Origin of the sequence: Streptomyces rubiginosohelvolus (genome assembly GCF_014649875.1) — a bacterium.
Taxonomy (GTDB): Bacteria; Actinomycetota; Actinomycetes; order Streptomycetales; family Streptomycetaceae; genus Streptomyces; species Streptomyces rubiginosohelvolus.
In genome coordinates this window covers 76,489-191,580 of sequence record NZ_BMTW01000007.1, presented here as the reverse complement: position 1 = coordinate 191,580, position 115,092 = coordinate 76,489, and the positions used below count along the sequence as shown (strand labels likewise).

The 115,092-nt window shown below is 72.0% G+C and carries 103 protein-coding genes and 7 tRNA genes (1 of these 110 only partly in view); 85 read left to right on the top strand and 25 right to left on the bottom strand.

The genetic code is table 11. The annotated features are described in order from the left end of the window. The first annotated feature begins 247 nt into the window (after positions 1-247). Both IE134_RS18245 and IE134_RS18240 read left to right on the top strand, forming a co-directional pair. Entirely contained in the window at positions 248-799 is a 552-nt protein-coding gene (locus IE134_RS18245) for a TetR/AcrR family transcriptional regulator (protein ID WP_030712430.1), read from the top strand. Next, positions 796-2,340: an MFS transporter gene (locus tag IE134_RS18240; protein ID WP_030712433.1), complete on the top strand. Its 1,545-nt coding sequence runs from the start codon at positions 796-798 to the stop codon at positions 2,338-2,340. The genes IE134_RS18245 and IE134_RS18240 overlap by 4 nt, the downstream gene beginning before the upstream one ends. A gap of 72 nt (positions 2,341-2,412) precedes the next feature. Here IE134_RS18240 and IE134_RS18235 read toward each other — a convergent pair whose 3' ends face one another. Further along, on the bottom strand, positions 2,413-3,084 hold the full coding sequence (locus IE134_RS18235; RefSeq protein WP_030712436.1) for a lysophospholipid acyltransferase family protein: 672 nt from the start codon (positions 3,082-3,084) through the stop codon (positions 2,413-2,415). Positions 3,085-3,347: 263 nt separating this feature from the next. On the opposite strand from IE134_RS18235, the gene IE134_RS18230 reads away from it, so the two are divergent. The 3 genes from IE134_RS18230 (at position 3,348) to IE134_RS18220 (ending at position 5,727) form a co-directional block, all read left to right on the top strand. Beyond that, complete coding sequence (locus IE134_RS18230) at positions 3,348-4,508, top strand: glycerophosphodiester phosphodiesterase (RefSeq protein ID WP_189431076.1); 1,161 nt, start codon at positions 3,348-3,350, stop codon at positions 4,506-4,508. 123 nt (positions 4,509-4,631) lie between these two features. Further along, the gene (locus IE134_RS18225) at positions 4,632-5,177 is read left to right on the top strand and encodes a sigma-70 family RNA polymerase sigma factor (protein WP_030712441.1); all 546 of its coding nucleotides are present in this window, start codon (positions 4,632-4,634) and stop codon (positions 5,175-5,177) included. Between the two features lie 46 nt (positions 5,178-5,223). Continuing rightward, positions 5,224-5,727 carry a GNAT family N-acetyltransferase gene (locus IE134_RS18220; protein ID WP_098020541.1) on the top strand — a complete coding sequence of 168 codons (504 nt, stop codon included), beginning with the start codon at positions 5,224-5,226 and terminating at the stop codon, positions 5,725-5,727. 49 nt (positions 5,728-5,776) lie between these two features. Here the strand turns inward: IE134_RS18220 and IE134_RS18215 are convergent, their stop codons facing one another. Next, the gene (locus IE134_RS18215) at positions 5,777-6,217 is read right to left on the bottom strand and encodes a hypothetical protein (RefSeq protein WP_189431074.1); all 441 of its coding nucleotides are present in this window, start codon (positions 6,215-6,217) and stop codon (positions 5,777-5,779) included. A gap of 1 nt (position 6,218) precedes the next feature. Then, complete coding sequence (locus IE134_RS18210; RefSeq protein WP_003970287.1) at positions 6,219-6,578, bottom strand: hypothetical protein; 360 nt, start codon at positions 6,576-6,578, stop codon at positions 6,219-6,221. A gap of 604 nt (positions 6,579-7,182) precedes the next feature. Between IE134_RS18210 and IE134_RS18205 the strand changes: the two genes are divergently transcribed. From IE134_RS18205 to IE134_RS18170, 8 genes are all read left to right on the top strand, one after another. Beyond that, complete coding sequence (locus tag IE134_RS18205) at positions 7,183-8,262, top strand: methionine ABC transporter ATP-binding protein (RefSeq protein ID WP_030712451.1); 1,080 nt, start codon at positions 7,183-7,185, stop codon at positions 8,260-8,262. After that, on the top strand, positions 8,259-8,930 hold the full coding sequence (locus IE134_RS18200; RefSeq protein ID WP_189431072.1) for a methionine ABC transporter permease: 672 nt from the start codon (positions 8,259-8,261) through the stop codon (positions 8,928-8,930). Before IE134_RS18205 ends, IE134_RS18200 begins: the two co-directional genes overlap by 4 nt. Positions 8,931-9,009: 79 nt before the next feature. Further along, on the top strand, positions 9,010-9,876 hold the full coding sequence (locus tag IE134_RS18195; RefSeq protein WP_030712456.1) for a MetQ/NlpA family ABC transporter substrate-binding protein: 867 nt from the start codon (positions 9,010-9,012) through the stop codon (positions 9,874-9,876). Between the two features lie 102 nt (positions 9,877-9,978). After that, the gene (locus tag IE134_RS18190; RefSeq protein ID WP_030712457.1) at positions 9,979-10,665 is read left to right on the top strand and encodes a GNAT family N-acetyltransferase; all 687 of its coding nucleotides are present in this window, start codon (positions 9,979-9,981) and stop codon (positions 10,663-10,665) included. A gap of 120 nt (positions 10,666-10,785) precedes the next feature. Then, complete coding sequence (gene cbiE, locus IE134_RS18185; protein WP_098896139.1) at positions 10,786-12,024, top strand: precorrin-6y C5,15-methyltransferase (decarboxylating) subunit CbiE; 1,239 nt, start codon at positions 10,786-10,788, stop codon at positions 12,022-12,024. 332 nt (positions 12,025-12,356) lie between these two features. Beyond that, positions 12,357-15,935, top strand: a complete 3,579-nt coding sequence (cobT, locus tag IE134_RS18180; RefSeq protein WP_189431070.1) for a nicotinate-nucleotide--dimethylbenzimidazole phosphoribosyltransferase — start codon at positions 12,357-12,359, stop codon at positions 15,933-15,935. A gap of 249 nt (positions 15,936-16,184) precedes the next feature. Next, positions 16,185-17,477, top strand: a complete 1,293-nt coding sequence (gene cobA / locus IE134_RS18175) for a uroporphyrinogen-III C-methyltransferase (RefSeq protein ID WP_189431068.1) — start codon at positions 16,185-16,187, stop codon at positions 17,475-17,477. A gap of 89 nt (positions 17,478-17,566) precedes the next feature. Next, positions 17,567-18,385: a TrmH family RNA methyltransferase gene (locus tag IE134_RS18170; RefSeq protein WP_030712466.1), complete on the top strand. Its 819-nt coding sequence runs from the start codon at positions 17,567-17,569 to the stop codon at positions 18,383-18,385. A gap of 34 nt (positions 18,386-18,419) precedes the next feature. Here the strand turns inward: IE134_RS18170 and IE134_RS18165 are convergent, their stop codons facing one another. Then, a complete protein-coding gene (locus IE134_RS18165; RefSeq protein WP_189431066.1) occupies positions 18,420-19,817 on the bottom strand; it encodes a serine/threonine-protein kinase in 1,398 nt (465 codons plus the stop codon). A gap of 613 nt (positions 19,818-20,430) precedes the next feature. Here IE134_RS18165 and IE134_RS18160 point away from each other — a divergent pair. The 3 genes from IE134_RS18160 to IE134_RS18150 all read left to right on the top strand — a co-directional run bounded on the left by IE134_RS18160 (position 20,431) and on the right by IE134_RS18150 (position 22,482). Beyond that, positions 20,431-20,637: a hypothetical protein gene (locus IE134_RS18160; protein WP_189431062.1), complete on the top strand. Its 207-nt coding sequence runs from the start codon at positions 20,431-20,433 to the stop codon at positions 20,635-20,637. Positions 20,638-21,076: 439 nt separating this feature from the next. Next, entirely contained in the window at positions 21,077-22,111 is a 1,035-nt protein-coding gene (locus IE134_RS18155) for a phosphotransferase (RefSeq protein ID WP_189431059.1), read from the top strand. A gap of 65 nt (positions 22,112-22,176) precedes the next feature. Beyond that, positions 22,177-22,482, top strand: a complete 306-nt coding sequence (locus tag IE134_RS18150) for a TFIIB-type zinc ribbon-containing protein (RefSeq protein ID WP_030712473.1) — start codon at positions 22,177-22,179, stop codon at positions 22,480-22,482. Between the two features lie 108 nt (positions 22,483-22,590). Here the strand turns inward: IE134_RS18150 and IE134_RS18145 are convergent. The 5 genes from IE134_RS18145 to IE134_RS18125 all read right to left on the bottom strand — a co-directional run bounded on the left by IE134_RS18145 (position 22,591) and on the right by IE134_RS18125 (position 23,064). Further along, positions 22,591-22,665, bottom strand: a tRNA-Val gene (locus IE134_RS18145). A gap of 33 nt (positions 22,666-22,698) precedes the next feature. Continuing rightward, positions 22,699-22,770 (bottom strand) — tRNA-Val (locus tag IE134_RS18140). A 36-nt stretch (positions 22,771-22,806) separates the two neighbouring features. Continuing rightward, positions 22,807-22,878, bottom strand: a tRNA-Val gene (locus IE134_RS18135). Between the two features lies 1 nt (position 22,879). After that, positions 22,880-22,953 (bottom strand) — tRNA-Cys (locus tag IE134_RS18130). A gap of 38 nt (positions 22,954-22,991) precedes the next feature. Further along, positions 22,992-23,064: transfer RNA gene (locus tag IE134_RS18125), tRNA-Gly, on the bottom strand. 157 nt (positions 23,065-23,221) lie between these two features. Between IE134_RS18125 and IE134_RS18120 the strand changes: the two genes are divergently transcribed. The 3 genes from IE134_RS18120 to IE134_RS18110 are packed head-to-tail and all read left to right on the top strand — an operon-like array spanning position 23,222 to position 25,975. Next, positions 23,222-24,277, top strand: coding sequence for a chorismate-binding protein (locus IE134_RS18120; protein WP_189431056.1), 1,056 nt, complete (start codon positions 23,222-23,224; stop codon positions 24,275-24,277). Next, positions 24,277-25,098 (top strand): aminotransferase class IV, encoded by an 822-nt coding sequence (locus tag IE134_RS18115; RefSeq protein ID WP_030712485.1) that lies wholly within the window; start codon positions 24,277-24,279, stop codon positions 25,096-25,098. The genes IE134_RS18120 and IE134_RS18115 overlap by 1 nt, the downstream gene beginning before the upstream one ends. Positions 25,099-25,138: 40 nt before the next feature. After that, positions 25,139-25,975, top strand: a complete 837-nt coding sequence (locus IE134_RS18110; RefSeq protein ID WP_189431054.1) for a GNAT family N-acetyltransferase — start codon at positions 25,139-25,141, stop codon at positions 25,973-25,975. A gap of 44 nt (positions 25,976-26,019) precedes the next feature. Here IE134_RS18110 and IE134_RS18105 read toward each other — a convergent pair whose 3' ends face one another. Continuing rightward, a complete protein-coding gene (locus IE134_RS18105) occupies positions 26,020-26,538 on the bottom strand; it encodes a DsbA family protein (protein WP_189431052.1) in 519 nt (172 codons plus the stop codon). A 168-nt stretch (positions 26,539-26,706) separates the two neighbouring features. Between IE134_RS18105 and IE134_RS18100 the strand changes: the two genes are divergently transcribed. Continuing rightward, positions 26,707-27,168 (top strand): hypothetical protein, encoded by a 462-nt coding sequence (locus IE134_RS18100; protein WP_189431050.1) that lies wholly within the window; start codon positions 26,707-26,709, stop codon positions 27,166-27,168. A gap of 178 nt (positions 27,169-27,346) precedes the next feature. Beyond that, a complete protein-coding gene (locus IE134_RS18095; RefSeq protein WP_010057260.1) occupies positions 27,347-27,502 on the top strand; it encodes a hypothetical protein in 156 nt (51 codons plus the stop codon). 39 nt (positions 27,503-27,541) lie between these two features. Here IE134_RS18095 and IE134_RS18090 read toward each other — a convergent pair whose 3' ends face one another. Beyond that, positions 27,542-28,126, bottom strand: a complete 585-nt coding sequence (locus IE134_RS18090) for a CGNR zinc finger domain-containing protein (RefSeq protein ID WP_010057261.1) — start codon at positions 28,124-28,126, stop codon at positions 27,542-27,544. A 294-nt stretch (positions 28,127-28,420) separates the two neighbouring features. Then, positions 28,421-28,834, bottom strand: coding sequence for an SsgA family sporulation/cell division regulator (locus IE134_RS18085; protein WP_003959770.1), 414 nt, complete (start codon positions 28,832-28,834; stop codon positions 28,421-28,423). A 200-nt stretch (positions 28,835-29,034) separates the two neighbouring features. Between IE134_RS18085 and IE134_RS18080 the strand changes: the two genes are divergently transcribed. Then, positions 29,035-29,490 (top strand): TIGR02611 family protein, encoded by a 456-nt coding sequence (locus IE134_RS18080; protein ID WP_030712502.1) that lies wholly within the window; start codon positions 29,035-29,037, stop codon positions 29,488-29,490. A 54-nt stretch (positions 29,491-29,544) separates the two neighbouring features. Further along, positions 29,545-29,616, top strand: a tRNA-Val gene (locus IE134_RS18075). A 109-nt stretch (positions 29,617-29,725) separates the two neighbouring features. On the opposite strand, the gene IE134_RS18070 is transcribed toward IE134_RS18075, so the two are convergent. Continuing rightward, the gene (locus IE134_RS18070) at positions 29,726-32,536 is read right to left on the bottom strand and encodes an SCO7613 C-terminal domain-containing membrane protein (protein ID WP_189431048.1); all 2,811 of its coding nucleotides are present in this window, start codon (positions 32,534-32,536) and stop codon (positions 29,726-29,728) included. Between the two features lie 139 nt (positions 32,537-32,675). Between IE134_RS18070 and IE134_RS18065 the strand changes: the two genes are divergently transcribed. Further along, a tRNA-Val gene (locus tag IE134_RS18065) sits at positions 32,676-32,747 on the top strand. Positions 32,748-32,825: 78 nt separating this feature from the next. Here the strand turns inward: IE134_RS18065 and IE134_RS18060 are convergent. Next, positions 32,826-33,551 carry a 3'-5' exonuclease gene (locus IE134_RS18060; protein ID WP_010057267.1) on the bottom strand — a complete coding sequence of 242 codons (726 nt, stop codon included), beginning with the start codon at positions 33,549-33,551 and terminating at the stop codon, positions 32,826-32,828. Positions 33,552-33,777: 226 nt separating this feature from the next. Here IE134_RS18060 and IE134_RS18055 point away from each other — a divergent pair, with 226 nt between their 5' ends. The 3 genes from IE134_RS18055 (at position 33,778) to thrS (ending at position 37,703) form a co-directional block, all read left to right on the top strand. Then, positions 33,778-34,374, top strand: a complete 597-nt coding sequence (locus IE134_RS18055) for a DUF4365 domain-containing protein (RefSeq protein WP_010057269.1) — start codon at positions 33,778-33,780, stop codon at positions 34,372-34,374. Next, positions 34,374-35,627 carry a hypothetical protein gene (locus tag IE134_RS18050; RefSeq protein ID WP_030712508.1) on the top strand — a complete coding sequence of 418 codons (1,254 nt, stop codon included), beginning with the start codon at positions 34,374-34,376 and terminating at the stop codon, positions 35,625-35,627. The genes IE134_RS18055 and IE134_RS18050 overlap by 1 nt, the downstream gene beginning before the upstream one ends. A gap of 99 nt (positions 35,628-35,726) precedes the next feature. After that, entirely contained in the window at positions 35,727-37,703 is a 1,977-nt protein-coding gene (thrS, locus tag IE134_RS18045; protein ID WP_010057275.1) for a threonine--tRNA ligase, read from the top strand. Between the two features lie 49 nt (positions 37,704-37,752). Here thrS and IE134_RS18040 read toward each other — a convergent pair whose 3' ends face one another. Continuing rightward, positions 37,753-38,430: a potassium channel family protein gene (locus IE134_RS18040; protein WP_030712514.1), complete on the bottom strand. Its 678-nt coding sequence runs from the start codon at positions 38,428-38,430 to the stop codon at positions 37,753-37,755. Between the two features lie 66 nt (positions 38,431-38,496). Between IE134_RS18040 and IE134_RS18035 the strand changes: the two genes are divergently transcribed. Further along, a complete protein-coding gene (locus IE134_RS18035) occupies positions 38,497-39,060 on the top strand; it encodes an HIT family protein (protein ID WP_030712517.1) in 564 nt (187 codons plus the stop codon). Between the two features lie 56 nt (positions 39,061-39,116). Here the strand turns inward: IE134_RS18035 and IE134_RS18030 are convergent, their stop codons facing one another. Together IE134_RS18030 and IE134_RS18025 are read right to left on the bottom strand one after the other, a co-directional pair. Beyond that, positions 39,117-40,787, bottom strand: a complete 1,671-nt coding sequence (locus IE134_RS18030; protein WP_098017025.1) for an AbeC-like domain-containing protein — start codon at positions 40,785-40,787, stop codon at positions 39,117-39,119. 153 nt (positions 40,788-40,940) lie between these two features. Next, positions 40,941-43,166: an elongation factor G-like protein EF-G2 gene (locus IE134_RS18025; protein WP_030712522.1), complete on the bottom strand. Its 2,226-nt coding sequence runs from the start codon at positions 43,164-43,166 to the stop codon at positions 40,941-40,943. Positions 43,167-43,485: 319 nt separating this feature from the next. Here IE134_RS18025 and pgsA point away from each other — a divergent pair, with 319 nt between their 5' ends. The 15 genes from pgsA (at position 43,486) to IE134_RS17950 (ending at position 58,982) form a co-directional block, all read left to right on the top strand. Then, positions 43,486-44,193 (top strand): phosphatidylinositol phosphate synthase, encoded by a 708-nt coding sequence (gene pgsA / locus IE134_RS18020; RefSeq protein ID WP_010057280.1) that lies wholly within the window; start codon positions 43,486-43,488, stop codon positions 44,191-44,193. Beyond that, positions 44,190-45,101: a phosphatidylinositol mannoside acyltransferase gene (locus IE134_RS18015; protein ID WP_098017023.1), complete on the top strand. Its 912-nt coding sequence runs from the start codon at positions 44,190-44,192 to the stop codon at positions 45,099-45,101. Before pgsA ends, IE134_RS18015 begins: the two co-directional genes overlap by 4 nt. Next, positions 45,098-46,258, top strand: a complete 1,161-nt coding sequence (locus IE134_RS18010) for a glycosyltransferase family 4 protein (protein WP_030712530.1) — start codon at positions 45,098-45,100, stop codon at positions 46,256-46,258. The genes IE134_RS18015 and IE134_RS18010 overlap by 4 nt, the downstream gene beginning before the upstream one ends. A 105-nt stretch (positions 46,259-46,363) precedes the next feature. After that, on the top strand, positions 46,364-46,912 hold the full coding sequence (locus IE134_RS18005) for a hypothetical protein (protein WP_030712533.1): 549 nt from the start codon (positions 46,364-46,366) through the stop codon (positions 46,910-46,912). Positions 46,913-47,045: 133 nt separating this feature from the next. After that, positions 47,046-47,966 carry a pyridoxal 5'-phosphate synthase lyase subunit PdxS gene (gene pdxS, locus IE134_RS18000; RefSeq protein ID WP_003970325.1) on the top strand — a complete coding sequence of 307 codons (921 nt, stop codon included), beginning with the start codon at positions 47,046-47,048 and terminating at the stop codon, positions 47,964-47,966. 6 nt (positions 47,967-47,972) lie between these two features. Then, positions 47,973-48,566 carry a pyridoxal 5'-phosphate synthase glutaminase subunit PdxT gene (gene pdxT / locus IE134_RS17995; protein WP_098017022.1) on the top strand — a complete coding sequence of 198 codons (594 nt, stop codon included), beginning with the start codon at positions 47,973-47,975 and terminating at the stop codon, positions 48,564-48,566. Between the two features lie 61 nt (positions 48,567-48,627). Beyond that, positions 48,628-49,380 (top strand): YebC/PmpR family DNA-binding transcriptional regulator, encoded by a 753-nt coding sequence (locus IE134_RS17990; RefSeq protein ID WP_030712539.1) that lies wholly within the window; start codon positions 48,628-48,630, stop codon positions 49,378-49,380. A gap of 152 nt (positions 49,381-49,532) precedes the next feature. Next, on the top strand, positions 49,533-50,156 hold the full coding sequence (gene ruvC / locus IE134_RS17985) for a crossover junction endodeoxyribonuclease RuvC (RefSeq protein ID WP_030712542.1): 624 nt from the start codon (positions 49,533-49,535) through the stop codon (positions 50,154-50,156). Further along, entirely contained in the window at positions 50,153-50,779 is a 627-nt protein-coding gene (gene ruvA / locus IE134_RS17980; RefSeq protein ID WP_126932276.1) for a Holliday junction branch migration protein RuvA, read from the top strand. Before ruvC ends, ruvA begins: the two co-directional genes overlap by 4 nt. 29 nt (positions 50,780-50,808) lie before the next feature. After that, complete coding sequence (gene ruvB, locus IE134_RS17975) at positions 50,809-51,894, top strand: Holliday junction branch migration DNA helicase RuvB (protein ID WP_189431046.1); 1,086 nt, start codon at positions 50,809-50,811, stop codon at positions 51,892-51,894. Between the two features lie 167 nt (positions 51,895-52,061). Further along, positions 52,062-52,565: a preprotein translocase subunit YajC gene (gene yajC, locus IE134_RS17970; protein ID WP_030712551.1), complete on the top strand. Its 504-nt coding sequence runs from the start codon at positions 52,062-52,064 to the stop codon at positions 52,563-52,565. Between the two features lie 150 nt (positions 52,566-52,715). Beyond that, on the top strand, positions 52,716-54,506 hold the full coding sequence (gene secD / locus IE134_RS17965; protein ID WP_030712554.1) for a protein translocase subunit SecD: 1,791 nt from the start codon (positions 52,716-52,718) through the stop codon (positions 54,504-54,506). Between the two features lies 1 nt (position 54,507). Next, complete coding sequence (secF, locus tag IE134_RS17960; protein ID WP_098895614.1) at positions 54,508-55,590, top strand: protein translocase subunit SecF; 1,083 nt, start codon at positions 54,508-54,510, stop codon at positions 55,588-55,590. Positions 55,591-55,593: 3 nt separating this feature from the next. After that, positions 55,594-56,145: an adenine phosphoribosyltransferase gene (locus tag IE134_RS17955; protein ID WP_030712560.1), complete on the top strand. Its 552-nt coding sequence runs from the start codon at positions 55,594-55,596 to the stop codon at positions 56,143-56,145. Between the two features lie 170 nt (positions 56,146-56,315). Continuing rightward, a complete protein-coding gene (locus tag IE134_RS17950) occupies positions 56,316-58,982 on the top strand; it encodes a RelA/SpoT family protein (RefSeq protein WP_189431043.1) in 2,667 nt (888 codons plus the stop codon). A gap of 59 nt (positions 58,983-59,041) precedes the next feature. Here the strand turns inward: IE134_RS17950 and IE134_RS17945 are convergent, their stop codons facing one another. Together IE134_RS17945 and IE134_RS17940 are read right to left on the bottom strand one after the other, a co-directional pair. Then, complete coding sequence (locus tag IE134_RS17945) at positions 59,042-60,271, bottom strand: DUF349 domain-containing protein (protein ID WP_032787954.1); 1,230 nt, start codon at positions 60,269-60,271, stop codon at positions 59,042-59,044. 219 nt (positions 60,272-60,490) lie between these two features. Then, the gene (locus IE134_RS17940) at positions 60,491-61,282 is read right to left on the bottom strand and encodes a peptidylprolyl isomerase (protein WP_030712569.1); all 792 of its coding nucleotides are present in this window, start codon (positions 61,280-61,282) and stop codon (positions 60,491-60,493) included. Positions 61,283-61,439: 157 nt separating this feature from the next. Here IE134_RS17940 and IE134_RS17935 point away from each other — a divergent pair, with 157 nt between their 5' ends. The 4 genes from IE134_RS17935 (at position 61,440) to IE134_RS17920 (ending at position 65,773) form a co-directional block, all read left to right on the top strand. After that, a complete protein-coding gene (locus IE134_RS17935; RefSeq protein ID WP_030712572.1) occupies positions 61,440-62,129 on the top strand; it encodes an MBL fold metallo-hydrolase in 690 nt (229 codons plus the stop codon). Positions 62,130-62,146: 17 nt separating this feature from the next. Beyond that, positions 62,147-63,409 (top strand): histidine--tRNA ligase, encoded by a 1,263-nt coding sequence (gene hisS / locus IE134_RS17930; protein WP_030712575.1) that lies wholly within the window; start codon positions 62,147-62,149, stop codon positions 63,407-63,409. A 301-nt stretch (positions 63,410-63,710) separates the two neighbouring features. Further along, positions 63,711-64,349 (top strand): vitamin K epoxide reductase family protein, encoded by a 639-nt coding sequence (locus tag IE134_RS17925; protein ID WP_030712578.1) that lies wholly within the window; start codon positions 63,711-63,713, stop codon positions 64,347-64,349. A 56-nt stretch (positions 64,350-64,405) separates the two neighbouring features. Next, a complete protein-coding gene (locus IE134_RS17920) occupies positions 64,406-65,773 on the top strand; it encodes a replication-associated recombination protein A (RefSeq protein WP_030712580.1) in 1,368 nt (455 codons plus the stop codon). Positions 65,774-65,792: 19 nt separating this feature from the next. On the opposite strand, the gene IE134_RS17915 is transcribed toward IE134_RS17920, so the two are convergent. After that, positions 65,793-66,494: a DUF2470 domain-containing protein gene (locus IE134_RS17915; protein ID WP_189431040.1), complete on the bottom strand. Its 702-nt coding sequence runs from the start codon at positions 66,492-66,494 to the stop codon at positions 65,793-65,795. A gap of 191 nt (positions 66,495-66,685) precedes the next feature. On the opposite strand from IE134_RS17915, the gene rpsD reads away from it, so the two are divergent. After that, on the top strand, positions 66,686-67,300 hold the full coding sequence (rpsD, locus tag IE134_RS17910) for a 30S ribosomal protein S4 (RefSeq protein WP_006123201.1): 615 nt from the start codon (positions 66,686-66,688) through the stop codon (positions 67,298-67,300). A gap of 17 nt (positions 67,301-67,317) precedes the next feature. Here the strand turns inward: rpsD and IE134_RS17905 are convergent, their stop codons facing one another. Further along, positions 67,318-69,531: an ATP-binding protein gene (locus tag IE134_RS17905; protein ID WP_030712584.1), complete on the bottom strand. Its 2,214-nt coding sequence runs from the start codon at positions 69,529-69,531 to the stop codon at positions 67,318-67,320. 220 nt (positions 69,532-69,751) lie between these two features. On the opposite strand from IE134_RS17905, the gene IE134_RS17900 reads away from it, so the two are divergent. From IE134_RS17900 to nusB, 13 genes are all read left to right on the top strand, one after another. After that, positions 69,752-70,213, top strand: a complete 462-nt coding sequence (locus IE134_RS17900) for a DUF948 domain-containing protein (protein ID WP_189431131.1) — start codon at positions 69,752-69,754, stop codon at positions 70,211-70,213. Between the two features lie 7 nt (positions 70,214-70,220). Continuing rightward, entirely contained in the window at positions 70,221-70,568 is a 348-nt protein-coding gene (locus IE134_RS17895; RefSeq protein ID WP_030712590.1) for a DUF6167 family protein, read from the top strand. Beyond that, entirely contained in the window at positions 70,568-73,237 is a 2,670-nt protein-coding gene (gene alaS / locus IE134_RS17890; RefSeq protein ID WP_030712592.1) for an alanine--tRNA ligase, read from the top strand. The genes IE134_RS17895 and alaS overlap by 1 nt, the downstream gene beginning before the upstream one ends. An 8-nt stretch (positions 73,238-73,245) precedes the next feature. Further along, on the top strand, positions 73,246-73,719 hold the full coding sequence (ruvX, locus tag IE134_RS17885) for a Holliday junction resolvase RuvX (RefSeq protein WP_030712595.1): 474 nt from the start codon (positions 73,246-73,248) through the stop codon (positions 73,717-73,719). A 98-nt stretch (positions 73,720-73,817) separates the two neighbouring features. Beyond that, positions 73,818-75,626, top strand: a complete 1,809-nt coding sequence (mltG, locus tag IE134_RS17880) for an endolytic transglycosylase MltG (protein WP_030712597.1) — start codon at positions 73,818-73,820, stop codon at positions 75,624-75,626. Next, positions 75,623-76,450: a shikimate dehydrogenase gene (locus IE134_RS17875; RefSeq protein WP_097986261.1), complete on the top strand. Its 828-nt coding sequence runs from the start codon at positions 75,623-75,625 to the stop codon at positions 76,448-76,450. Before mltG ends, IE134_RS17875 begins: the two co-directional genes overlap by 4 nt. 144 nt (positions 76,451-76,594) lie before the next feature. Continuing rightward, complete coding sequence (aroC, locus tag IE134_RS17870; RefSeq protein WP_030712602.1) at positions 76,595-77,779, top strand: chorismate synthase; 1,185 nt, start codon at positions 76,595-76,597, stop codon at positions 77,777-77,779. After that, the gene (aroB, locus tag IE134_RS17865; RefSeq protein WP_097948007.1) at positions 77,776-79,413 is read left to right on the top strand and encodes a 3-dehydroquinate synthase; all 1,638 of its coding nucleotides are present in this window, start codon (positions 77,776-77,778) and stop codon (positions 79,411-79,413) included. The genes aroC and aroB overlap by 4 nt, the downstream gene beginning before the upstream one ends. Then, entirely contained in the window at positions 79,410-79,850 is a 441-nt protein-coding gene (gene aroQ, locus IE134_RS17860) for a type II 3-dehydroquinate dehydratase (RefSeq protein WP_030712607.1), read from the top strand. Before aroB ends, aroQ begins: the two co-directional genes overlap by 4 nt. Positions 79,851-79,991: 141 nt before the next feature. Further along, the gene (locus tag IE134_RS17855; RefSeq protein WP_189431037.1) at positions 79,992-80,933 is read left to right on the top strand and encodes an AAA family ATPase; all 942 of its coding nucleotides are present in this window, start codon (positions 79,992-79,994) and stop codon (positions 80,931-80,933) included. A gap of 64 nt (positions 80,934-80,997) precedes the next feature. Then, positions 80,998-82,104: a M24 family metallopeptidase gene (locus tag IE134_RS17850; protein ID WP_030712612.1), complete on the top strand. Its 1,107-nt coding sequence runs from the start codon at positions 80,998-81,000 to the stop codon at positions 82,102-82,104. A 50-nt stretch (positions 82,105-82,154) separates the two neighbouring features. Next, positions 82,155-82,721 carry an elongation factor P gene (efp, locus tag IE134_RS17845; protein WP_010057334.1) on the top strand — a complete coding sequence of 189 codons (567 nt, stop codon included), beginning with the start codon at positions 82,155-82,157 and terminating at the stop codon, positions 82,719-82,721. 2 nt (positions 82,722-82,723) lie between these two features. Further along, a complete protein-coding gene (gene nusB, locus IE134_RS17840; RefSeq protein WP_010057335.1) occupies positions 82,724-83,155 on the top strand; it encodes a transcription antitermination factor NusB in 432 nt (143 codons plus the stop codon). A 172-nt stretch (positions 83,156-83,327) separates the two neighbouring features. On the opposite strand, the gene bldD is transcribed toward nusB, so the two are convergent. Further along, positions 83,328-83,828, bottom strand: coding sequence for a transcriptional regulator BldD (gene bldD / locus IE134_RS17835; protein WP_006123181.1), 501 nt, complete (start codon positions 83,826-83,828; stop codon positions 83,328-83,330). A gap of 222 nt (positions 83,829-84,050) precedes the next feature. On the opposite strand from bldD, the gene pyrR reads away from it, so the two are divergent. From pyrR to IE134_RS17765, 14 genes are all read left to right on the top strand, one after another. Further along, entirely contained in the window at positions 84,051-84,635 is a 585-nt protein-coding gene (gene pyrR, locus IE134_RS17830) for a bifunctional pyr operon transcriptional regulator/uracil phosphoribosyltransferase PyrR (protein WP_010057338.1), read from the top strand. A 94-nt stretch (positions 84,636-84,729) separates the two neighbouring features. Next, on the top strand, positions 84,730-85,716 hold the full coding sequence (locus tag IE134_RS17825; RefSeq protein ID WP_030712615.1) for an aspartate carbamoyltransferase catalytic subunit: 987 nt from the start codon (positions 84,730-84,732) through the stop codon (positions 85,714-85,716). A gap of 2 nt (positions 85,717-85,718) precedes the next feature. After that, entirely contained in the window at positions 85,719-87,005 is a 1,287-nt protein-coding gene (locus IE134_RS17820; protein ID WP_030712619.1) for a dihydroorotase, read from the top strand. After that, a complete protein-coding gene (locus tag IE134_RS17815) occupies positions 87,002-87,610 on the top strand; it encodes a PH-like domain-containing protein (protein WP_030712622.1) in 609 nt (202 codons plus the stop codon). Before IE134_RS17820 ends, IE134_RS17815 begins: the two co-directional genes overlap by 4 nt. Next, the gene (gene carA / locus IE134_RS17810) at positions 87,607-88,746 is read left to right on the top strand and encodes a glutamine-hydrolyzing carbamoyl-phosphate synthase small subunit (RefSeq protein WP_030712624.1); all 1,140 of its coding nucleotides are present in this window, start codon (positions 87,607-87,609) and stop codon (positions 88,744-88,746) included. The genes IE134_RS17815 and carA overlap by 4 nt, the downstream gene beginning before the upstream one ends. Continuing rightward, positions 88,739-92,047: a carbamoyl-phosphate synthase large subunit gene (gene carB / locus IE134_RS17805; protein ID WP_030712626.1), complete on the top strand. Its 3,309-nt coding sequence runs from the start codon at positions 88,739-88,741 to the stop codon at positions 92,045-92,047. The genes carA and carB overlap by 8 nt, the downstream gene beginning before the upstream one ends. 83 nt (positions 92,048-92,130) lie before the next feature. Continuing rightward, complete coding sequence (locus IE134_RS17800) at positions 92,131-93,243, top strand: quinone-dependent dihydroorotate dehydrogenase (RefSeq protein WP_189431034.1); 1,113 nt, start codon at positions 92,131-92,133, stop codon at positions 93,241-93,243. Further along, positions 93,240-94,079 carry an orotidine-5'-phosphate decarboxylase gene (gene pyrF, locus IE134_RS17795; protein WP_189431031.1) on the top strand — a complete coding sequence of 280 codons (840 nt, stop codon included), beginning with the start codon at positions 93,240-93,242 and terminating at the stop codon, positions 94,077-94,079. Before IE134_RS17800 ends, pyrF begins: the two co-directional genes overlap by 4 nt. A 246-nt stretch (positions 94,080-94,325) precedes the next feature. Continuing rightward, entirely contained in the window at positions 94,326-94,649 is a 324-nt protein-coding gene (locus tag IE134_RS17790) for an integration host factor (RefSeq protein WP_003970367.1), read from the top strand. 38 nt (positions 94,650-94,687) lie between these two features. Next, a complete protein-coding gene (gene gmk / locus IE134_RS17785; RefSeq protein WP_023608339.1) occupies positions 94,688-95,281 on the top strand; it encodes a guanylate kinase in 594 nt (197 codons plus the stop codon). A 61-nt stretch (positions 95,282-95,342) separates the two neighbouring features. Continuing rightward, positions 95,343-95,615: a DNA-directed RNA polymerase subunit omega gene (gene rpoZ, locus IE134_RS17780; RefSeq protein WP_003970369.1), complete on the top strand. Its 273-nt coding sequence runs from the start codon at positions 95,343-95,345 to the stop codon at positions 95,613-95,615. Positions 95,616-95,764: 149 nt separating this feature from the next. Continuing rightward, positions 95,765-97,009, top strand: a complete 1,245-nt coding sequence (gene coaBC, locus IE134_RS17775; RefSeq protein ID WP_098017014.1) for a bifunctional phosphopantothenoylcysteine decarboxylase/phosphopantothenate--cysteine ligase CoaBC — start codon at positions 95,765-95,767, stop codon at positions 97,007-97,009. 199 nt (positions 97,010-97,208) lie between these two features. Continuing rightward, the gene (gene metK, locus IE134_RS17770; protein WP_006123164.1) at positions 97,209-98,417 is read left to right on the top strand and encodes a methionine adenosyltransferase; all 1,209 of its coding nucleotides are present in this window, start codon (positions 97,209-97,211) and stop codon (positions 98,415-98,417) included. 135 nt (positions 98,418-98,552) lie between these two features. Beyond that, positions 98,553-100,697 (top strand): primosomal protein N', encoded by a 2,145-nt coding sequence (locus tag IE134_RS17765; RefSeq protein WP_189431028.1) that lies wholly within the window; start codon positions 98,553-98,555, stop codon positions 100,695-100,697. Positions 100,698-100,828: 131 nt separating this feature from the next. Here the strand turns inward: IE134_RS17765 and IE134_RS17760 are convergent, their stop codons facing one another. Next, complete coding sequence (locus IE134_RS17760) at positions 100,829-101,395, bottom strand: hypothetical protein (RefSeq protein WP_030712638.1); 567 nt, start codon at positions 101,393-101,395, stop codon at positions 100,829-100,831. Positions 101,396-101,686: 291 nt separating this feature from the next. Between IE134_RS17760 and fmt the strand changes: the two genes are divergently transcribed. From fmt to IE134_RS17740, 4 genes are all read left to right on the top strand, one after another. After that, positions 101,687-102,619: a methionyl-tRNA formyltransferase gene (fmt, locus tag IE134_RS17755; RefSeq protein ID WP_097878791.1), complete on the top strand. Its 933-nt coding sequence runs from the start codon at positions 101,687-101,689 to the stop codon at positions 102,617-102,619. 144 nt (positions 102,620-102,763) lie between these two features. Continuing rightward, complete coding sequence (locus tag IE134_RS17750) at positions 102,764-104,197, top strand: RsmB/NOP family class I SAM-dependent RNA methyltransferase (protein ID WP_098017012.1); 1,434 nt, start codon at positions 102,764-102,766, stop codon at positions 104,195-104,197. Positions 104,198-104,345: 148 nt separating this feature from the next. Further along, positions 104,346-105,029, top strand: a complete 684-nt coding sequence (rpe, locus tag IE134_RS17745) for a ribulose-phosphate 3-epimerase (protein WP_030712647.1) — start codon at positions 104,346-104,348, stop codon at positions 105,027-105,029. A 133-nt stretch (positions 105,030-105,162) separates the two neighbouring features. Beyond that, positions 105,163-106,158 carry a sugar-binding transcriptional regulator gene (locus IE134_RS17740; protein WP_030712649.1) on the top strand — a complete coding sequence of 332 codons (996 nt, stop codon included), beginning with the start codon at positions 105,163-105,165 and terminating at the stop codon, positions 106,156-106,158. A gap of 59 nt (positions 106,159-106,217) precedes the next feature. Here the strand turns inward: IE134_RS17740 and IE134_RS17735 are convergent, their stop codons facing one another. Beyond that, entirely contained in the window at positions 106,218-107,294 is a 1,077-nt protein-coding gene (locus IE134_RS17735; protein ID WP_030712652.1) for a terpene synthase family protein, read from the bottom strand. Positions 107,295-107,591: 297 nt separating this feature from the next. On the opposite strand from IE134_RS17735, the gene IE134_RS17730 reads away from it, so the two are divergent. The 5 genes from IE134_RS17730 (at position 107,592) to IE134_RS17710 (ending at position 113,980) form a co-directional block, all read left to right on the top strand. Further along, positions 107,592-109,058, top strand: a complete 1,467-nt coding sequence (locus IE134_RS17730) for a GuaB1 family IMP dehydrogenase-related protein (RefSeq protein ID WP_030712655.1) — start codon at positions 107,592-107,594, stop codon at positions 109,056-109,058. Positions 109,059-109,223: 165 nt separating this feature from the next. After that, positions 109,224-110,681, top strand: a complete 1,458-nt coding sequence (locus tag IE134_RS17725; protein ID WP_030712661.1) for an aldehyde dehydrogenase family protein — start codon at positions 109,224-109,226, stop codon at positions 110,679-110,681. Between the two features lie 115 nt (positions 110,682-110,796). Beyond that, entirely contained in the window at positions 110,797-111,255 is a 459-nt protein-coding gene (locus tag IE134_RS17720) for an Lrp/AsnC family transcriptional regulator (protein ID WP_003970382.1), read from the top strand. 184 nt (positions 111,256-111,439) lie between these two features. Then, positions 111,440-112,237 (top strand): carbon-nitrogen hydrolase family protein, encoded by a 798-nt coding sequence (locus IE134_RS17715; protein ID WP_098017010.1) that lies wholly within the window; start codon positions 111,440-111,442, stop codon positions 112,235-112,237. 48 nt (positions 112,238-112,285) lie between these two features. Further along, entirely contained in the window at positions 112,286-113,980 is a 1,695-nt protein-coding gene (locus tag IE134_RS17710; protein ID WP_098017009.1) for a flavin monoamine oxidase family protein, read from the top strand. 25 nt (positions 113,981-114,005) lie between these two features. On the opposite strand, the gene IE134_RS17705 is transcribed toward IE134_RS17710, so the two are convergent. Then, positions 114,006-114,716, bottom strand: a complete 711-nt coding sequence (locus IE134_RS17705; protein WP_189431026.1) for a DUF5995 family protein — start codon at positions 114,714-114,716, stop codon at positions 114,006-114,008. Between the two features lie 97 nt (positions 114,717-114,813). Between IE134_RS17705 and IE134_RS17700 the strand changes: the two genes are divergently transcribed. Then, on the top strand, positions 114,814-115,092 hold the beginning of the coding sequence (locus tag IE134_RS17700; protein ID WP_189431023.1) for a glycoside hydrolase family 6 protein. The gene runs 924 nt beyond the window's last position; only the first 279 of its 1,203 coding nucleotides appear in the window; its start codon is at positions 114,814-114,816; its stop codon lies off the right edge, out of view.

Below are 115,092 nucleotides of genomic sequence, written 5' to 3'. Positions count from 1 at the left end.
CAGTTCCGATCTGCGGTGCTTACGGGGCGGTGCCCCGTCCCGGCTACGGCGGACGATTCTGCGGCATTTGGGGGGCCTTGCGGCAAGACCCCCCATGCGCTATAAGTTGAGAGTGGCCAGGAGAGGTTCTTCCTCCGGCCACTTTTTTTGTTTCCCGGTCCCATCCCGCCGCGCCCGGTTCGCCCCCGGGTGAGCCCGCACGCTCTTCGATGAGACGAAGATGTCTCACATGGGTTATGTTCGTCTCATGACACTCGACCGTGAGCAGGTGCTGCGCAGCGCCGCCGCCCTGCTGACCCGTAAATCGACCGCCACCATGGACGAGGTCGCCAAGGCGGCGGGTATCGGCCGGGCCACCCTCCACCGCCACTTCGCCGGGCGCGACGCCCTGGTGAAGGCGCTGGAGAACCTCGGTCTCCAGGAGTTCGAGGCGGCCCTGGACGCCGCCCGGCTCGACGAGGACACCTCGGAGGAGGGGCTGCGGCGACTCATCGCGGCCGTCGAGCCCAGCGCCGGGCTGATGTCCTTCCTCGTCAACGAGAACCAGCTCTTCGAGGGCGACGAGGTCAACGAGGGCTGGAACCGGGCCGACGCCCGCGTCTCCGCCTTCTTCCGCCGCGGCCAGGAACGCGGCGAGTTCCGTATCGACCTCACCCCCGCCTGGCTGACCGAGGCCCTCTACGGCCTCGTCGGCACCGGAGCCTGGTCCATCCAGGCGGGCCGGGTCGCCGCACAGGATTTCCAGTACATGATCGTCGAGCTGCTGCTCGGCGGAGCACGCCGGAGCGTGGAGCAATGATCAGCACCGAGAAGAACCCGGACACCATGGACGCGGTACGCCGTCCAGGGCGGTGGATCGCGCTCGCCGTCCTCGTCCTCGCCGTGCTGCTGGTGGCCGTGGACGCCACCGTCCTCGGTCTCGCCACCCCGTTCCTCAGCGAGGACCTGGAGCCCACCGGGACCCAGCTGCTCTGGATCGGTGACGTCTACTCCTTCGTCATCGCCGGCCTGCTCGTCTCCATGGGCAGCCTCGGCGACCGCATCGGCCGCAAGAAGCTGCTGCTGGTCGGCGCCGTGGCGTTCGGCGCGGTCTCCGTGCTCAACGCGTACGCGACCACGCCCGAGATGATGATCGTGGCCCGGGCGCTCCTCGGTGTCGCGGGCGCCACCCTGATGCCGTCCACGCTCGCCCTGATCCGCAACCTCTTCCACGACCCGCGCGAGCGCAGCCTCGCCATCGGGATCTGGGGCGCCATGGCCTCGGCGGGCGCGGCCGTCGGCCCGGTCGTCGGCGGATTCCTGCTGGAACACTTCTGGTGGGGCTCGGTCTTCCTCATCAACCTGCCCGTGATGGCCGTCCTCGTGGTCGTCGGCATCAAGCTGATCCCCGAGTCCAAGAACCCGGCCCCCGGCCCGTGGGACATGCTCAGCGTCGGGCTCTCCCTGGTCGGCATGATCGGTGTCGTGTACGCCATCAAGGAGACGGCCTCGCACGGAGTGAGCTGGGACTCGGCCGTGGCCGCCGTCGTCGGCGTCGGCGCGCTGACCTGGTTCGTCCGCAGGCAACTGCGGCTGCCCGCACCCCTGCTGGACATGCGGCTCTTCCACCACCGGGGCTTCTCCGGCGCGGTCCTCGCCGACCTGCTGACGATCCTCGGACTGTCGGGCCTGGTCTTCTTCCTCTCCCAGTTCCTGCAACTGGTCCAGGGCCGCGGCCCGCTGGAGGCCGGACTCGCCGAACTGCCCGCCGCGATCGGCGCGGTGACCGCCGGTCTGCTGGCCGGATTCGCGGCCCGCCGCTTCTCGGTCCGCTCCGTCGTCTCGGGCGGCCTGGCCGCGGTCGGTCTCGCCCTGGGCAGTGTGACCCTGCTCGACCAGCACACCGGCTATCCGCTGCTCGGCGCGATGCTGCTGGTCGTCGGCGTCGGCGCGGGCTTCGCCTTCACCGTCACCGCCGACGTGATCCTCTCCAGCGTCCCGAAGGAGCAGGCGGGCTCCGCGTCCGCCGTCTCCGAGACCGCGTACGAACTGGGCGCCGCCCTCGGCATCGCTCTGCTCGGCTCCATCGTCACCGGTGTCTACCGGGGCTTCCCGACCCCGTCCGGCATCCCCGCCGATGTCGAGTCGGCCGCCCACGAGTCGCTGGGCGGTGCGGTCGAATCGGCCGCGGCGCTGCCCGCCGCGCAGGCGGGGCCGCTGGTCTCGGCGGCCCAGGAGGCGTTCGTCGACGGACTGCGGTCGGCCGCGGGCGTCGGCGCGGCGGTCCTGCTGGCGGCGGCCGTCGCCGCCTGGTTCCTGCTGCGGGGCCAGAAGCTGGAGGACGGCATCGAGCACCCGTAAGGGGTGTACGACGAAGGGCCCGCACCCCGAAGTGGGGTGCGGGCCCTTCCCGCGTCGGCGCGGCCTACGAAATCAGGCCGCCTTCGCCTTCGTCGCGTACATGTCCACGTACTCCTGGCCGGACAGCCGCATCACCTCGGCCATCACCGAGTCCGTCACCGCCCGCAGCACATAGCGGTCGCGGTCCATGCCCTCGTAGCGCGAGAACTCCATCGGCTCCCCGAAGCGCACCGTGACCTTGCCCGGCCGGGGCAGACCCGCGCCGCCCGGCTGCAGCTTGTCGGTGCCGATCATCGCGAACGGGATCACCGGCGCACCCGTCATCAGCGTCAGCCGCGCGATGCCCGTACGGCCCCGGTAGAGCCGGCCGTCGGGGGAGCGGGTGCCCTCGGGGTAGATCGCGAAGGCCTGCCCCTCCTCCAGCACCCGGCGGCCCGTCATCAGCGCCGCGACACCGCCCCGGCCACCGTCCCGGTCCACCGGGATCATGCCGCAGCCGGTGAAGAACCAGGCCATCAGCCGGCCCTTGAACCCCTTGCCCGTGACGTACTCGTCCTTGCCGATGTAGAACACCGGCCGATCGACACAGATCGGCATGACCATCGAGTCGATGAACGTCAGGTGGTTGCCCGCGAGGATCACAGGGCCGGTCCCGGGAATGTTCTCGGCGCCCTCCACCTGGGGGCGGAACATCAGGCGCAGAATCGGTCCGAGCACTGCCTTGATGACCGTGAGACGGGACAACGGTTCCTCCGGTGTCGTGGCCGGGCCGGCCGCGCGGGAACGGGTCCCACGGGCGGTGGCCGGTGCCGACGGATGATGGTCGGTGCAGGTGAGGACGATACTCGCGGGTATGCGCTGATCGCACATCGGGTTCACGGAGCGGATACGCGGTGTTGACATGTGTTTCCGCCACGTTGGCCGAAGGTCCGTCCTCTCTTACGTCTCCCAGCCTACGATCGGGCCTCGCTCGACCGGTCCCGGACATCACCAAGCGAGGAGCATTCATGACGGAGCGTGCGCGGAAGACCCCCGGCCGGCGGACCCTTCTGGGCGCCGCGGTCCTCGGCACCGCGGCCCTCGGCCTGCCCGCCGCCGCCCAGGCCGCCGAGCGGGGCCGCGGCCACGGCACGGGCGGCCACGGATCGCTGCGCGATCTGCCCGTACCCACGGTGATCGGCCACCGCGGGGCCAGCGGCTACCGCCCCGAGCACACCCTCGGCTCCTACCAGCTGGCCCTCGACATGGGCGCGCACATCGTCGAGCAGGACCTCGTGCCGACCAAGGACGGCCATCTCGTCTGCCGTCACGAGAACGACATCACCGGCACCACCGACGTCGCCGACCACGCCGAGTTCGCCGGCCGCAAGGCCACCAAGAGCATCGACGGCGTCTCCTACACCGGCTGGTTCACCGAGGACTTCACCCTCGCCGAGCTCAAGACCCTGCGGGCCAAGGAGCGCATCCCGGGCAACCGTCCCGACAACACCCTCTACAACGGCCGGTGGACGGTCCCCACCTTCGAGGAGGTCCTGCGCTGGGCCGAGAAGGAGGGCCGCAAGCGCGGAAAGCCCGTCTGGCTGTACGTCGAGACCAAGCACCCCACCTACTTCCGCAAGCTCGGCCTCGGCCTGGAGGAGCCGCTCGCCCGGCTGCTGCGCCGGTACGGCCGGGACCGGAGGAACTCCGCCCTCATCCTCCAGTCCTTCGAGCCCGGCTCGGTCCAGCGCCTGGCCCGGCTCGTCGACACCCCGCGCATCGTCCTGCTGTCCGGACCCAAGGAGCGCCCCTGGGACTTCGTCGAGTCGGGCGACCCGCGCACGGTCGCCGATCTGGTGAAGCCCGCCGGCCTGAAGTGGATGGCCTCCTTCGCCCAGGGCATCGGCCCCACCCTCGACCTGGTCATCCCCAAGGACGCCTCGGGGCGGCTCACCACCCCGACCACGCTCGTACGGGACGCGCACGCCAAGGGCCTGCTGCTCCACCCGTACACCCTGCGCAACGAGAACAGCTTCCTGCCCGCCGACTTCCGGCGCGGCACCGACCCCAACGCCTACGGGGACGTGTTCGGCGCCTGCGCGGCCTACTTCGCCACCGGCATCGACGGCATCTTCGCCGACCACCCGGACACGGCGCTGCTCGCCGCGGCGGACCACGCGGAACGCTGACGCCGCGGCGCGCCTGCCGTTTACGCGGGGCGCGCCGTCAGCCGTACGCCCCCGCATGCCCCGGTCGGGTGGTGCGGCGCGGCCGGAGCAACCGGCCGCCCCCACCGGCACGTCCGCCGGGGCATGACGCTTCTCGATCATGACCTCGACCCCGCCTCCTCCACCGCCCGCGTCGTCCACGCCCTGCAACCCCTGGTGCGCGCGGAGGCGAGGGCCGAGGCCCCGGCCGCCGGAGTCGAACCCGCCGACCTCGAACAGAGCGTCTGGGTGCGGCTGCTGGAGCGCCCGGCCGCCGCAGGCCCGCCCGCCGACGCCGCCCGCTGGGTCCGCGACACCGTACGGGCCGAGGCCCGCCGCGGCCGGCGCACGGTCCGGCGGGAACGCCCGTACGCCGGAACGGAACCCGTCGCCGGGCCGGCCGGCTGCCCGGAACGCGCCGCGCTCGGGGCCGCCGAACGCCGGGCGCTGCGCTCCGCGATGGCCCGGCTGCCCGGACGCTGCCCCCGGCTGCTGGAGGCGTTACTCGACCCCGGCGACCCGACCTACCGGGAAATCGCAGGGGAGTTGGGTATGTCACAGGGGAGTTTGGGCCCGATCCGTTCCCGTTGCCTTGGATGTCTGCGCAGAATGCTGGCTGCGGAGGTTGTCGCCCCATCCGTGCGGGGATAGGGAGCGGTAGGCAACCGGCGGACAGGTGAGCGGGAGGCGTGCACACATGGGCATGAGCGTGACCATCTCGGCGGCGACGGCACAGGACGTCGAGCAGATCTTCAGACTTCAGTACCTCTGCTTCCAGCGCGAGGCGGAGCTGTACGACAACTACCGGATCGACCCGCTCGTCCAGACCCTCGACTCACTGCGCGCCGAAGTCGCCGACGACCTGGTCTTCGTGGCCCGGCTCGGGGACGAAGTCGTCGGCTCGGTCCGAGGGTTCACCGACCCCGACGGCACGGGCCTGATCGGGAAGCTCTGCGTCCACCCCCGGCTCCAGGGCCACGGCCTCGGCGCCCGGCTGCTGCTGGCCGCCGAATCGGCGCTGACCGCCGAGCGGGCGGCGACCCGCTACCGGCTGCACAGCGGCCACCGCAGCGAGAGCAATCTCCGGCTCTACCGCAAGGCCGGATACGCGCAGGTGGGCGCCGTCACCGGTGCCGACGGCGTACGCCTGATCCTGCTGGAGAAGGACGCCGCCGACCGGGACTTCGTGGCCAGCGCCTGACCGGACGCCGCGCGAGGCCGGGCGGAACGGACCGGGCGGAGCCCCGGGCTCAGACCGCCACCGTCTTCGCGCGGCGCAGCCAGATCATCCCGGTGACCGGCAGGATCACCGGGATGAAGAGGTAGCCCATCCCGAAGTCCGACCACACCGTCGCGTCCGGGAACGTGGCCGGCTCGGCCAGCGTCCACGCGCCGACGACCAGCACGCCCAGCAGCTCCGCCGCGCAGCACACCAGCGCCGCCCTGCGGGCCTTCTCCCCGCCGCGCACCAGCGAGTACGTGATGAAGCCGTACACCACGGCCGCGACCGCCGAGAGCGAGTAGGCGAGCGGAGCGCGGTCGAAGCCCCGGGCCATCTCGACGATCGTCCGCGAGGCCGCCGCGACCGTGAACACCCCGTAGAACCAGACCAGGACCCGGCCGGGCCCCGTGCCCAGTTCGAAGGGCGGCTTCGGGGCCGTGGCCACCTCGGGGCGGTCGGTGTCGCTCACGTCAGTTTCCCCAGATGTCATAGAGCCGGACCTCCAGAACCGCCAGCACGACCGCGCCCGCCGCCACCGTCACCGAGCCCCATCGGGTCCGCTCGGTCAGCGACAGGAAGCCCGCCGCGGGCACCGCGGCGAACGAACCGATCAGATAGGCGATGAACACCGCCATGCCCTGCTCCGGCCGCTCCCCGCGCGCGAGCTGTACGACGCCCACCACCAACTGGGCCAGCGCCAGCACGGAGACGACCGCCATCCCGATGAAATGCCAGTCCTTCGTCGGCTGGTCCCGGTAAGCGGCGTGTCCGCACCAGGCGGCGAGGGCGAGCGCGGTCACGGCGACCGCGACCGTCAGGGCGTCAAGCATGAGTCGAGGGTATTACGGACGGAACGCCCGCCCGCGTGCGGCCCCGGCCACCGCGCGGGCGGCTGTCCCCCCCGGCCGCGCGAGGGTGGCCTTGAACACAACCGGCGGTCAAGGTTCCGCTCCTTGAGGGTCCGGGTGTCATCGGACACACTCCCGCATCATGCCCGTCGTCGCAGGTCACAGCCGTATTCACAAAGCCGGGCGGCCTAACCGGAAGGCAGGCGTCCGGCCATCCACCACTGTCCGCTATGCGGACAGCCGGGATCACGGCGACCTCACGTCTGTTTTACTGGGGCCCATGACCACGACGAGCAGCCGCACCCTTGCGACCGAGGCGATCAGCCCGCCCGGTGCTCGTTGTATGTGTCGAATGCGCGCCTTCTGAGGGCCCCCGCTGAGCCTCGCGCCCCGAAGCGAGACCCGAGCCTGTGCCGTTCGCAGTCCCTGGAACGAGCCCGCCCGCGCATGCGCTGACCCCCGGCCGATCGCCGCCCGAAGCCATGCCGAGACGTAAACCGGCCCACCAGCCCGAACAGTCTCCTCGACGAATGCCCCGTGCCCGGCGGACACCGCGCCGCGCACTCGACAGTGACGGAAACCCCCTGTGATCACCACGACGGGCCTCACGAAGGTCTACCAGTCGCGCGACCGTGAGGTCACCGCACTCGACGGCGTCGACCTGCACGTCCGCGAAGGCGAGGTGTACGGCGTCATCGGACAGAGCGGCGCCGGCAAGTCCTCCCTCATCCGCTGCGTCAACCTCCTGGAACGCCCCACCTCCGGCACCGTGACGGTGGCCGGCCAGGACCTCACCGCCCTCGCCGGCCGCGGCCGGCGGGCGAGCGCCGAGCTGCGCCGGGCGCGCACCCGCATCGGCATGGTCTTCCAGCACTTCAACCTGCTGGACTCCCGCACCGTCCTGGACAACATCGAACTGCCGCTGGAGATCCTCGGCGTCTCCGGCCAGGCTCGCACCCGCAAGGCCAAGGAGCTGCTGGACCTGGTCGGGCTCGCCGACAAGGCGAAGTCCTACCCCGGACAGCTCTCCGGCGGCCAGAAGCAGCGCGTGGGCATCGCCCGCGCCCTCGCGGGCGACCCCCAGGTGCTGCTCTCCGACGAGGCGACCTCCGCGCTCGACCCCGAGACCACCCGCTCCATCCTCCAGCTGCTGCGCGACCTCAACCAGCAGCTCGGCCTCACCGTCCTGCTCATCACCCACGAGATGGACGTCGTCAAGACCATCTGCGACTCCGCGGCGCTCATGCAGCGCGGCAGGATCGTCGAGTCCGGGACCGTCGGTGAACTCCTCGCCACCCCCGGCTCCGAACTGGCCCAGGAGCTGTTCCCGGTCGGCGGCACCGCCTCCGGCCCGGACCGCACGGTCGTCGACGTCACCTTCCAGGGAGAGTCGGCCTCCCAGCCGGTCATCTCCCAGCTCTCGCGGACGTACAACATCGACATCTCGATCCTCGGCGCCGCGATGGACACCGTCGGCGGCAAGCAGATCGGCCGGATGCGCATCGAACTGCCCGGCCGGTTCGAGGAGAACGTCGTCCCCATCGGCTTCCTGCGCGAGCAGGGCCTCCAGGCCGAGGTCGTCGACGGCGAGAGCGCCGCGACCGCCGCCGCCCCCGCCGTACCGGAGCAGACGCCCGCCGCGATCACCAAGGAGGTCGTCAAGTGACCTGGTCCGAAATGCAGCCCCTGCTGACCCAGGGCACCTACGACACCCTCTACATGGTGCTGTGGTCCGCCCTGGTCACCGTCGTCGGCGGACTGCCGCTCGGTGTTCTGCTGGTCCTCACCGACAAGGGCGGACTGCTCCAGAACACCGTGGTGAACAAGGTCATCGGCGTGATCGTGAACATCGGCCGCTCGCTGCCCTTCATCATCCTGCTGATCGCCCTGATCCCCTTCACCACCTGGGTCGTCGGCACCTTCATCGGCCCCACCGCGATGATCGTGCCGCTCGCCGTCGGCGCCATCCCGTTCTTCGCCCGGCTCGTCGAGACGGCGATCCGCGAGGTCGACCACGGGCTCGTCGAAGCGGTCCAGTCGATGGGCGGCTCCATCCCCACGATCGTCCGCAAGGTGCTCCTCCCGCAGGCCCTGCCCTCGCTCGTCTCCGGCGTCACCACCACCCTCATCGTGCTCATCGGCTACTCCGCGATGGCCGGTGCGGTCGGCGGCGAAGGACTCGGCTCCAAGGCCGTCACCTACGGATTCCAGCGCTTCGACAACCAGTTCATGCTGATCACCGTCGCGCTGCTGATCGTCATCGTCACCGTGATCCAGCTGATCGGCGACCTCACCGTCCGGCTGCTGGCCCGCCGAGGCCGCGCCGCCTCCTGAGGACCCCCCAGAACTTTCCGTCCCCACCGAGCCCGAACTCCTTGTCCGGGCGCACCACCACAAGAAAGAGGCACTTTTCGTGCGCAAGAACATCAAGATCACCGCAGCTGCCGCCGCCACCGCCGCCCTCGCCTTCGGCCTCAGCGCCTGCGGTACGTCCTCCGACCCGGCGTCCAAGAGCGAGACCGGCGCGAACGCAGACACCTCCAAGGCCCTCGTCGTCGCCGCGTCCCCGACGCCGCACGCCGACATCCTGAACTTCGTCAAGAAGAACCTGGCGGACAAGGAGGGCCTCAAGCTGGAGGTCAAGGAGTTCACGGACTACGTCCTGCCGAACACCGCGACCCAGAACGGCCAGGTCGACGCCAACTTCTTCCAGCACAAGCCCTACCTGGACGACTTCAACGCCAAGCAGAAGACCACCATCGTGCCGGTGGTCAACGTCCACCTGGAGCCGCTCGGCCTCTACTCCAACAAGGTCAAGGACCTCAAGGACATCAAGGCCGGCCAGACCATAGCCGTCCCCAACGACACCACCAACGGCGGCCGCGCCCTCCAGCTGCTCGCCGAGAACGGCCTCATCACCCTCAAGGACGGCGTCGGCACCAGCGCCAAGCTGAGCGACATCACCGACAAGAAGGGTCTGGAGTTCAAGGAGCTGGAGGCCGCCACCGTGCCCCGCGCCCTGAACGACGTGGACGCCGCCGTCATCAACGGCAACTACGCCATCGAGGCCAAGCTCAAGCCCGGCAAGGACTCCATCGCCCTGGAGAAGGCCGAGGGCAACCCGTACGCCAACTTCCTGGCCGTCAAGGAGGGCAACGAGAAGGACCCGCGCGTCGAGAAGCTCGCGAAGCTCCTCAACTCCGACGAGGTCAAGAAGTTCATCGAGGACACCTACCAGGGCTCGATCGTCCCGGCCTTCGGCGCCCCCGCCAAGTCCTGACCCCAGCCCGGCACTTGCCGACGGAGCCCCGCACCTCCCTGCCCGGAGGTGCGGGGCTCCGTCGTGCCGACCCGCCCATGCACAAGGCGGACCCGATGCTGCATGCTGTGCTTTTACCCGGTCCTCGGCATGGAGCTGCGCATGACTACCACCTTTCCGTCCATCTCCATCAGCACGGACAGGTTGGTGATGCGCCCCTTCGAGATGGCCGACATCCCCGCGTACATCGAGATGATGAACGACGAGGCGGTCGTCGCGTGGATGGACGGACCGAACCCCTATGCCCAGGTCGACGCCGAGCGCTGGGTCCGCAGGATCGCTCCTGCCGAACGGACCGGCGGCCAGGGCATCGCCCTCGCCGTCACCGAGTTCCTCACCCAGCGGCTCGTCGGCAGCGTCCGCCTCCTGAACACCGACTGGCGCACCCGCTCCACCGAGGTCCGCTACGTCACCGCCCCCTGGGCCCGCGGCGAGGGGTACGCCACCGAATCCGTGCTCGCCATAGCCGAATGGCTCTTCCGCGACCAGGGCTTCGAACGCATCGAGCTGCGCACCCCCGCCGACAACACCGCCTCCCAGCAGGTCGCCCAGAAGCTCGGCTGCATCAGCGAGGGCGTCCTGCGCAACGCCCGCATCGCCCGCACCCGGACCGAGAACGGCACCGACGGCGGCTGGACCGACATCCGCACCGACCTGATCGTCTGGGGACTCCTCCCCGAGGACCTCGAAGGGGTCGCCGAACAGCTCGCGGACGCCGGCGGCTACGGCACGTACAACGACTGGAAGTAGAGCCCGAAGACCTGTCGTGGGCCCCCTGCTGGCCCTTGGCCCGGACCAGGTACTCTCACCCCTGCCCGGCACACACGGGTGGACGCCCCACCCCTCCGACACCCCAGGAGACAGACGACGATGGCCGACCGGGTCACGGTGATCGGCTGGGACGGCTCGCCACTGCCCGGAGCGGCCACGGCCGCGCTCTCGGCCGCCACGCTCGTCGCCGGCGCCGCACACCATCTCGCCCTGCCGGAAGTGCCCCCGAACGCCGAACGCATCCGCCTCGGCAGCGTCGACCTCGCCGCCCGCAGGATCGCCGGACACCGCGGCAGCGCCGTGGTCCTCGCCGACGGCGACCCCGGTTTCTTCGGCGTCGTCCGCACCCTGCGCGCCCGCGAACACGGCCTGGAGGTCGAGGTCGTCCCCGCCGTCTCCTCCGTGGCCACCGCCTTCGCCCGGGCCGGCATGCCCTGGGACGACGCCCAGGTCGTCGTCGCCCACCCCCGCACCCTGCGCCGCGCGGTCAACGTCTGCCGGGCCCACCACAAGGTCGCCGTCCTCACCTCACCGGGTGCGGGCCCCGCCGAACTGGCCCTCCTCCTCGACGGCGTCCACCGCACCTTCGTCATCTGCGAGGAGCTGGGCAGCGACCGCGAACGCGTCACCGTCCTCACCTCCGACAAGGCCGCCGACCACACCTGGCGCGACCCCAACGTCGTGATCGTCATCGGCAGCGGACCCGAGACCACCGCGTCCGGCGCCTGGATCGCCGGCCGCCGGCCCGCCTACCCCCAGGGGATACGCGGCTGGGCCCTGCCCGCCCAGGCCTACCGGGCCGCCGGGGCCGAACGCATGCAGGAGTCCGGCGAGGGCGAGTTCCCCGGACTGCGCGCCGCCCAGCTCGCCCGCCTCGGCCCCCGCACCGGCGACCTGCTCTGGGACATCGGCTCCGGCAGCGGCGCCCTCGCCGTCGAGGCGGCCCGCTTCGGCGCGGCGGTCCTCGCCGTGGACGCCGACCCGGCCGCCTGCGCCCGCACCGAGGCCGCCGCCCGCGCCTTCGGCGTCCCCGTCCAGGTCGTCCGCGGCAGCGCCCCGCACATCCTGGAAAGGCTGCCCGAACCCGACGTCGTACGGATCGGCGGCGGGGGAGTCCCGGTGGCCCGGGCCGTCATCGACCGGCGGCCGGAACGCATCGTCACGCACGCGTCCAACCGGGACGAGGCCGAGGCGCTCGGCGCGGCCCTCACCGGCAACGGCTACACCGTCGAATGCTCCCTGCTCCAGTCCGTCGACCTGGACACCGAGGTGTGGACCGAGCGGGAGAGGTCCGTCGTGTTCCTTCTCTCCGCAGGGCGTTCGGACCTCGCCCCCTGATCCGTTACGCCCGGTACGCGAGGTAGGCTGGCCGATTGTTGTACCGCGCCCGGACGTTCGTCGCTTCGTTCGTCAATGTCCGGAAAAGTGGACTGTTTTGGTCCGCTCTGTGGTACGGCACAACCCGGGGGACGCGCAACGTGGCGCAGTCCACAGTGAGCCGTGGCAGAACTGCCTGTCGCGGCGGCGATCGGCCGCGAGAATAGGAAGCCCGCGGGCGTTTCGTGCCGCGCGGCGAGCCCGCTCGTTCTTGATGACGAGCACCGGCGTGCCGTGGTTCGGCGTCCCGGGCGAAGGGCCGAAGGAGCACTGACGATGGGCGAGGGGTACGCATGACTGACACCGGCCAGATCCCGGGCGAGGGACTGCCGGAGAACGCAGGCATGGTGGAGCAGCCGGGCATCCCCGCCCCGGACGCGCACACCTTCCTCGACCCCTCCGAGCACACCCCCGAGGACGACGACCTCCTGCTGATGCCGACCTCCCAGGGCGCCTGGAGCGACCCGCAGGCCGCCCCCGCCCCCGCACAGGGCCAGCCCCTCGCGCAGACCGCGACGGCGCAGCCGCCCGTGGCCGAGCACGGCCCGGCGCAGCCCCAGCCGCAGGTTCCCGCGCAGCAGGTCCAGGCGGCCCCCGCCGTGGAGACGCACAGCACGCACGAGTCCGGTGGCCGCGACTCCGGCTCCGTGGACCTCAACGGCGTACGCATCCCCGCGCCCGCGCCCGCACCCGTGGGCGCGCACGCCGCTCCCGCCGCCGCCCGCCGCCCCCTGCACCGGGGCCCGGCCGCCGCCGACCCTCCGTCGTACGGCGGCGGTACGCAGGGCGGCGTCGTACGCTCCCTGGCCGACCGGGGCCCCGCCGGTGCCACCCGGCCCGCTGCCCCCGCACGCCACGCGGGCCCGCCGACGACCGGCCCCGAGTACTTCGACATCCCGGCCGAGGACCCCTCGACCCTGCCGGGCCCGCAGCTGGGCGAGATCCCGCCGCAGGCCGGCGCCCCGTGGGGGGCACAGCCTGAGCAGCCCGTCGCGGAGCCGGTGGCCGAGCCGGTGGTTGCGGAGCAGACGGCTGTCGAGCCGGTTCAGCAGTCGGAGCAGGTCGCGGTGGAGCCGGAGCAGGCTGTCACGGCCGAGCAGCCGGTGACGGAGCCCGCGGTGGCCGAGCAGGCCGAAGTGGTGGCTGAGGAGCCGGTTCAGGCCGAGCAGCCGGTTCAGCCGGCTCCGCAGGTTCAGCCGGCGGAGCAGGCGCCCGTGCCCGCCCCCGAGGAAGTCCTGGTGGCCCCGATCGCCCCGGCGGTCCCGGCGGCCCCGGTCGAGCAGCTGGACCAGCCGGTGCAGCCCGAGCCGGCCCCGCAGGCCGTCCCGGCAGAAACGGTCGTTCCCGAGCCGGTCGCGGTGGCGATGCCCCCCGCCGGACCGGTCCTCGTCCCGGAGCCCGAGGCGGCCCGGCCGGAGACCCCGGCCGAACCGGCGGAAGCACCCGCACAGGCCGCGCAGGAGACGCCGGAGCCGGTGGAGGCCCAGCAGGTCGTCGCCGTGGCCCCGGAGCCCGAGGCAGAGGCAGTCCCGGTGGAAGGCGGCGCCCCGGAGCCTCAGGCTCCGGTGCAGGACCAGCCCGTCGTCGAGCCGGTGGCACAGCCCGAGCCCGTGGTGCAGCCTGAGCAGGTGGCCCAGCCCGAGCAGGAGCAGCCCGTCGAACCGGCCCCCGAACCGGCCCCGGCCGCAGCAGTGGCCGACAGCCCGGAGGCGGCCGTGGCTCCGGAGCCCGCCGTGGCACAGCCCGACCCGGCGGCCCCGCCGCTCGCCCCCGAGCCCGTACAGCCTGAGCTCGTGCAGCCGGAGCCCGTCGCAGGAGAGCCCGCCGAGCAGCCCGCCGAGGCCGCCGAGCCGGTGACCGAGGGAACGGCCGGAGGGGAGACGCCTGAGCAGGAAGCGGCCCCGGCTCCCGCCCCCGAGCCCACGGTCGAGCCCGCAGTGGCAGCGGCGGAGCCCGAGGCTGCCCACGGGGTCGCGCCCGACGCCGAGGACGGCACCGGCCCCGAGGTCATCGAGACGCCGGAGCTCCTTCCGGAGCCGCAGGCACAGGCCGAAGAGCCGCAGCAGGCAGAGGCCCCGCAGCCCGAGGAACTGCTGGAGCCGGTGCAGGCTGTCGAGACCGCCGAGCAACCGGCCAACACCCCGCCCGCCCCCGGTTACGACGACGCCGAGCGCGAAGCGGTGCTGCGGGTCATGCGTGAACGCCGGGACATCCGCAACGGCTTCCGCAGCGACCCGATTCCCCACGAGGTCCTGCTCCGGGTGCTGGAGGCGGCGCACACCGCGCCGAGCGTCGGCCACTCGCAGCCGTGGGACTTCGTCGTCATCCGCTCGGCGGAGACCCGCCGCTCCATGCACGAACTGGCCCAGAGCCAGCGCGACGCCTACGCCAAGTCGCTGCCCAAGGGCCGGGCGAAGCAGTTCAAGGAACTGAAGATCGAGGCGATCCTCGACACCCCGGTCAACATCGTCGTGACCGCGGACCCGACCCGCGGCGGCCGTCACACCCTGGGCCGGCACACCCAGCCCCAGATGGCCCCCTACTCCTCCGCGTTGGCCGTGGAGAACCTGTGGCTGGCGGCCCGCGCCGAGGGTCTCGGCGTCGGCTGGGTCAGCTTCTTCGACGAGCGGGAGATGGTTCGCGCGCTGGGCCTGCCCGAGCACCTGGAGGTCGTGGCCTACCTCTGCGTCGGTTACGTCGACGAGTTCCCCGAGGAGCCCGAGCTGATGCAGGCGGGCTGGTCCAAGCGCCGCCCGCTGTCCTGGGTCGTCCACGAGGAGACGTACGGCCGTCGCGCGCTGCCCGGCGCCGAGCCGCACGATCTGCTCCAGGAGACGATCTCCGCGATCCGCCCGCTGGACGCGAAGGCGCTCGGCGAGGCGTGGGAACGCCAGAAGCGGATGACGAAGCCCGCAGGGGCGCTCGGCATGCTGGAGATCATCTCCGCGCAGCTGTCCGGGCTCTCCCGGATGTGCCCGCCGCCGATCCCGGAACCCGCGGCCGTCGCGATCTTCGCCGGTGACCACGGGGTGCACGCCCAGGGGGTCACCGCCTGGCCGCAGGAGGTCACCGCCCAGATGGTGGCGAACTTCCTCGGCGGCGGAGCCGTCTGCAACGCCTTCGCGGCCCAGGTCGGCGCGGAGGTCTGCGTCGTGGACGTCGGCGTGGCGACGGACCTGCCCGCGACCCCCGGTCTGCTGCCCCGCAAGGTGCGCCCGGGTACGGCGGACTTCACGACGGGCCCCGCGCTCACCCGCGAAGAGGTCCTCGCCGCGATCGAGGTCGGCATCGAGACGGCCAGGGACCTGGTGGCGGCGGGCAACAAGGCGCTGCTCACCGGCGAGATGGGCATCGCGAACACCACGGCGTCGGCTGCGCTGATCTGCGTCTACACGGGGATCGACGCGGCCGAGGTGACCGGCCGGGGGACCGGGATCAACGACGAGATGCACGCCCGCAAGGTCGACGTCGTACGCCGCGCCCTCGACCTGCACCAGCCGGACCCGGCCGACCCGATCGGCGTGCTCGCGGCGGTGGGCGGCCTGGAACACGCGGCGATGGCGGGCTTCCTCCTCGGCGGAGCCTCCCTGCGTACGCCGGTGATCCTGGACGGCGTGAGCGCGGGCGCCGCCGCCCTGGTCGCCCGCGCCATCGCCCCCGAGGCACTGGCCGCCTGCATCGCGGGCCACCGCAGCGCGGAGCCCGGCCACGTCGCCGCGCTCAACAAACTGGGCCTGCGCCCCCTGGTCGACCTCGACCTCCGCCTGGGCGAGGGCACCGGCGCGCTGCTGGCACTCCCGATCGTGCAGAGCGCGGCGCGGGCGATGCACGAGGTGGCGACGTTCGACTCGGCAGGCGTAACGGAGAAGTAGACCGCCCCACTCCGCCCCGGCCCCACTCCAGCCCCTCCGGCGTTTGAGGAGCGGGGCCCGGGGCGGAGCCCCGGTTTCGGGAAGGGGCGGGGCAGGGGAGTAGGCCCGCCGCAGGCGCCCCCACCTCGCCCCGCCCCCTGCCCCCACCCCGTATCGTGTTCCCACCCGCACCCCACTTCCCGCACGTCACAGCCGCTCCACCGCCGCAGCGGCACGCAACGCAGCACCCGCACGAGGAGCCGTACCGCCATGGCCGAGCACGCAGACCACGCCGACCGCTCAGGTCACGCCGACCACCCCGCGTACCCCGTAGGCCTGCGCCTGCACGGTCGCCGCGTCGTCGTCATCGGCGGCGGACAGGTCGCCCAGCGGAGGCTGCCGCAGCTCATCGCCACCGGTGCCGTCATCACCCTGATCTCCCCCTCCGCCACGCCCTCCGTCGAGGCGATGGCGGACGCCGGGGAGATCCGCTGGGAGCGCCGCCGCTACCAGGACGGCGACCTCGCCGACACCTGGTACGCCCTCGTCGCCTCCTCCGACACCACGGCCAACGACGCCGCCTCCGCCGAGGCCGAGCGCACCCGTACCTGGTGCGTCCGGTCCGACGACGCCGAGGCCGCCACCGCCTGGACCCCGGCCACCGGCCGCATCGAGAACATCACCGTCGCCGTCCTCAACACCACCCCCCGGGGCCGCGACCCCCGGCACTCCGCCGCCCTCCGTGACGTCATCGTCGAAGGCCTGCGCGACGGCAGCATCGCCGCCCCGCACCACCGCACCCGCGCCCCCGGCGTCGCGCTCGTCGGCGGAGGCCCCGGCGACCCGGACCTGATCACCGTCCGGGGCCGCCGCCTCCTCGCCGAGGCCGACGTGGTCATCGCCGACCGCCTCGGCCCCCGCGACCTGCTCGACGAACTGCCGCCGCACGTCGAGGTCATCGACGCCGCGAAGATCCCGTACGGCCGCTTCATGGCCCAGGAGGCGATCAACCAGGCGCTCATCGAGCACGCCAAGGCGGGCAAGTCCGTGGTCCGGCTCAAGGGCGGCGACCCGTTCGTCTTCGGCCGCGGTATGGAGGAGGCCCAGGCGCTGGCCGCCGAGGGCATCCCCTGCACGGTCGTCCCCGGCATCTCCAGCACCATCTCCGTCCCCGGTGCGGCCGGCATCCCGGTCACCCACCGGGGTGTCGCCCATGAGTTCACCGTGGTCAGCGGCCATGTCGCCCCCGAGGACCCGCGCTCCTTGGTCGACTGGGCGGCCATCGCCCGGCTGCGCGGCACCCTGGTCCTCCTCATGGCCGTCGACAAGATCGGCGCCATCGCCGCCGCCCTGATCGCCCACGGCAAGGACCCGGCCACCCCCGTCGCCCTCGTCCAGGAGGGCACCACCGCCGCTCAGCGCCGGGTCGACGCGACCCTCGCGGACGTCGGGGAGCGAGCGGTCGCCGAGGACGTCCGCCCGCCCGCCGTGATCGTCATCGGCGACGTCGTCGCGGTCGGCCCGGACTCCGCGCCCGCCCCCGCCGAGGGCGCGGCCGAGTAGGCGAGAGCCGGCCCCCGCCCCGTAACCCGCGGTTACGCAACTCCCTCCCGGGCGTTGGCACCGCACACCGGACAAGGCAGTATCACCCTGTGGCAGAACTCATCACCGTCGACGACCCCGACGACCCGCGGCTGAGCGACTACATCGGCCTGACCGACGTCGAGCTGCGACGACGGCGCGAACCCGCCGAAGGGCTCTTCATCGCCGAGGGCGAGAAGGTGATCCGCCGCGCCCGGCAGACCGGGTACGAGATGCGGTCCATGCTGCTCTCGGCCAAGTGGGTGGACGTGATGCGGGACGTCATCGACGAGGTCCCGGCCCCGGTGTACGCGGTCGCCCCCGAGCTGGCCGAACGCGTCACCGGCTACCACGTCCACCGCGGCGCGCTCGCCTCCATGCAGCGCAAGCCGCTGCCCGCCGCCGACGAACTGCTCGGCACCGCGCGCCGGGTCGTGGTCATGGAGTCGGTGAACGACCACACCAACATCGGGGCCATCTTCCGCAGCGCGGCGGCCCTGGGCATGGACGCGGTCCTGCTCTCCCCGGACTGCGCCGACCCGCTCTACCGGCGCTCCGTCAAGGTCTCCATGGGCGCGGTCTTCTCCGTCCCCTACGCCCGGCTCGAAGCCTGGCCCAAGTCGCTGGAAACGGTACGGGAGGCCGGCTTCCGGCTCCTCGCCCTCACCCCGGACGCCAAGGCCACCAGCATCGACGAGGCCGCTCCGCACCGGCTGGAACGGGTGGCGCTGATGCTCGGAGCCGAGGGCGACGGACTGTCCACGAGGGCCCTGATGGCCGCGGACGAATGGGTGCGCATCCCGATGGCGCACGGCGTCGACTCACTGAACGTGGGCGCGGCCGCCGCGGTCGCCTTCTACGCGGTGGCCACGGGACGCCCGGAGAACTGAACGAGGACGGCCCCGGGCGGTCCGGGCGTCGGCGTCAGGACGCCGGGACTGCCGGGACTGCCGGGACCGCGGACCCGGCACCGGAGGCGGAACCGAGACCGGCCCCGGAACCGCCCGGCGCCCCATCGGCCTGTGCCTGTACCTGCGACACCCCGCCGCCCGGCCGCTCGCTCCCGCCCAGCCCGCGCGCCGGCCCCTGGCAGCCCTGCGCCGCCGCGATGCCCAGCGCCACCAGCAACGTCACCACGACGAACACCACCAGCCGCTGACGCAGCAGCCGCGGATTGGCCGGACGCCGCCCCGCCGAGGTCGTACGGCCCCCGGAACGCGTGCCCGGGCGTCCGTTCGTCCCGGCCGGAGCCCCCTGCCGCTTCCCGGTCTTCCCACCCGAACGCGTCGTGTTGCGCGACGCCTGCTGCGGGCGCGAGCCACCGGTGCGCGGCGGCCCCGAGCGTACCGGCGCCCCACGCCTGCCCGGCTGGGGGCGGGAGCCGGACGGGCCCTCCGAACGACGGGTGTGCTCATCGGCGTACGGATCGGCCATCCGCCCCGTCGGCCGTTCGGTGTCCGGGGCGGAACGCTGGACGGGCGGCCGGCTCTCGTGCAGCCCCTGCGCCTCGCGCGCCGCGATCTCCTTGAGCCGCATGGACAGTTGCAGCGTGCTCGGCCGCTCCTCAGGATCCTTCGCCAGACAGGCGCTGATCAGGGGGGCCAACGCGTCGTGCACCCCGCGAAGCTGCGCCTCCTCGTGCACCACGCGGTACAGCATCACCTCGGAACTGCCATGCCCGAACGGGGAGTCGGCCATCGCCGCGTACGCCAGGGTCGCGCCGAGCGAGAACACGTCCGTCGCGGGCGTCACCGCCGCGCCCCGGACCTGCTCGGGCGCGAGGAACCCCGGCGACCCCACCGCCGTACCGACATGGGTGAGCGTGCTCGCCCCGGTCGACCAGGCGATACCGAAGTCGATGATGCGGGGGCCCTTGGGGGAGAGGAGGATGTTCGACGGCTTCAGGTCCCGGTGGACCACCCCCGCCTCGTGCACCGCCACCAGGCCCTCGGAGAGCGCCGCCCCGATCGAGGCGACCTCCGCGGCGGCCAGCGGCCCTTCCTCGGCGACCTTGTCGTGCAGCGAGGGGCCGGGCACGTACTGCGTGGCGAACCACGGGCGGTCCGCCTCCAGATCCGCGGCGACCAGCCGGGCCGTACAGCCGCCGCGGATGCGCCGGGCCGCCGACACCTCGCGCGCGAACCGCGAACGGAACTCCTGATCCTCCGCCAGGTCGGGCCGGATCACCTTGAGGGCGACCCGCTGGCCGCGCCGGTCGGAGCCGAGGTAGACGACGCCCATGCCGCCCGCGCCGAGCCGCCGGTGCAGCCGGAACGAGCCGACGAGACGCGGGTCCTCGCGCCGGAGCCGCATCATCGCCATCGTCTGCCCATCCCCGCTGCCTGGTCCGCCTGACGAGGCACAGCTTACGTACCCCGCGCCCGGCGCGCTCAGAGGCCGCGCCCTCGCCGGGGTTTCGATTGTCCGTGCCGGGCGGGAGAGGTGAAGAGGGGTCAGTGCGCAGGGGATCCGGGCCCTTCGGCCGGCCGGTCGCCCCAAACGGCCACCGGGGCAGGGGGATTGGATCACCGAGGGAACGCCGGGGCGCGTCCGCCACCCAGGACGTGACCACCGCCCCCGTGTACGGGGTGGCGGTGTCCCCGGTGGTCCCCGAGGCGGTCGGGCCGCCCACCGGGGAGCGGCGGACGTGAGTGAAGTCACCCGCCGGCGCCCTTCCGCGCCCCCGGGCCGCACCGGCCGTGCACGCGGCGGGCCCCGGAGCCCCTCCGGGATGACCCCAACCTCCGGGGGTCCGTCTCCACCCAGGGGAGTACGCCGATCGACGACCCCTCATCCTCCGGGAGGCCCGCCATTCGGTACGCGGGCATGACGCCCTGTGCCCGCCGCTTACCTAATGTTGAGATCAAGCGGCGGGCGAAGCACTCGTCCCCCGAGGTCACGCCCGCCGCTTCCCGATCAGGTCAGGAGAGGAACCATGGCGGACACGGCAACGCGGACGGTGGTCCGTATGCGGGGACGCAAGGCGTACGCCTCGTTCGGCGCCCGTCAGTCCGGCACCCGTCACCCGTTGGTGGCGACGGCGATGGTCCTTCCCCTGGCGGCCCTGCTGGTGGTCGTCTTCGGCGGCTGGGAAGCGGTGGTCACACAAGCGTCGTCCGTGGCGGTGATGCTGGGGCGCTGAGCGGCGCCCGGGGTCCGGAAGAGCGGTCCGGACCCACACATCCGGCCAACAGCCCCGTGGGGACGGGGGTGCGGCGGACGGCAGCGTTTGTCCGGTCAGCTGGGGAGCTGACCGGGCATCGCGCTGTCCGGGCCGGGGTGCTTTCCGGCCGACCGGGCCGGGGTGCCTTCTTGCTGTCCGGGCCGGGGCGCTTTCCGGCCGTCCGGGCCAAAGTGCCTTCCGGCTGACCGGGGCCGGACGCTCCCTGGCCGTCCAGGCCTGGACGCTTCCCGGCTGACCGGGCCCAGGCGCTTCCCGGCTGACCGGGCCCAGGCGCTTCCCGACAGGCGGACGGGGCGACGGGCCGACCCCGCGCACCGCCGTGGCTCGGCCCGTCTCGCGCGTTACGCTCACGGCGGGCCCGGTGCCACGGCCGGGCCGACCGCCGCCGGGGGAGCCGTTGACCACCACCCAGACCTCAGTAGTCCATGACCTGGGCACGCTCGCGCACCGCCTCTCCCACCCCGCCCGGACGCCCTGCGTGTGCGAGCCGCCGCAGGTTCTCGCGGACCGGCCCGACGGCACGGTGGTGCGCAGCGGCGCGATCGTCGCGAAGGCCCACGCCGCGGACACCGACCGCGAGGCGCTGGCCGCCCGGATCGCCCTGGCCGCCGCCCCGCAGCTGGCCGGCATCCTGCTCCCGCCGCTCCCCGCCCCGGCGCCCGCCGCGCCCACCGCCCGCCCGGTCACCCTCTGGCCGCTCGGCGCGCCCGTGGACCCCACCGACCCCGGCGCGGCCCCCTGGGCCGAGGCCGCCGACCTGCTCGCCCGCCTCCACCGGACGAAGCCCCCGTTCCCGCTGCCGCCGATGCGCGGCCCGGCCAAGGCGGCCCGGGCCGTCGCCCGGATGCGCGCGGCCCTCCGCGCCGACGCGACCGCCGTCTCCTGCGGGACCCGCGACGCGGCCACCCTGCCCGGCGACGCGACCGCCCCGCCCCGTGACCCGGCCGGCCTTTCCGTGCTGGCCGGCTGGCGTGCTCTGCCCGCCTGGGCGCGGGGCGAGGTCCCGGCCCCCGTGCGGAGGGGCAGCTCCCTGTGCCATGGGGACCTGCACCTCGGTCAGCTCGTCCGCCACCCCGCCCCCGACGGGCCCTGGCTGCTCATCGACATGGACGACGCGGGGGTGGGCGAGCCCGCCTGGGACCTAGGCCGGCCCGCCGCCTGGTACGCGGCCGGACTCCTGGCCCCCGAGGACTGGTCCACCTTCCTGGACGCCTACCGCTCCGCCGGGGGACCGGCCGTTCCCGCCGACGGCGACCCCTGGCCCGCACTGGACGTCCCCGCCCGCGCGCTCACGGTGCAGACGGCGGCCGTCGCCCTCGCCAAGTGCGCCGCGGAGCAACGGGATCCGGACGAGCACGAACAGCTGATGATCGAATCCTGTGCCCGAATCGCTACGTTGCCGCCCGAGTTGGCCACCGGTCCCGCGTCGTAGGGTGAACGGACCGTGGCCGGGCAGACATTCCGGCGACGGCACAACGAGGGCGAGGAGCCGAGTCGATGATGCAGTGTCCGAAGTGTCACGCGCAGATGAACACGTACAACCGCAACGGTGTTCAGATCGAGCAGTGCAACGGTTGCCGGGGGATATTCCTCGACTACGGCGAGCTGGAGTCCCTGACCCGCCTGGAGTCCCAGTGGGCCCAGCAGGCTCCGCCCGCGCCCCCCGCCCCGCAGCAGGCCTACCCGGCCGCACCTCCCGCCGCCCACGCCCCGGCCTGGGGTGCGCCGCAGCACGGCGGGCACGGTGGTCACTACGGCCACCACCGCCAGAAGGGCTTCGGCCGGATGCTCTTCTCGTCCTGAGCCGTTCCGAGCCGCTTCCCGCGTGGCCCGGGCCACGCGGGGCGGTACGGACGGATGGACCGTACGACGAAAGAACCCCCGGTCGTGGAGACGACCGGGGGTTCTTGCTGGTGCGCGATACTGGGATTGAACCAGTGACCTCTTCCGTGTCAGGGAAGCGCTCTCCCGCTGAGCTAATCGCGCAGGTGAACCTGCGTTTACTGCCCGTGTACTGCGTGCGCGATACTGGGATTGAACCAGTGACCTCTTCCGTGTCAGGGAAGCGCTCTCCCGCTGAGCTAATCGCGCGGGGATCCTTACGGACCGGTGATCCTTGCGGATCAGTGGACGATACTGGGATTGAACCAGTGACCTCTTCCGTGTCAGGGAAGCGCTCTCCCGCTGAGCTAATCGTCCTTGGAGGTGGAGACGGGATTTGAACCCGTGTAGACGGCTTTGCAGGCCGTTGCCTCGCCTCTCGGCCACTCCACCAGGGATGGGAGCTCGGGAAGAATCCCCCACCTTCTGCGAGCGGACGACCAGGTTCGAACTGGCGACCTCAACCTTGGCAAGGTTGCGCTCTACCAACTGAGCTACGTCCGCTTGTCTTTCCCGTTCCGCTTGCGCGTCCCGGCGACGTGTTGAACTCTAGCGGATTCCTGGGCCAGTACAAAAACGCGTTTGTGCAGCGTGCTGCGGCGACCCCGGGCCGCTCCTGGCCCCGACGCAGGTCACCGTGCACCGTCCTAGACTCATTCGCGTGTCCGACCTCGCCCCCTTGGCCCGTTTCGACGGCCTCATAGCCTCCGGTCTGCAGGATGTGACCCACGATCCCGCGGCACTCGACTCGTCCGGTTTCTGGGCGGTATCCGCCGATTTCGAGGGGCGTATCGTGTGCGCCCGCTTCTCCGACGTACGCAGGGAAGCGGTGCCCCCTCCCGCGCCCGGAGCCTGGCGCGGGCCCGCTGCCGGGGACTGGACCTCCTCGCTGGACCGTGACGCCTACACGGCGGGCGTACGGCGAATCCGTGAACACATCGCGGCGGGCGACGTCTACCAGGCCAACCTCTGCCGGGTGCTGTCCGCACCGCTCCCCGGCGGCGGGGCCGGCGCCGACGTCGACGCCCTGACCTCTCTGCTCGCCCGCGGCAACCCCGCCCCGTACGCGGGAACGATCCGGCTGCCCGGCCACGGTGTGGAGATCGCCACCGCCTCTCCGGAGCTCTTCCTCCGGCGCGACGGGCGGACGGTGGAGTCCGGGCCGATCAAGGGCACCGGCCGGACCGAGGACGATCTGCTGGAGAAGGACCACGCCGAGAACGTGATGATCGTGGACCTGGTCCGCAACGACCTGGGCCGGGTCTGCGCCACCGGCAGCGTGAGCGTTCCCGATCTCTGCGTGGTGGAGAAGCACCCGGGCCTCGTCCACCTCGTCTCCTCGGTCCGGGGCCGGCTGGCCGACGGAGCGGGCTGGCCGGAGCTGTTCGCGGCGGCCTTCCCGCCCGGCTCGGTCACCGGCGCGCCGAAGTCCAGCGCGCTGCGGATCATCGCCGAGCTGGAACGGGGCCCGCGCGGGCCGTACTGCGGGGCGATCGGCTGGGTCGACGCCGACCGGGGCACCGCGTCGCTCGCCGTGGGCATACGGACGTTCTGGATCGACCGGACCGGTCCCGCGCCGCTGCTGCGGTTCGGGACCGGCGCGGGGATCACCTGGGGTTCGGACCCGGAGCGCGAATGGGACGAGACCGAACTCAAGGCCTCCCGGCTGCTCGCTGTAGCGTCGGGGATGTTCGAGGAGACAGGAAGGGACGCATGATGAGGATCTGGGTCAACGGCGGACTGCGGGACGCCGACGACGCCCGGCTTTCGGTGCTCGACCACGGACTGACCGTGGGCGACGGCATCTTCGAGACGGTGCGTACGAGCGAGGGGCGCCCCTTCGCGCTGACCCGGCACCTCGACCGCCTCACCCGCTCCGCCCGGGGCCTCGGCCTGCCCGACCCGGACCACGACGAGGTCCGCCGCGCCGTCGCCGCGGTCATCGACGCCAACCCCGTCGCCCTGGGGCGTCTGCGGATCACCTACACCGGCGGGCTGTCCCCGCTCGGCTCGGACCGGGGCGACCACGGGACGAGCCTCGTCGTCGCCCTCGACGGGGTGAGCCGCCGCCCGGACAGCACCGCGGTGATCACCGTCCCCTGGACGCGCAACGAACGCGGCGCGCTCGCGGGCCTGAAGACCACCTCGTACGCGGAGAACGTCGTCGCCCTGGCCCGGGCGCGGGAGAGGGGCGCTTCCGAGGCGCTGTTCCCCAACACCGCCGACCGGCTCTGCGAAGGCACCGGCTCCAATGTGTTCGTCGTCCTGGGCGGCCGCGTCCACACCCCGCCGGTCGCCTCCGGCTGCCTCGCCGGGATCACCCGCGCGCTGACCGTGGAGTGGACCGGGGCCGAGGAGACCGATCTGCCGATGGATGTCCTCGCCGAGGCCGACGAGGTGTTCCTGACCTCGACCCTCCGCGACGTCCAGGCGGTGCACCGGGTCGACGGCCGGGAGCTGACGCCCGCGATCGGACCGGTGACGGCGAAGGCCATGCGGATCTTCGCCGAGCGGGCCGGCGACGACCTCGACCCGTAAAGCGCGTGACGGCGTCTCGTCCAGGGGATACAAACCTTTGATGACGACGACACTCCGGCCGTCCGGGCCGCTTCAGCAGGGCGCCGACGGCGCGCGGGCCCGCCACTACGACGTGTGCGACAACGGGCGGCCCGTCGGCTCCGTCGCGATCAGCACCGACGACGCGTTCGGCCCGACCGCCGGAGTGCTGCGCTCCCTCAGCGTGGAGGAGTCCCGGCGCAGGCGCGGCCGGGGCGTCATCGCGGCGCTCGCCGCCGAGGAGGTGCTGCGGGGGTGGGGCTGCACCCGGGTCCGGGTGGAGGTCCCCGCCGACAACGACCCGGCCCGGCGCCTCGCGGCCGCCCTCGGCTACACCGAGCGCAGCCGCAACATGGTCAAGGACCTCGGCCCGGACGCCGTCCCGCTGCCCGCGGGCCTCACCTCGCGCGACATGAGCCAGGAGGAGTTCGCCGCCTGGCGGCAGGACGCGGTGCGGGCGTACGCACAGAACTGGATCGACCGGGGTGTCGAGCCCGAGCAGGCCCGGCTCAAGTCCGAGACCGACCACGCGGCCCACCTGCCGGACGGACTGGCGACCGAGGGGATGCGCTTCCGGGTGCTGCTCCAGGCCGGCGAGGTCGTCGGCCATGTGTGGGCGGCCCTGCGGGAGCTGGAGCCGGGCGATACGGGCGGCTTCGTCTTCGACGTCGAGGTGCGCGAGGAACACCGGGGCCGGGGCCACGGCCGGGCCCTGATGCTGCTCGCCGAGGACATCACCCGCGCCTGGCGCGCGGACCGACTCGGCCTGCACGTCTTCGCGTCCAACACCCCGGCCCTGCGGCTGTACGAGTCCCTGGGCTACACGACGACGCGGTACAACCTGGCCAAGGCGCTGTAGGCGGTCCTCCGGAGCCGTCGCCCGGTGGCCGCCCCGGCCGTCGGCTACCGGTCCCGCGCGGCCAGGGTCCGGTCGACGATCTCCTCGATCCGCTCGCGCAGCCCCTCCTGGCTCTTGCCGCCGTCCAGCCGCTCGTCGCCGATCACATAGGTGGGCGTACCGGTGACGCCGATCGCCTTGCCCTCGGCGTGGTCGGCGTCGACGATCAGCAGATGCCGGCCGTCGATCAGCGCCGTGTCGAACTCCTCAGTGTCCAGGCCCAGTTCGCGGGCCACGTCGAGGAGCACCGGCTCGCCCGTACGGCCGAGGTCGTCGGTCCGGGACAGCAGGGCCTCGATGTACGGCCAGCCCTGGCCCTGCTCGACGGCCTCCTCGGCGGCCTGGGCCGCGGCGAACGCGTGCTTGTGCTTCTCCAGCGGGAAGTGCCGCAGGCGGATCTCCAGGCGGTCCGCGTACCGCGCGCGCAGGGCGCGTACGTCGTCGAGGGCGCGGTGGCAGTCGGGGCATTCGAGATCGCACCAGAGGTCGAGGACGACCGGTGCCGCGGGGGAGGAATCGCTCATGCGCCCAGTCTTCCAGGCCGGGCGGGCGCGACCCAATCCGCACCGGACCCCACCCCCTGGGGAGGAGCCCGGCCCTGAAATGTCCCTGAGGTGGACCGCCGCCGTGGCCCCGACGGCGCTCGTCGGTGCAGGATGGAAGGGACGTACCCCCTGCGCCTGGAGGCCGTGATGCTTGCCGAGACCATCTGTTCCGCGGTGTCGGCGGCCGGCCTGGGCATCGCCGCGGTGACCGCGTACCGCAAGCGGTTCCTCACGGCGACGAGGATCGCCGCCTACTCCCTCGTCCCGATCGGGCTCGTGCTGACCGGGGTCGTCGAGTGGATCGCCGGGATCGCCTTCAAGCCGAGCGTCTGGCTCGGCTTCGGGGTGCTCGGCCTCTCCTGGCTGCTGTTCATGACCACCCGCGCCGTCGAGCGCCGCAGCGGTACCACCCGCGCGGAGCGCAAGGCCGCGCGGGCGGCCGGGCGCAACGAGGCGGTCGCCCCGGGCGCCTCCGCCCCCTCGCTCGGAGCGGGCGTCGGGGCCGGGCCGGCTTCGACGGCGGCGAAGCCGAAGAAGAAGCAGGAGGCCGCCGCGCCCGGCGACGACTTCAGCGACATCGAGGCGATCCTCAAGAAGCACGGCATCTGAGGCACCGGGTGCCCGGCGGGCCCGGGCGTTCGGCACGTCCCGGCCGAAGGGCTTCCGAATGCCTGACGGCGACCCGTACGCCGGAGCGATTTCCGATGGCCACGGGACGGTGAACTCCCGGGGGAATGACCCCGGTTGAGCGCGAACCCGCCCATGCGTGCGTCATGATCACACCGAGATGGTGGACACTTCCCGGGGCGAAGCCCCCGCACGCCCCGCCGAAGAGCCCCGCGGCTGCCTCTTCGCGCTCTCCCAGCCGCCTTTGATGATCTTCCTGACGGTCATCGGGGTGCTGCTGCTGATGGCCGCCCTGCACGACCTCTTCATGCTGTGACGCGCCGCGCCGCCGCGCGGGGTGGCGCCGGCGACGGCGTCAGCCCGCGGCTTCCTTGCGCCGGGCCCGGTACGCCGCGACGTGGAGCCGGTTCCCGCACGTACGGCTGGAGCAGTAGCGGCGGGAGCGGTTGCGCGACAGGTCGACGAACGCGTGCCCGCAGTCCGGGGCCTCGCAGCGCCGCAGCCGCTCCTGCTCGCCCGCCACGATGATGAAGGCCAGCGCCATGCCGCAGTCGGCCGCGAGATGGTCGGCGATCGAGGCGTCCGGCGCGAAGTAGTGCACGTGCCAGTCGTAGCCGTCGTGGTCGGTGAGCTGCGGGGTGGTCCCGGCCGCCGCCACGAGCCGGTTGACCAGGTCGGCCGCGGTACGGGGGTCGGGCGCCGCGAAGACCTCGGCGAAACGGTCCCGTACGTCCCGCACGGCGGCCAGGTCCTTCTCGCCGAGCGTGCCGACCCCGCTGATGTGATGCCGCTCCGCGAAGGCGTACAGCGCGGGGATGTCGGCGAGCCCGTCCTCGGGTCCGTCCCCGGTGCCGTCCGGCGGCGGCTCGCTCTCCGGCGCGGTGTTCATCAGATCGACCACCGTGTCGAGGGCGATCCGGGTGTCGTGAGGGATCAGCACGCTTCGCTCCCTGGCCTCCGGCGGGCGGGCGCCTGCCGATGGCGGCTGACTCTACTGGCTCGGCCCGTCGGCCCCCGGGCCGGTGCGGGCCGGGCCGGGAGCGGAACGAACCCCTCCGGCCCCCGGGGGAACGAACCCCTCCGGCGCCCGGAGGAGGGAGCGGGAGGGGCGGGACGCACCGGCGCCGTCGTCGCGGTGGATTCCGCGGCGACGGCGCCGGTGTCTGCCCTATGCGGTTGTCGTCACGACGCCGTCGCCCCGAGTCGGACGGCGTCTAGCGGCTCTCTGCCTGGCTCAGCTCTCGGCCAGGATGTGGGAGAGCTCCGTGTCGAGATCGAAGTGACGATGCTCGGTGCCGGGCGGAACCGCGGCGTCGGTCCTCTTCAGGAACGACTCCAGGGCCCGCGCCGGAGCTTCGAGCAGGGCTTCTCCCTCTGGGGAGCTCAGGGCGATGCATACGACGCCTTGACCGTGACTACGAGATGGCCAGACGCGGACGTCTCCGGTGCCGGTGGGCCGGTGCAGCCCCTCGGCGAGGAGGTCACGGGCGAATACCCATTCGACCGTCTCCTCCGCTCCGGTGTGGAAGGTGGCGTGCACGGCATAGGGATCGGCCGTGTCATACCGCAGGCCCGCGGGTACAGGCAGTGAGGACTCGCTCGACACAACGAGGCGCAGGTGCAGCTCGCAGCTGACCGTGGTGTTCATAAGCGCCAGGGCCTTTCGCTCAGTGTGCGCTCGGGGATTCGCACGTCGGCGAAATCGACATGCCACCTACGGTGGCGTTGTAAACCCCTCTGACCCATTTGTGATGCTTCGGGTCCCTCGCTCAGCGGCGTGTAACTTTGCGTTATGCGTCCATTCCAGTGACAAAAGTGTGACCGCGGCGGGTCGGGTAAGTTGGGTTCATGAACGCGGAGAGTGACGAGCGGAACAGGGTCGCCGAGCAGGCGCCCCCAACATCCGCCACGGGGGAATCGGACCGGGAGGAACGCGAGCTGGGCTCGCGGGCGCCGGGCTTCATCAAAGCGTCGAAAGCGCTGCACCTGAGCTGGCAGGTCGGCGTCTTCGTCGTCGGCCTCGGCGTCGTGGTCGCGGGCGTGCTCATGCTGGTGCTGCCCGGCCCCGGCTGGCTGGTGATCTTCGCCGGCATGGCGATCTGGGCGACCGAGTTCGTCTGGGCCCAGCTGGTGCTGCGCTGGACCAAGCGCAAGGTCACCGAGGCTGCGCAGCGGGCCCTCGATCCCAAGGTCCGGCGACGCAACATCATCCTCACCACGGTGGGGCTCGTGATCATGGCGGTGCTGGTCGGGGTCTACGTCTGGAAGTTCGGCATCACCATGCCGTGGAAGATCAGCGAGTAGCCCGGGGAGGGTCCAGGAGCACCGCTGACATGGGGTAATGTTTGCGGTGCGCCCGGGCGATTAGCTCAGTGGGAGAGCGCTTCGTTCACACCGAAGAGGTCACTGGTTCGAACCCAGTATCGCCCACCCGGACAGAGGGCCCGGGAGACGGAATCCGTCTCCCGGGCCCTCTGCGTTGCCCGCTCCCGCCGGTCCGGGAGTCGCTGCGCGCAGCGCGCCTCCGGACCGGCACGGCTCACCGCATCCGCCCCAGCGCGTCCTTCAGCCGGCGGGCGTCGCGCAGCCGCTGCTCGTACGTCGCGCCCACCACCAGCAACAGCAGTCCGGCCAGGGCCGGCGGCAGCCAGCGGGGGAGCGCCCCGGCCACCTGCACCACGTACGGCGCCAGCTCGTGCAGCCCGTCCAGTGCCAGCACCGCCCCGCCGAGCAGCAGCAGCGCCTGGAGGCGGTGGCGCGCACCCAGCAGCGTGACCACCAGCGCCGCCACGCCCAGCAGCAGCGGGCGCTGCCAGTCCGGATCGGTCCAGGCCACCGCCAGGCTCGGCAGCAGCGTCGCCGCGAGCCCCGGCCCGTACGCCGTCCACGACGACGCCTCCGGGTCCTTCCGCCGCCGCAGGAACCCGACCACCAGCGCGGGCACGCTCACCGGCAGCGTGTACGCCTCCGGGAACGACACCTCCGACGCCGCCAGCCGCACCCAGGTGGCCAGCACGAACAGCGCCGCCGCCAGGTACCCCGCCACCGGGCGCCGTTCCGGCCGCACCGCCGCACCCGCCGCCAGCACCCCGCACAGCGCGAGGACCAGGGCCAGGAACGGCGCGTCCGGCACCGCCAGCCCCACGGCGACCAGCGCACCCAGCGCGCCCGTCAGCTCCACCGGCAACGCCACCGGGTTCCGCCGCAGCCGGGCCCCGAACAGCACCGTCAGCGCCGGCACCAGGAGCACCAGCGGCGCGGCCTCGTGCGGGGCGAGCTCCAGGGACCGGCCCGCGAAGCCCGTGAGCACGGTGCCCCCGACCGTGGCGGCGACCGCGAACACCGCACGCTCCACCCCGGCCCCCGCCCGGACCGACGCCCCGGCGAACAGGGCCGTCAGCGCGCCGAACACGGCATAGGAGGTCCCCTCGGACGCCAGCGACAGCAGCCCGGCGCTCACCGCCCCGGCCAGCGCCACCACCAGCGCGGTCACCGTCACCGCCGCCGACGCGTCCCGGCCGCTCCCCGCGCGGCGTACGGCCAGGGCCAGCAGACCGGCCACCAGGACCGTCTCCCCGGCCACCGCGACCGCGTAGGGCACATCCAGCACGGCCCCGGCCAGCAACAGCGCACCCCAGCCCAGCACGGCGGCCCCCGCACCGGCAGCTCCGCGCAGGGCCGCCCCGGACGGCCGCCTGCGGGCAGCGGGCGCCCCACCGGCGTACCAGGGCGCTCCGGCCCGGCCTCCGGCGTACCAGGGCGCTCCGGAAGCCCCGGGAGCGGCCGCGCCGGGTGCGCCCGGTGCCCCTGCGCCCGACGCGCCCGGGGCCGGTGTGCCGCCTGTCCCTGCGGTCCCGGCGCCCGGCTCCCCGCCGGTCCCCGGAACGGCCGCTCCGCCCGCCTCCGGCGTCCCGGTGCCCGGTGCTCCCGCCGAGCCCGCCGGACCCGCGTCGTACGCGGCCGCACCGGCCGACTCCGGCTTCCCGCCCGGCCCCGGCTCCTCCCGTGCGATCAGCGGCGCGGCGATCCGGGCCAGCGACGGCCACCACCGGTACGCCGACCCCAGCAGCCCTGCCGACACGGCGAGCACCACCGGGGCCGCCGCCAGCTCCGACCACGGCAGCGTCGAGCCCACCGCGGCCCGGAAGCCCTCCGGCCATCCCGCCCACACGTCCGACAGCAGCGTCACCGGGCCCAGCAGCACCGCCGCGAGCCCCGGCAGGGCACCCACCAGGGCACCGGCCACCACCGCGGCCGGTGCCACCAGCACGCCGATCGCCGCGTTCCTCGGCAGCCGGGTCCGTACGACCGCCGTCAGCGCAAGGCCGGCCAGCAGGTACGCGAGCACCCGCCAGCCCTCCGGCACCGCCGCCGCCGGGACGCCGCCCACCGCAGCCACCACCGCGAGACCGGCCACCACACCGCCCGCCCGCGCGAAACCCCTCGGTGCGCGCCACGCCCCGGCCAGGGCCGCCGCCGCGCCCGTCAGCAGGAGCGCACCGGGCGCCAGCGCCCCGAGCGGCCCGGAGGCCGTCACGGACAGCGTCAGGCCCACCATCAGCGCCGAGAACGCCATCACCGATCCGCCGAGGCATGCCGTGACCCGCGTCCCGGTGCCCTTGCCCCACAGCGCGATCGCCCCGTCCAGCACCGCCGTGGCCAGCAGCGCCCACCCGACCACCAGCGCCGGTGCGCCCGCGGCCCACGCCCCGAACAGCAGCGGCCACTGGGCGAGGACCACGGCGGCGGGCAGCGGAAGGTGGAGCTTGCCCAGCGCCAGCCCGTACGCCGTCCACAGCGCCGCGAGCACCCCGGCGGCTACGGCGGTGAAGCCGAGCCCGTCCGTGTCCGGTGCCGCCACCGCATGGACCGCGTAGGCGTCCAGCAGCGTCAGCACCAGGGCCAGGGCCGCCAGTGCCTCGGCGGTCGCGGTCAGGCCCCGCCGCAGCAGCACCGCCGGGGCGGCCAGGGCCCCCACGGTCACCAGGGCCAGCACGGCCGACCGGCCGCCGATCCCCATCGAGCCCCAGCTCACCAGCGTGAACGCGATGGCCGCGATCGTCAGCAGCAGACCGCCCAGCGTCAGCAGGACGTTCTGCGCACTGCGCGGCGCGGACGGCTGCTTCGGCGGAACGTAGCCCCACGGCTGCGCCGGAGCGCCCGGGCGGCCGGCCGCGGGCGCGCCCCAGGCCGACGGGTTCCAGCCGGGGGCGGCCGTCGGCGCGGGCGGCCGCAGCGCGGCGAGCAGCCAGGCGCGCCGGGTCAGCAGCTGGGCCCGGCGGGCGTCCAGCTCGGCCAGTTCACGGTCGAGGCGGGCCAGTTCCTCGGCGGGCGGGGGCACATGTTCCATGTACGGGAGTGTGACCCCGGCCGCCCGGCCCGTACATGCGCTCGGATACTCACTTCCCGGCCGGGACGCCCTGAGTAGAACGCGGCCGGAAGCGGTTTGAACGAAGCCCGCGAAGCCCTGTATGGTTCAACCCGTTCCCGGGCGATTAGCTCAGTGGGAGAGCGCTTCGTTCACACCGAAGAGGTCACTGGTTCGAACCCAGTATCGCCCACCCGGGAAAGCCGGTCCGCACGCATCACGCGGACCGGCTTTCGCATGTCCGGGGCACCTGTCCGGGCCACCCGCGCCGTCACGCCGCGGCGGGCAGCTCCGGGCGCAGCGGCCACGACGGGTCCACCGCCTCCGGCGTCCCGCTCTTCGCGAACCAGGCCTCCAGGCCACGCGCCTGGGCCGCGTGCCAGGTCGCCTGCAGGGTGTGCAGCTCCGACGGCGACAGCCGCTCCAGCCGGGTCGAGAAACGCCGGCACACCGCCCGCACCAGCTCCAGCGAAGCCGTCGCGTCGGCCGCCGCGTCATGGGCCCCGTCGAGCACCACCTCGTACCGCGCGCAGAGATCCGTGAGCGTGCGGCGGCCCTTGCGGTAGCGGTCCAGGTGCTTGTCCAGCACCCGCGGGTCCACCACCCGCATCGGCACCCCGTCGAGATACCGCGTCAGGGACGATGCCCGGTGCCGCCGCAACTCCCGGTCCAGCAAGGTCAGATCGAAGGGGGCGTTCATCACGACCAACGGCCGGCCCGTCGCACAGCTCTCCGCCAGCGCCCGGGCTATCTCGTCCATCACCGGGGCGGGCCAACGCCCGTTGCGCTGAAGGTGATCGTCGGTCAGCCCGTGGATCTCGGTCGCCCCGGGCGGGACCGGAACCCCGGGATTGACCAGCCAACGGGTGACGCGGACGCGACCGCCCGCGGTGTCCTGCGCGACGAGAGCGGCCGAAACGATCCGGTCCTGCTCGACGTCCACGCCTGTCGTCTCCGTGTCAAAAGCGGCCAGTGGCCCTTCGAACCAGTGCATCATCCCCGAACTCCTCGCACCCGCACGGCAGATGGAGTGATTCCTCTGCCCGATATCGGTGATACCCGGGCTGTTTGCCTGATACGCCGTTTGCGGGCGGTCTGATGCGGTGACAACACAGGTGAGACGTCGGGCAGTTGCCGCCGACGTCCGTCGATCCGTCCCGCCCACGAAACCCGCCGGCAGACCACCTGCCATCGATCGGCACGCCCGGAAGGCACACGGAGCCATGGCGCTCGCGCAGCCCGACCCCGGGGGAACCGCCCGCGCCGAGCCCTTCGGGCCCCGGCCGCCGCAGCAGCCGGACGCGCCGCTGCGCGGCTCCCTCGCCACCACCGCCTGCATGGAGACCCTGCAGGTGGGCTATCTGCACGCCGTCGCGGCGGCGGCGGGATGCTCCCTGTCCCAGCCCTTCCCCGACAACGGCATCGACTGGCACGTCAGCCACGGCGCCCCCACCCACACCGTCGACGACGAGGTGACCATCAAGGTGCAGCTCAAATGCACCTACCAGATACCGCCGCACCCGGCGGGCGGGGCGTTCTCCTTCACCCTCGACAACGCCCACCTCGTCAAACTCGCCCGCAGCCCGGTGACGGTGCACAAGATCCTGGTCGTGATGATCGTGCCCCGCAGCCAGGACGACTGGCTGCGGGCCGGGCCCGGCGGCCTCGACCTGCGCCACTGCTGCTACTGGACCAACCTGGCCGGCCACGCGGTGACGGGCCGGTACCGGACCACTGTGCGCATCCCGACCTCGCGGATCTTCGACGACCGCGCACTCTGCGACATCATGGCCCGGGTCGGGGCCGGAGGGAGACCCTGATGCACCGGTCGATGGACGAGCCCACGGGCGCGGCGGGACTGCCCGCCGCCCGCTCGCACCCCACCGTCCGCCCCTGGCCCCCGCCGCTCGCCGAGGCGGGCACCGAACTGCCCGACCCCGCCGTCCTCGGGGCCCTCCTGCGGCGGCACGGCTGGCAGCGGCGCGGGGGAGCGCCCGGACGCTACGGCCGCTGGACCCCGCCCGGATCCGCCGCCGGGGCCACCAGCCTGCTGGTGCCCGAGAGCGCGGCCTTCCCCGACAGCGGGGAGCTGATCGAGGAGGCCCTCCTCGCCCTCGGCCGCAGCGCGGACCCCTCCGCCCGTGACGTCCTCGTCTCCCTCGCCGTGCCCAGCGACGAGATCCACTGGTGGCGCGAGGTCCCCGAATCGGCGGCCGGAGCGGCCGGGGCCGCGGGCTGGACCGAGGCCGAGGAGCTGCGGTCGGCCGCCCGGCAGGTCCTCATGGCCGGGGCACTCGCGGCCCGCGGCCGGGCCGGCTACCACGGCGCCCGGCACCGCCGGAAGGCCCGGGCCGCCCTCGACGACGCCCTGATCGGGCCCGGCGCCGACGGCCGCAGCCTCACCGCGTACGTCCCCGTCGCCTCCGGGCGCACCGTCGCCGTCCAGCTCTGCCACGCCCTGCACGCCACCCGGGATGCCGTGGACTACCAGCGGGCCACCGGCGGCATGGAGGCCTTCGACAGTGCGATCGCCGCGGGCGTCGGCCGGGAGCTGACCGAGGCGCTGATCGCCCTGGTGCGCGGCTCGGAAGGGGCCCGGATCGATCTGCGGTGGGCGCCCGCCGCGGGCACCCCGGACGGCTGCCCGGCCCGCCCCGCGCCCGTCGAGTTCTCCCCGGGCGACCTGCCCGCCCTGCGCGCCGCAGGGGCCCGCTACCTCCGCGACGAACCCGCCGTGCAGGTCCGGCTGACCGGCGCGGTGGTCCGGCTGCGCCGCTCCGGGCCGCGCGGCGCCGGGATCGTACGGCTGCGGGTGCTGGCCGGGGCCGAGGTCGCGCACGTCCGCGTGGAGCTGGACGAGGAGGCGTACCGCATCGCGGGCCACGCCCACCTCGTGGGGCTGCCGCTGCGGGTGGAGGGGCGGCTGGAGAACCGGGGCGGCTTCCGGCGGCTCACCGGGGCCTCGCAGGTCGCGCCCGTCCAGGTCGACGAGGCGGAGCGGGACCGGCTGATGAAGGTGCTCCAGGAGAACGTCGACTTCTTCGAGGAGGCGTGCGCGGGGGAGGAGCCGTAGGGCCGCCCCGAAGGCGTTCGCGTCGGGGGCGTACGGCTCGGTACGATTCGCATTGCTTAGCCATGTGAAGGCAGGTGCCCCCTCAGACAGGAGAGACCGGTGTCAGACGTCCGTGTGATCATCCAACGCGATTCCGAGCGGGAAGAGCACGTGGTGACGACGGGCACGACCGCCGGTGAGCTCTTCCCCGGTCAGCGCACCGTCGTCGCCGCGCGCATCGGCGGCGAGCTGAAGGACCTCTCGTACGTCCTCCAGGACGGCGAGAGCGTCGAGCCCGTGGAGATCTCCTCCGAGGACGGCCTCAACATCCTGCGCCACTCCACCGCGCACGTCATGGCCCAGGCCGTGCAGGAGCTCTTCCCCGAGGCCAAGCTCGGCATCGGCCCGCCGGTCAAGGACGGCTTCTACTACGACTTCGACGTCGAGAAGCCGTTCACCCCCGAGGACCTCAAGGCCATCGAGAAGAAGATGCAGGAGATCCAGAAGCGGGGCCAGAAGTTCTCCCGCCGTGTGGTCTCCGACGAGGACGCCCGCGAGGAGCTCGCGAACGAGCCGTACAAGCTGGAGCTCATCGGCATCAAGGGCTCCGCCTCCTCGGACGACGGCGCGGACGTCGAGGTGGGCGGCGGCGAGCTGACCATCTACGACAACCTCGACGCCAAGACCGGCGAGCTGTGCTGGAAGGACCTCTGTCGCGGTCCGCACCTGCCCACCACCCGGTTCATCCCGGCGTTCAAGCTGATGCGCAACGCGGCGGCGTACTGGCGCGGCAGCGAGAAGAACCCGATGCTCCAGCGCATCTACGGCACCGCCTGGCCCACCAAGGACGAGCTGAAGGCGCACCTGGAGTTCCTGGAGGAGGCCGCCAAGCGCGACCACCGCAAGCTCGGCAACGAGCTGGACCTCTTCTCCTTCCCCGACCAGATCGGCCCCGGCCTCGCGGTCTTCCACCCCAAGGGCGGCGTCATCCGCCGGGCCATGGAGGACTACTCGCGCCGCCGGCACGAGGAGGAGGGCTACGAGTTCGTCTACAGCCCGCACGCCACCAAGGGCAAGCTCTTCGAGCAGTCCGGCCACCTGGACTGGTACGCCGACGGCATGTACCCGCCCATGCAGCTCGACGACGGGGTGGACTACTACCTCAAGCCGATGAACTGCCCGATGCACAACCTGATCTTCGACGCGCGCGGCCGCTCCTACCGCGAACTGCCGCTGCGCCTCTTCGAGTTCGGCACGGTGTACCGGTACGAGAAGTCGGGCGTCGTGCACGGCCTGACCCGCTCGCGCGGCTTCACGCAGGACGACGCGCACATCTACTGCACCAAGGAGCAGATGGCGGAGGAGCTGGACCGCACGCTCACCTTCGTGCTGAACCTGCTCCGCGACTACGGGCTGACCGACTTCTACCTGGAGCTGTCCACCAAGGACCCGGAGAAGTACGTCGGCTCCGACGAGACCTGGGAAGAGGCCACCGAGACCCTGCGCCAGGTCGCCGAGAAGCAGGGCCTGCCCCTGGTCCCGGACCCGGGCGGCGCCGCGTTCTACGGCCCGAAGATCTCCGTGCAGTGCAAGGACGCCATCGGCCGTACCTGGCAGATGTCGACCGTGCAGCTCGACTTCAACCTGCCGGAGCGGTTCGACCTGGAGTACACCGGTCCCGACGGCTCCAAGCAGCGCCCGGTCATGATCCACCGTGCTCTGTTCGGTTCCATCGAGCGCTTCTTCGCCGTGCTCCTGGAGCACTACGCGGGCGCGTTCCCGGTCTGGCTCGCCCCGGTGCAGGCCGTCGGCATCCCGATCGGCGACGCCCACATCCCGTACCTGCAGGAGTTCGCCGCCAAGGCGCGCAAGCAGGGGCTGCGGGTGGACGTGGACGCGTCCTCGGACCGGATGCAGAAGAAGATCCGCAACCAGCAGAAGAACAAGGTCCCGTTCATGATCATCGCCGGTGACGAGGACATGGCCAATGGCGCCGTCTCCTTCCGCTACCGCGACGGTTCGCAGGAGAACGGCATCCCGGTCGACGAGGCCATCGCCAAGATCGCGAAGGCCGTCGAGGACCGCGTACAGGTCTGATCCGTACGCCGGAGGCTCGATCCTTGACGCAGAAGCGGCCCCCGGAGCGCTAACCCCGCTCCGGGGGCCGCTTCTCGTCCTCCCGGGTGAACACCTGGATCAGCCACGACGAGAACGACCCCGTCACCGCGCCCAGCAGCGCCAGACCGCAGGCCATCAGCCCCGTCGCGACCACCCGCCCCCAGAACGTGACCGGGGTGGCGTCCCCGTAACCGACCGTCGTGAGCGTCGCGCACGCCCACCACACCGCGTCGCCGAACGTGCGGATCGAGGCGTCCGGGGCGCGGTGCTCCAGGTGGTAGACCGCGAGCGAGGCGGCGAAGCCGAGCAGGACGGCCGTCACCCCCGCGTACGCCATCACGCGCGCGTACAGGTCCAGCCGGGGCCGGTCGTGGCGGCGCTGGACCGCCGTGTACACCTTGACCATCCGCAGCGGGCGCAGCAGCGGCAGCAGCAGGACCACGGTGTCGAGCCAGTGCGTATGGAGGAAGCGCGCGCCCAAGCCGCTGAGGTGCAGCCGGGTCGCGTAGTCGACGAGGAAGAGCAGCCAGGTCGACCAGACGAGGATCAGTGCGATGTCGTTCCAGGGTTCCGCCTCGTGCGGGGTCAGCACCCGGACCGCGTACCCCGTCAGGAAGATCAGCCCCGCGAGGAAGAGCGGCACCTCCGTGCGCTGCTCCCAGCGGGTCAGCCGGGCGGGTGGATCAGGGGTGGTTCGGTCGCTCATCGCCTCAGCATCGTGGGCGGCCGAGCGGTGCGCCCCCGGCGACACGCTCCGCCGGGGTGACGCAATATGCTGATCGGCATGACGAGTGAGCCGGAGCAGCAGATCGGCGTGGGGACGCCCGACGCATTCCAGCGCCTGTGGACGCCCCATCGGATGGCGTACATCCAGGGTGAGAACAAGCCGAGCGGCCCGGGTGCCGAGGACGGCTGTCCGTTCTGTTCGATCCCGGCGAAATCCGACGAGGACGGGCTCGTCGTGGCTCGCGGCGAGCACGTCTACGCGGTGCTGAACCTGTATCCGTACAACGGCGGCCACCTCATGGTCGTGCCCTTCCGGCATGTCGCCGACTACACCGAGCTGGACGGGCCGGAGACCGCGGAGCTGGCGGACTTCACCAAGCGGGCGATGGTCGCGCTGCGCGCCGCCTCGGGGGCGCACGGCTTCAACATCGGCATGAACCAGGGCTCCGTCGCCGGCGCCGGGATCGCCGCCCACCTGCACCAGCACCTGGTGCCGCGCTGGGGCGGGGACACCAACTTCATGCCGGTCATCGGCCACACCAAGGTGCTGCCCCAGCTGCTGGGCGACACCCGGGCGATGCTGGCCGACGCCTGGCCCGCCGCCGTCTAGGACGTCGAACGCAGAGGCCCCCGCCGCGGCGGGGGCCTCTGCCGTACGCGTCGTACCTACGCGTCGTAGACGTCGGCCTTGCGCGGGGCCGGGTCCTGGACGAGGCCGCTCAGTATGCTCGAGCGGTTGTCGAAGCGCTCCGTGTCGACCCCGTTCTCCGCGAGGACGCGCATCGCCGCCGAGTGGACCGCCCGCAGCACCGGGGTGGCGGCACGCATCGCGTCGTCCGCCATGAAGCGGTGGTTCCACGGCTTGGCCGCCCACGCGTGCCGCAGCCCGAACGGCTCGGGCAGCACGATCTTCCCGCCCAGGTAGTCCAGCAGTGGCGGATACCAGGTGAGGGGGGCGCGCAGGGCGAGCCGGACGACCTCCTTGGCGTCCACCAGCGCCAGCTGGACGTCCCGGGTCTCCCAGAAGCGGACGGTCTTGTTGACCGTCTTCGTCTTCGCCGCCGGCTTGGTGAGGAACAGACCGTGCACCGGGCCGAGCGCATGGCCGGTGACCTCGATGCGCAGCGTCTCGTGGAGCACGGTGACGGTGATCATCATGGTGATCACCAGCTGGCCGTCCCAGAGGGTGAACTGGACGCCCAGGTAGTGCCGGTCGCCGCTGCCGAACTGCTGGTGGTTGCAGATCCGCTGTATCTCGTGGGGCTTCACCTGGAAGGTGGCGACGTCCTCGCCCTCGGGGCGGGTGACGGCGTCGGCCTTCTCCCCGATGGGCGAGACGATCCAGTGCTTCACGGACGGCTTCGGGAAGCCGCCGGTGTTCAGCGGCCCGCGCTCCAGCATCTTCAGCTGGTCGTGGATGATCCGGATCAGGTCCCAGCTGCGGAACTGGTGGATCTCCTTCGTCGGGTCCTTGGGGATCAGCTCCTCGGCCAGCTGCCAGCTGCCCCAGCGGGTGCCCATGCCGAGGACGCCCTTGGGGCCGGCGTAGAAGACGGCGTTCGACTGCTGCTCGGCCGACAGCTTCTCCAGGCCCTGGCGCAGGGCCTCGCGCGCGGTCTCGTTGGGGTTCTTCGGCACCGCCTCGGGGATCTTCGCGATCACCCCGGTGCCGGAGAGAAGGCCCTCCCAGCGGGCCCGCATGTCCTTGGCCGAGGTCTCCGCGATCCGTTTGGCGAGCACCCAGCCGATCACCGGCGCGATGACCGCGCCCCGGAAGTAGAGGGCCCAGAAGCCGTCCAGCGGCAGCTTCACCACCAGGATCAGCGCACCGACCCCGAAGGCGGCCAGCAGCACCGTGCCGACGGCCTTGAACGCCGTGTCCTTGGACTTGTTGAGCACGTCCCGGATCCGGAAGGCGATCACCCAGGCCAGCATGCCGGGCAGGAACAGCACACCGAACACCACGGTCACCAGGGTGAGACGGGTGTCGCGGGCCTTGCGCAGGTTGTTCGCCGACAGGCAGTGCTCCACCACGGTCTGCGGGTCCGTCCCGAAGGACTGGATGAGCGCCTTGCGGGCGCCGCCGAGCATGCGCTCCTGGACGGCGCGGGCGAACGCCTCACCGAGATTCGGCTTGAAGTAGTCGGACTTGAAGAGTTTGGAGGAGCCCGGCTTCACTTCCGATTTGTGCCACTCGCTGTTGGCGTCGAGGATCGCCTCCACCGGACTGTCCCGGTACGCCGCCGAGGCCAGGGCGTTGGTCGCCACGGTCTGACTGCCCGAGCCCTGGATCGGGATCTGGGCCCCCGGTGAGAAGTCGAATCCGTCGTTGGCCACCTTGTCGCCCCCACTCGCCGCACGTCTGCTCCTGCGGTGTGCCCAACTACCGTACGCGGCATACCTTCTGAGCTGCGACCACAGCGTATCGTCCGGATCACACCACCACCGGTCACCGGCGTGAACGGGACGGCGTGTGCGACAGTGCGCCGGTCACGCGCCGGGGGACCCGTTCGCCGACTCCGTGCGGACCCGGTCGGCGATCTGCTGCGGCATCGCCTCGTGCCGGGCGTACGCACGGTCGAAGCGGCCGGTGCCGTGCGACAGGGAGCGCAGGTCCACCGCGTACCGGCCGACCTCGATCTCCGGCACCTCCGCCCGTACGAGAGTGCGCCCGCCCGCGCTCTGCTCGGTGCCCACGACCCGGCCCCGCCGCCCCGACAGGTCGCTCATCACCGGGCCCACGTAGTCGTCGGGGACCAGGACGCTCACCTCGCACACCGGCTCCAGGAGCTGGATGCGGGATTCGGCCGCGGCCTCGCGCAGCGCGAGCGCCCCGGCGGTCTGGAACGCGGCGTCCGACGAGTCGACCGAGTGCGCCTTCCCGTCCAGCAGCGTGACCCGGACGTCGACCAGCGGGTGCCCGGCGGACAGCCCCTTGGCGGCCTGGGTCCGGACGCCCTTCTCCACCGAGGGGATGAACTGGCGCGGCACCGCACCGCCGACGACCTTGTCGACGAACTCGATGCCGGAGCCCGGCGGCAGCGGCTCCACCTCGATCTCGCAGATCGCGAACTGGCCGTGTCCGCCGGACTGTTTGACGTGCCGTCCGCGCCCGGCCGCCCGGCCCGCGAACGTCTCGCGCAGCGGCACCCGGTGCGGTTCCGCGTCGACCTGGACGCCGTAACGGCTGCGCAGCCGTTCCAGGGCCACCTCCTGGTGGGCCTCGCCCAGGCACCACAGGACGACCTGGCCGGTGTCCGGGTTCTGTTCGAGGCGCAGCGTGGGGTCCTCGGCGACCAGCCGGGACAGGCTCTGCGACAGCTTGTCCTCGTCCGCCTTGCCGTGCGCCCGTACGGCCAGCGGGAGCAGCGGGTCCGGCGTCGACCAGGGCTCGATCAGGACGGGGTCGCCGGCCGGGGAGAGCGTGTCGCCGGTCTCCGCCTCGCCGAGCCGGGCCACGCACGCCAGATCGCCCGCGACGCACCGGTCCAGCGCGTTCTGCCGGCGGCCGAACGGGGAGGTGAGCGCCCCGACGCGGATCTCCGCCTCGTGGCAGGGGCGCGGGGCGTGCCCCGTGGCGTCCAGGCCGTGGCCGCACAGATGCACGGAGTCGTCGGGGCGCAGGGTGCCGGAGAAGACGCGGACCAGCGAGACGCGGCCCACGTACGGGTCGGAGGACGTCTTGACGACCTCGGCGACCAGCGGGCCGTCCGGGTCGCATACCGGCGCGGGCCGGGGCTTGCCCGACGGGGTGGTGACGACGGGCGGGGTGCGCTCCAGCGGGGTCGGGAAGCCGCGGGTGATCAGCTCCAGCAGTTCGACGGTGCCGATGCCCTGGCGGGCCCCCTCGGCCGCCGGGGCCGCCGTGAGGACGGGGTGGAAGGAGCCCCGGGCGACGGCCCGTTCCAGATCGGCGATCAGGGTCGCGACGTCGATGTCCTCGCCGCCGAGGTAGCGGTCCATCAGGGACTCGTCCTCGCTCTCGGCGATGATCCCCTCGATCAGCCGGTCCCGGGCCGCCCGCAGCGGTTCCTCCTGCTCGGGCGCGGGCGGCAGCTCGGTGCGTTCGCCCGAGGAGTGGTCGAGGATCCGGCGGCTCAGCAGCCCGGTGAGGCCGATCAGCGGGGCGTGCCCGTCGGCTCCCTCGGGACCCAGCACGGGCAGGTACAGCGGCAGTACGGCGTCGGGGTCGTCGCCCCCGAAGTTCTCGGCGCAGATCCGGGTCATGTCGTCGAAGGAGGTACGGGCGGTGTCCAGGTGCGTGACGACGATCGCGCGCGGCATGCCGACGAGCGCGCACTCCTCCCAGGCGGCCCGGGTGGTCGCCGCCACGGACTGGGCCTCCTGGGCGGCCGAGACGACGAAGAGGGCCGCGTCCGCCGCGCGCAGACCGGCCCGCAGTTCCCCGACGAAGTCCGCGTAGCCGGGGGTGTCCAGCAGATTGATCTTGCACCCGTCCCAGGCCACCGGGACCAGCGAGAGCTGTACGGAACGCCGTCGGCGCTGCTCGATCTCGTCGTAGTCGGAGACGGTCGCCCCGTCCTCGACCCGGCCGGCCCGGTTCACCGCCCCCGCCGTCAGAGCCAGGGCCTCGACCAAAGTGGTCTTGCCCGATCCGCTGGGGCCGACCAGCACCACGTTCCGTACGGCGGAGGGGCGGTCGGCCGCCGGTGCTCCTCCGGCGGCTCCGGGGTGTGCGTGTGCCTTCTCGCCCATGGTGCGTGCCTCCCGGTCGATGGCGCGGTGCGGGGGAGGGCGACCGCGCGCGGAGCAGCGGTGGTCACGGGGGTGGAGAGGCCGCCGCGGCGGTCTCGGCGACGCCCGCGGTCCTTCGAGCTTGGCACCGTGACGTGGCCTCGTCCATATCTCGCGCACGGGCGGCCTCGTCCACGGACCGCGCCCCGGACACGGCGGGGCCCGGGCCGGGGGACACCCGGCGGCGGGTGCCCGTCCGGTGGAAGGGTCCGGCCGTGACTACGATGGGCCAGCCGGGGGCCGAAGGGGCCGCCCGGCGAACCGAACCCTCGGGAAGGCCATGCTGAACAAGTACGCGCGTGCATTCTTCACGCGTGTCCTCACACCGTTCGCCGCTCTGCTGCTCCGCCTCGGGGTCAGCCCCGACGCGGTCACTCTCATCGGCACGGCCGGAGTGATGGCAGGTGCGCTGGTCTTTTTCCCGATGGGAGAGTTCTTCTGGGGCACGATCGTCATCACGATCTTCGTCTTCTCCGACCTCGTCGACGGCAACATGGCGAGGCAGGCCGGGATCTCCAGCCGGTGGGGCGCGTTCCTCGACTCGACGCTGGACCGGGTCGCCGACGGGGCGATCTTCGCCGGCTTCGCCCTCTGGTACGCGGGCAGCGGTGACGACAACATCCTCTGCGCCGTCGCGATCTTCTGCCTGGCCAGCGGCCAGGTGGTCTCGTACACGAAGGCGCGCGGCGAGTCGATCGGGCTGCCGGTCGCGGTCAACGGCCTCGTGGAGCGCGCCGAGCGCCTGGTGATCTCGCTGGTCGCCGCCGGTCTCGCCGGACTGCACACGTTCGGGGTCCCCGGCATCGACGTCCTGCTCCCGATCGCGCTGTGGATCGTCGCCGTCGGCAGCCTCGTGACGCTGATCCAGCGGGTGGTGACCGTACGCCGCGAGTCGGCGGAGGCGGACGCAGCCGAGGCGGCCGTCACGGGACCGGCCGCCACGGATTCCGCGGGCTCCGCCGGGCAGGGGAGCGAGGCCGACCGGTGAGTACGCTCAAGGGCCGGCTCACCGACGGGCTGTACGGGCTGGGCTGGAGCGCGGTCAAGACGCTGCCCGAGCCTGCCGCCACCCGCCTCTTCCGCACCATCGCCGACCAGGTCTGGAAGCGGCGCGGCAAGAGCGTGCTGCGCCTGGAGTCCAATCTGGCGCGGGTCGTCCCCGACGCGGGCCCGGCGCGGCTGGCCGAGCTGTCGCGGGCCGGGATGCGCTCCTACATGCGCTACTGGATGGAGTCGTTCCGGCTGCCGACCTGGAGCCCGGAGCGGATCAGGGCGAGCATCGACGTCAAGGACGTCCACCACCTGACCGAGGGCATGGACGCCGGGAACGGCGTGATCATCGCCCTGCCCCACCTGGGCAACTGGGACCTCGCGGGCGCCTGGGTCACCACCGACCTCAAGGTCCCCTTCACCACCGTCGCCGAACGGCTGGAGCCCGCCACCCTCTACGACCGGTTCGTCGCCTACCGCGAGGGCCTCGGCATGGAGGTCCTGCCGCACAGCGGCGGGGCCGCCTTCGGGACCCTGGCCCGGCGGCTGCGCGCGGGCGGCCTGGTCTGCCTGGTCGCGGACCGGGACCTGTCCGCGTCCGGCGTCGAGGTGTCGTTCTTCGGCGCCACCGCCCGGATGCCCGCGGGCCCGGCGCTCCTCGCCCAGCAGACCGGCGCGCTGCTGATGCCGGTGACCCTCTGGTACGACGGCACGCCGGTGATGAAGGCGCGCGTCCACCCGGCGATCGAGATGCCGGAGGAAGGCACCCGCGCCGAGAAGACCTCCGCGATGACGCAGGCGCTGGCCGACGCCTTCGCCGGCGGGATCGCCGAGCACCCGGAGGACTGGCACATGCTCCAGCGGCTCTGGCTGGACGACCTGGACCCCCGGGGGGCACCGAAGTGAAGATCGGCATCGTCTGCCCGTACTCCTGGGACGTACCGGGAGGCGTGCAGTTCCACATCCGGGACCTCGCCGAACACCTGATCCGGCTCGGCCACGAGGTCTCCGTGCTGGCCCCCGCCGACGACGAGACCCCGCTGCCCCCGTACGTCGTCTCGGCGGGCCGGGCCGTCCCGGTCCCGTACAACGGCTCGGTCGCCCGGCTGAACTTCGGCTTCCTGTCGGCGGCCCGGGTGCGGCGCTGGCTGCACGACGGCACGTTCGACGTGATCCACATCCACGAGCCGACCTCCCCGTCGCTGGGTCTGCTGGCCTGCTGGGCGGCGCAGGGGCCGATCGTGGCCACCTTCCACACCTCCAACCCGCGCTCCCGGGCGATGATCGCCGCGTACCCGATCCTCCAGCCCGCGCTGGAGAAGATCAGCGCCCGGATCGCGGTCAGCGAGTACGCCCGGCGCACCCTGGTCGAGCACCTCGGCGGCGACGCCGTCGTCATCCCCAACGGTGTCGACGTCGGCTTCTTCGCCGAGGCCGAACCAAAGGCGGAATGGCAGGGCCAGACGCTCGGCTTCATCGGCCGCATCGACGAACCCCGCAAGGGCCTGCCCGTCCTGATGAAGGCGCTGCCCGCGATCCTCGCCGCCCGCCCCGAGGCCCGGCTGCTGGTCGCCGGGCGCGGGGACGAGGAGGAGGCGGTGGCCACGCTGCCGAAGGAGCTGCGCGAGCGCGTCGAGTTCCTCGGCATGGTCAGCGACGAGGACAAGGCCCGGCTGCTGCGCAGCGTCGACGTGTACGTGGCCCCGAACACCGGCGGCGAGAGCTTCGGCATCATCCTGGTCGAGGCGCTGTCGGCCGGTGCGCCGGTCCTCGCGAGCGACCTGGACGCCTTCGCGCAGGTGCTGGACCAGGGGGCGGCGGGCGACCTGTTCGCCAACGAGGACGCCGAGGCGCTGGCCGAGGCCGCGATCCGGCTGCTGGGCGACCCGGAGCGTCGCAAGGGGCTGCGGGAGCGGGGCGAGGCCCACGTACGGCGCTTCGACTGGGCGACGGTGGGGGCCGACATCCTCGCGGTGTACGAGACGGTGACCGACGGGGCCGCGTCCGTCGCGGCGGACGAACGCTCCGGGCTGCGGGCCCGGTTCGGGCTCGCGCGGGACTGAGCCGGGGGGTTCGCAGCCGACGGTGGCGCGGTCCGGGCCCCGGTACGCGGCCTCGGGGGCCTCCTGTTGAAGCGGGGGCCGCCGGCGACGGTAGCGTGTGGGCCCGTGACCGTAACCCTCATCGTCTGGATCGTCCTCGCGCTCATCGCGATCGGCGTGTACCTCAGCTGGACCGCCGGCCGGCTCGACCGTCTGCACTCCCGGATCGACGCCGCCCGCGCCGCCCTCGACGCCCAACTGCTGCGCCGCGCCTCGGTCACCCAGGAGCTGGCCACCTCCGGCGTCCTGGACCCGGCCGCCTCGATCGTCCTGTACGAGGCCGCGCACGCCGCCCGGCAGGCCGAGGAGGACCACCGCGAGGTCGCCGAGAGCGAACTGAGCACCGCCCTGCGCGCCGTCTTCGGCGAACCGGCCCAGGTCGACGCGGTGAAGGAGATCCCCGGCGGCGAGGACGCGGCCACCGAACTGGCCGCCGCCGTACGCCGCGTGCCCATGGCCCGCCGCTTCCACAACGACGCCGTGCGCGCCGCCCGCGCCCTGCGCCGGCACCGCACGGTCCGGCTCCTGCGGCTGGCCGGGCACGCCCCGTTCCCGCTCGCCTTCGAGATGGACGACGCCCCGCCGGTGGCCCTCGCGGACCGCCCGGGCACCTGAGCCGGGGAACGACCGGGGCGGAGATCCCAGGCCAAAACGATCCACGGCCTGTTCATTGGCCCTTGCTGTGGCCTGCTCCCACAGCGTTTGCTCGGCGATGCAGTATCCAGCGTCTTTCACCGAGTGAGGTCCCGTGTCCACGCTTCCCAGCACCCCGCAGTCCGCCGAGTCCCCCGCCACCGGCACCGCCCGCGTCAAGCGCGGCATGGCCGAGCAGCTCAAGGGCGGCGTGATCATGGACGTCGTCGACGCCGAGCAGGCGAAGATCGCCGAGGACGCGGGCGCCGTGGCCGTCATGGCCCTGGAGCGGGTCCCCGCCGACATCCGCAAGGACGGCGGCGTGGCCCGGATGTCCGACCCCAACATGATCGAGGAGATCATCGGGGCCGTCTCCATCCCGGTCATGGCCAAGTCCCGCATCGGCCACTTCGTCGAGGCTCAGGTCCTCCAGTCCCTCGGTGTCGACTACATCGACGAGTCCGAGGTCCTCACCCCGGCCGACGAGGTCAACCACAGCGACAAGTTCGCCTTCACCACCCCCTTCGTCTGTGGTGCCACCAACCTGGGCGAGGCCCTGCGCCGCATCGCCGAGGGCGCGGCCATGATCCGCTCGAAGGGCGAGGCCGGCACCGGCAACGTCGTCGAGGCCGTCCGCCACCTGCGCCAGATCAAGAACGAGATCGCGCGACTGCGCGGCTTCGACAACAACGAGCTGTACGCCGCCGCCAAGGACCTCCGCGCCCCCTACGAGCTGGTCAAGGAGGTCGCCGAGCTCGGCAAGCTGCCCGTCGTGCTGTTCTCCGCCGGTGGCGTCGCCACCCCGGCCGACGCCGCGCTGATGCGCCAGCTCGGCGCCGAGGGCGTCTTCGTCGGCTCCGGCATCTTCAAGTCCGGCGACCCGGCCAAGCGCGCCGCCGCCATCGTGAAGGCCACCACCTTCTACGACGACCCGAAGGTCATCGCGGACGCCTCCCGCAACCTGGGTGAGGCCATGGTCGGCATCAACTGCGACACCCTGCCCGAGTCCGAGCGCTACGCCAACCGCGGCTGGTAACCACTGATGAGCGACACCCCTGTGATCGGCGTCCTCGCACTTCAGGGCGACGTACGGGAGCACCTGATCGCCCTGGCCTCGGCGGACGCCCTGGCCAGGCCGGTCCGGCGCCCCGAGGAGCTCGCCGAGGTCGACGGCCTGGTCATCCCGGGCGGCGAGTCGACCACCATGTCCAAACTGGCGGTCCTCTTCGGCATGATGGAGCCGCTGCGTGAGCGGGTCCGGGCCGGGATGCCGGTCTACGGCACCTGCGCCGGGATGATCCTGCTCGCCGAGAAGATCCTCGACCCGCGCTCGGGCCAGGAGACCATCGGCGGCATCGACATGATCGTGCGGCGCAACGCCTTCGGCCGGCAGAACGAGTCGTTCGAGGCCGCGGTCGAGGTCGCCGGGATCGACGGCGGCCCCGTGGAGGGCGTGTTCATCCGCGCCCCCTGGGTGGAGTCCGTCGGGGCCGAGGCGGAGGTCATCGCCGAGCACGGCGGCCACATCGTGGCCGTACGCCAGCGAAATGTCCTCGCCACGTCGTTCCATCCCGAACTGACCGGCGATCATCGCGTGCACGCTCTGTTCGTGGACATGGTGCGCGCAGTGAAGTGAGCGGACCCCGGTAGGATCTCTCGGGTTCGACTCGATTTTGGTGACGCGAAGGAGAAGGCAGATGTCCGGCCACTCTAAATGGGCTACGACGAAGCACAAGAAGGCCGTGATTGACGCCAAGCGCGGCAAGCTCTTCGCGAAGCTGATCAAGAACATCGAGGTCGCGGCCCGCTCCGGCGGCGTCGACCCCGATGGCAACCCGACGCTCGTCGATGCCATCCAGAAGGCGAAGAAGAGTTCCGTCCCGAACAAGAACATCGATTCCGCCGTCAAGCGCGGCGGCGGTCTCGAAGCGGGCGGTACCGACTACGAGACGATCATGTACGAGGGTTACGGCCCCAACGGTGTCGCGGTGCTCATCGAGTGCCTGACCGACAACCGCAACCGCGCCGCGTCCGACGTACGTGTCGCGATGACCCGGAACGGCGGCTCGATGGCCGACCCGGGCTCCGTCTCGTACCTGTTCAACCGCAAGGGCGTCGTGATCGTGCCCAAGGGCGAGCTGTCCGAGGACGACGTCCTCGGCGCGGTCCTCGACGCGGGCGCCGAAGAGGTCAACGACCTCGGCGAGACCTTCGAGGTGGTCAGCGAGGCCACCGACATGGTCGCGGTGCGCACCGCCCTCCAGGAGGCGGGCATCGACTACGACTCCGCCGAGGCCAACTTCCTGCCGACCATGCAGGTCGAGCTGGACGAAGAGGGCGCGCGCAAGATCTTCAAGCTCATCGACGCGCTGGAGGACAGCGACGACGTGCAGAACGTCTTCGCCAACTTCGACGTGTCCGACGAGGTCATGGAGAAGGTCGACGCCTGAGGCGCGGCCGGCACAGCACGGTATGACGGGCCGACGGGGACACCCCGTCGGCCCGTCGTCATGTGGTTGCGAGGCTTTGTCAGTGCGAGCCGATAGCCTGCGGGAACAGATGAACGAGTGGGCGTCGCGAGCAGCGAGGACAGGGGGGCTCCATGCGGGTTCTGGGCGTTGACCCGGGGCTGACCCGGTGCGGTGTCGGTGTGGTCGAGGGGGTCGCGGGCCGCCCGCTGACCATGCTCGGCGTCGGCGTCGTGCGCACCCCGGCGGACGCGGAGCTGGGCGACCGGCTCGTCGCCGTGGAGCAGGGCATCGAAGCCTGGCTCGACGAGTACTCCCCGGGTTACGTGGCGGTGGAGCGGGTCTTCGCCCAGCACAACGTCCGTACGGTGATGGGCACCGCCCAGGCCAGCGCGATCGCCATGCTCTGCGCCGCCCGCCGGGGCATCCCGGTCGCCCTGCACACGCCCAGCGAGGTCAAGGCCGCCGTCACCGGATCGGGCCGCGCGGAGAAGGCCCAGGTCGGGGCAATGGTGACCCGGCTGCTCCGGCTGGACGCCCCGCCCAAGCCCGCCGACGCCGCCGACGCCCTGGCCCTCGCCATCTGCCACATCTGGCGGGCTCCCGCACAGAACCGGCTCCAGCAGGCGGTGGCGGCCCACCGCACGTCCGGCGCGCCCGGGACCTCCGGCACCCCCCGAACCCCCGGCGCGTCCGCCGCCCCCCGCACCTCCGGCGCGCCCCGCGCCCCGCGCACGCTGAAAGGCCGCACCGCATGATCGCCTTCGTCTCCGGCCCGGTGGCCGCCCTCGCCCCGACCACGGCCGTCATCGAGGTCGGCGGCATCGGCATGGCCCTCCAGTGCACCCCGCACACCCTCGCCGACCTGCGCGTCGGCAAGGAGGCCCGGCTCGCCACCTCCCTCGTCGTCCGGGAGGACTCCCTCACGCTGTACGGCTTTGCGAACGACGACGAGCGGCAGGTGTTCGAGCTGCTCCAGACCGCCAGCGGCGTCGGACCCCGGCTCGCCCAGGCGATGCTCGCCACCCACAGCCCCGACGCCCTGCGCCTCGCGGTCTCCACCGGCGACGAGAAGGCGCTGACCGCCGTCTCCGGCATCGGGAAGAAGGGCGCCCAGAAGCTGCTGCTGGAGCTCAAGGACCGGCTCGGCGAACCGGTCGGCGCGCACATCGGCCAGCAGGGCATCGGCACCCCCGTCACCTCGGGCTGGCGCGACCAGCTCCAGGCCGCCCTGATCGGCCTCGGCTACGCGAGCCGCGAGGCCGACGAGGCCGTCAGCGCCGTCGCCCCGCAGGCCGAGGCCGCCGTCGCCGAGGGCACCACACCCCCCGTGCCCCAGCTGCTGCGGGCCGCCCTGCAGACTCTCAACCGCGCACGCTGACCGGCACCGAACCACCGAAGAGGCCCTTGATGAACTGGGACGAGACCGGACCCGAGACCGACGAGCCGACCGGCCCGGTCTTCGACGACCGGCTGGTCGACGCCGACGCGGACGGCGAGGACACCGCGGTCGAGGCGGCGCTGCGCCCCAAGGACCTGGAGGAGTTCGTCGGCCAGGAGAAGGTCCGCGAACAGCTCGACCTGGTCCTCAAGGCGGCCCGCGCCCGCGGCGCCACCGCCGACCACGTGCTGCTCTCCGGCGCCCCCGGCCTCGGCAAGACCACCCTCTCGATGATCATCGCCGCCGAGATGAACGCCCCGATCCGCATCACCTCGGGCCCCGCCATCCAGCACGCCGGCGACCTCGCGGCGATCCTCTCCTCCCTCCAGGAGGGCGAGGTCCTCTTCCTCGACGAGATCCACCGGATGTCCCGGCCCGCCGAGGAGATGCTCTACATGGCGATGGAGGACTTCCGGGTCGACGTCATCGTCGGCAAGGGCCCCGGCGCCACCGCGATCCCGCTGGAGCTGCCCCCCTTCACCCTGGTCGGCGCCACCACCCGGGCCGGACTGCTGCCGCCCCCGCTGCGCGACCGCTTCGGCTTCACCGGGCACATGGAGTTCTACGCCCCCGCCGAGCTGGAGCGCGTCATCCACCGCTCCGCCCGCCTCCTGGACGTCGGCATCGACGTGGAGGGCGCCGCCGAGATCGCCGGACGCTCCCGGGGCACGCCCCGTATCGCCAACCGGCTGCTCCGCCGCGTCCGCGACTACGCCCAGGTCAAGGCGGAGGGAGCGATCGACCGGGAGATCGCCGCGGCGGCCCTCAAGGTGTACGAGGTCGACGTCCGCGGACTCGACCGGCTGGACCGCGCCGTCCTCGGCGCCCTGCTGAAGCTGTTCGGCGGCGGCCCCGTGGGCCTGTCCACCCTGGCGGTCGCCGTGGGGGAGGAGCGCGAGACCGTCGAGGAGGTCGCCGAGCCCTTCCTCGTACGGGAAGGACTGCTGGCCAGGACCCCGCGCGGCCGGGTCGCCACCCCCGCGGCCTGGGCACATCTGGGGCTGGTCCCGCCGCAGCACGGCGTAAAGGGACAACAGGGCCTGTTCGGGGCGTGATATGTCACAGGTTCGCGTGGACAGGAACCTGGGTGCCATGCTGGGCGTTGTTCCATCGATGCGGACTCATCTAGACTCCGCCGATGCCGCCCTAACCGGTCGGTGTACCCACCCCCGTATATAGAGGCCGCATTCCAGTCGCGGTCGTGCGAAGGAATTCCCGTCCCGTGGATCTCATCACTCTTCTCCCCTTCATCGTGCTCATCGGGGCCATGTTCCTGATGACCCGCTCCGCCAAGAAGAAGCAGGCGGCGGCCGCGCAGATGCGCAACGACATGCAGCCCGGTACCGGCGTCCGCACGATCGGGGGCATGTACGCGACCGTGAAGGAAGTCCACGACGACACCGTGCTCCTCGAGGTCGCCCCCGGCGTGCACGCCGTCTACGCGAAGAACGCCATCGGCGCCGTCCTGGACGACGCGGAGTACAACCGCATCGTCCACGGCGACGACCCGGAGCTGGACACGGACGGCACCGTCGTTCCCGACGACGCCTCCTCGCTGACCGGTGACGGCGACGCCGAGGTCGCCAAGATCGACCTGGGCAAGGACGGCGCGGCCGACGACGCCGAGAAGACCGAGGACGCCACGGCCAAGGACGTCAAGGCGACCGAGGACGTCAAGGACGCCAAGGGCGAGGGCAAGACCGACGGCGACGCCGACTCCAAGTAGTTCTCACGATCCCGGGGACGTCGCGCGCCCACCGGCGCGGGGCGTCCCCGGGACCGTGCGGTCGTCTGCGGGGGCAGGGTCCCCACTACACTTCGTGGCCGCTCGGGCGCGTACCCGGCGCGGGGCGGTTGGACAGGGAGAAACGAGAAGGTGGCAGCACCCAAGAAGGGCCGAGGGCCGTCCAGCGGTCAGGGCAGGCCGGGGCGTGCCCTGGCGCTGATCCTCATCGTCATGGTCGCGCTCGCCGGCGGGATGTTCCTGTCCGGGCACACCACACCCCGGCTGGGCATCGACCTGGCCGGCGGGACCTCGATCACGCTCGAAGCGCAGAACCAGCCCGGCAAGCCGAACGCGATCAACCAGACCAACATGGACACCGCGGTCGGCATCATCGAGCGGCGGGTCAACGGTCTGGGCGTCTCCGAGGCCGAGGTCCAGACCCAGGGCAACAAGAACATCATCGTCAACATCCCCAAGGGGACGAACTCCAAGCAGGCCCAGGAGCAGGTCGGTACCACCGCCCAGCTCTACTTCCGGCCTGTTCTGACGGTGCAGGCGAGCGGCCCCGAGGCGCCCAAGCCCTCCGACTCCGCCAGCCCCTCGGCCTCCGGCACCCCGAAGCCCGGCGAGTCCGCCCAGGGCGAGGACAAGGCGACGGACGAGGACAAGCCCCAGGGTGAGGAGGCCACCGGTTCGGAGGCCACCCCCTCGGCGAGCGCCACCACCCAGGGCCGCGCGGTCACCGGTGCCCTGACGAAGGACGACCCGACCCCCGGCGCCTCCGACAAGCCGAAGGCGTCGGATTCCCCCGAGGCGTCGCCCTCCGCGGACCCGGCCACGGCCAAGCTCCAGGAGGAGTTCACCAAGCTCGACTGCACCGACCCCAAGCAGCGGACCGACGCGGGTAAGAACGCCAAGCCCACCGACTCGATCGTCGCCTGCGGCTCGAACGTTCCGGGCAGCTACGAGAAGTACATCCTCGGCCCCGCCGAGGTCTCCGGCGCCGACGTCGACGACGCCAAGGGCGCCATCGACCAGCAGTCCGGTGAGTGGATCGTGTCGATGGAGTTCACCTCCGCCGGCGCCAAGAAGTTCCAGACGATCACCGGCCGGCTCGCGCAGCAGCAGCCGCCGATGAACCAGTTCGCGATCGTCCTCGACGGCGAGGTCGTCTCCGCCCCGTCGGTGCGCCAGGCGCTCAGCAAGAACGCCCAGATTTCCGGCAGCTTCGACCAGCAGTCGGCCGAGGACCTCGGCAACATCCTCTCCTACGGCGCCCTGCCGCTGACCTTCAAGGAGGTCAGCGTCACCACGGTGACCGCCGCGCTCGGCAGCGAGCAGCTCCAGGCGGGCCTGATCGCCGGGGCGATCGGTCTGGCGCTGGTCATCATCTACCTGGTCGTCTACTACCGGGGTCTCGCTTTCATCGCGCTGCTGAGCCTTCTGGTCTCCGGCATCCTGACGTACACGATCATGTCCTTGCTGGGCCCGGCCATCGGCTTCGCGCTGAACCTGCCGGCGGTCTGCGGCGCCATCGTCGCCATCGGCATCACAGCGGACTCCTTCATCGTCTACTTCGAACGCGTCAGAGACGAGATCCGCGAAGGACGCACGCTGCGACCGGCCATCGAGCGCGCCTGGCCGCGTGCCCGCCGCACCATCCTGGTCTCCGACTTCGTGTCGTTCCTGGCCGCAGCGGTGCTCTTCATCGTCACCGTCGGCAAGGTGCAGGGATTCGCCTTCACGCTCGGACTCACCACGCTGCTCGACGTCGTCGTGGTGTTCCTCTTCACCAAGCCCCTGATGACGCTCATGGGCCGGACGAAGTTCTTCTCCAAGGGCGGCCCGTGGTCCGGGCTGGACCCGAAGCGGCTCGGCGCCCAGCCGCCGCTGCGCGGCTCGCGCCGTGTCAACGCCCCCACCGAACCGAAGGAGGCGTGAGATGTCGCGACTCGGCAATCTCGGCGCCCGGCTCTACCGCGGCGAGGTCGGCTACGACTTCATCCGCAACCGCAAGATCTGGTACGGCGTCTCGATACTGATCACCATCACGGCCATCATCGGCGTGGCGGTCGGCGGCCTCCGCATGGGCATCGAGTTCAAGGGCGGCGCGGTCTTCACGACCGACACCAAGGCCCAGATCTCCACCGCCCAGGCCACGGACGTGGCGACCGAGGCCTCCGGCCACCTGGCGATCGTCCAGGAGCTCGGCAACGGCGGCCTGCGCATCCAGATCACCGAGGTCGACACCGCGAAGGCGAACGAGATCAAGGAGACCCTCTCCGACGAGCTCGGCATCCCCGCCGACGACATCAACGCGGACCTGGTCGGCCCCAGCTGGGGTGAGCAGATCGCCAACAAGGCGTGGACCGGTCTCGGGGTCTTCATGATCCTGGTGGTGATCTATCTGGCCATCGCCTTCGAGTGGCGGATGGCCGTCGCCGCCCTCATCGCGCTGATCCACGACATCACCATCACGGTCGGTGTCTACGCCCTGGTCGGCTTCGAGGTCACCCCGGGCACGGTGATCGGTCTGCTGACCATTCTCGGTTACTCCCTGTACGACACGGTGGTCGTCTTCGACAGCCTCAAGGAGGGCCAGAAGGACATCACCAAGCAGACCCGCTACACGTACAGCGAGATCGCCAACCGGTCGATCAACAGCACCCTGGTCCGCTCCATCAACACCACCGTGGTGGCGCTGCTGCCGGTGGCCGGTCTGCTGTTCATCGGTGGCGGTGTCCTCGGCGCGGGCATGCTGAACGACATCTCGCTGTCGCTGTTCGTCGGTCTCGCCGCCGGTGCCTACTCCTCGATCTTCATCGCCACGCCGCTCGTCGCCGACCTCAAGGAACGCGACCCGCAGATGAAGGCGCTGAAGAAGCGGGTCCTGGCCAAGCGGGCCGCCGCGGCCGCCAAGGGCGAGTCCCCCGACGACGCCCCCGAGGGCCCGCGCGACGGCGCGGAGACCGCGGGCACGACGATCGGCCGCCCCCGGTCGCACCGCACCCCAGGGAAGCGCTGAGCGATGACGAGCACCACCGAATCCACCAGGGAGCTGCTGCTCAGCCGGATCCGCGATGTCGCGGACTACCCGAAGCCGGGCGTGGTGTTCAAGGACATCACCCCGCTGCTCGCGGACCCGGTCGCCTTCACGGCGCTCACCGACGCCCTCGCGGAGCTGTGCGTACGGCACGGCGCCACGAAGATCGTCGGCCTGGAGGCGCGCGGCTTCATCCTGGCCGCGCCCGTCGCGGTCCGGGCGGGCATCGGCTTCATCCCGGTCCGCAAGGCCGGAAAGCTCCCCGGAGCCACGCTGAGCCAGACCTACGAGCTGGAGTACGGCAGCGCGGAGATCGAGATCCACGCGGAGGACCTCGACGCCGATGACCGGGTCATGGTCATCGACGACGTCCTCGCCACCGGCGGCACCGCCGAGGCCTCGCTGGACCTCATCCGGCGGGCCGGCGCCCAGGTCGCGGGTGTCGCGGTCCTCATGGAGCTCGGCTTCCTCGCGGGCCGCGCCCGCCTGGAGCCGGGCCTCGCCGGCACCCCGCTGGAGGCCCTGATCACGGTCTGAACAGCGGACCGCGGTCCGGCGACGGACATCGAGCGCAACGGAGCGGGCACCCGGGAACACCGGGTGCCCGCTCCGCGTTGTTCCCTCTCCCACCGTCCCCGGGCGAGGTCCCGCCGGGGGATCGATACCATGGGCTCTCCGGGTACCCCGGATCCGCACGAGGAGCGCTCTTGCCAGACGAGGCCCAGTCAGCCGCCGCCCCGCAGCCCGACAAGCCCGTGGCGGCCCCCGCCACGCCGGATAAGGCTGCGCCCTCGAACGCGCCGGCGCCCGCGCCCGCCGAGCCGGCCGCCGATTCCGCGCGCCCCCGGGCGGCGAAGCCCGCCACTCCTCCCGTGAAGCCCGCGGCCCCCGAGGCCCCGCCGAAGCCGGCCGGGACGACGGGCCCCGCGCAGCCTCCGGCCAGGAAGCCGGAGGCCGGGACGACGGGCCCCGCGCAGCCTCCGGCCAGGAAGCCGGCCCCCGCAGCGCCCAAGCCCCCGCCCCCCGGGCCCCCCGCGAAGGCCGGATCCGCCACCGGCTCCGCCTCCCGCTCCGGCGGCTCCTCAAACCGGGTGCGGGCCCGCCTCGCCCGGCTGGGCGTACAGCGCTCCAGCCCGTACAACCCGGTCCTGGAACCCCTGCTGCGTACGGTCCGGGGCAACGACCCCAAGATCGAGACGGCCACGCTCCGCCAGATCGAGAAGGCCTACCAGGTCGCCGAGCGCTGGCACCGGGGCCAGAAGCGCAAGAGCGGCGACCCCTACATCACCCACCCGCTGGCCGTCACCACGATCCTCGCCGAGCTGGGCATGGACCCGGCGACGCTGATGGCGGGACTGCTCCACGACACCGTCGAGGACACCGAGTACGGCCTGGACACCCTCAAGCGCGACTTCGGCGACCAGGTCGCCCTGCTCGTCGACGGCGTCACCAAGCTGGACAAGGTCAAGTTCGGCGAGGCCGCCCAGGCCGAGACCGTACGCAAGATGGTCGTCGCCATGGCCAAGGACCCCCGGGTCCTCGTCATCAAGCTCGCCGACCGGCTGCACAACATGCGCACCATGCGCTACCTCAAGCGGGAGAAGCAGGAGAAGAAGGCCCGCGAGACGCTGGAGATCTACGCCCCGCTGGCGCACCGGCTGGGCATGAACACCATCAAGTGGGAGCTGGAGGACCTCGCCTTCGCGATCCTCTACCCCAAGATGTACGACGAGATCGTCCGCCTCGTCGCCGAGCGGGCCCCCAAGCGCGACGAATACCTCGCCATAGTGACCGACGAGGTCCAGTCCGACCTGCGCGCCGCCCGTATCAAGGCCACCGTCACCGGCCGCCCCAAGCACTACTACAGCGTCTACCAGAAGATGATCGTGCGAGGCCGCGACTTCGCCGAGATCTACGACCTGGTGGGGATCCGCGTACTCGTCGACACCGTCCGCGACTGCTACGCGGCGCTCGGCACCGTCCACGCCCGGTGGAACCCGGTGCCCGGGCGGTTCAAGGACTACATCGCGATGCCCAAGTTCAACATGTACCAGTCGCTGCACACCACGGTGATTGGTCCCAGCGGCAAGCCCGTCGAGCTCCAGATCCGTACGTTCGACATGCACCGCCGCGCCGAGTACGGCATCGCCGCCCACTGGAAGTACAAGCAGGAAGCGGTCGCGGGCGCCTCCAAGGTCCGTACCGACGTCCCCAAGAACACCGGGCGCGGCCAGGACACGGTGAACGACATGGCGTGGCTGCGCCAGCTCCTGGACTGGCAGAAGGAGACCGAGGACCCGGGCGAGTTCCTGGAGTCCCTGCGCTTCGACCTCTCGCGCAACGAGGTCTTCGTCTTCACACCGAAGGGTGACGTCATAGCGCTGCCCGCCGGCGCGACCCCCGTCGACTTCGCGTACGCCGTCCACACCGAGGTCGGCCACCGCACCATAGGAGCACGCGTCAACGGGCGGCTCGTCCCGCTCGAATCGACGCTCGACAACGGCGACCTGGTCGAGGTCTTCACCTCCAAGGCGGCCGGCGCCGGACCCTCCCGGGACTGGCTCGGCTTCGTCAAGTCGCCGCGCGCCCGCAACAAGATCCGCGCCTGGTTCTCCAAGGAGCGCCGCGACGAGGCGATCGAGCAGGGCAAGGACGCCATCGCGCGCGCCATGCGCAAGCAGAACCTGCCGATCCAGCGCATCCTGACCGGCGACTCCCTGGTCACCCTCGCCCACGAGATGCGCTACCCCGACATCTCCTCGCTGTACGCGGCGATCGGCGAGGGCCATGTCGCGGCGGCGGGCGTCGTCCAGAAGCTGGTGCAGGCCCTCGGCGGCCACGACGAGGCCAACGAGGACATCGCCGAGTCCACCCCGCCCTCGCACGGCGGCCGCAGCAAGCGCCGCGCCAACGCGGACCCCGGGGTCGTCGTCAAGGGCGTCGAGGACGTCTGGGTCAAGCTCGCCCGCTGCTGCACGCCCGTCCCCGGCGACCCGATCATCGGCTTCGTCACCCGGGGCAGCGGTGTCTCCGTGCACCGCGCGGACTGCGTCAACGTGGAGTCGCTGTCGCAGCAGCCCGAGCGCATCCTCGAGGTCGAGTGGGCGCCCACCCAGTCCTCCGTCTTCCTGGTCGCCATCCAGGTCGAGGCGCTGGACCGCTCCCGGCTGCTCTCCGACGTCACCCGGATCCTCTCCGACCAGCACGTCAACATCCTGTCGGCGGCCGTCCAGACGTCCCGCGACCGGGTGGCCACCTCGCGCTTCACCTTCGAGATGGGCGACCCCAAGCACCTGGGCCACGTCCTGAAGGCCGTACGCGGCGTGGAGGGCGTCTACGACGTCTACCGGGTCACGTCGGCCCGCAGGCCGTAACAGCGACAACGGAAAGGCCCCGGCACGCATCGCGTACCGGGGCCTTCCTGTCGGGCTTCTCAGCCGCCGAACTCCTCCAGGCCCTTCAGCGCCTGGTCCAGCAGCGCCTGGCGGCCCTCCAGCTCCTTGGCCAGCTTGTCCGCGCGGGCGTTGTTGCCCTGGGCGCGCGCGGTGTCGATCTGGCCGCGCAGCTTGTCCACGGCGGCCTGGAGCTGACCGGTCAGACCCGCGGCGCGGGCCCGCGCCTCCGGGTTCGTCCGGCGCCACTCGGACTCCTCGGACTCCAGGAGCGCGCGCTCCACCGCCTGCATCCGGCCCTCGACCTTCGGGCGGGCGTCACGCGGTACGTGGCCGATGGCCTCCCAGCGCTCGTTGATGGACCGGAACGCGGCGCGGGCCGCCTTCAGGTCCTTCACCGGCACCAGCTTCTCGGCCTCGGCGGCGAGCTCCTCCTTGAGCTTGAGGTTCTCGCCCTGCTCGGCGTCCCGCTCCGCGAAGACCTCGCTGCGGGCGGCGAAGAAGATGTCCTGGGCACCGCGGAAACGGTTCCACAGGTCGTCCTCGGCCTCGCGCTGGGCGCGGCCCGCCGCCTTCCACTCGGTCATCAGGTCGCGGTAGCGCGCCGCCGTGCCGACCCAGTCCGTGGATCCGGACAGCGACTCGGCCTCGGTGACCAGCTTCTCCTTGGCCTTGCGGGCCTCCTCGCGCTGGGCGTCCAGAGCGGCGAAGTGGGCCTTGCGCCGCTTGGAGAACGCCGAGCGGGCGTGCGAGAAGCGGTGCCACAGCTCGTCGTCCGACTTGCGGTCGAGGCGGGGGAGACCCTTCCAGGTGTCCACCAGCGCCCGCAGCCGCTCGCCGGCCGACCGCCACTGCTCGCTCCGCGCCAGCTCCTCGGCCTCGGCGACCAGCGCCTCCTTGGCCTGCTTGGCCTCGTCGGTCTGCTTCGCCTTCTGCGCCTTGCGCTCCTCGCGCCGCGCCTCGACCGTCGCGACGAGCGCGTCCAGCCGCTTGCGCAGCGCGTCCAGGTCGCCCACCGCGTGGTGCTCGTCGACCTGCTGCCGCAGATGGTCGATGGCCGTCGTCGCGTCCTTGGCCGACAGATCGGTGGTCTTCACCCGCCGTTCGAGGAGGCCGATCTCGACCACAATGCCGTCGTACTTGCGCTCGAAATAGGCCAGAGCCTCCTCGGGGGAACCGGCCTGCCACGATCCGACGACCTGCTCGCCCTCGGCTGTACGCACGTACACGGTGCCCGTCTCGTCGACGCGGCCCCACGGGTCGCTGCTCACAGCGCCTCCTCCACCTGATGCCTGCGAGGGGGTTCGCCCCCCGGGCATCGTCCACAGTTTCCTGGGGCGGGCCTCGCCCGCCCTGCACAACGCCAATCTAGGCGACCGGCCGCCCGGCTGTCCGCACTCAGCGCGGCTGAAATTCTCCGCTCGGGCAGGGAGAGGGGCCTCCGCCCGGGCGGAGGCCCCTCTCCCTGCCTGTCGCCGTCCCGCGCGGGCTCAGCTCTTCTCGACGGTCGCCTTCTCCACCGTCACGGCCTTCTTCGGGGCGCCGTCGCCCGCACCGCCCTCGACCCCGGCCTCGCCGACCTTCTGGACGGCCTTCAGCGAGGCGTCGTCCATCGTGCCGAACGGGGTGTACGTGGGCGGGAGCTTCGTCTCCTTGTAGACCAGGAAGAACTGGCTGCCGCCGGAGTTCGGCTGGCCGGTATTGGCCATCGCCACCGTGCCCGGCGGGTAGACGACCGTGCCGTCGCCGCCCGCCTTGCCGAGCGCGTCCAGGTTCTCGTCCGGGATGTTGTAGCCCGGACCGCCCGTGCCGTCGCCCTTGGGGTCGCCGCACTGGAGCACGAAGATGCCCTGGGTGGTCAGCCGGTGGCACTTGGTGTCGTCGAAGTAGCCCTTGTCAGCGAGCGCCTTGAAGGAGTTCACGGTCTGCGGGGTCTTCGCCGCGTCCATCGAGAACCCGATGTCACCCTGGCTCGTCGTGAGCGACATCGTGTACTTCGCCTTTTTGTCGATCTTCATCGCGGGGAGCGGAGCCTTGCTCTCGCTCTCCGAAGGCTCCGGGGTCGGGCTCTGACTCGCCGCCGCTTCGCTCTTCTTGTCCTTGTCGTCGTCCTTGCCCGCCACGACGAACGCGCTCACGCCCACGACGGCGACCACGGCCACCGAGGCCGCGACGATCGCGGTGATGCGCCTCGTCCTGCGGCGGGCTTCCTCCCGGCGCTTCTGCTGGCGCTCGAACTTCTCCCGGGCGAGCTGCCGCCGCCGCTGTTCGCTGCTGGACACCGGTTGGGCTCCTTGTTACGTCGTGGATCGTCGGATGGGGGCCTGAGCTGCCCGTACCGTATATGGGTTACCTGTGTCATGAGGAGCGCCGGTAGGCTCTGATCCGCCGCATCCTTGTACTGCGGGCCGCATCCTCCGCCGAACATTAAGGACGATCGTGCTTATTGCCGGGTTCCCCGCCGGGGCCTGGGGGACCAATTGCTATCTGGTCGCCCCCGCCGCCGGTGAGGAGTGCGTGATCATCGACCCGGGCCACCAGGCCGCCCAGGGCGTCGAGGAAGCGCTGAAGAAGCATCGGCTCAAGCCCGTCGCCGTCGTTCTCACCCACGGCCACATCGACCACGTCGCCTCGGTCGTGCCCGTCTGCGGCGCCCATGACGTCCCCGCCTGGATCCACCCCGAGGACCGCTACATGATGAGCGACCCGGAGAAGGCGCTCGGCCGCTCCATCGGGATGCCGCTCATGGGCGAGCTGACCGTGGGGGAGCCGGACGACGTCAAGGAGCTGACCGACGGGTCGAAGCTGACCCTGGCCGGTCTGGAGTTCGGCGTCTCGCACGCGCCCGGCCATACCAAGGGGTCGGTGACGTTCGGGATGCCCGAGGCCGCGGACATTCCGCCGGTCCTCTTCTCAGGCGACCTGCTCTTCGCCGGCTCCGTCGGACGCACCGACCTGCCCGGCGGCGACCACGCAGAGCTGCTCGAGTCGCTGGCCCGTGTGTGCCTGCCGCTCGACGACTCGACCGTGGTGCTGTCCGGCCACGGCCCCCAGACGACCATCGGCCGCGAGCGCGCCTCCAACCCGTTCCTGAACGGTCTGGACGCGGCGCCGCGCCGAGGACTGTAGACGAGAGACGTAATCACGTGAGCACCTTTCAGGCCCCCAAGGGCACGTACGACCTGACCCCGCCCCGTTCCGCGACGTTCCTGGCGGTGCGCGAGGCCATCTCCGCGCCCCTGCGCGACTCCGGCTACGGCTACATCGAGACGCCCGGTTTCGAGAACGTCGAGCTGTTCGCACGCGGTGTCGGTGAGTCCACCGACATCGTCACCAAGGAGATGTACACCCTCACCACCAAGGGCGGCGACCAGCTGGCGCTGCGCCCCGAGGGCACCGCGTCCGTGCTGCGCGCGGCCCTGGAGGCCAACCTCCACAAGGCCGGCAACCTCCCCGTCAAGCTCTGGTACTCCGGCTCGTACTACCGCTACGAGCGCCCGCAGGCGGGCCGCTACCGCCACTTCTCGCAGGTCGGCGCCGAGGCCATCGGCACCGAGGACCCGGTTCTGGACGCCGAGCTGATCATCCTCGCCGACCAGGCGTACCGCTCGCTGGGCCTGCGCCAGTTCCGCATCCTGCTGAACTCGCTGGGCGACAAGGAGTGCCGCCCGGTCTACCGCGAGGCGCTCCAGACCTTCCTGCGCGACCTGGACCTCGACGAGGAGACCCGCCGCCGCATCGAGATCAACCCGCTGCGCGTCCTGGACGACAAGCGGGCCGACGTCCAGAAGCAGCTCACCGACGCCCCGAAGCTCCGCGACTACCTGTGCGACGCGTGCAAGGCGTACCACGAAGAGGTCCGCGCCCTGATCACGGCGGCCGGGGTCGTCTTCGAGGACGACGAGAAGCTGGTGCGCGGCCTCGACTACTACACCCGCACGACCTTCGAGTTCGTCCACGATGGTCTCGGCTCGCAGTCCGCGGTGGGCGGCGGCGGCCGCTACGACGGCCTCTCCGAGATGATCGGCGGCCCCGAGCTGCCGTCCGTCGGCTGGGCCCTCGGCGTGGACCGCACGGTCCTCGCGCTGGAGGCCGAGGGCGTCGAGCTCGACCTCCCCGCCACCACCAGCGTCTACGCCGTCCCGCTCGGCGAGGAGGCCCGCCGGGTCCTGTTCGGCGTCGTCACCGAGCTGCGCCGCGCGGGCATCGCCGCCGACTTCGCGTTCGGCGGCCGCGGCCTGAAGGGCGCGATGAAGAGCGCCAACCGCTCGGGCGCCCGCTACACCCTGGTCGCGGGCGAGCGCGATCTCGCCGAGGGCGTCGTCCAGCTCAAGGACATGGAGTCCGGTGAGCAGACCGCGGTACCGCTGACGGAGGCCGCGGCGGAGCTGGCGAAGCGGCTCGGCTGAGCAAGGAGGCAAGCGCGGCCCCCGGGACCCCGGCGGCCGCGCTTTTCCGTCCGCCGTCAACCCTGCGAGGGTGCGTTCACCCTTGACGGCGCACCCCGTTGGAGGCCGGTCATGGGCTCCGCTTCGACGGGCCGGCACCGGGAAGCCGTCCATCCTCCGTCGTCGGGGCCTCGCGGCCGTTCGAGTCCGCCCGTCGGGGCCTTCACCGACGTACGTCTTTATGTCCATCGAACGGTGGGCCGGTGCGGGGTTGCGGCACAATGACCTTGCCCGGCTGACCACTCGGTGACGGAACGGCGATATGACGACTGCAGCGGTAGACCACGATCTCTCCTCCGATCAGGACGAGGGCGGCCGCAAGCGCACCTTCGGGGCCGGACGCGGTCTCGCCCTGCTTCTGGTGATCACCGGCGCGGCCGGTCTGCTGGCCTCCTGGGTCATCACGATCGACAAGTTCAAGCTGCTGGAGGACCCCTCCTTCACGCCCGGCTGCAGCCTCAACCCCGTCGTCGCGTGCGGCAACATCATGAAGAGCGACCAGGCCTCCGCGTTCGGGTTCCCCAACCCGATGCTGGGTCTGGTCACGTACGGGATGGTCATCGCGATCGGGATGGGCCTGCTCGCCGGGGCCCGCTACCGGAGCTGGTTCTGGCTCGGGCTGAACGCCGGGATGCTCTTCGGTGTCGGGTTCTGCACCTGGCTCCAGTACCAGTCGCTGTACAACATCAACTCGCTCTGCCTGTGGTGCTGCCTCGCCTGGGTCGCCACCATCGTCATGTTCTGCTACGTGACCACGCACAACGTCAAGCACCGCATCCTCCCGGCCCCGGCCTGGCTGCGGAACGGGCTCACCGAGTTCCCCTGGGTGCTTCCGGTGATGTGGATCGGGATCATCGGCATGCTGATCCTGACCCGCTGGTGGGACTTCTGGACCAGCTGATCGCCGGGCCACTCCCGTAGGCGGCCCTGTCAGTGGGGTCGCTTAGGCTTCATGACGTGGAGCCCGACCTCTTTACCGCAGCCGCCGAAGACCGCCAGGAGAAGGACCCGTCCAGCAGCCCCCTCGCTGTCCGGATGCGCCCCCGCACCCTCGACGAGGTCGTCGGCCAGCAGCATCTGCTGAAGCCGGGCTCGCCCCTGCGCCGCCTCGTCGGCGACGGGGGCGGTCCGGCGGGGGCGTCCTCCGTCATCCTGTGGGGCCCGCCCGGCACCGGTAAGACGACCCTGGCGTATGTGGTCAGCAAGGCCACCAACAAGCGTTTCGTGGAGCTCTCCGCGATCACCGCGGGCGTCAAGGAGGTCCGCGCCGTCATCGAGAGCGCGCGCCGCGCCACCGGTGGCTTCGGCAAGGAGACCGTCCTCTTCCTGGACGAGATCCACCGCTTCTCCAAGGCCCAGCAGGACTCCCTGCTGCCCGCCGTGGAGAACCGCTGGGTGACGCTCATCGCCGCCACCACGGAGAATCCGTACTTCTCGATCATCTCCCCGCTGCTCTCGCGCTCCCTGCTGCTCACCCTGGAGCCGCTGACCGACGACGACCTGCGTTCCCTGCTGCGCCGGGCGCTGACCGAGGAGCGGGGTCTCGGCGGGGCGGTCACCCTGCCCGAGGACGCCGAGGCGCATCTGCTGCGGATCGCCGGCGGCGACGCGCGGCGGGCGCTCACCGCGCTGGAGGCCGCGGCCGGTGCCGCCATCGCCACGCACGAGCCGGAGATCACGCTGGAGACGGTCGAGGCGACCGTCGACCGGGCCGCCGTGAAGTACGACCGTGACGGTGACCAGCACTACGACGTGGCCAGCGCGCTCATCAAGTCGATCCGCGGCTCCGACGTGGACGCCGCTCTGCACTATCTGGCCCGGATGATCGAGGCGGGGGAGGACCCCCGGTTCATCGCCCGGCGGCTGATGATCTCGGCCAGCGAGGACATCGGGCTCGCGGATCCCACCGCGCTGCCGACGGCGGTGGCGGCCGCCCAGGCCGTCGCCATGATCGGTTTCCCGGAGGCGGCGCTCACCCTCAGCCACGCCACCATCGCGCTGGCGCTCGCCCCCAAGTCCAACGCGGCGACGCTGGCGATCTCCGCCGCGCAGGACGACGTGCGCAGAGGGCTCGCCGGACCCGTCCCGGCCCATCTGCGCGACGGTCACTACAAGGGCGCGGCCAAGCTCGGCCACGCCCAGGGCTATGTCTATCCGCACGACGTGCAGGGCGGCATCGCCGCCCAGCAGTACGCCCCGGACGCCGTCCGGGACCGGCAGTACTACACACCCACCCGCTACGGCGCCGAGGCGCGGTACGCGGACGTCGTCGAGCGCGTCCGCGAGCGCCTCGGCCGCGCCGGCGAGGGCGGCGAGCAGGCGTAGGGGGCCTCGAGCCGGCCGGTCAGGACGCGGCCGCCTCGAAGAGGGTGTGCATGGCGCGGCGCAGCTCGGTGACGTCCCGCACCGGCTCGGGGAACTCGAAGCGGGCGTCGAAGCACGCGTCCCTGCTCTCGATGAAGCGCACCCGCAGCCCGAAGCGGTCCAGCGCCACGGGCACCGCGCCCGGCTGGTTCGGCGCCAGGCCCCGGGCGGTCCGCTCGCCCAGCAGGCCGCACAGCGTGCGCATCTGCTCGTCGTGGGCGGAGGCCAGGTGCTGGAGCAGCTCCGCCTCGTGGAGGACCAGCGGGTCGGGGGCCGCGTCGCGGAAGTCCTCCGGCTCGATGTCCTCGGCGCCCCAGAGGTCGTCCACGTACGCCTCGCCGAACTCCAGACGCAGCATCATCCGGCCGGGCGCGGCGATGCCGGGGACGGAGGTGAGCCAGCCGGAGATCCAGGCGCGGCCGCGGATCCGGTGCGGTACGGAGACCGGAGCGACGTCCGTGATCTCCAGCACGGCGGTCAGCTCGTCGCCCTGCGCGTGCGTCGCGGCCCGAACGGCCGGGGAATCCGCGGGGAATTCGAGGAACACATCGCCCTCGGGTCCCACGCTCCGGCTGTCCGGGACCAGGGGTTCGGCGCGGGCCAGATCGAGCCCCGGTACGACCAGCAGCGCGGAGCAGGTACTCTGTACGAGAGTTCGTGTGCGCTCGGCTGCTGACGGCATCCGAGTGTTTTCTAGCCCGCTGGGACGCGGCTGACCACGATCTGATCGGCCTTCCGTCGTAGCAGCATCCTCCTCTGAGGTGCTGCCGCTGTCTGTGCTGTCCGTGACGTGAGTGGTGTTCCCAGGGCGAGACATGCGATCTCCTTGAGTAAGGTAAGCCTAACCTAACCTACAACGGAGGTCTGGAGAACGTGCCTAACCAGTCGCGTCCCAAGGTCAAGAAGTCGCGTGCCCTCGGCATCGCCCTGACGCCCAAGGCTGTCAAGTACTTCGAAGCTCGTCCGTACCCGCCGGGTGAGCACGGCCGTGGCCGCAAGCAGAACTCGGACTACAAGGTCCGTCTGCTGGAGAAGCAGCGCCTGCGTGCGCAGTACGACATCAGCGAGCGCCAGATGGCGCGCGCCTACGACCGCGCCAAGAAGGCCGAAGGCAAGACGGGCGAGGCGCTGGTCGTCGAGCTCGAGCGCCGTCTCGACGCCCTGGTCCTGCGTTCGGGCATCGCCCGCACCATCTACCAGGCCCGTCAGATGGTCGTCCATGGCCACATCGAGGTCAACGGTGGCAAGGTCGACAAGCCGTCCTTCCGCGTGCGCCCGGACGACATCGTCCAGGTCCGCGAGCGCAGCCGCTCCAAGGTCCCCTTCCAGGTGGCCCGCGAGGGTGGTTACGACACCGAGGGTGAGACCCCGCGCTACCTCCAGGTGAACCTGAAGGCCCTGGCCTTCCGCCTGGACCGGGACCCGAACCGCAAGGAGATCCCGGTGATCTGCGACGAGCAGCTCGTCGTCGAGTACTACGCCCGCTGATCCAGGCGTAGCCGCTCTCACCAGCGCTCCGGCCCGCCCCTCCCTGTCATCCGGGAGGCGGCGGGCCTTCGCGTTCCCCCGGGCCCGCCCGGCGCCGGCACCCCGCCCCCGCACGGCGCGCCCCCCGGCGCGCCCGGTCCGCCACCGGCCAGGGCCCGGTCGACCGCCGTGGCCGGATCCAGCCGTCGGCCCGCCCCCAGCCCCTCCTCGTACGCCGCGTTCCCCAGCTCCCGGCGCACCCGCTCCTCGCACTCCACCCGCGGCCGCCCGTAGAACGCCGAGCCGAACAGCTGCAGACCCACCGACGGCCAGATGCCCTCCGCCGCGCCCTGGAGCACGGCGGCCTCCCCGGCGTCCCCCTCCACCGCCGTCACCAGCGCCAGCAGCTCCAGCGACAGCACCGTGCCCAGCAGGTCGTTGAACGTCCGGCCGATCGTCAGGCACTCACCCAGCATCTGCCGCGCCCGGGCCGGCCGCCCCCGCCGCAGCGCCGCGTACGCCAGGACGTACAGCGCGTACGCCAGCGCCCACCGCTCCCCGTGGTCCTCGCAGATCTCCCGGACCTCGTCGCAGATCACCGCCGCCGCGTCCAGATCGCCGAGGAACGCCACCGCCATGGCCAGCTCCACCTGCGCCATCAGGACGTTGCTGTTGAGCTCGCCGACCTCGCGGTACCGGCCGAGCGCCTCGCGCAGCAGCTCCTCGGCGCGCGGCATGTCGTCCGTCACGATCGCCAGACACCCCGTGCGGTGCACCGCGTACGCCAGTGCCGTCGCGTCCCCGCAGCGCTCGGCCTCCTCCCGGCACTCCTGGAGCGCCGAGATCGCGCCCACCGCGTCGCCCTGGAGCACCGCCACATAGCCCAGCACCCACAGCACCTTCAGCCGGGCGGCGTCGTGCGGGGTCGGCTCCTCCAGGACGTGGTCCAGCCAGTGCCGGCCCTCGGACAGCCGCCCGCAGCCGGTCCAGTAGAACCAGAGGGTGCCCGCCAGGTGCTGCGCGAGATGCACCTCGTCGGGGCTCTCCATCGAACATTCCATCGCCCGGCGAAGATTGGGCAGTTCGCTGTCGATCCGCGCCGCCACCTCCGCCTGGCGCGGACTGAACCAGTCCAGCTCGCACCAGGTCGCGAGCCCCAGGAACCAGTCCCGGTGCCGGTGCCGCAGCCGCTGGGCGTCCCCGGTCGCCGCCAGCCACTGCGCCCCGTACTCGCTGACCGTGTCCAGCAGCCGGTAGCGGGCCCCGGCCGGGCCGTCCTCGCGCTCCACCACCGACTGCGCGATCAGCTCGTCCAGCACATCGAGCACCGCGTCGGCCGGCAGATCCGTCCCGCCGCAGATGTACTCGGCGGCCTCCAGGTCGAACTGCCCGGCGAACACCGAGAGCCGCGCCCACAGCAGCCGCTGCTCGGGTGTGCACAGCTCATGGCTCCAGCCGATCGCCGTCCGCAGCGTCTGATGGCGCGGCGGCGCACCGCGACGGCCGCCGGTCAGCAGCCGGAACCGGTCGTCGAGGCGCAGCAGCACCTGCTCCACCGAGAGGGCGCGCAGCCGCCCGGCCGCCAGCTCCAGGGCGAGCGGAATGCCGTCGAGGCGGTGGCAGAGCTCCAGCACGGCCGCCTGCTCGTCCGCCGCGGGGGCCCAGCCCGGCCGCACCCCGCGCGCCCGTTCGGTGAAGAGCTCCACCGCGTCCCCGTCGGACATCGGGGCGAGCGGGTACGTCCGCTCCCCGTCCACCCGCAGCGGGCAGCGCCCGGCCGCGAGGACCTGGAGGCCCGGGGCCCGGCGCAGCAGCTCGGTGACGAGGCCGGCACAGGCGTCGACGAGATGCTCGAAGCCGTCGATCACCAGCAGGGTCCGGCGCTCGCGGAGGTGTTCGACGAGGACGGCGCGCGGCGGCCGGCTGGTGTGATCGGCCAGCCCCAGGGCGTCGATCAGGGCGTGTTCCAGCAGGTCGGCATCGCGGACGGTGGACAGCTCGGCCAGAAGAACCCCGTCGCAGTACCGTTTCTCCCGGAGCGCGGCGACCCGGATGACGCACCGGGTCTTGCCCACCCCCGCCACTCCGGCGACGGTGACGAGCCGGGACTCCTCCAACAGCCCGTCCAGCTCGGCCAGTTCGCCCTCGCGGCCCACGAACCTCGTCAGTTCGGCCGGGAGGTTGCCGGGCGCCGCCACGGGACGGGCGTCGGGATCATCGGGGTTCGGGCAGGGGTCCTGCAGGCGTCGCATGAAACACGGAGCGTACTGGCTTGAAAGCTCTCCGTACAATCTCGCCGGACAACTCCCGCCCGGCCCGCGGGGAATGCGGTAGGGGAGGAGATGCGCGGCGCGATAGGCTCGTGGGACGACGATCGGGCGCGCGGGCGGCAGCCGGGCGGCACCGATGGAGACAAGCCCCCGAAGGGGCCGATCGACAAGCAGAGAGCGGTGCACTGTGTCCGGTGGAGAGGTGGCCGGGATCCTCGTGGCCGTCTTCTGGGCGATCCTGGTCTCGTTCCTCGCCGTGGTGCTGGTGAGGCTCGCCCAGACGCTCAGGGCGACCACCAAACTCGTCGCGGACGTGACCGAACAGGCCGTTCCGCTGCTGGCCGACGCCTCGGCGACGGTGCGCTCCGCGCAGACCCAGCTGGACAAGGTCGACGCCATCGCGAGCGACGTCCAGGAGGTCACCTCCAACGCCTCCGCGCTCTCCACCACCGTCGCCTCCACCTTCGGCGGCCCTCTCGTCAAGGTCGCCGCCTTCGGCTACGGCGTACGGCAGGCGCTCGGCCGCCGCACCGCCCCCGAGCCCGAACCGGACCCGGCGCGGGGCCGTGGCTCCGCCCGCCGTACGGTGATCGTCGGCCGGACCGTACCCTCGGCGCGCGAACGCAGGCGCGAACGCCGAAACGCCCGCGGACAGAAGGACTGATCGAGCGATGTTCCGCCGCACGTTCTGGTTCACCGCCGGCGCAGCCGCCGGTGTGTGGGCCACCACCAAGGTCAACCGCAAGCTCAAGCAGCTGACCCCCGAAAGCCTCGCGGCGCAGGCCGCGGACAAGGCGATCGAGACCGGTCACAAGCTCAAGGACTTCGCCCTCGACGTACGGGAGGGCATGGTCCGGCGCGAAGCCGAACTGGGCGGCGCCCTCGGCCTGGAGGCCCCGGCCGACCCGGACCTTCCCGTGCAGCGGCACTGGGCCGTCGAAGCGCCCGAACCCGCCGCGCGCCCGAACACGTACCGCAAGCTTCCCTACAAATCGAACAACCGGAATGAGGACCACTGATGGAGTCGGCTGAAATTCGCCGCCGCTGGCTGAGCTTCTTCGAGGAGCGCGGTCACACTGCCGTGCCTTCGGCGTCGCTCATCGCGGACGACCCGACTCTGCTGCTGGTCCCCGCGGGCATGGTCCCCTTCAAGCCGTACTTCCTCGGCGAGGTCAAGCCGCCCGCCCCGCGCGTCACCAGCGTGCAGAAGTGCGTGCGTACGCCGGACATCGAAGAGGTCGGCAAGACCACCCGCCACGGCACCTTCTTCCAGATGTGCGGCAACTTCTCCTTCGGGGACTACTTCAAGGAAGGGGCCATCCAGCTCGCCTGGGAGGCCCTGACCAACTCCGTCGAGGACGGCGGCTACGGCCTCGACCCCGAGAAGCTCTGGATCACCGTCTACCTCGACGACGACGAGGCCGAGGCCATCTGGCGCGACAAGATCGGCGTCCCCGCCGAGCGCATCCAGCGCCTGGGCAAGAAGGACAACTTCTGGTCCATGGGCGTCCCCGGACCCTGCGGCCCCTGCTCGGAGATCAACTACGACCGCGGCCCCGAGTTCGGCGTCGAGGGCGGCCCGGCCGTCAACGACGAGCGGTACGTGGAGATCTGGAACCTGGTCTTCATGCAGTACGAGCGCGGCGCGGGCGACGGCAAGGAGGACTTCCCGATCCTCGGGGACCTGCCGTCCAAGAACATCGACACCGGTCTCGGCCTCGAACGCCTGGCGATGATCCTCCAGGGCGTGCAGAACATGTACGAGACCGACACCCTGCGCGTCGTCATGGACAAGGCCACTGAGCTGACCGGCGTCCGCTACGGCGCCGAGAAGTCCACGGACGTCTCGCTCCGCGTCGTCGCCGACCACATCCGTACGTCGGTGATGCTCATCGGCGACGGCGTCACCCCCGGCAACGAGGGCCGCGGCTACGTGCTGCGCCGCATCATGCGCCGCGCCATCCGCAACATGCGTCTGATGGGCGCCACCGGCTCCGTCGTCAACGAGCTGGTGGACGTCGTGATCAACACGATGGGGCTCCAGTACCCGGAGCTGATCACCGACCGCAAGCGCATCGAGACGGTCGCGCTCGCCGAGGAGGCCGCCTTCCTCAAGGCCCTCAAGGGCGGCACCAACATCCTGGAGACCGCCGTCACCGAGACCAAGGCCGCCGGCGGCCAGGTCCTCGCCGGGGACAAGGCGTTCCTGCTCCACGACACCTGGGGTTTCCCGATCGACCTCACCCTGGAGATGGCCGCCGAGCAGGGGCTCTCCGTGGACGAGGACGGCTTCCGCCGCCTCATGCAGGAGCAGCGCGACAAGGCCAAGGCCGACGCCCGCGCCAAGAAGACCGGTCACGCCGACCTCTCCGCCTACCGCGAGGTCGCCGACACCGCCGGCGCCACCGAGTTCACCGGCTACACCTCCACCGCGGGCGAGTCCACCATCGTCGGTCTGCTGGTCGACGGCCTGCCCTCGCCCGCCGCCACCGAGGGCGACGAGGTCGAGGTCGTCCTCGACCGCACCCCCTTCTACGCCGAGGGCGGCGGCCAGCTCGCCGACACCGGCCGCATCCGGCTCGACACCGGCGCCGTGATCGAGATCCGCGACGTCCAGAAGCCGGTCCCCGGCGTCCACGTCCACAAGGGCGTCGTCCAGGTCGGCGAGGTGACGGTCGGAGCCTCCGTCTTCGCCTCCATCGACAACACCCGCCGCCGGGCCATCGCCCGCGCCCACAGCGCCACGCACCTCACGCACCAGGCACTGCGCGACGCGCTCGGCCCGACGGCCGCCCAGGCCGGCTCCGAGAACTCCCCGGGCCGCTTCCGCTTCGACTTCGGTTCGCCCGCCGCCGTCCCCGGCACGGTCCTCACCGACGTCGAGCAGCGGATCAACGAGGTCCTCTCGCGGGAACTCGACGTCCAGGCCGAGGTCATGTCCATCGACGAGGCCAAGAAGCAGGGCGCCATCGCCGAGTTCGGCGAGAAGTACGGCGAGCGGGTCCGCGTCGTCACCATCGGCGACTTCTCCAAGGAGCTGTGCGGCGGCACCCACGTCGGCAACACCGCCCAGCTGGGTCTGGTGAAGCTGCTGGGCGAGTCCTCCATCGGTTCCGGCGTGCGCCGCATCGAGGCCCTGGTCGGCGTGGACGCGTACAACTTCCTCGCCAAGGAGCACACGGTCGTCGCCCAGCTCCAGGAGCTGGTCAAGGGCCGTCCCGAGGAGCTGCCCGAGAAGATCGCGGGCATGCTCGGCAAGCTGAAGGACGCCGAGAAGGAGATCGAGAAGTTCCGCGCGGAGAAGGTCCTCGCGGCCGCCGCCGGGCTCGTCGAGTCCGCCAAGGACGTCCGCGGCGTCGCCCTGGTCACCGGCCAGGTCCCCGACGGCACCTCCGCCGACGACCTGCGCAAGCTGGTCCTGGACGTGCGGGGCCGCATCCAGGGCGGCCGCGCGGCCGTCGTGGCCCTGTTCACCACGGCCAACGGCCGCCCGCTCACCGTCATCGCCACCAACGAGGCCGCCCGCGAGCGCGGTCTCAAGGCCGGTGACCTCGTGCGTACGGCCGCCAAGACCCTCGGCGGCGGTGGCGGCGGCAAGCCGGACGTCGCCCAGGGCGGCGGCACGAACCCGGCCGCGATCGGCGACGCCGTCGCCGCGGTCGAACGCCTCGTCACCGAGACGGCGTGACGAGCGGGATGACCGCGATGCGCCGCGGCCGACGGCTCGCCGTCGACGTCGGGGACGCCCGGATCGGGGTCGCCTCGTGCGACCCCGACGGGATCCTGGCCACGCCGGTGGAGACCGTGCCGGGACGCGATGTCCCGGCCGCCCACCGGCGGCTCCGCCAGATCGTCGAGGAGTACGAGCCGATCGAGGTCATCCTCGGCCTGCCGCGCTCCCTCGGCGGCGGCGAGGGCCCCGCGGCCGCCAAGGTCCGGGAGTTCGCGCAGACGTTCGCCCGGTCGATCGCGCCGGTTCCGGTGCGACTGGTGGACGAGAGGATGACCACAGTGACGGCGGCCCAGGGCATGCGCGCCTCGGGCGTGAAGTCCAAGAAGGGCCGGTCTGTCATCGACCAGGCTGCCGCTGTGGTGATCCTTCAGAACGCTCTGGAGTCCGAACGGGCGTCAGGTAATCCCCCGGGCGAGGGCGTCGAAGTGGTTGTCTGATCGCGATACGGTAACGTTCCGCGCGATGCGGCGGTGTTCGAATAAACCGCACAGCGAAGCGAAGAGACGGAACGTCGTCTCGCGGCTCTAGGGGATCGATGACTGAGTATGGCCGGGGCCCCGGCTCCGAACCGTGGCATCCCGAGGATCCCCTGTACGGGGACCAGGGATGGGATGGCCGCCAGGCCGCCCACGGCCAGGGCCAGTACGGCGACCAGCAGCAGTCCTATCCGCAGGACCCGTACACCCAGCAGCACCCGAACCACCAGCAGTACCAGGGGCACCAGCAGCAGCCGTACGACCAGCATCAGCAGTACGGCCAGCAGCAGAACCACCAGCATCAGCAGCAGAACCAGAACCACCAGCATCAGCAGCAGAACCACCAGCAGTACGGCACGCCCCAGGACCCGTACGCCCAGCAGCCCGGTGCCCAGCCGCAGTACAACGGCGGCTGGGACACCGGCCAGCAGGCCGCCATGCCGTACGGGGCCGAGCCCCAGGACCCGTACGCGCAGCACCCCGGCGGCTACGACACGGGCCAGGACTACTACGGCACGCCGGAGGCCTACCCTCCGCCGCAGCCCCCGGGGCGCCGCGAGGCCGCGCCCGAGCAGCAGCCTCAGCAACAGCAGCCTCACCAGCAGGCGTCGACGGACTGGGATCCGGATCAGCCGCAGGAGGAGACGCACCCCTTCTTCACCGGTGCGGACGACCCGGCCGACCGTGAGCCGCGCGACGACGACGATGACCCGGACGACGACGGATCACGCTCCTCGCGCCGTGACCGTGGTGGCAATGAGCGCCGGGGCGGCAAGGGCAAGAAGAAGAGCCGCAGCGGCTGTGCCTGCCTGGTGGTCTCCGTCGTCCTGGTCGGCGGCCTCGGTGGGGTCGGCTACGTCGGCTACACCTTCTGGAAGAAGCAGTTCGGCGCCCCGGCCGACTACGCCGGGTCGGGCAGCAGCGAGCAGGTCGAGGTCGAGATCCCCGAGGGCGCGTTCGGGTACGACATCGCGAACATTCTGCGCAAGCAGGGGGTCATCAAGTCGTCCGACGCCTTTGTCGCGGCGCAGAACGACAACCCCAAGGGCAAGCTGATCCAGGCCGGTGTCTATCTCCTGAACAAGGAGATGTCGGCGGCCAGCGCGGTCACACTGATGCTCGATCCGAAGAGCCAGAACGCGTTCGTGATCCCTGAGGGGACCCGTAACACGACGGTCTACAAGATGATCGACACGCGGCTCAAGCTCAAGAAGGGCACCACGGCCGACATCGCCAAGACCAAGGCGGAGAGTCTCGGACTGCCCGACTGGGCCGATGACAACCCGGATGTGAAGGACCCGCTGGAAGGATTCCTCTATCCGGCGGCCTATCCGGTCGCCAAGGGGTCCAAGCCCGAGGACGCGCTGAAGCGGATGGTCTCGCGGGCGAACAAGGAGTACGGCAAGCTCGACCTGGAAGGCAGCGCGAAGAAGCTCGGCCTGAAGACTCCGTGGGAGCTCATCACCGTCGCGAGCCTCGTGCAGGTCGAGGGCAAGTACAAGCACGACTTCGACAAGGTCGCGCGGGTCGTCTACAACCGGCTCAAGCCGGGCAACATGGAGACCGTCGGGCGGCTGGAATTCGACTCCACGGTCAACTACATCAAGGGCCAGAGCACCCTGGACATCGGTGCCGTCGACGATCTGCGGAAGATCGACGACCCGTACAACACGTACAAGATCATCGGTCTGCCGTCCGGCCCCATCAGCAACCCGGGTGCGGACGCCCTGCACTCGGCCATGAATCCCACACCGGGCCCCTGGTACTACTTCGTCTCGATCAACGAGGACAAGACCGTCTTCGCCGAGACCAACGAGGAGCACGAGAAGAACCGGCGGGAGTACGAGGACGGGAAGGCCGGCCAGTGAGCGCGCCACGCCGGGCCGCCGTCCTCGGCTCGCCCATCGCCCACTCCCTCTCCCCGGTCCTGCACCGCGCCGCCTACGCCGAACTCGGCCTGGAACACTGGTCCTACGACCGGTTCGAGGTCGACGAGGCGGCGCTGCCCGGATTCGTCGAGGGGCTTGACGCCTCGTGGGCGGGGCTCTCCCTGACCATGCCGCTCAAGCGCGCGATCATCCCGCTGCTCGACGAGGTCAGTGCGACGGCCGCCTCCGTGGAGGCCGTCAACACGGTCGTGTTCACCGAGGACGGCCGCCGGGTCGGCGACAACACCGACATCCCCGGCATGGTCGCCGCCCTGCGGGAACGCGGCGTCGACAAGGTGGAATCCGCCGCCGTCCTCGGCGCCGGCGCCACCGCCTCCTCCGCGCTGGCCGCGCTCGCCGTGGTCTGCGCCGGGCCGGTCACGGCGTACGTGCGCAGCCCCGAGCGGGCCGCCGAGATGCGCGGCTGGGGGGAGCGGCTCGGGGTCGACGTCATCACCGCCGACTGGGCGGACGCGGCGGCGGCACTGAGCGCACCCCTGGTCATCGCCACCACCCCGGCGGGCGCGACGGACGCTGTCACCGGCTCCGTGCCCGAGGCTCCGGGCATCCTCTTCGACGTGCTGTACGAGCCGTGGCCCACCCGGCTCGCCGCCGCCTGGTCCGCCCACGGCGGGGCGGTCGTCGGCGGGCTCGACCTCCTCGTGCACCAGGCGCTGCTCCAGGTCGAGCAGATGACCGGCCGGATCCCGGCGCCGCTGGCCGCCATGCGGCAGGCCGGGGAAGCCGCGCTCGCCTCCCGCTGATCGCCCGCCCACGCCCGTCGCCGGTCCGTCTGCTGGACCGGCGACCGGATCGTGCCTCCGTTCGTGGGAGGATCGGGGGTGGCGGGCCAGGGCCGCGCACCCGGTGGCGCCGTTGGATTTCAGGCGCGAGCATGAGGAGCACCGTTGAGCAGGTTGCGCTGGCTGACCGCGGGGGAGTCGCACGGACCCGCACTGGTGGCGACGCTGGAGGGTCTTCCCGCCGGTGTCCCGATCACCACGGAGATGGTCGCGGAGGCGCTGGCCCGGCGACGGCTCGGCTACGGCCGCGGCGCGCGGATGAAGTTCGAGAAGGACGAGGTCACCTTCCTCGGCGGCGTACGCCACGGGCTCACCATGGGCTCCCCGGTCGCCGTCATGGTCGGCAACACCGAGTGGCCCAAGTGGGAGCAGGTCATGTCGGCCGACCCGGTCGACCCCGAGGAGCTGGCCCAGCTCGCCCGTAACGCCCCGCTGACCCGCCCCCGGCCCGGCCACGCCGACCTCGCGGGCATGCAGAAGTACGGCTTCGACGAGGCCCGGCCGGTCCTGGAGCGCGCCAGCGCCCGGGAGACCGCCGCCCGCGTCGCCCTCGGGACCGTCGCCCGCTCCTACCTCAAGGAGACCGCGGGCATCGAGATCGTCAGCCACGTCGTCGAGCTGGCCGCGGCCAAGGCGCCGTACGGCGTCGTCCCGGTCCCCGGCGACGTGGAGAAGCTGGACGCCGACCCGGTCCGCTGCCTGGACGCCGACGCGTCCAAGGCGATGGTGGCCGAGATCGACCAGGCCCACAAGGACGGCGACACCCTCGGCGGGGTCGTCGAGGTGCTGGCGTACGGCGTGCCCGTCGGGCTCGGCTCGCACGTCCACTGGGACCGCCGCCTGGACGCCCGGCTCGCCGCCGCGCTCATGGGCATCCAGGCCATCAAGGGCGTCGAGGTCGGCGACGGCTTCGAGCTGGCCCGGGTCCCCGGCTCGAAGGCGCACGACGAGATCGTCGCCACCGACGAGGGCATCCGGCGTACCTCCGGCCGCTCCGGCGGCACCGAGGGCGGGCTCACCACCGGTGAGCTGCTGCGCGTCCGCGCCGCGATGAAGCCCATCGCGACCGTGCCGCGCGCCCTGGCCACGGTGGACGTCACCACCGGCGAGGCCACCAAGGCCCACCACCAGCGCTCCGACGTCTGCGCCGTCCCGGCGGCGGGCATCGTCGCGGAGGCGATGGTCGCCCTGGTCCTGGCCGACGCGGTCGCGGAGAAGTTCGGCGGCGACAGCGTGGCCGAGACCCGTCGCAACGTCCAGTCGTACCTCGACCACCTCCAGATCCGATGAGCGGCCCCCTGGTCGTCCTCGTCGGCCCGATGGGCGTCGGCAAGTCCACCGTCGGCGAACTGCTCGCCGCCCGGCTCGGCACCACCTACCGGGACACCGACGCGGACGTGGTCGCCGAGGCCGGCAAGCCGATCGCGGAGATCTTCTACGACGAGGGCGAGGAGCACTTCCGCGCCCTGGAGCGCCGGGCCGTCGCCGCGGCCGTCGCCGGGCACCCGGGCGTCCTCTCCCTCGGTGGCGGAGCCGTCCTGGACGGGGCGACCAGGGAGCTGCTGGCCGGCCGGCCGGTCGTCTACCTCTCCATGGACGTGGACGAGGCCGTCCGCCGCGTCGGGCTCGGCGCCGCACGTCCTCTGCTCGCGGTCAACCCGCGCCGGCAGTGGCGCGAGCTGATGGACGCCCGCCGCCACCTGTACGAAGAGGTCGCCCGTACCGTCGTCGCGACCGACGAGAACACCCCCGAAGAGGTCGCCCAGGCGATCATCGACGCACTGGAACTGCCGGAGGGCCCAGCCGCCCCCGGCGTGGAGAACACCGGCATGACGCAGCAGGGCCCCACCCGCATCCAGGTCGCAGGCTCCGCGGGCTCCGACCCGTACGAGGTCCTCGTCGGCCACCAGCTCCTCGGCGAGCTGCCCCAGCTCATCGGCGACCGCGCGAAGCGGGTCGCCGTCCTGCACCCCGAGGCGCTCGCCGAGACCGGTGAGGCGGTCCGTGAGGACCTCGCCGCCCAGGGGTACGAGGCCATCGCGATCCAGCTGCCCAACGCGGAGGAGGCCAAGACCGTCGAGGTCGCCGCCTACTGCTGGAAGGCGCTCGGCCAGACCGGCTTCACCCGCACCGACGTCATCGTCGGCATCGGCGGCGGCGCCACCACGGACGTCGCCGGATTCGTCGCCGCCAGCTGGCTGCGCGGGGTCCGCTGGATCGCCGTCCCCACCACCGTGCTCGGCATGGTCGACGCGGCCGTCGGCGGCAAGACCGGCATCAACACCGCCGAGGGCAAGAACCTCGTGGGCGCCTTCCACCCGCCCGCCGGGGTCCTCTGCGACCTCGCCGCCCTGGCATCGCTGCCGGTGCACGACTACGTCTCCGGCATGGCCGAGATCATCAAGGCCGGGTTCATCGCCGACCCCGTCATCCTCGACCTGGTCGAGGCCGACCCCGAGGGTGCCCGTACGCCCTCCGGGCCGCACACCGCCGAGCTGATCGAGCGCTCCATCCGGGTCAAGGCCGAGGTCGTCTCCAGCGACCTCAAGGAGTCCGGACTCCGCGAGATCCTCAACTACGGCCACACGCTGGGTCACGCGATCGAGAAGAACGAGCGCTACAAGTGGCGCCACGGTGCCGCCGTCTCCATCGGCATGGTCTTCGCCGCCGAGCTGGGCCGGCTCGCCGGACGCCTCGACGACGCCACCGCCGACCGGCACCGCACGATCCTGGAGTCGGTGGGCCTGCCGCTCACCTACCGCGGCGACCAGTGGCCCAAGCTGCTGGAGAACATGAAGGTCGACAAGAAGTCGCGCGGCGACCTGCTGCGCTTCATCGTCCTCGACGGCATCGGCAAGCCCACCGTCCTGGAGGGCCCCGACCCGGCCGTGCTGCTCGCCGCCTACGGGGAGGTCTCCGCGTGACCCGCAGGGTCCTCGTCCTCAACGGCCCCAACCTCGGCCGGCTCGGCTCGCGCGAGCCCGACGTCTACGGGGCCACCTCCTACGCCGGACTCGTCGAGACCTGCACCGCGCTCGGCAAGGAGCTCGGCTTCGACGTCGACGTACGGGAGACCAACGACGAGGGCGAGCTGATCCGCTGGCTCCACGAGGCGGCGGACGGCTCCATCCCGGTCGTTCTCAACCCGGGCGCCTTCACGCACTACTCGTACGGCATGCGGGACGCGGCCGCCCAGCGCACCGCCCCGCTGATCGAGGTGCACATCTCCAACCCGTACACCCGCGAGGAGTTCCGGCACACCTCCGTGGTCGCGGCGGTGGCCACGGGCACGGTGGCCGGGTTCGGCATCGGCTCCTACCGGCTCGCCCTGCGCGCCCTGGCCGACGAACTGACGGACTGACACCCCGCGGTTCCCGTCCGCCCGCCGCGCGGCCGACGGGCACTTCGTACCCTCCCGGGCCGTTCACCCCGAGACGGCCCGGGAAGGTACGGTAGCCCTCCCAGCAGCGCCAGTTGCAGTGACGAGACGGAGTGGCACCGGATGCAGCACGCAGTGGGGGCCCCGCTGCCGCCCCACGGACCCGGTAGCGGGCACGTCGGCCGGCCTTACCAGGCCCAGCAGCCCGGCCACCCCGGCCACCCCGGCCCGCCCCCGATATCCCCGCCGCCCCCGGGCCCCGGGCAGGCACAGCCCGCGCCCCCGCCGCCGGGCCAGGGCCCACCCCCGCCGGCTCCCGGCCAGGCTCCTCCCACCCCCGGACACGCTCAGCCTTCGCCCGCACCCGGCCAGGTCCCGGGCCCCGGCTGGAGCGGCACCGGCCCCACGCCCCCCGCCAGGGAGGCCGTCGGACACACCGGACACGTCCAGCTGCCCCCGGGCGGCCCCGTTCCGCTGCCCGCACCCCCCGCCGAGCCCGGCACCGGCGGCGCGACGCTCGCCGTGCTGCTCATCGGCCCGGCCGGCGCGGGCAAGACCACCGTCGCCAAGCTCTGGGCGGCCCGCCGCCGGGTGCCCACCGCCCATGTCTCCCTCGACGACGTCCGCGAATGGGTCCGCTCCGGCTTCGCCGACCCGCAGGCCGGCTGGAACGACCACTCCGAGGCCCAGTACCGGCTGGCCCGCCGCACCTGCGGCTTCGCCGCCCGCAACTTCCTCGCCAACGGCATCTCCTGCATCCTCGACGACGCCGTCTTCCCCGACCGCCCGGTCGTCGGCCTCGGCGGCTGGAAGCGCCATGTGGGCCCCGGCCTGCTGCCCGTGGTCCTGCTGCCCGGCCTGGAGATCGTCCTGGAGCGCAACGCGGCGCGCAGCGGCAACCGTCGGCTCTCCGACGAGGAGGTCGCCCGGATCCACGGCCGGATGGCCGGCTGGTACGGATCCGGTCTCCCGATCATCGACAACTCCACGTACGACGTCGAGACCACCGCCCGCGTCCTGGACGACGTGCTGGCCCGTTCCATCGCGAGTCCGCCCGCCTGGTAGCGACGGGCCCCCGGGTGGGTGCGCTGGCCGGGCGGGCCACCGCACCCGCTCGTACGCTCGAACCATGTCTGAGGTGCACGCCGTCCGACGCGGGCTGCTCCGCGACCGGTGCGCCGCCGCGGGTTCCGCGGCCGCCCTGGTCTCCCGCCCCGCCAACGTCCGCTATCTCGCGGGCGGAGCGCCCCCCGGCGCCGTGCTGCTGCTCGGCCCCGGCGAGGACGTTCTGCTCTGCCCCCGCGCCCCGGCCGGCGAAGGCGCCCACGGGCGGCCCGACGAGGCCCTGCGGATCGACCTCCTGCCCGCCCCGGACGAGGACCCGGTGGTCGCCGCCGCCGGTCTCGCCGCCGAGTCGGGGGCGGAGTCGCTCGCCGTCGAGGAACACGATCTGACCGTGGCCCGGCACCGGGCCATGGGGAAGTCCGCCCCGCGCCTGGCCCTGGCCGATCTGGGCTTCACCGTGGAACAGCAGCGGATCGTCAAGGACGAGGAGGAGATCGGCTGCCTCCGGATCGCCGCCGAGATCACCGACCAGGCCCTCGGAGAGCTCCTCGAATCGATCCTCGTCGGCCGCACCGAACGCCACCTCGCCCTGGAACTGGAGCGCCGCCTCGTCGACCACGGCGCGGACGGCCCCGCCTTCGTCACCTCCGTGGCCACCGGACCCAACTCCGGCCAGGGACGCCACCGGCCCTCGGACCGCAGGGTGGAGGAGGGAGATTTCCTCTCCGTCCGCCTCGGCGCGAGCTACCACGGCTACCGCTGCGAGATCGGCCGTACGTTCGTCATCGGCACCGCCCCCGCCGAGTGGCAGATCGAGCTGTACGACCTTGTTTTCGCCGCTCAGCGGGCAGGCAGGGAGGCCCTGGCGCCCGGTGCCGCCTACCGGGACGTGGACCGTGCGGCCCGGCATCCGCTGGAGTCCGCAGGGCATGGAGAGGGCCTCCAGCCGGTGACCGGGCACGGTGTGGGGCTCGAAATCGAGGAGGACCCGCAACTGGCACCGACAGCCATGGGTAAACTGGACGCTTGTGTGCCGGTCACCGTCGGACCGGGGGTCCACCTCCCGGGCCGGGGCGGTGTCCGGATCGATGACACGCTCGTCGTGCGCCCCGAGGCGGACGGCGGACCCGAGCTACTCACCATGACGACCAAGGAGCTGCTCGCGCTCTAGCGCGGATCCTCGGTCGTTCCACCAGCTTCAGTCCAGGAGATTCCGCAACCGTGGCTTCCACGAACGACCTCAAGAACGGCATGGTGCTCAAGCTCGACGGAGGCCAGCTCTGGTCCGTCGTCGAGTTCCAGCACGTCAAGCCCGGCAAGGGCCCTGCCTTCGTGCGCACCAAGCTCAAGAACGTGCTCTCCGGCAAGGTCGTCGACAAGACGTTCAACGCCGGCGTGAAGGTCGAGTCGGCCACCATTGACCGCCGCGACATGCAGTTCTCGTACATGGACGGCGAGTACTTCGTCTTCATGGACATGGACACGTACGACCAGCTCATGGTCGACCGCAAGGCCGTCGGCGACGCCGCCAACTTCCTGATCGAGGGCTTCACCGCCTCCGTCGCCCAGTACGAGGGCGCGGTGCTCTACGTCGAGCTGCCCGCCGCCGTCGAGCTGACGATCCAGCACACCGACCCGGGCGTCCAGGGCGACCGCTCCACCGGCGGCACCAAGCCCGCCACCCTGGAGACCGGTTACGAGATCGGCGTGCCGCTCTTCATCACCACCGGCGAGAAGATCAAGGTCGACACCCGCTCGGGCGACTACCTCGGCCGGGTGAACAGCTAACCGTGGCCGCCCGGAACAAGGCCCGCAAGCGCGCCTTCCAGATCCTCTTCGAGGCCGACCAGCGCGGTGAGTCCGTGCAGAGCGTCCTCGCGGACTGGGTACGGCACTCGCGGACCGACGACCGTCAGCCGCCGGTCGGTGAGTTCACGATGGAGCTCGTCGAGGGGTACGCGCAGTACGCGGACCGGATCGACGACCTCATCGTCACCTACGCCGTGGACTGGGAGATCGACCGTATGCCGGTCGTCGACCGGAGCATCCTGCGGCTCGGTGCGTACGAGCTGATCTGGATGGACGAGACCCCTGACGCCGTGGTGATCGACGAGGCCGTCCAGCTCGCCAAGGAGTTCTCCACCGATGACTCCCCGTCCTTCGTGAACGGCCTGCTGGCCCGTTTCAAGGACCTCAAGCCGAACCTCCGCCGGGAGCAGTAGCCCCGGCGGCCCCGATTCGGCCGCACACCACGAAGGGCCCACAGCCGACCGGCTGTGGGCCCTTCGGTGTACCCGGGGCGACCTCGGGCACAGAGACGCCGGGTGGGCGGGGACCTTCGGGTCCCCGCCCACCCGGCGGCACGTTTCTGCTGCGGGGTCCGGCCCCGCTCGCTCAGCTCTCGTCGTGGGAGACCGCGCGGCGCGCGTCCGCGTCCAGCACGCCCCAGCTGATGAGCTGCTCCGTCAGCACGGACGGCGACTGGTCGTAGATCACGGCCAGCGTGCGCAGGTCGTCCTGGCGGATCGAGAGCACCTTGCCGTTGTAGTCACCGCGCTGGCTCTGGATGGTCGCCGCGTAGCGCTGCAGCGGACCGGCCTTCTCCGGCGGGACGTGGGCGAGGCGCTCCAGGTCCAGGACGAGCTTCGGCGGCGGCTCGGCGGCCCCGCCCGGCGTCGTGCCGGGCAGCAGCTCCTGCACCGGGACCCCGTAGAAGTCCGCCAGCTCGGCGAGACGCTGCACGGTCACGGCACGGTCGCCGCGCTCGTACGAACCGACCACGACGGCCTTCCAGCGACCCTGGGACTTCTCCTCCACGCCGTGGAGGGAAAGGCCCTGCTGGGTGCGGATGGCACGGAGTTTGGCCCCGAGCTGTTTTGCGTATTCGCTGGACATATGGCTCCCCGGACGCTGGAACAGTGTGCGGCTCCGCCGCGTGGCTGGTAACTCACTGTGAGGTTACGCAGCGTTACTTGGATGCGTCAAGCCGAATGGTCCGGACCGGCACCTCCCGGGGGTGGGGCCAGGGCCGGGCGCAAGCCCTGGTAGCGTGGATGACGCAAATTCGACGTCCTTTAACGATCCGTCCCGTGAGGCGGAGAAGGAGGTCCGTTTCTTATGGACGCACAGCACGACGCCACCGGCAACGCGGCGCGCCCCGTTCTCGAGGCCCCCGACATCGCCCGTGTGCTGACCCGTATCGCCCACGAGATCGTCGAACGCGCCAAGGGCGCCGACGACGTGGTGCTGCTCGGCATCCCGACCCGGGGCGTGTTCCTCGCCCGCCGGCTCGCCGACAAACTCGAAGAGATCACCGGCCGGAAGACGCCGGTCGGATCGCTCGACATCACCATGTACCGCGACGACCTGCGGCTGCGCCCGGCGCGCGCCCTGGCCCGCACCGACATCCCCGGCGAGGGGATCGAGGGCAGCCTGGTCGTCCTGGTCGACGACGTGCTCTTCTCCGGCCGCACGATCCGCGCCGCCCTCGACGCGCTCGGCGACATCGGCCGCCCCCGCGCGGTGCAGCTCGCGGTCCTCGTCGACCGCGGCCACCGGGAGCTCCCGATCCGCGCGGACTACGTCGGCAAGAACCTCCCCACGTCGCTGCGGGAGACGGTCAAGGTCCAGCTCGCCGAGGAGGACGGCCGCGACGCCGTGCTGCTCGGCGTCAAGCAGGCCGCCCCCGCGGACGCGCAGTAGCCCGAACGCTCCCGTACGCCCCTGTGGGGACGTACGGCGCCCTTCTGCGCGCCCGCATGCCTGAAACCCCCTCCAGCCACCCGGAGAACCCCAGATGAAGCGTCACCTCATCTCGGCCGCCGACCTCACCCGCGACGACGCCGTCCTGATCCTCGACACCGCCGAGGAGATGGCCCGGGTCGCGGACCGGCCGATCAAGAAGCTCCCCACCCTGCGCGGCCGTACCGTCGTCAACCTCTTCTTCGAGGACTCGACCCGGACCCGCATCTCCTTCGAGGCGGCCGCCAAGCGGCTGTCCGCCGATGTCATCAACTTCTCCGCCAAGGGCTCCTCCGTCTCCAAGGGCGAGTCCCTGAAGGACACCGCCCTGACCCTGGAGGCGATGGGCGCCGACGCCGTCGTCATCCGGCACGGCGCCTCCGGCGCCCCCTACCGGCTCGCCACCTCCGGCTGGATCGACGGGGCCGTGGTCAACGCCGGCGACGGCACCCACGAGCACCCCACCCAGGCCCTGCTTGACGCCTTCACCATGCGCCGCCGGCTCGTCGGCCCCGACGCCGGGCTCGGCCGCGACCTGGAGGGCCGCCGCATCACGATCGTCGGCGACATCCTGCACAGCCGCGTCGCCCGCTCCAACGTCCACCTGCTCACCACGCTCGGCGCGCACGTCACCCTGGTGGCCCCGCCCACCCTCGTCCCCGTGGGCGTCGAGCAGTGGCCCTGCGACGTCAGCTACAGCCTCGACGACGTGCTGGCGAAGTCCGATGCGGTGATGATGCTGCGCGTGCAGCGCGAACGGATGAACGCCGCCTACTTCCCGACCGAGCGCGAATACTCCCGCCGCTACGGCCTGGACGGCGAGCGGATGGCGAAGATGCCCGAACACGCCGTCGTCATGCACCCCGGCCCGATGGTCCGCGGCATGGAGATCACCGCCGAGGTCGCCGACTCCGACCGCTGCACGGTCGTCGAGCAGGTCGCCAACGGCGTCTCCATCCGCATGGCCGTGCTCTACCTGCTGCTCGGCGGCTCCGACACCGCGCTGTCCGCCGCCCCCGCCCGTACCGAGGAGAACAAGTAACCATGAGCAAGATCATTGTCCGCGGTGCGCGGATCCTCGGCGGCGAGCCGCAGGACGTCCTGATCGACGGCGAGACCATCGCCGAGGTGGGCACCGGCCTCGACGCCGAGGGCGCCACCGTGATCGAGGCCGAGGGGCAGATCCTGCTGCCCGGCCTGGTCGACCTGCACACCCATCTGCGCGAGCCCGGCCGCGAGGACTCCGAGACCGTCCTCACCGGCACCAAGGCCGCGGCCGTCGGCGGCTTCACCGCCGTACACGCCATGGCCAACACCTTCCCCGTCGCCGACACCGCCGGCGTCGTCGAGCAGGTCTGGCGGCTCGGCAAGGAGTCCGGCTACTGCGACGTGCAGCCCGTCGGCGCCGTCACCGTCGGCCTGGAGGGCAAGAAGCTCGCCGAGCTCGGCGCCATGCACGACTCGGCCGCCGGGGTGAAGGTCTTCTCCGACGACGGCAAGTGCGTCGACGACGCCGTGATCATGCGCCGCGCCCTGGAGTACGTGAAGGCCTTCGACGGCGTCGTCGCCCAGCACGCCCAGGAGCCCCGCCTCACCGAGGGCGCCCAGATGAACGAGGGCATCGTCTCGGCCGAGCTGGGACTCGGCGGCTGGCCCGCCGTCGCCGAGGAGTCGATCATCGCCCGCGACGTCCTCCTCGCCGCCCACGTCGGCTCCCGCGTCCACATCTGCCACCTCTCCACCGCGGGCTCCGTGGAGATCGTCCGCTGGGCCAAGTCCAAGGGCTGGAACGTCACCGCCGAGGTCACCCCGCACCACCTCCTCCTCACCGACGAGCTGGTCCGCACCTACAACCCGGTCTACAAGGTGAACCCGCCGCTGCGCACCGAGGCCGACGTCCTGGCCCTGCGCGAGGCGCTGGCCGACGGCACGATCGACTGCGTCGCCACCGACCACGCCCCGCACCCGCACGAGGACAAGGACTGCGAGTGGGCCGCGGCCGCCATGGGCATGGTGGGCCTGGAGACCGCGCTCTCGGTCGTCCAGCAGACGATGGTGGACACCGGTCTGATCGACTGGGCGGGCGTCGCCGACCGCATGTCGTTCCGCCCCGCGGCCATCGGCCGGCTCGAAGGACACGGCCGTCCCGTCTCGGCGGGTGAGCCCGCCAACCTCACTCTGGTCGATCCGGCATACCGTGGAGCAGTGGACCCCGCGGGCTTCGCGTCCCGCAGCCGCAACACCCCCTACGAGGGCCGTGAGCTGCCGGGCCGTGTCACCCACACCTTCCTGCGGGGCCGTGCCACGGTCGTCGACGGGAAGCTCGCGTGACAACTCTGACCCCCCTGTACCACCTGGCCGCCGAGCAGAAGTCGGCGGAAGTGACGGACTGGGCCGCCCGCATCGCCTGGGTGGTCGGCCTGTTCGTCTTCATCGCCCTCGTCTACTGGCTGATGCGCCAGGGCTGGAAGTGGCGCGCCAGCCTCCAGTCGGACCTGCCGGAGCTCCCGGCCACCCCCGAGGACTTCGACGGCGACGAGACGCTGCTGACGCTGGAGGGGCGCTACCACGCCTCCACCACCGCCGGGCAGTGGCTCGACCGGATCGTCGCGCACGGGCTCGGCACCCGCAGCCGTACCGAGCTGACGCTCACCGCCCGCGGCCTGGACGTCGTACGCCCCGGAGCGGCCGACTTCTTCATCCCGGCCGACGCCCTGCGTGAGGCCCGCCTCGACCAGGCGCTCGCCGGCAAGGTCCTCCCCGAGGGCGGCCTGCTGATCATCACCTGGGCGCACGGCGAGAAGCTGATCGACTCCGGCTTCCGCTCCGACCGCTCCGCCGAGCACCAGGCCTGGGTCGACGCCGTCAACCGGCTCACCGGCGCCCCGGCCGCCACCGAACTCACCAGCACCACGACGGAAGGCACCGCACGATGACCCTCTCCACCCGGGGGGCACAGACCCCCGCCGTACTCGTCCTGGAGGACGGCCGCGCCTTCCGCGGCCGCGCCTACGGGGCCGTGGGGGAGACCTTCGGCGAAGCGGTGTTCTCCACCGGCATGACCGGCTACCAGGAAACGCTGACCGACCCCTCGTACCACCGCCAGGTCGTCGTCATGACGGCCCCGCACGTCGGCAACACCGGCGTCAACGACGAGGACCCCGAGTCCGGCCGCATCTGGGTCTCCGGCTACGTCGTCCGCGACCCCGCCCGCAAGCCATCCAACTGGCGCTCGCAGCGCTCGCTGGACGAGGAGCTGGCCGCCCAGGGCGTCGTCGGCATCAGCGGTGTCGACACCCGCGCCCTCACCCGCCACCTGCGCGAGCGCGGCGCGATGCGCGTCGGGATCTTCTCCGGCGAGGCGATCCCCGACGAGGGCACCCTCCTCGCCAAGGTCCGCCAGGCCCCCGAGATGACCGGCGCCGACCTCTCCGCCGAAGTGGCGACGAAGGAGGCGTACGTCGTCCCCGCGATCGGCACGAAGAAGTTCACCGTCGCCGCGATCGACCTCGGCATCAAGGGCATGACCCCGCACCGGATGGCCGAACGCGGCATCGAGGTGCACGTCCTGCCCGCCACCGCCACCCTGGAAGAGGTGTACGCGGTCCGGCCCGACGGCGTCTTCTTCTCCAACGGCCCCGGCGACCCGTCCACCGCCGACCACCCCGTCGCCCTGATGCGCGGCGTCCTGGAGCGCTCCACCCCGCTCTTCGGCATCTGCTTCGGCAACCAGATCCTCGGCCGCGCGCTCGGCTTCGGCACCTACAAGCTGAAGTACGGCCACCGCGGCATCAACCAGCCGGTGCAGGACCGCACCACCGGCAAGGTCGAGGTCACCGCGCACAACCACGGCTTCGCCGTCGACGCCCCGCTCGACAAGGTCTCCGACACGGAGTTCGGCCGCGCCGAGGTCTCCCACGTCTGCCTGAACGACCAGGTCGTCGAGGGGCTCCAGCTCCTGGACCGGCCCGCGTTCAGCGTCCAGTACCACCCCGAGGCGGCCGCCGGCCCGCACGACGCCGCGTACCTCTTCGACCGCTTCGTTTCCCTGATGGAGGGCCAGCGTGCCTAAGCGCTCCGATATCCAGTCCGTCCTGGTCATCGGCTCCGGTCCGATCGTCATCGGCCAGGCCGCCGAGTTCGACTACTCCGGCACCCAGGCCTGCCGCGTCCTCAAGGCCGAGGGCCTGCGCGTCATCCTGGTGAACTCCAACCCGGCGACGATCATGACCGACCCGGAGATCGCCGACGCCACCTACGTCGAGCCGATCACCCCCGAGTTCGTCGAGAAGATCATCGCCAAGGAGCGCCCCGACGCGCTCCTGCCCACCCTCGGCGGCCAGACCGCCCTGAACACCGCGATCTCCATGCACGAGAACGGTGTCCTGGAGAAGTACGGCGTCGAGCTCATCGGCGCCAACGTCGAGGCGATCAACAAGGGCGAGGACCGCGACCTCTTCAAGGGCGTCGTGGCAGCCGTCAAGGAGAAGATCGGCTACGGCGAGTCCGCCCGCTCCGTCATCTGCCACACCATGGACGACGTCATCGCCGGCGTCGACACCCTCGGCGGCTACCCCGTCGTCGTCCGCCCCTCCTTCACCATGGGCGGCGCCGGCTCCGGCTTCGCCCACGACGAGGAGGAGCTGCGCCGCATCGCCGGACAGGGCCTCACGCTCTCCCCGACCACCGAGGTGCTCCTGGAGGAGTCCATCCTCGGCTGGAAGGAGTACGAGCTGGAGCTGATGCGCGACAAGAACGACAACGTCGTGGTCGTCTGCTCCATCGAGAACTTCGACCCGATGGGCGTCCACACCGGCGACTCCATCACCGTCGCCCCGGCGATGACGCTCACCGACCGCGAGTACCAGCGGCTGCGCGACGTCGGGATCGCGATCATCCGCGAGGTCGGCGTCGACACCGGCGGCTGCAACATCCAGTTCGCCATCGACCCCACCGACGGCCGGGTCATCGTCATCGAGATGAACCCGCGCGTCTCCCGCTCCTCGGCGCTCGCCTCCAAGGCCACCGGCTTCCCGATCGCCAAGATCGCCGCCAAGCTGGCCGTCGGCTACACCCTGGACGAGATCCCCAACGACATCACCGAGAAGACCCCGGCCTCCTTCGAGCCGACCCTCGACTACGTCGTCGTCAAGGCCCCCCGCTTCGCCTTCGAGAAGTTCCCCTCCGCCGACGCCACCCTCACCACCACCATGAAGTCGGTGGGCGAGGCCATGGCCATCGGCCGGAACTTCACCGAGGCCCTCCAGAAGGCCCTGCGCTCGCTGGAGAAGAAGGGCTCGCAGTTCGCCTTCACCGGCCCGGTCGGCGACAAGGCCGAGCTGCTCGCGGAAGCGGTCCGCCCGACCGACGGCCGCATCAACACCGTCATGCAGGCGATCCGCGCCGGAGCCACCCAGGAAGAGGTCTTCGACGCCACGAAGATCGACCCCTGGTTCGTCGACCAGCTCTTCCTGATCAAGGAGATCGCCGACGAGCTGGCCTCCGCCGAACGCCTGGACGCCGACCTGATCGCCGAGGCCAAGCGACACGGCTTCTCCGACGCCCAGATCGGCGAGATCCGCGGTCTGCGCGAGGACGTCGTCCGCGAGGTCCGGCACGCGCTCGGCATCCGCCCGGTCTACAAGACGGTCGACACCTGCGCCGCCGAGTTCGCCGCGAAGACGCCGTACTTCTACTCCTCCTACGACGAGGAGAGCGAGGTCGCGACCCGCACCAAGCCGGCCGTGATCATCCTCGGCTCGGGCCCCAACCGCATCGGCCAGGGCATCGAGTTCGACTACTCCTGTGTGCACGCCTCCTTCGCCCTGAGCGACGCGGGCTTCGAGACCGTCATGGTCAACTGCAACCCGGAGACCGTCTCCACCGACTACGACACCTCCGACCGGCTCTACTTCGAGCCGCTCACCCTGGAGGACGTCCTGGAGATCGTGCACGCCGAATCGCTGGCGGGCCCGATCGCCGGAGTCATCGTGCAGCTCGGCGGCCAGACCCCGCTCGGCCTCTCCCAGGCGCTCAAGGACAACGGCGTGCCCGTCGTCGGCACCTCCCCGGAGGCGATCCACGCCGCCGAGGACCGCGGCGCCTTCGGCCGGGTCCTGGCCGAGGCCGGACTGCCCGCGCCCAAGCACGGCACCGCCACCACCTTCGCCGAGGCCAAGGCCATCGCCGACGAGATCGGCTACCCCGTCCTCGTACGGCCGTCCTACGTCCTCGGCGGCCGCGGCATGGAGATCGTGTACGACGAGACGCGTCTCGCCTCGTACATCTCCGAGTCCACCGAGATCAGCCCCACCCGGCCGGTCCTGGTCGACCGCTTCCTCGACGACGCCATCGAGATCGACGTGGACGCCCTCTACGACGGCCACGAGCTCTACCTCGGCGGCGTCATGGAGCACATCGAGGAGGCCGGCATCCACTCCGGCGACTCGGCCTGCGCCCTGCCCCCGATCACGCTCGGCGGCTTCGACATCAAGCGGCTGCGCGCCTCCACCGAGGGCATCGCCAAGGGCGTCGGCGTGCTCGGACTGATCAACATCCAGTTCGCGCTCTCCGGCGACATCCTCTACGTCCTGGAGGCCAACCCGCGCGCCTCCCGCACGGTCCCCTTCACCTCGAAGGCGACCGCCGTCCCGCTCGCCAAGGCCGCCGCCCGCATCTCCCTGGGCGCGACCATCGCCGAGCTGCGCGAGGAGGGCCTGCTGCCGAAGACCGGCGACGGCGGCACCCTGCCGCTGGACGCGCCGATCTCGGTCAAGGAGGCCGTGATGCCGTGGTCGCGCTTCCGCGACATCCACGGCCGGGGCGTCGACACGGTCCTCGGCCCGGAGATGCGCTCCACCGGTGAGGTCATGGGCATCGACTCGGTCTTCGGCACGGCGTACGCCAAGTCGCAGGCCGGCGCGTACGGCCCGCTGCCCACCAAGGGCCGCGCGTTCATCTCGGTCGCCAACCGGGACAAGCGCTCGATGATCTTCCCCGCCCGCGAGTTGGTCGCCCACGGCTTCGAGCTGATGGCCACCTCCGGCACCGCCGAGGTCCTCAAGCGCAACGGCATCAACGCCATCGTCGTACGCAAGCAGTCCGAGGGCCCCGGCCCGAACGGCGAGAAGACGATCGTCCAGCACATCCACGACGGCGAGGTCGACCTCATCGTCAACACGCCGTACGGCACCGGCGGCCGCCTCGACGGCTACGACATCCGCACCGCGGCCGTCTCCCGCTCCGTGCCGTGCCTGACCACGGTCCAGGCGCTCGCCGCCGCCGTCCAGGGCATCGACGCCCTCAACCACGGCGACGTGGGCGTCCGTTCCCTCCAGGAACACGCCGAGCATCTGACAGCGGCGCGCGACTAGCCGCCCGAGAGGGGGACACCGGAAACGGTGTCCCCCTCTTTGCGAGCCCTGTCGAGCACACCGAGCACCAAGGACATCTCTTCATGTACAAGCTCTTCTTCCGGCTGGTCTTCAAGCGGATGGACCCCGAGCAGGCCCACTACGCCGCCTTCCGCTGGATCCGCCTCGCCGCCCGGATCCCCGTCCTGCGCACCTTCGCCGCCGCCGCCCTCGCCCCCCGCTACCAGGAGCTGCGCACCGAGGCCCTCGGCCTGCGGATGCACGGCCCCTTCGGGCTCGCCGCCGGCTTCGACAAGAACGCGATCGCGATCGACGGCATGGCGATGCTCGGCTTCGACCACATCGAGATCGGCACCGTCACCGGCGAACCGCAGCCCGGCAACCCCAAGAAGCGCCTCTTCCGGCTCGTCGCCGACCGCGCGCTGATCAACCGCATGGGCTTCAACAACGAGGGCTCCGCCGCCGTCGCCGCCCGCCTCGCCGCCCGTAACCCGGTCTTCCGCACCACCGTCGGCGTCAACATCGGCAAGACCAAGGTCGTCCCCGAGGCCGAAGCCGCCGCCGACTACGTGAAGTCCACCGAGGCCCTCGCCGCCCACGCCGACTACCTGGTCGTCAACGTCTCCTCGCCCAACACCCCCGGCCTGCGCAACCTCCAGGCCACCGAGTCGCTGCGCCCGCTGCTCACCGCCGTACGCGAGGCCGCCGACCGCACCGTCACCAACCGGCGCGTTCCGCTGCTCGTCAAGATCGCCCCGGACCTGGCGGACGAGGACGTCGACGCCGTCGCCGACCTGGCCGTGGAGCTGGGCCTGGACGGCATCATCGCCACCAACACCACCATCGCCCGCGAGGGCCTCGGCCTGAAGTCAGGACCGGAGCTGCTGGGCGAGACCGGCGGACTCTCCGGCGCACCCCTCAAGGCACGCTCGCTGGAGGTCCTGAGCCGCCTGTACGCCCGGGTGGGGGACCGGATCACCCTGGTGGGCGTCGGAGGCATCGAGAACGCCGAGGACGCCTGGCAGCGCATCCTCGCCGGGGCCACCCTCGTCCAGGGCTACAGCGCCTTCATCTACGAAGGTCCCTTCTACGCCCGCGCGATCCACAAGGGCCTCGCCGCCCGGCTCGCCGCCTCCCCGTACGCCACCCTCGCCGAGGCCGTCGGCGCCGAGACCCGGAAGAAGGCCGCCCTGTGACCCCCGAACCCTTCGGCGCCCGCCTGCGTCACGCCATGGACACCCGCGGGCCGCTCTGCGTCGGCATCGACCCGCACGCCTCCCTGCTCACCTCCTGGGGCCTGAACGACGACATCGCGGGCCTGGAGCGCTTCACCCGGACCGTCGTGGAGGCGCTGGCCGACCGGGTCGCCGTGCTCAAGCCGCAGTCCGCGTTCTTCGAGCGGTTCGGCTCGCGCGGCATCGCCGTCCTGGAGAAGGCCGTCGAGGAGGCCCGCGCCGCCGGGGCCCTGGTCCTGATGGACGCCAAGCGCGGCGACATCGGCTCCACCATGGGCGCCTACGCGGCGACCTACCTGGACAAGGACTCCCCGCTCTTCTCCGACGCGGTCACCGTCTCCCCGTACCTGGGCTTTCGCTCGCTGCGCCCGGCGCTGGACGCCGCCGCCGTCTCCGGTGCGGGCGTCTTCGTCCTCGCCCTCACCTCCAACCCGGAGGGCGCCGAGGTCCAGCGGGCCACGGCCGCCGACGGCCGCTCGCTCGCCCAGCTGATGCTCGACCACATGGCCGCCGAGAACGAGGGGGCGACTCCGCTCGGCTCGGTCGGCGCGGTGGTCGGTGCGACGCTCGGCGACGCGGGGGTGGACCTGGCCATCAACGGGCCGCTGCTCGCGCCCGGCATCGGCGCCCAGGGAGCGACCCCGGCGGATCTTCCGGCGGTGTTCGGCGACGCGGTGGGCAACGTGGTGCCCAGCGTGAGCCGGGGCGTGCTGCGCCACGGCCCGGACGCGTCCGGGCTGCGCGAAGCGGCCGGACGGTTCGCGGACGAGGTCCGCGGCGCCGTATCCGGCAGCTGACCCTGACACGTTTACAGCGTGTTGACGAATTACTGACGGGAAACCTGGTCGATATGTCGGGAAAATCCTGGTCGGCCACAGCTGACCAGGACTTTTCGTCTGTTCTCGCTGACTACAGCGGCCCTTGGCGCTAGTCTCCGTCGAAGAGCGGCCGAGCACAGTGTGTCCGGCTCTCACCTGGTGGGGTGGCGTCCAGCTTCCCCGCCGGTCCGTATCCGACAGATCGACATCCGAGGTGACGTAGGCGTGGCTCTTCCGCCCCTTACCCCTGAACAGCGCGCAGCCGCGCTCGAAAAGGCCGCCGCGGCTCGCCGGGAGCGGGCCGAGGTCAAGAATCGACTCAAGCACTCCGGCGCCTCCCTCCACGAGGTCATCAAGCAGGGCCAGGAGAACGACGTCATCGGGAAGATGAAGGTCTCCGCACTGCTGGAATCCCTGCCTGGCGTCGGCAAGGTCCGCGCCAAGCAGATCATGGAGCGTCTCGGCATCTCCGAGAGCCGCCGGGTCAGGGGTCTTGGCTCCAACCAGATCGCATCCCTGGAGCGTGAGTTCGGCGGCAGTCCCGCCTGACGTTCTCAGGCACTCCTGAGAACCTGGATAATCGCTCCATGGCTGCAACATCCCGGGGGACGTCCCCCGTACCCCCGGACGTACGTCCGCGGCTGACCGTGCTCTCCGGCCCCTCGGGGGTCGGCAAGAGCACGGTCGTCGCCCATATGCGCTCCGTGCACCCCGAGGTCTGGCTCTCCGTGTCGGCGACGACACGCAAGCCGCGCCCCGGGGAGCGCAACGGCGTCCACTACTTCTTCGTGGACGACGAGGAGTTCGACAAGCTCATCGCCAACGGCGAGCTGCTGGAGTGGGCCGAGTTCGCGGGCAACCGCTACGGCACACCCCGCCGGGCCGTGCTGGACCGCCTGGAGGCGGGCGAGCCGGTCCTGCTGGAGATCGACCTCCAGGGCGCCCGGCTGGTCCGCCAGTCGATGGACGACGCGCGTCTGGTCTTCCTGGCCCCGCCGAGCTGGGAGGAGCTGGTCCGCCGGCTCACCGGCCGGGGCACCGAGGCCCCCGAGGTCATCGAGCGCCGGCTCGACGCCGCCAAGGTCGAGCTGGCCGCCGAGGCGGAGTTCGATACGACGCTCGTCAACACCTCCGTCGAGGATGTGGCACGCGAGCTGCTAGCCTTGATGCTTCAGGCCTAGATCCCGGCGATCGTCAAGATCACTCGGATCTTTGATCTACACCCCCTTCGGAAGGCAGAGAGTGTCCTCTTCCATCACCACGCCCGAGGGCATCATCAACCCGCCGATTGATGAGCTCCTCGAGGCCACCGACTCGAAGTACAGCCTGGTGATCTACGCGGCCAAGCGCGCCCGTCAGATCAACGCGTACTACTCGCAGCTCGGTGAAGGCCTCCTCGAGTACGTCGGTCCGCTCGTCGACACCCACGTGCACGAGAAGCCGCTGTCGATCGCGCTCCGCGAGATCAACGCGGGCCTGCTGACCTCCGAGGCCATCGAGGGCCCCGCGCAGTAACGCAGCAGCACCACAGCACCTTCACTCCAGGCCCGGCGGCCCGTCCGCCGGGCCTGAGGTGTGTCCGGGGCCGGATGAACGCGCCGCGCGCGGTGAGGCAGCATGGGACGCACATGTTGCCGTTACGGTGCCGAGTGCGGGGAGACGCAGTGGACAAGCCGAAGGTGGTCCTGGGGGTCAGCGGGGGCATCGCCGCCTACAAGGCGTGCGAGCTGCTGCGCCGGCTGACCGAGTCCGGCCACGACGTACGGGTCGTCCCGACCGCCGCGTCGCTGCACTTCGTGGGCGCGGCCACCTGGTCGGCGCTCTCCGGCCACCCCGTGTCCGACGAGGTCTGGCAGGACGTCCACGAGGTCCCGCACGTGCGGATCGGGCAGGGGGCCGACCTCGTGGTGGTCGCCCCGGCCACGGCGGACATGCTGGCCAAGGCCGCCCACGGGCTCGCCGACGACCTGCTCACCAACACGCTCCTGACCGCCCGCTGTCCCGTGGTCTTCGCCCCCGCCATGCACACCGAGATGTGGGAGCACCCGGCCACCCAGGAGAACGTCGCCACCCTGCGCCGCCGGGGCGCCGTCGTCATCGAGCCCGCCGTCGGGCGGCTCACCGGCGTCGACACCGGCAAGGGCCGGCTGCCCGACCCCGGCGAGATCTTCGAGGTCTGCCGCCGGGTGCTGGCGCGCGGGGTTCCCGAGCCCGACCTCGCGGGCCGCCATGTGGTGATCAGCGCCGGCGGCACCCGCGAGCCGCTCGACCCGGTGCGCTTCCTGGGGAACCGCTCCTCCGGCAAGCAGGGGTACGCGCTGGCGCGCACCGCCGTGGCCCGGGGAGCCCGGGTCACCCTGATCGAGGCCAACACCGGGCTGCCCGACCCGGCCGGGGCCGATGTCCTGCGGGTCGGCACCGCCGTCCAGCTCCGCGAGGCCGTGGTGAAGGCCGCCGCCGACGCGGACGTCGTGGTGATGGCGGCCGCGGTGGCCGACTTCCGCCCCTCCGAGTACGCCACCGGCAAGATCAAGAAGAAGGACGGCGAGGAGGCGCCCGCGCTCACCCTGGTCCGTAACCCCGACATCCTCGCCGAGGTCGCGGGGGAGCGGGCCCGGCCGGACCAGATCGTCGTCGGATTCGCCGCCGAGACCGACGACGTGCTGGCCAACGGCCGGGCCAAGCTCCGCCGCAAGGGCTGCGACCTCCTCGTGGTCAACGAGGTGGGGGAGCGCAAGACCTTCGGCTCGGAGGAGAACGAAGCAGTCGTCCTCGCCGCCGACGGCCAGGAGACCCCGGTGCCGTACGGCCCCAAGGAATCCCTCGCCGACACGATCTGGGATCTGGTTTCCGTCAGGTTCCAGTCGAATCCCGCTTCAGCCCTTCGGTCGAGCGAAAACGCCTCATAACGCCGAAAAAGGCAGCCGGGCGGGGTGAATTGTCCTACTGGTGCCCTGTGTGGCGCACCTCACGAACCTCCCAAAGGGCGAGACGCCTGGCCCGATCGCCGGAAGTGACCGATAAACTGGCCGACGGTACGCGCCGAGCGCAGCTCTCGGACGGACCACCCATGATCAGCCAGCAGCCGCTGCAACCCCAGGGAGCGATGTGTCCCGCCGTCTTTTCACCTCGGAATCCGTCACCGAGGGTCACCCCGACAAGATCGCTGACCAGATCAGCGACACGATTCTCGACGCGCTCCTGCGCGAGGACCCCTCCTCGCGTGTCGCCGTCGAGACCTTGATCACCACCGGTCTGGTGCATGTCGCGGGCGAGGTCACCACCAAGGCCTACGCCGACATCCCCAACCTCGTGCGCAACAAGGTTCTGGAGATCGGTTACGACTCCTCCAAAAAGGGCTTCGACGGTGCTTCCTGTGGCGTCTCGGTGTCGATCGGCGCCCAGTCGCCGGACATCGCCCAGGGCGTCGACACCGCGTACGAGAAGCGGGTCGAGGGCGACGAGGACGAGCTCGACAAGCAGGGCGCGGGCGACCAGGGCCTGATGTTCGGCTACGCCTGCGACGAGACCCCGGAGCTCATGCCGCTCCCGATCCACATCGCGCACCGCCTCTCCCGGCGGCTGTCCGAGGTGCGCAAGAACGGGACCATCCCCTACCTGCGCCCCGACGGCAAGACCCAGGTCACCATCGAGTACGACGGTGACAAGGCGGTCCGTCTCGACACGGTGGTCGTCTCCTCGCAGCACGCCTCGGACATCGACCTGGACTCGCTGCTCGCGCCCGACATCCGCGAGTTCGTCGTCGAGCACGTGCTCGCGCAGCTCGTCGAGGACGGCATCAAGCTGGACACCGAGGGCTACCGCCTCCTGGTGAACCCGACCGGCCGCTTCGAGATCGGCGGCCCGATGGGCGACGCCGGCCTCACCGGCCGCAAGATCATCATCGACACCTACGGCGGCATGGCCCGCCACGGTGGCGGCGCCTTCTCGGGCAAGGACCCGTCCAAGGTCGACCGCTCCGCGGCGTACGCGATGCGCTGGGTCGCGAAGAACGTCGTGGCCGCCGGTCTCGCCGCCCGCTGCGAGGTCCAGGTCGCGTACGCGATCGGCAAGGCCGAGCCCGTCGGTCTCTTCGTCGAGACCTTCGGCACCGCCGCGATCGACACCGAGAAGATCGAGAACGCGATCGCCGAGGTCTTCGACCTCCGCCCGGCCGCGATCATCCGGGACCTCGACCTGCTCCGCCCGATCTACGCCCAGACCGCCGCTTACGGCCACTTCGGCCGGGAGCTGCCGGACTTCACCTGGGAGCGCACGGACCGCGTGGACGCGCTGCGCGCGGCCGCGGGTCTGTAAGGGCCGTACGAGCACCGGCACTGAGTGACGGCGGGGCCCGGACACCGAAGACGGTGGCCGGGCCCCGCTGCTGTGCCCCCCCCACGACTGTGCGTGCTCTCCGGACTGTCAGTGCCCTCTGGTAAGAATGCAGCTGTGAGCAGCGAGAACGAGCAGCCCGCCGAACCGGGGGCCGGGCCGCCGGAGCAGCTTGCGCTGATCCGGGAGACCGTGCGCCGGGCGAAGGTGCCGCGCGCCAAGCCGCGGACCTGGCGCGGCGCGCCCCTCGCCGAGGAGCTGCCCGTCGCCCGCGTCCTGGTCAACAAGGGCGTCCTCCACCTCGACCAGTTCTTCGACTACGCGGTGCCCCAGGAGCTGGACGCCGACGCACAGCCGGGCGTCCGGGTGCGGGTCCGCTTCGGGGCCGGCGGGCGCAACGTCCAGGGCGGACGGCGCGAGGGCGGCGGCCTGATCGACGGCTTCATCGTCGAGCGCCGCGCCGACTCCGACTACCGGGGCACGCTGGCCGCCCTCGCCTCCGTGGTCTCCCCGGAGCCGGTCCTCGGGCCCGAGCTGCTCGCCCTCTGCCGCGCCGTCGCCGACCGGTACGCGGGCAGCCTCGCCGACGTCCTCCAGCTCGCCGTCCCGCCCCGCAACGGCCGCGCCGAGGCCAAGCCCTCCCCGGATCCGCTGCCGCCGCCCCCGCCCCCGGACCCGGGCACCTGGGAGCGGTACGGCCAGGGCCCGGCCTTCCTGCGCGCCCTGGCCGAGGGCGGCGCCCCGCGCGCGGTGTGGACCGCCCTGCCCGGACCGCACTGGCCCGCGGAGATCGCCGGGGCCGTCGCTGCGACGCTCTCCTCCGGGCGCGGCGCACTCGTCGTCGTCCCGGACGGGCGGTCCGCCGCACGGGTCGACGCGGCCCTGACCGAGACGCTCGGCGCGGGGCGGCACGCCCTGCTGACCGCCGAATCCGGCCCCGAGAAGCGCTACCGGCAATGGCTGGCGGTACGCCGGGGCTCGGTGCGGGCCGTCGTGGGCACCCGGGCCGCCATGTTCGCCCCCGTCCGCGACCTCGGCCTCGTCGTCGTCTGGGACGACGGCGACTCCAGCCACAGCGACGACAACGCCCCCTTCCCCCATGTCCGCGAGGTCCTGGAGCTGCGGGCGGCCCAGGGCCGCTGCGGCTTCCTGCTCGGCGGGACCAGCTGCACGGTCGAGGCCGCCCAGCTCGTGGAGAGCGGCTGGGCGCTGCCGCTCCTCGCGGACCGCGAGCGGCTGCGCCGGGCCGCACCCCTCATCCGTACGGTCGGGGACGGCGAGCTGGCCCGGGACGGGGCCGCCCGCTCCGCCCGGCTGCCCAGCCTCGCCTGGGGCGCCGTGCGCGACGGACTGCGCACCGGACCGGTCCTGGTCCAGGTCCCGAGGCGCGGTTACGCCCCCCGCCTCGCCTGCGAACGCTGCCGAACCCCCGCCCGCTGCCGGCACTGCGCGGGCCCCCTGGAGGCGCCGGACCAGCAGGATCTGAACTGCGCCTGGTGCGGGCAGGCCGAGCGGGCGTGGAGCTGCGCGGAGTGCGGCTCCACCCGGCTGCGTGCCCGGATCGTCGGCGCCCGCCGCACGGCGGAGGAGCTGGGCCGGGCCTTTCCCGCCGTGCCCGTCCGCACCTCGGGGCGCGACCACATCCTCGACTCGGTGCCCGACGCCCCGGCCCTGGTCGTCTCCACGCCCGGCGCCGAGCCCGTCGCCGAGGGCGGGTATGCGGCGGCCCTGCTCCTGGACGGCTGGGCCATGCTCGGCCGGCCCGATCTGCGCGCGGGGGAGGAGGCGCTGCGCCGGTGGCTGGCGGCGTCGGCGCTGGTGCGGGGGCAGGAGGAGGGCGGCACGGTGGTGGTCGTGGCCGAGCCGACGGAGCGTGCGGTGCAGGCGCTGGTCCGCTGGGATCCGGCGGGGTTCGCCCGGCGGGAGCTGGCGGAGCGGGCCGAGCTGGGCTTCCCGCCGGTCTCCCGGATGGCCTCGGTGACCGGCCCGCCCGAGGCCTTGGCCGCGTTCCTCCAGAACGCCGGGCTGCCGCCGGAGGCCGAGATCCTGGGACCGGTGCCGGCCCCTTCGGCCGGGCCCGGGAGGGCCCGCAGGCCGGGGGACGCGCCACCGGGCGAGACCTGGGAGCGGGCCCTGGTCCGGGTGGTCCCGGGGCGCGGGGCGGCGCTCGCCCGCGCCTTGAAGACGGCGCTCGCGGCCCGTACGGCCAAGGGCGCGGGAGAACCGATACGGATCAGGATCGACCCGCCCGACATCGGCTGAGCCGGTGCCGGAGTCCCGCGAGCCGGGTCCGGACCGCGCCGGAGCCGCCCGCGGTCCTCGGGGCCCGGGCCCCGGACAGGGAACTGCCCCGCCGTGCGACCGGCACGGAGGGGCAGAAGGGCGGCGTGCGGTCAGCCGTTGCGCGGGCCCGGGAACGCGCCGGGGCGCAGCTCCTCGCGGGCCGGCTGCGGGGCCGTCGACGGCTGCGGCGGCATCGAGCGGGCCGCCGGGACCGAGGGCACCGGGGAGCCGGACCCCTTGGCGGAGGATCCGGTCAGGCCGGTGCCGACGGAGACCGGGCGCGGCGCGGCGGTGTTCTCGCCACCCGCCTCGGCGGCGGGCTGCGGGGTGGCGCGGCGTGTTCCGTAACGGCGGTGGACGGCCTGCTTGGTGACGCCGAGGGCGGAGCCCACCGCGTCCCAGGAGAAGCCCAGCGAGCGGTCGAAGTCCACCGCGGCCGTCACCAGGGTCTCGACGCTGTCCCGCAGTTCCTGCGCGAGGCGGACGGTGGGGGCCGGGGCCCTGCCGTAGACGACGAAGCCCGCGGAAGGGCCGGAGCGGCGCGGACGGTAGACGTTGCCCAACTGGGCGGTGAGGGTGCGCAGCGCGTCCACCTGCCGCCTGACCCGCTCGATGTCCCGCACCAGAAGATGCAGACTGGCCCGCGCTTGGGCGTCGTGCGTTGCGTGGTCGGCCATGAAGAAGCCTCTCGAACCGGCGTTGAAAGGGATCGGGCCGCGATCGGGGCGGCCCGCTTCGGTCAATCTCCTTTGACCAACGCCCGAGCCGGGGATGTGGTCACGCTATCGGGGCGTATGTGCATATGCACGGGGCGTGCGCGGCGCGCGTACGCCCCCCGGTCGCCGCCCCGCGCAAGGGAGTCGCCGCCCCCGCGACAGGGGAGCGGCCGGGCCCGGTCCGACCGGAGACTCTAGACTGGTGTGCTGCTCGTCACCGTACGTCTTGGCCCGAGAGGCAGTCAGCCACCCATGAAGCTCGTCTTCGCCGGCACCCCCGAAGTCGCCGTCCCCGCCCTGGACGCCCTGATCGCCTCCGACCGCCATGAGGTGGCCGCCGTCGTGACCCGTCCCGACGCCCCCGCCGGGCGGGGCCGCCGACTCGTCGCGAGCCCGGTGGCCGAGCGGGCGGAGGAGGCCGGGATCGAGGTGCTCAAGCCCGTCAAGCCCCGGGACGAGGAGTTCCTCGCCCGGCTGCGCGAGATCGCCCCGGACTGCTGCCCGGTCGTCGCCTACGGCGCCCTGCTGCCCAAGGTCGCCCTCGACGTGCCCGCCCGGGGCTGGGTCAACCTGCACTTCTCGCTGCTGCCCGCCTGGCGGGGCGCCGCGCCCGTGCAGCACTCCCTGATGGCCGGGGACGAGGTCACCGGCGCGTCGACCTTCCTGATCGAGGAGGGGCTCGACTCCGGCCCGGTCTACGGCGTCCTCACGGAGGAGATCCGTCCCACCGACACCAGCGGCGACCTCCTCACCCGGCTCGCCTTCGCCGGGGCAGGGCTGCTCGCCGCCACCATGGACGGCATCGAGGACGACACGCTGCACGCCGTGCCCCAGCCGCACGAGGGCGTGACGCTGGCCCCGAAGATCACCGTCGAGGACGCCCAGGTCCAGTGGTCCGCGCCCGCCCTGCGGGTCGACCGGGTGGTGCGCGGCTGCACCCCGGCCCCCGGCGCCTGGACCCTGTTCCGCGGCGAGCGGCTCAAGCTGATCCAGGCGACCCCCGTCCTGGACCGCACGGACCTGGCCCCCGGCGAGCTGTCGGCCGCCAAGAACAACGTGTACGTGGGCACCGGATCGCACGCCGTCGAGCTGCTCTGGGTCCAGCCGCAGGGCAAGAAGCCGATGCGCGCCGCCGACTGGGCGCGCGGCGTCCGCATCGCCCACGGCGAGCTGCTGGGCCTGTAGCACGGCTCGCAGGGGCGCGGGGCGGCGTCCGGGGCGGCTCGGAGTCCGGTCCCCGGGCCGCCCGGGCCGCTGTTCGGGAGGGCCGGGACGGCGTCGTACGCTGGGAGAGTTCGCACCTCTCACCATCAGCGGAGCACCTTTCACGTGAACGACCAGCCGCGTCGCCGTCCCGCCAATCCCCACCGCCGGCCCAAGAAGGACCCGGTCCGCTTCCTCGCCTTCGAGGCGCTGCGGGCCGTCGACGAGCGCGACGCGTACGCCAACCTCGTGCTGCCCCCGCTGCTGAAGAAGGCCCGTGCCAAGGGCGACTTCGACGGCCGGGACGCGGCGCTGGCGACCGAGCTGGTCTACGGGACGCTGCGCCGCCAGGGCACGTACGACGCGATCGTGGCGGCCTGCATCGACCGGCCGCTGCGCGAGGTCGACCCGCCGGTCCTGGACGTCCTGAACATGGGCGTCCACCAGCTGCTCGGCACCCGGATCCCCACCCACGCGGCCGTCTCCGCCAGTGTGGAGCTGGCCCGGGTGGTGCTGGGGGAGGGGCGTGCGAAGTTCGTCAACGCGGTGCTGCGCAAGGTCACCGCGCACGACCTCGACGGCTGGGTGGAGAAGGTCGCCCCGCCGTACGACCAGGACGCCGAGGACCACCTCGCCGTCGTCCACTCCCACCCCCGCTGGATCGTCTCCGCCCTCTGGGACGCGCTGGGCGGCGGCCGGGCGGGCATCGAGGACCTGCTGGAGGCGGACAACGAGCGGCCCGAGGTGACCCTGGTCGCCCGCCCCGGCCGCTCCACCACCGAGGAGCTGGTCAAGGCCCTGGGCGAGGACAACAGCTTGCCCGGCCGCTGGTCGCCGTACGCCGTCCGGATGGCCGAGGGCGGCGAGCCCGGCGCGCTGGACGCCGTCCGGGAGAGCCGGGCGGGCGTCCAGGACGAGGGCAGCCAGCTCGTCGCCGCCGCCCTGGCCGCCGCCCCCGTCGAGGGCCGCGACACCCGCTGGCTGGACGGCTGCGCGGGCCCCGGCGGCAAGGCCGCCCTGCTCGCGGCGCTGGCCGCCGAGCGCGGCGCGACACTGCTCGCCGCCGAGAAGCAGCCCCACCGCGCCCGGCTGGTCGAGCGGGCTCTCGCCGGCAACCCCGGCCCGTACCAGGTGATCACCGCCGACGGCACCCGCCCGCCGTGGCTGCCCGGCACCTTCGACCGCATCCTGATGGACGTGCCCTGCTCCGGACTCGGCGCGCTGCGCCGCCGCCCGGAGTCCCGCTGGCGGCGTCGCGCCGAGGACCTGGAGGCCTTCGCCCCGCTCCAGCGCGGCCTGCTGCGTGAGGCGTTGAAGGCCGTACGGGTCGGCGGCGTGGTCGGTTACGCCACCTGCTCGCCGCATCTCGCGGAGACCCGGGTGGTCGTCGAGGACGTGCTCAAGGGGCGCGGCGGGGAGCCGGTCGAGGCGGAGTGGATCGACGCCCGCCCGCTGATGTCCGGGGTGCCCGCCCTGGGCGAGGGGCCCGACATCCAGCTCTGGCCGCATCTGCACGGCACGGACGCGATGTATCTGGCTCTGCTGCGCCGGACCGGCTGAATATCAGCGCGTCAGGGCACCCGCCCGTACGGCAAAGGAACAGTAAAGCGCTGGCAAAATGCCCAGAATGTGCGGACTGTGAGGGCCGTGTGAGGCTTCGGAGGGCATCGAGGCGGGGAACCGGCCGCAGACGTGGCAGGCTTGGGTCATGGCGCAGATCAACCCCAGCATCCTGTCCGCCGATTTCGCGCGTCTCGCCGAGGAGGCGAAGGCCGTCGAAGGCGCGGACTGGCTCCATGTCGATGTCATGGACAACCACTTCGTGCCCAACCTGACCCTCGGCGTGCCGATCGTCGAGGCGCTCAGCAAGGCCACGGACACCCCGCTGGACTGCCACCTCATGATCGAGGACGCGGACCGCTGGGCCCCGCGGTACGTCGAGGCCGGCGCCGGGTCCGTCACCTTCCACGCCGAGGCCGCCGCCGCGCCGGTGCGCCTCGCGCGGGAGATCCGGGCGAAGGGGGCGCGCGCCTCGATGGCGCTCAAGCCCGCGACGCCCATCGAGCCGTACGAGGACCTGCTCCCCGAGCTGGACATGCTGCTGATCATGACGGTCGAGCCGGGCTTCGGCGGGCAGGCCTTCCTGGACATCATGCTGCCGAAGATCCGCCGCACCCGGGAGCTGATCAGCAAGCACGGCCTCGAACTGTGGCTCCAGGTGGACGGCGGGGTCTCGGCCGCCACCATCGAGCGCTGCGCCGAGGCCGGAGCCGATGTCTTCGTGGCCGGATCCGCGGTCTACGGGGCGGCGGACCCGGCGGCGGCGGTGCGGGACCTGCGGGCCCTGGCGGACGTGGCGACGGCCGCGGCCCCCTGGGCGTGCGACCACTGAACCAAGGGCAGATGAACGCGGTCCGACAGGGCCGATCAAGGATCGCCGGATCTGACAGGATGAACGGCGTATCGGGCGTGTGAACAGCAGTGAGGAGATCGCGGTGTCTGGCATCTCGGCGGGTCGGTCAGCCATGCGGATGGGACCCGCGGAGCTGGTGCAGGCGGCGGCCATGGCCCGCCGGTTCTACCTGGAGGGCAAGTCCAAGATCCAGATCGCCGAGGAGTTCGGCGTGAGCCGCTTCAAGGTGGCCCGGGTCCTGGAGACCGCCCTCGAACGCGATCTCGTACGCATCGAGATCCGAGTCCCGGCCGAGCTGGACGCCGAACGCTCCGACGCCCTGCGCGCCCGCTACGGGCTGCGGCACGCGGTGGTCGTCGAATCCCCGGCCGAGGAGCAGGAGGACGCCCCCGACCCGGAGAACCTGGGCGAGGTCGCGGCCGACCTCCTGGGCGAGCTGGTGGCCGAGGGCGATGTGCTCGGCCTGGCCTGGGGCCGCTCCACCATCCACATGGCGGCCGCTCTCGACCGGCTGCCGCCCTGCACGGTCGTCCAGCTGACCGGGGTGTACGACGCGGGCACCGCCGAGCGCGGCTCGGTCGAGGCGGTCCGCCGGGCCGCCCAGGTCTCCGGCGGCGAGGCCCACCCCATCTACGCCCCGATGCTGCTGCCCGACCCCGCGACGGCCGCCGCGCTGCGCGACCAGACGGGCATCGCCCGCGCCTTCGAGTACTTCGACAAGGTCACCGTCGCCGCCGTCTCCATCGGCTCCTGGGAGCCGGGCATCTCCACGGTCCACGACATGCTCTCGGACGAGGAGCGCGCCCACTACGCCTCGCTCGGCGTCGCCGCCGAGATGTCCGCGCACCTCTTCGACGCCGAGGGCCGCCGGGTCGGCCGCGACCTGGGGGAGCGCTGCATCACCGTGGAGGCGGACCGGCTGCGCCGGATCCCCGAGGTGGTCGCGATCGCGGGCGGCCAGCGCAAGGCGGCGGCGATCGGCGCGGTGCTCCGCTCCGGCCTGGTCACCAGCCTGGTCACGGACACCGCAGCGGCCGACTACCTGCTCACCGAGTCCGCCGCGGGGGTCCGTCCGGCGCTGGAGCGGGCCGACCCCGACGGGGAGTGACACCGAGGGACGACATGCCGAGGGCCGTGCACCCCGCAGGGTGCACGGCCCTCGGTCCCTCAGCCGGCCGGGGGCGCCTTGGCCGCGCACGGGGCGGGGGCGGCGGCCTCGGTGCGCGCGGGCGGGACGCCCAGCACCGTCTCCTCCAGATACTCCTCGGGCTCCTCGTACTGCCCCACGTCCGCAGGGTTGTAGCGGGGCGTCTGGCGCGACCAGTCCAGGTTGCCGCGCATCCAGCTCCGCATCCCGTCGAGGTAGGGCACCAGCAGCCCCGACAGCTCCGGATACAGCTCCAGCAGCTCGTCCTCGGCGGTCAGGAACCGCTCGGTCTCCATCGCGAGGCGCTCCGCGACGTGGTCCAGCGCCTGCTGCTCCCCGAGGCCCCGGTGGTGGCGGACCAGGTGGACGAGGTTGTGGATCTCGCCGAGCACCTGCTCCTTCTCGAAGGAGTACACGTCGTTCGCCCAGCACACGTGGTTGCACGCGGCTTCCAGAGCGGTGATGAAGCGGGGGTCGTTGTGGAGCGACTCCGGCGCCTCGATGCCCGCCACGATCTCTATGAGGTCCATGCAGACGTGGATGGCCCCGGTGTGCCGCCGCTTGGCGATGTACGTCTCCTCCGAGGGCACCACGTCCTCGGCGCGGTTGCCCGCCTCCCAGGTCGTGGCGGTCGTGAGGTAGGTGACCAGATGCCAGGCGAACCGGGTCCGCCAGTGCGGGGCCGCGTTCGGCGTCGTACGTTTCCACAGATCGGCCAGGGCGGTCACGGCGGCGGGGACCTCTTCCCCCGGCAGCGGCTCGGGGGCGGAGCCGTCGACGACCGCGCGCATCCGTTCGACCACGCTTCTCACCCGGTCGGGTGAACGGCCGAGGTGGCCGTCGTCGAGCTGGTCGTCGACCAGGAAGAGCCAGACGAACCAGTCGGCCACCAGATCGAGGTGTTCCTCGTCGGCCGTCGGGTAGACCATGCCGACGAACGCCCCGAAATCGGCTTGTTCGAATCGGTTCCTCGCGGACTCGCGATGGACCAGACCCGTCTGTCTGGTCCAGGCGTCCAGATGCCCCCGGGTGTGTCCCACGTGCGGGTTGGTCCGCTGCGGGAACGGGCAGTAGATGTCCGGCAGTTCGCTGTCCACAGGCGGATCGGGATCCTCTCCGGTCATACGGTGTGCCCAGGGTTGCCGACGAGCCGGATCGACGCTTCCGACACCCCCGAGACCTGCGGCTTTGAAGCTACCTGACCCCTTGTCACCCGGTCCAGGGATGGTGATCACGAATGATTCGAATCCCGTTCGGGTACAGTCCGTGGGTAAGGCAGGTTCACTTGCCCGGGACCCCCGGCCGCCTCTTCGGAGGATCAGACGAAAGCGGGGGTCTTTTGCTGTGTCTTCGGGGAAACGACCTGCGCGGTTTCGTATGAAAAAATGAGAGTTATGCGTTTTCTTGAGCCGGGCACCGGTCGTTACACAGAGTCCCCCGCGGTCCCGTACGACCTCACGTACGACGACGTCTTCATGGTCCCGGGCCGCTCCGCGGTCGGCTCCCGCCAGGGCGTGGACCTCTCGTCGCCCGACGGGACCGGTACCACCATTCCGCTCGTGGTCGCCAACATGACCGCCATCGCGGGCCGCCGGATGGCCGAAACCGTCGCCCGCCGCGGCGGCCTCGTCGTCATCCCCCAGGACATCCCGATCGAGGTCGTCACCGACGTCATCTCCTGGGTCAAGACGCGCCACCTCGTCCTCGACACCCCGATCGAGCTGGCCCCCGGCCAGACTGTTGCCGACGCGCTCTCGCTGCTGCCCAAGCGGGCGCACGGCGCGGGCGTCGTCGTCGACGCCGACCGCCGCCCCGTCGGTGTCGTGACCGAGCACGACCTCAGCGGCGTCGACCGCTTCACCCAGCTCTCCGAGGTCATGACCAAGGACCTCGTGCTGCTGGACGCGGACATCGACCCGCGCGACGCGTTCAACAAGCTCGACGGCGCCAACCGCAAGCTCGCCCCCGCGGTCGACGCGGACGGCCGCCTCGTCGGCATCCTCACCCGCAAGGCGGCCCTGCGCGCCACGCTCTACAGCCCCGCCACCGACGCCGAGGGCAAGCTGCGCATCGCGGCCGCCGTCGGCATCAACGGCGACGTGGCCGGCAAGGCCAAGCAGCTCCTGGACGCGGGCGCCGACGTCCTCGTCGTGGACACCGCCCACGGCCACCAGGAATCCATGATCAGCGCGGTGAAGGCCGTACGGGCCCTCGACCCGCAGGTGCCGATCGTCGCGGGCAACATCGTCGCCGCCGAGGGCGTGCGCGACCTGATCGAGGCGGGCGCGGACATCATCAAGGTCGGCGTCGGCCCCGGCGCCATGTGCACCACCCGGATGATGACCGGCGTCGGCCGGCCGCAGTTCTCCGCCGTCCTGGAGTGCGCCGCCGAGGCGAAGAAGCACGGCAAGCACGTCTGGGCGGACGGCGGTGTCCGGCACCCGCGCGACGTCGCCATGGCGCTCGCCGCCGGCGCGTCCAACGTGATGATCGGCTCCTGGTTCGCGGGCACCTACGAGTCGCCCGGCGACCTCCAGCAGTCCGCCGACGGCCGCTTCTACAAGGAGTCCTTCGGGATGGCCTCGGCCCGCGCCGTGAAGAACCGCACCTCGGACGAGTCCGCCTACGACCGCGCCCGCAAGGCGCTCTTCGAGGAGGGCATCTCCACCTCGCGGATGTTCCTCGACCCGACCCGCCCGGGCGTCGAGGACCTCATCGACTCGATCATCGCGGGTGTCCGCTCCTCCTGCACCTACGCCGGTGCCGGCTCGCTCGCGGAGTTCGCCGAGAAGGCGGTCGTCGGCGTCCAGAGCGCCGCCGGTTACGCCGAGGGCAAGCCCCTGCACGCCAGCTGGAGTTGATCCCCCGATCACCCCAACGACCCCGCCCCCTCAGGCAGTTTCACGCCTGAGGGGGCGGCGTCGTTTCCGGCCTGCCCGAGTGGCCGGGTGAGCGCTTCAACTCTGTTGAGATCTCAGTAATATGAACCGCAATCAGCTGCCTGCCTCTCTGCGGTAAGGGATCTCATGTCCTTCTTCACTGACCTGGCCCACCAGTACATCGACGGCGAGTGGAGGCCGGGGAAGGGGTCCTGGGACATCATCGACTTCAACCCGTTCGACGGGGAGAAGCTCGCCTCGATCCCGGTCGCCACCGCCGACGAGGTCGACCAGGCCTACCGGGCCGCCGAGCGCGCGCAGCAGGCATGGGCGGACACCAACCCGTACAGCAGGCGGGCCGTCCTGGAGAAGGCGCTGCGCATCGTCGAGGAGCGCGAGCCGGAGATCGGCGAGGCGATCGTCGCCGAGCTCGGCGGCACCCGGCTGAAGGCCGCCTTCGAACTGCACCTGGCCAAGGAGTTCCTCCGCGAGGCGATCCAGCTGGCGCTGCGGCCCGCCGGACAGATCCTCCCCTCGCCGACCGAGGGCAAGGAGAACCGCGTCTACCGCGTGCCCGTCGGCGTCGTCGGGGTGATCAGCCCGTTCAACTTCCCCTTCCTGCTCTCGCTGAAGTCCGTCGCGCCCGCGCTGGCCCTCGGCAACGCCGTCGTCCTCAAGCCGCACCAGAACACCCCGATCTGTGGCGGCACCCTGCTGGCCAAGGTCTTCGAGGACGCCGGGCTCCCCGCCGGGCTGCTGAACGTCGTGATCACCGACATCGCGGAGATCGGCGACACCCTGCTGGAGCACCCCGTGCCGCAGGTCATCTCCTTCACCGGCTCGGACAAGGTCGGCCGCCACGTCGCCACCGTCTGCGCCCAGAACCTCAAGCGCGCCGTCCTCGAACTCGGCGGCAACAGCGCCCTGATCGTGCTCGACGACGCGGATGTCGACTACGCCGTCGACGCGGCGGTCTTCAGCCGGTACGTCCACCAGGGCCAGGTCTGCATGGCCGCCAACCGCATCCTGGTCGACCGCGCGGTCGAGGCCGAGTTCACCGAGAAGTTCGTCGCCAAGGTCGCGTCCCTCACCGTCGGCGACCCCGCCGACCCGGCCACCCAGATCGGCCCGCTGATCAACTCCTCGCAGGCCGAGTCCGTCTCCAAGCTCGTCGACCAGACCGTGGCGGCCGGGGCGACGGCCCTCCTGCACGGCCGCGCCGACGGCAACCTGGTCAGCCCCTCCGTGCTGACCGGCCTGGCCGCCGACTCGCCCGTCCTGCACCAGGAGATCTTCGGGCCCGTCGCCCTGCTGATCCCCTTCGACGGCGAGGACGAGGCCGTCCGGATCGCCAACGACACCCCGTACGGCCTCAGCGGTGCCGTCCACACCGGCAACATCGAGCGCGGCGTCCGGGTCGGGCAGCGCATCCACACCGGCATGATCCACATCAACGACGGCACCGTCCACGACGAGCCGATCGTCCCCTTCGGCGGCGAGAAGAGCTCCGGTCTCGGCCGGCTGAACGGCGACTCGATGATCGAGGCGTTCACCACCCAGAAGTGGATCTCCATCCAGCACGGCCGCTCGCAGTTCCCCTTCTGACGGCCTGCTCCGCCGCTCCGGGCGGGCTCGGAGCGGCGACCCGTGGTCTACTGCGGGAGGCGGCACACACCGCCTCCCGCAAGCCGACCCACCGCAGAGAAGTGAACCGCCCGACGTGCGCCTGAACGACCTCGACGAACGCATCGTCCACGCCCTCGCCGAAGACGCCCGGCGCTCCTACGCCGACATCGGCGCCATCGTCGGCCTCTCCGCCCCCGCCGTGAAACGCCGCGTCGACCGGCTGCGCGCCGAGGGCGCGATCACCGGCTTCACCGTGCGGGTCGACCCGGCGGCGCTCGGCTGGGAGACCGAGGGGTTCATCGAGATCTACTGCAGCCGCAACACCTCCCCGGACGCCATCAAGCAGGGCCTCGCCCGCTACCCGGAGATCGCCTCGGCCTCCACGGTGACCGGCGAGGCGGACGCGGTGGTGCAGGTCTTCGCCGCCGACATGCGCCACTTCGAACAGGTCCTGGAGCGCATCGCGGGGGAGCCGTACGTGGAACGTACGAAGTCGGTGCTGGTGCTCTCGCCACTGCTGCGCCGGTACTCCGCGGAGGCCCCGCCGGCCTGAAACGGGTGGCGCACATCACCCCGCTGACCTGCGGTGATGCCCGACGCAACGATTCGCCGCCTTCGGCCCTTCCCGCGCAACGAATCAACGGTCGACGCGCAACACTCGCGCCTTGTCCGGGCCGATCCGTGCCACGTACCTTCGATACGTCTCCCCACCCCGCCCGCACCGCCCGAGGTCAGCCATGCCGTCGTTGCGTACCGCCCTGCTCCAGAGCTCCGGACGGCCCGGCGTCGTCGCCGAGAACCTGAAGGCGCTCGACGAGGCCGCCGCCCGGGCCGCCGACGCGGGAGCCCGGCTGCTGGTGGCGCCCGAGCTGTTCCTCACCGGATACGCCATCGGCGACGCCGTGCCCGAGCTGGCCGAGCCCGCCGACGGACCCGGCTCGGCGGCGATCGCCGAGATCGCCGTACGCCACGGCCTCGCCGTCCTCTACGGCTACCCCGAGCGCGACGGGGAGCGGATCTTCAACGCCTCCCAGCTCATCGGCGCCGACGGCGTCCGGCTCGCGAACTACCGCAAGACCCACCTGTTCGGCTGCTTCGAGCAGGAGTGGTTCACCCCCGGTGAGCAGACCGTCGTCCAGGCCGACCTCGACGGCATCCGCATCGGCCTGCTGATCTGCTACGACGTCGAGTTCCCGGAGAACGTCCGGGCGCACGCCCTGGCCGGCACCGATCTGCTGCTGGTGCCCACCGCGCAGATGCACCCCTTCCAGTTCGTCGCCGAATCCGTCGTCCCCGTACGGGCCTTCGAGAACCAGATGTACGTGGCGTACGTCAACCGCACCGGGCCGGAAGGGGAGTTCGAGTTCGTCGGGCTCAGCTGCCTGGCCGGCCCCGACGGGGTGGTGCGCACCCGCGCCGGACGCGGCGAGGAACTCGTGATCGGCGAGGTGGACCCGGAGTTCCTGGCCGCATCGCGCGCCGCCAACCCGTATCTGGCAGACCGCCGCCCCGGCCTCTACGGCTCCCTCGCCTGAGCCCGTCCCCTCCCCGAACTTCCGTACCGCGCAAGGAGTCCGTACCCCATGACGTCCACGGTGCCCAACGCCGTCCAGCACACCGACGCGGCCGCCCCGCCGATCACCATGTTCGGGCCGGACTTCCCCTACGCGTACGACGACTTCCTCGCCCACCCGGCGGGCCTCGGGCAGATACCGGCGACCGAGCACGGTCAGGAGGTCGCCGTCATCGGCGGCGGGCTCTCGGGCGTCATCGCCGCGTACGAGCTGATGAAGATGGGCCTCAAGCCCGTGGTCTACGAGGCCGACCAGATCGGCGGCCGGCTGCGCACTGTCGGCTTCGACGGCTGCGACGGAGACCTCACCGCCGAGATGGGCGCGATGCGCTTCCCGCCCTCCTCCACGGCGCTCCAGCACTACATCGACCTGGTGGGCCTGGAGACGCGGCCCTTCCCCAACCCGCTCTCCCCGGCCACGCCCTCGACCGTCGTGGACCTCAAGGGCGAGTCGCACTACGCCGAGACCATCGACGACCTGCCGCAGGTCTACCGCGATGTCGCCGAGGCCTGGAACGCCTGTCTGGAGGAGGGCGCCGACTTCTCCGACATGAACCGGGCGCTGCGCGAGCGCGACGTTCCGCGCATCCGGGAGATCTGGTCGCAGCTCGTCGAGCGGCTCGACAACCAGACCTTCTACGGCTTCCTCTGCGAGTCCGAGGCCTTCAAGTCCTTCCGGCACCGCGAGATCTTCGGCCAGGTCGGCTTCGGCACCGGCGGCTGGGACACCGACTTCCCCAACTCCATCCTGGAGATCCTGCGCGTCGTCTACACCGAGGCCGACGACCACCACCGCGGCATCGTCGGCGGCAGCCAGCAGCTTCCGCTGCGCCTGTGGGACCGCGAGCCGCAGAAGATCGTCCACTGGCCGCTCGGCACCTCGCTCTCCTCCCTGCACGGCGGCGAGCCGCGCGGCGCCGTGACCCGGCTGACCCGTACGGCGGGCAACCGCATCACGGTCACCGACGCCACCGGCGACATCCGCACCTTCCGGGCCGCGGTCTTCACCGGCCAGTCCTGGCTGCTGCTCTCCAAGATCGCCTGCGATGACGCGCTCTTCCCGATCGACCACTGGACGGCGATGGAGCGCACCCACTACATGGAGTCGTCCAAGCTGTTCGTGCCGGTCGACCGGCCGTTCTGGCTGGACAAGGAAGAGACCACCGGCCGCGACACCATGTCGATGACGCTCACCGACCGGATGACCCGGGGGACGTACCTCCTGGACGAAGGGCCGGACAGGCCCGCCGTCATCTGCCTCTCCTACACGTGGTGTGACGACAGCCTGAAGTGGCTGCCGCTCTCCCCGAAGGAGCGCATGGAGGTCATGCTCAAGTCGCTCGGCGAGATCTACCCGAACGTCGACATCCGCAGCCACATCATCGGCAACCCGGTCACCGTCTCCTGGGAGAACGAGCCCTGGTTCATGGGCGCGTTCAAGGCCAACCTGCCCGGCCACTACCGCTACCAGCGGCGGCTGTTCACCCACTTCATGCAGGACCGGCTGCCGGAGGACAAGCGGGGCATCTTCCTCGCCGGGGACGACATCTCCTGGACGGCCGGCTGGGCCGAGGGCGCCGTGCAGACCGCGCTGAACGCCGTGTGGGGCGTCATGCACCAGTTCGGCGGGGCGACGGACGCGACCAACCCCGGCCCTGGCGACGTCTTCGACGAGATCGCGCCGGTGGAGCTTCCGGAGGACTGAGTCCGGGGCCGTACCGGCGCGGGCGTCAGCGGCACGGGGTGAGCAGAAGCCGCCCCACCAAGCCCGCGCCCGCGTCGGTACGCTGCCGGAACTCCTCGGCCGGCGCGGGGAATCCGCGCAGCCGCCAGAGCGTCCGGGCCGCCGACCAGGCCGCCTCGCGGGCCCGCTCCAGGCTCCAGGAACTCACCAGATGGGTCAGCGGATCCGCGATCTCCAACAGCTCGGGACCCGGCATCAGTTCGTCGTGGATCCGCTCCTCCAGCACGGCGAGGAGTTCGCCCACGCGCTCGAACTCCCCTTCCAGGTCCGGTGGTTCGCAGTCGAGCGTACGACAGGTGTCCACCACCGCCAGGACAAGATCGTGGCCCACGTGCGCCTGGAGACCGCTGAGGGCGAACTGCAGCGGACGTACGCCGGGATGGCGGCGGCAGGGGAGCAGCGGGCGCCAGCACTCCGGCGGCCGCCCGCCCGCCGTGGCCGTCTCGGCGGCCGACAGATAGCGCTCGGCGCACCGTACGCCCAGCAGGGCGGCGGCTTTCCGGTCGTCGGGTCTGCCCCTCCCAAGGTCCGGGGCCACCCGCTCGACGACCTCCAGATAGGCGGCGTTGAAGACCGCCACCCCCTCCCCGGACGGCCACCGGGAACGCAATTGCCGCATACGTTCGATCACCGGGGAGCCGCCCGTCGGCGGGCCGCCGCCTAGGGCCGGTACTGCGGACTGCTCGATCTGCGTCATGCGCGGAGCGTCCCAGCCCTAGGCTCGCCACGGCACCGACCGGCCCGACTATTCATCGGAACGGACGAACAGCGGTGCCGGAAAAGGGGATCGAGGAGTGCCGGGCACCCGCGTACGACGCCGCACCGCTCACCGTGAACGCCGCCGCGCGGCCCGCCGCCACGCCCTGCTCGCCGTCGCCTCGGCGGTCGTGGCGATCGGCGCGACGGCCGGGCTGATCGACGCGGGCCACCAGGACGGGCGTGACACGGCCCGCCCCGAACCCACGCCCCCGCCGGTCCTCCAGCCGCTCCCCGCCGTCCCCACGCCCACGGCCCCCGCCCCGTCCGCCTCCTCCGCGCGCCCCGCTCCGGCCCCGTCCCCCTCCCGCACCACG

Excerpts from the sequence above, each read along its gene's own strand:
- ruvB (WP_189431046.1), top strand. The coding sequence starts at position 50,809 with ATGAACTGGGACGAGACCGGACCCGAGACCGACGAGCCGACCGGCCCG.
- IE134_RS18035 (WP_030712517.1), top strand. The coding sequence starts at position 38,497 with ATGCTGATCGGCATGACGAGTGAGCCGGAGCAGCAGATCGGCGTGGGG.
- IE134_RS18095 (WP_010057260.1), top strand. The coding sequence starts at position 27,347 with ATGGTGGACACTTCCCGGGGCGAAGCCCCCGCACGCCCCGCCGAAGAG.
- IE134_RS18080 (WP_030712502.1), top strand. The coding sequence starts at position 29,035 with ATGAACGCGGAGAGTGACGAGCGGAACAGGGTCGCCGAGCAGGCGCCC.
- cobT (WP_189431070.1), top strand. The coding sequence starts at position 12,357 with ATGACTGACACCGGCCAGATCCCGGGCGAGGGACTGCCGGAGAACGCA.
- IE134_RS18110 (WP_189431054.1), top strand. The coding sequence starts at position 25,139 with ATGACGACGACACTCCGGCCGTCCGGGCCGCTTCAGCAGGGCGCCGAC.
- IE134_RS18210 (WP_003970287.1), bottom strand. The coding sequence starts at position 6,578 with ATGCTTGACGCCCTGACGGTCGCGGTCGCCGTGACCGCGCTCGCCCTC.
- carA (WP_030712624.1), top strand. The coding sequence starts at position 87,607 with ATGACCCTCTCCACCCGGGGGGCACAGACCCCCGCCGTACTCGTCCTG.
- IE134_RS18150 (WP_030712473.1), top strand. The coding sequence starts at position 22,177 with ATGATGCAGTGTCCGAAGTGTCACGCGCAGATGAACACGTACAACCGC.
- IE134_RS18230 (WP_189431076.1), top strand. The coding sequence starts at position 3,348 with ATGACGGAGCGTGCGCGGAAGACCCCCGGCCGGCGGACCCTTCTGGGC.
- ruvX (WP_030712595.1), top strand. The coding sequence starts at position 73,246 with ATGACCGCGATGCGCCGCGGCCGACGGCTCGCCGTCGACGTCGGGGAC.
- IE134_RS18060 (WP_010057267.1), bottom strand. The coding sequence starts at position 33,551 with ATGATGCACTGGTTCGAAGGGCCACTGGCCGCTTTTGACACGGAGACG.
- cobA (WP_189431068.1), top strand. The coding sequence starts at position 16,185 with ATGGCCGAGCACGCAGACCACGCCGACCGCTCAGGTCACGCCGACCAC.
- IE134_RS18025 (WP_030712522.1), bottom strand. The coding sequence starts at position 43,166 with ATGGGCGAGAAGGCACACGCACACCCCGGAGCCGCCGGAGGAGCACCG.
- IE134_RS17825 (WP_030712615.1), top strand. The coding sequence starts at position 84,730 with ATGAAGCGTCACCTCATCTCGGCCGCCGACCTCACCCGCGACGACGCC.
- pdxT (WP_098017022.1), top strand. The coding sequence starts at position 47,973 with ATGAGCGACACCCCTGTGATCGGCGTCCTCGCACTTCAGGGCGACGTA.
- IE134_RS17800 (WP_189431034.1), top strand. The coding sequence starts at position 92,131 with ATGTACAAGCTCTTCTTCCGGCTGGTCTTCAAGCGGATGGACCCCGAG.
- IE134_RS18085 (WP_003959770.1), bottom strand. The coding sequence starts at position 28,834 with ATGAACACCACGGTCAGCTGCGAGCTGCACCTGCGCCTCGTTGTGTCG.
- IE134_RS17715 (WP_098017010.1), top strand. The coding sequence starts at position 111,440 with ATGCCGTCGTTGCGTACCGCCCTGCTCCAGAGCTCCGGACGGCCCGGC.
- aroB (WP_097948007.1), top strand. The coding sequence starts at position 77,776 with ATGAGCGGCCCCCTGGTCGTCCTCGTCGGCCCGATGGGCGTCGGCAAG.
- pgsA (WP_010057280.1), top strand. The coding sequence starts at position 43,486 with ATGCTGAACAAGTACGCGCGTGCATTCTTCACGCGTGTCCTCACACCG.
- IE134_RS18160 (WP_189431062.1), top strand. The coding sequence starts at position 20,431 with ATGGCGGACACGGCAACGCGGACGGTGGTCCGTATGCGGGGACGCAAG.
- ruvC (WP_030712542.1), top strand. The coding sequence starts at position 49,533 with ATGCGGGTTCTGGGCGTTGACCCGGGGCTGACCCGGTGCGGTGTCGGT.
- fmt (WP_097878791.1), top strand. The coding sequence starts at position 101,687 with ATGAAGCTCGTCTTCGCCGGCACCCCCGAAGTCGCCGTCCCCGCCCTG.
- ruvA (WP_126932276.1), top strand. The coding sequence starts at position 50,153 with ATGATCGCCTTCGTCTCCGGCCCGGTGGCCGCCCTCGCCCCGACCACG.
- IE134_RS18040 (WP_030712514.1), bottom strand. The coding sequence starts at position 38,430 with ATGAGCGACCGAACCACCCCTGATCCACCCGCCCGGCTGACCCGCTGG.
- IE134_RS17850 (WP_030712612.1), top strand. The coding sequence starts at position 80,998 with ATGTCTGAGGTGCACGCCGTCCGACGCGGGCTGCTCCGCGACCGGTGC.
- IE134_RS17915 (WP_189431040.1), bottom strand. The coding sequence starts at position 66,494 with ATGCCGTCAGCAGCCGAGCGCACACGAACTCTCGTACAGAGTACCTGC.
- IE134_RS17725 (WP_030712661.1), top strand. The coding sequence starts at position 109,224 with ATGTCCTTCTTCACTGACCTGGCCCACCAGTACATCGACGGCGAGTGG.
- IE134_RS17730 (WP_030712655.1), top strand. The coding sequence starts at position 107,592 with ATGCGTTTTCTTGAGCCGGGCACCGGTCGTTACACAGAGTCCCCCGCG.
- IE134_RS18070 (WP_189431048.1), bottom strand. The coding sequence starts at position 32,536 with ATGGAACATGTGCCCCCGCCCGCCGAGGAACTGGCCCGCCTCGACCGT.
- IE134_RS18055 (WP_010057269.1), top strand. The coding sequence starts at position 33,778 with ATGGCGCTCGCGCAGCCCGACCCCGGGGGAACCGCCCGCGCCGAGCCC.
- IE134_RS18190 (WP_030712457.1), top strand. The coding sequence starts at position 9,979 with ATGCTGTGCTTTTACCCGGTCCTCGGCATGGAGCTGCGCATGACTACC.
- cbiE (WP_098896139.1), top strand. The coding sequence starts at position 10,786 with ATGGCCGACCGGGTCACGGTGATCGGCTGGGACGGCTCGCCACTGCCC.
- secF (WP_098895614.1), top strand. The coding sequence starts at position 54,508 with ATGTCGCGACTCGGCAATCTCGGCGCCCGGCTCTACCGCGGCGAGGTC.
- IE134_RS17895 (WP_030712590.1), top strand. The coding sequence starts at position 70,221 with ATGTTCCGCCGCACGTTCTGGTTCACCGCCGGCGCAGCCGCCGGTGTG.
- IE134_RS17760 (WP_030712638.1), bottom strand. The coding sequence starts at position 101,395 with ATGGCCGACCACGCAACGCACGACGCCCAAGCGCGGGCCAGTCTGCAT.
- IE134_RS18050 (WP_030712508.1), top strand. The coding sequence starts at position 34,374 with ATGCACCGGTCGATGGACGAGCCCACGGGCGCGGCGGGACTGCCCGCC.
- bldD (WP_006123181.1), bottom strand. The coding sequence starts at position 83,828 with ATGTCCAGCGAATACGCAAAACAGCTCGGGGCCAAACTCCGTGCCATC.
- IE134_RS17905 (WP_030712584.1), bottom strand. The coding sequence starts at position 69,531 with ATGCGACGCCTGCAGGACCCCTGCCCGAACCCCGATGATCCCGACGCC.
- pyrR (WP_010057338.1), top strand. The coding sequence starts at position 84,051 with ATGGACGCACAGCACGACGCCACCGGCAACGCGGCGCGCCCCGTTCTC.
- rpe (WP_030712647.1), top strand. The coding sequence starts at position 104,346 with ATGGCGCAGATCAACCCCAGCATCCTGTCCGCCGATTTCGCGCGTCTC.
- IE134_RS18115 (WP_030712485.1), top strand. The coding sequence starts at position 24,277 with ATGAGGATCTGGGTCAACGGCGGACTGCGGGACGCCGACGACGCCCGG.
- IE134_RS17990 (WP_030712539.1), top strand. The coding sequence starts at position 48,628 with ATGTCCGGCCACTCTAAATGGGCTACGACGAAGCACAAGAAGGCCGTG.
- IE134_RS17820 (WP_030712619.1), top strand. The coding sequence starts at position 85,719 with ATGAGCAAGATCATTGTCCGCGGTGCGCGGATCCTCGGCGGCGAGCCG.
- IE134_RS17705 (WP_189431026.1), bottom strand. The coding sequence starts at position 114,716 with ATGACGCAGATCGAGCAGTCCGCAGTACCGGCCCTAGGCGGCGGCCCG.
- IE134_RS18105 (WP_189431052.1), bottom strand. The coding sequence starts at position 26,538 with ATGAGCGATTCCTCCCCCGCGGCACCGGTCGTCCTCGACCTCTGGTGC.
- IE134_RS18100 (WP_189431050.1), top strand. The coding sequence starts at position 26,707 with ATGCTTGCCGAGACCATCTGTTCCGCGGTGTCGGCGGCCGGCCTGGGC.
- IE134_RS18220 (WP_098020541.1), top strand. The coding sequence starts at position 5,224 with ATGGGCATGAGCGTGACCATCTCGGCGGCGACGGCACAGGACGTCGAG.
- IE134_RS18165 (WP_189431066.1), bottom strand. The coding sequence starts at position 19,817 with ATGGCGATGATGCGGCTCCGGCGCGAGGACCCGCGTCTCGTCGGCTCG.
- mltG (WP_030712597.1), top strand. The coding sequence starts at position 73,818 with ATGACTGAGTATGGCCGGGGCCCCGGCTCCGAACCGTGGCATCCCGAG.
- gmk (WP_023608339.1), top strand. The coding sequence starts at position 94,688 with ATGGCTGCAACATCCCGGGGGACGTCCCCCGTACCCCCGGACGTACGT.
- alaS (WP_030712592.1), top strand. The coding sequence starts at position 70,568 with ATGGAGTCGGCTGAAATTCGCCGCCGCTGGCTGAGCTTCTTCGAGGAG.
- IE134_RS17925 (WP_030712578.1), top strand. The coding sequence starts at position 63,711 with ATGACGACTGCAGCGGTAGACCACGATCTCTCCTCCGATCAGGACGAG.
- IE134_RS17955 (WP_030712560.1), top strand. The coding sequence starts at position 55,594 with ATGACGAGCACCACCGAATCCACCAGGGAGCTGCTGCTCAGCCGGATC.
- IE134_RS17710 (WP_098017009.1), top strand. The coding sequence starts at position 112,286 with ATGACGTCCACGGTGCCCAACGCCGTCCAGCACACCGACGCGGCCGCC.
- IE134_RS17855 (WP_189431037.1), top strand. The coding sequence starts at position 79,992 with ATGCAGCACGCAGTGGGGGCCCCGCTGCCGCCCCACGGACCCGGTAGC.
- IE134_RS18245 (WP_030712430.1), top strand. The coding sequence starts at position 248 with ATGACACTCGACCGTGAGCAGGTGCTGCGCAGCGCCGCCGCCCTGCTG.
- IE134_RS18225 (WP_030712441.1), top strand. The coding sequence starts at position 4,632 with ATGACGCTTCTCGATCATGACCTCGACCCCGCCTCCTCCACCGCCCGC.
- IE134_RS18240 (WP_030712433.1), top strand. The coding sequence starts at position 796 with ATGATCAGCACCGAGAAGAACCCGGACACCATGGACGCGGTACGCCGT.
- IE134_RS17740 (WP_030712649.1), top strand. The coding sequence starts at position 105,163 with ATGCGGATGGGACCCGCGGAGCTGGTGCAGGCGGCGGCCATGGCCCGC.